We start from the raw sequence: 102097 nt of genomic DNA on the forward strand, positions 1-102097 counted from the left end.
GCCGTCTCAAAAAACCATACCATCAAAAATGGAAAACTCAGAAAATGCGAATTATATGATATTAGGAAAATATTTCATATATTCCATTATAGCCTATAAGGATTTTGAAAAAAAAACAAAAAAATATTGAAGATTTCATTATCTACATAAAAGATGAGGATAATGAAATAGAATTAACATTCCACCCAAACCTTGCAAAGGGAGAGAATCCAATGCTAGGAGGGAAAACCTCGCTGGGTCGAACGGTGGTTTATCTCATATCAAAAAAAGACAAGAAAATAATTAAAATCAATTATCAGAGATGAATTTCATTAAATCACATTAAAGCAAGATATGTTCATAGAAATTTCTTAAAAATGACAAGCAACCACATTCCACAACGGGCCATCGGCGCAAAAAATTATCCATGCGCTCAAGGAATGGCAGCAAAAGAAGCAAGAGCTATTGGAAAATACATTACAGACACAGGAGGAGGAAATCAATATTTCATTGATGATTCAGATATATCAAAACTCAAAGCTAATGAAAAAATATTTAAATTTCCTAGGCCGTAAATGAATATAAATAAGAATACTGGAGATATTGAAATAAATGAGAATTTTCACGTAAACAAAAACACATCAACAAAAGAAATAAAAAACATAAATTTTCTTGAAAGTTTTGGAGAAATAAATGAATTTGAAAAATATAGCATGCAAAATATTAAATTTCTCAATCTGGAAACAAGAGTAAATTTCAGATTTAAAAGTGAAATCCTTTACATTATTGAAATAATCTGGATAGATGGAATCACAAACAGACTTGGATATGACTCCAGTCACTCGGACATGATCAATGAAAAAAATATCTAAGTAAGTTAATTTCAAAGTCACTAGGTCAATCAGCTGAAACATCGACTAAGTATGAGGATTTTTTTTCTTTCTCGTGGGGATACATAATAGTCAAAGCAGATCAAAAATCATCACTTTGTTCGACAATGATAATATATGGTAAAAACACAAATATATAATAAATAAAATAAATATTAATTAGCAGAGTACTCCAAAAAACCTTTCTTATTCCGATATAGATATGGAAAAATACACACCCGACATAGAAAACTTGGAAGAAAAAATTTCCGGAAAAAATCTTGAGAACTTGCTCATGGTTTTGGATGAATTCAAGAAAGAGCAAAGAAATATTTCAGATTTTAAAATATACATTCAAGACAACAACGAAGATATTAAAATAACTTTCGTACCAAGTTTTGCACCCGGTGAAAAAATACTAGGTGGAAAAACATCACTGGGAAGATCCATCACTTATACCATTTCAAAAAAGACGAGAAAAATCATCAGTTCAAACTATCATAGATAAAACTAGACTATCAATGAAATAGAGTTCACTCTAATTAGTCATGAAAAAATTGCGTCTGGAAGAAAAATATCTTAAAAGTTTGCGAAGAAAAATTATCGCAAAGAAAACTGCGCCACTTACAAGCAACGAGCTTGATTTTTTTGCTCGCTTGCTCGAACACCAATTTTATAGCCCGGAACTACATCGGGTTATCTGGGATATAGCATGGCAAAGTCCGCCAAACGCGGCCATGTTAAAAATTGCACAAAACATCATCACCATCAATGTATCTGCCGACGACGGCAGTGTTTTCAATGGCCATATTGAACCTGTATTTAGTTACTATCTACACAACTCACCAAGCCATGAACAAGAGAAAATTCTTGATAGCTTCGAAAAAAGTAAATCCCTGAGATTGCGCATGATTGTGGCCGAATTCCACATGTGGAAAAATCATGTTCTGAAAGGTTTGCACATGATGACAAAAATACTTGATGAGGAAAATATAGATCATGCTATCGCTGATTCTATTTGCATGTGGATCACGCAAAAGAGAACTCCGGAACTACAGAACTCTTTTCTTCATGAAGCGGCCCAGGAACGAAAAAAAGGAAATATTTCCTATGCCAAGACTCTAGAGTGGATATGCGAAAATCTCATCCGTTAGCGGTCAAGGCATAGTGTCCGGCTGGAGATTATCGTATTACCACTCCGTACCAGGTCATCCGGCAAGGTTTCAAAAAAAATGAAAAAAATATCCTTTGATACAAAAAATGGTTACCTCCTATTGGACGGCATTATGATGGCACCACTTAACGAATCTGAGTTTATTAAAATTGCAAAAGAAAATGACATTGAAATAGAAGACAACAAAACAAATACTTATGTACACAATTTATCAACGTGCGGAAACTTGAATGAATTTGAATTTGGCATAAATTTTACTTTTGAAAATTATTGCATGAAGAGTGTTTGGCTATCGTGGAATGGAGGGAATACAAAAAAATATGGATATAACACGACAGAGTGCCAATTAATAGCCGACAAAAACAGGTTAGCCAAATTACTTGCTAAAGTCTTGGGCAAAGGTCCTGATGAGATAAAAAAAACGTTTTCCGCATTTGATTTTCCATGGGGTAATATTTCAGCTTCAGCATCTCTTCAATCAGCGATGGCATCAATTGGACTATCCTGGAACGTCTCTAAAACTACACGTTGATTTTCCCGAAATTGGCAGCATCGTAGCAAACCTTAAAGAAAAATTATGGATATCCGACCCGACATCAAATTTAAAGATGGATATTTTTCCGCAAACGAATCAATCATTCTATTTAGAGGAATGAAAAGAAAAAATCTACACTCGATGGATCAAGACTGGGAAGCATGGATAAAGCATGAAGAAGAGGTAATCGCCTACAAAACAAGTTTCAAACTAAAAAAATTGAGAATAATAGTTATTTGTTTTTTTGAGAAAGATGATGGTCCCATAAAATACTGGGATTTTGGTCCGGAAAATTGCATGGATGGTTTTCAGTCTAAACCCGAAGGAAAATATACAAGAAGATTGAGACGCTGGTTTCTGGATGAGTTTGGTATCGTTCTGCAACAAGCAGGGCCGTGGGGGGAAATAGACGCCTGTCACGATCCACATAATAAAACCACATCAGTTTTTTGTGCCTATCAACAAACCCAATATTAAATTCAGATTACCATATAGATGAATATTTCCGACATAGGTCACGAGATGGAAATTCTAAACATACCATCAAATGCGTTCTCGATTGGCGATCCGACTCAGGATGAGAGTCTGTGCATCAGAGAAAAAAATGGATGTTGGGAGGTTTTTTACTATGAACGAGGAATAAAGACAGGGCTTCGCGTTTTCAAAGAAGAACATGAAGCCTGTGAAACTTTTTTATTCATAATAAAATCCTGGTTTATGTAATTTTAAAATAATATTTTTCGTATTTATCCTCTCTTCCAAGGATAATCATGAAATCCAGAAAACATCACATGTTAAACACAATCAATATAGGAATACTTTGCCTGAATTTTGACGAAGCAAAAGAGTTTTACATAGATAATCTCGGGTTTTGTATTACGATGGATAGCATCATTCAGTGTGATTCAGGTACCAGTCACCGCCTCACGATGGCGCACGAGTCCAACAAAAAATTCTCAATAGAATTCATGAATCCTTCAAACATTGAGCAAGCACATAGCGTAGGTAGCAAAGGTGGTACGATCAATCTATTCACTTTACCAACGAAAAATATTGATACGCTCAAGGAGCGACTGGAAAAAACTGCTTTTTTCGTCAGTTACGTAGAGACTCCCTACGCAAGTTTTCTGAACGTCGAGGATCCGATGGGCAACAATATTTGCCTCTACGAACCGTGCTAAATCACTGCAATAATTCATACGAGATGCCTGATTCAAAATTCCGCATAACAGAATGAAAAATTTCAAAATCCCAGGCTATATTTTTGATTTCATTGATGGATTACTGCTCGTCAATGGAGAGATTACCTTATCGAAAAAAACTCCAGCAAACGATTCCATAAATAGCATTATCAATACATTCCATACCAAACCCACAAAAACAGGGACTGGAATGTATATTTTTGATATCAATGGATGGGTAGGCGATTACGTTGTCGAGTTGATTATTGTAAAAGAAAATTTCCCCGAAATAGATTACGCAATAATGCATTACTTTGAAAATAATTCTGTAGGCAACGGCGTGAGTAAGTCATCGCTAGTCAAACAAATTCAAAGAAAGTCTGGCATTCCCGGAAAAATGAAAGGACTATCAGAAATAGTATTTCAATTTTCGTGGGGAAGCGTTATCGTACAGCATGACATAAAAATATCCTCATCATGCATAATCTTGCAGTACAAAATAGCCAGAAAATCACCCATCCGATTGAAATGAATGATCATCGTGAATCGCATATCAATCTAGATAAATATATAGAAGTGCAGCAACGAATAATAGAATTCATAAAAAATAGTGATACTTTTTTCCCAAAAGCAAATGAGATACGATGGCTGAATTTATTGAAGAAGCTACCTCGGAAATTAAAAATCTGTCTTCTCAATGAAATTTCTTTTGAAAATGCATTGATAGCATTGCATTCTTCAGACTGGCCAGATGAGGGGAGCGTGGTGGCACTGCTGAGTAACAGGTTCAAAACGAAGGAATTCGACAAGGATTTACATTTCAGAGCGCTGAATGACGCGCATTACTGCAAAGAAGAAATTTCATATGTTGAAGATAACGTTACGCATTTGATTATTAATTAAGCAATTCCGAGAACCGCCCAGGATTTGACTTGCCCATCGCCCTGCACGATACTTGCCGCTGTTGCCAAAGCTCCCCATCCTGAGCAATAAACGCCTGTCACCACCGCCTACACTCACAGCATGCCGTCTCCGAACTCTCCCACCGCCCCCTACATCGGCCGCTTCGCCCCCTCTCCCTCCGGCCCCCTTCACATGGGCTCGCTCGTTGCCGCCATGGCGAGCTACCTCGATGCGAAGGTGCATCGCGGCACGTGGCTGCTGCGCATCGAGGATCTGGACTATGACCGCAATGTCGAGGGTGCCGATATGGCGATCCTGGCGACTCTGCAACGCTGCGGCATGACGTGGGATGGCGAGGCGACGTGGCAGAGCCGCAGGCTGCCGCTGTACGAGGCGGCGCTGAAGCAGTTGCAGGATGATGGCCTCGTGTATGCGTGCGGCTGTTCGCGCAAGGAGATCCACGATTCAGTGGTGCAGGCGGGCACGCCCAAGGGCGGGGCCGCCGTGTATCCGGGCACTTGCCGCCACGGCTTGGCGCCGGGCAAGGCGGCGCGAGCCCTGCGGCTGCGGCTGCGGCAGGGGGCTGATGCGGTGTACGCGTTTGCCGACCGCTGGGCGGGTCCGCAGCAGCAAGATCTGGCCAGCGAAGTGGGCGACTTCATCGTGCTGCGCGGCGATGGTTACTGGGCGTATCAACTGGCCGTGGTGGTCGACGATGGCGCGCAGGGCATCACGCAGGTGGTGCGCGGGGCGGATTTGCTCGATTCCACGCCGCGCCAGCTGTATCTGCAGGACGTGCTGGGCTTGCCGCATCCGGGCTTTCTGCACGTGCCCGTCGTCAACAATTCCAGCGGCGAGAAGCTGTCGAAGCAGACGGGCGCCCTCGCCTTCGACACAGGCACGCATGCCGCCGAACTGCTGGCGTCGGCCCTGCTGCCGGCCGCCCGCTTCCTCGGTCTCGACGTGCGCGCCGAGAACCTGGAAGACTTCTGGCGGCAAGCCATTCCCGCCTGGGCACAGCGGCTGGCGCAGCTTCCCGAACGCCCATAAAAAAACCCGCCGCGGCGCGAACCGGGCGGGTAGCAATGCAGGCGCCAGCCGCAAGGGCCAGCGCCTGGTATCAGGCAATTAGAAGTTGCCCTTGAACTGCACACCAAACTGACGTGGCTCATTGATGAAGCCCGTGCGGTTGTTGAAGTCGATGGCGCCCGTGATACGCTGGGTGTCGGTGATGTTGCGGCCAAAAGCGGCCACTTCATACTTGCCGGCATCCCATGTGTAGCCCACGCGCAAGCCACCTTCGACCATCGGCTTGCCGGTGAACTCGGTTGCTTCATACAGGAAGAAATTGATCTTGCTGCGGTAAGCCCAGTCCGTGAAGACGAAGAATTCGCCGTTTTCCATCGGGATCGAATAGCGGCCCGTGGCGGTGATCGTCCACTTCGGTGCTTGCGGCAATGGATTGCCGTCGATGACGGCCCGGTTTGCAGCGTTGATAGGATCGGTCACGCTGCAGCGCGCTTTGTCGCAGGTGGCGATCGACAGGCTCGGGTCCTTGATTTCCGTGAAGTTGTAGCTACCGCCCAGGGACATCTTCAGGCTAGGCGTGACAAAACCTTCCAGTTCCAGTTCGGCGCCACGGCCATTCGTCTTGGCGGCATTGATCAGGCGCGTCACGTTCGAGGTGCCGCCAACGACCGTCAACTGCTGGTTTTTCACTTGGTAGTCATACACGCTGAAGGCGACGCGGGCGCGGCGGTTGAACAGGTCGGCCTTGATGCCTGCTTCGAACGAGGTGATGGTTTCCGCATCCGCCACCGTCACGGGTACCGTGTCGCTGGCCGGAGCGATACTTGGCGCGCGGAAACCGGTGGCAATACGGCCGTAGAAGTTCACGTCCTTGTTGTACTTGTAGGTACCGCTCAGATCCCAGTTGACCTTGGCTTTGCTGACATCGGCGCTGCTCGGATTCTTTTGATCGATGTTGTAGACCGAAACCGTGTTGAAATCCTTCTTATCCTTGGTGTAGCGCAAACCGGCGCGCAGCATGAAGTCATCGTTGACGGCGTAGTTGACGGAACCAAACGTTGCCCAAGCGGAGTTCTTCTGGCGGCTGGCCAGGTGCGAGAACAGTACGTGCGTCTCGGTATTGAAGTTATCGGTAAAACCGTTGGCATCTTCATTGAAGTAATACACGCCAGCCTGCCAATTGAGCGGACCGGCATTCTTCGATTCGGCGCGGAATTCTTGCGAGTATTGTTTCACGCTGGTGATGCCGCCGGCCGTTTCAACCTGGAAAGGAATGAAGCCTGGGCGGGTCTGGTCACGGCCGCTCGGCGCGCCGCCATCGATGTCGCCATGCGACACGTAATTGCCGACCTGTTCAAAGCCGGTGATCGAGTACAGCTTGACGCCGTCCAGGTCCCAGCTCAGTCGGGCGCTGGCGCCATTGGTGCGCAGGCGCTGGAAATTCGGTGCATTCGTAAACGACTTGTTCGGGTCGAAACCGTCGACGATATCGTTCGTGCCCTGCTTGATCAGGTTGGCGTAGAAGATGCGCGCGCTGCCCGTCGTATTGCGCTGATGCACATTGAACAGGGCGTTGAACATGGTGTTCGGTGCGTACAGCAGTTGCACGCGTTCCGCGTGTTCGTTGTAGCCGTCCAGCGCATTTTGCTTGCCAGTAAAGGTGTTGTCGACGTAGTCGTCGCGGTGCTGGCGCAGGGTCGAGAAGCGCAGCGCCCATTCTTTGCTCAGCGGCACGTTGACGGCGCCATCGAAATTGCTGGTGTTGTGCGTGGCGGTGGAAACGTTGTAATAGCCTTCAACCTTGTCCAGGTTCGGCTTGACGGATTCGAACTTGACCACGCCGGCAGGCGTATTGCGGCCGAACAAGGTGCCTTGCGGGCCGCGCAGCACTTCCACGCCAGCCACGTCGAAAATCGGATAACCCTTGAGGATAGGGTTCTCTTGCACGACATCGTCGTAAATCAGGGAAACAGGTTGCGATGCGAAGATGTTGAAGTCGGTATTGCCGTAGCCGCGGATGTAGAAGCGGGGGAAAGTGCGGCCATTCGACGATTCCACGTTCAGGCTCGGCACTTTGCCGGCCAGCACGCGGATGTCTTGACCGCCGGAGACCAGCACGTCGAGCTTCTCGTCACGCAACAGCGACACGGAGACGGGCACGTCGCGGATATTTTCCTTGCGGCGCTGTGCCGTCACGGTCACGGTTTCCAGCTGGCTGGCGGCAGGCGCCGTATCAGCAGCGACTTCATCTGCATACGCCGAGCCGATAGGCAGGGCAGCGGACAGTGCCAGCATGGCGGCGCTTTTGGCGCACAAACGCTGGTGCATCTTGGACATCTTGATCATGTTGTTTCCCAGAAGTTTAAAAAAGAATTGCGAAATCTGTCTTCCAACTTGTCTCCGGCTTATGTACGGCGCTGGATGATCGTATGCACCATCACGGTGCAGCAGCGCGAGCGGATGTTTCTCCGCACCTGGCGTCACTGGCTCTGCCCTGGCTGTCGTCCAAGCTGACAGCGGTGGCGGCCGCATCTCTGGGATGTCTGATGAACACCAACTTTTGAGTAAGGCGCCAATTTAATTCAAGCGCCTTATGCGCTGCAAGAATATTGTTATGTAAAATATTCATTCATCAACATAATGGCCCGACTAGTGGTTATTCAGCCACAATAGCGCCCTTGCCTCGCTGTTTCACCCGAAGATTTTCCGCAGGACGCGATTTTTTCTCGTGGCTTGCAGAAAGCAGAACTGGCATCCTGCAAGACAGCCATGAGGGTAAAAATAGTTGTAATATCGCCAGACTTGAGCTGCCATGCCGCCCCATTCCAGTGCGGCGGTAGCACCCCGCACCATCGTCGATCGCCTCCATGTCAGAACCGAGCCAGCCCAGCAACACCGTCCCGTCCTCCATCGCCGCCGCCCAGGCCGCACATTTATTGCTGGGCGCCCATTGCGACATCGTCTGGAGCACGAAAACCTTCGGCCAGTTCGATGCCGACCAGCCATCCTGGCGCGCCTTCACGGGCCAGACCGAAGCCGAACTGCTGGGCCGCGGCTGGCTCAATGCCCTGCATCCGGACGACCGCAACTTGCCTTACGTCATGCCGTCACATCTGACGAGCGTGTTCGAAGCTGAATACCGGCTGCGCCACGTCAGCGGCACCTACCGCAATATGGTTGTGCGCATGGTGCCTGTGCTGGCAGACGACGGCAGCATCGTTGAATGGCTCGGTTCGCATTGCGACGTGACGCAGCAACGGCAGACGGAACAACGGCTGCGCCTGGCCATGCAGGGCGGCCGCATGGGCACGTGGGAGATCGACCTGGGCAGCGGCAGCATGGCCGGCTCCGACGCGTTCAAGGCCAATCTGGGACTGCCGCTTGCCAGCCACATCGATTACGCGCAGTTGACGGGCGCCATGCTTGAAGGCGACCTGCAGCACTGGCAAACGGTGGTGCATGCGGCCATCGCCAGCGCCAGCGATTTCGAGATCGATATCCGCGTGCGCTGGCCCGATGGATCGCTGCACTGGGCGCACATGCGCGGCAGCTGCACCAGCGACGGCGCCGGCAACGTGATCGCATTGTCCGGCATTTCGCTCGACTTGACGGCAAGCAAGCAGAACGAGGAAACCCTGCGCCTGACCCTGGAGGCCGGTGAAGTGGCCACCTGGAACTGGGACATCGTTGCCGACCGGGTCACGGCCGACAGCAACATGGCGCGCCTGTTCCCCGTCCATGCCGATGCGGCCACGGCGGCGCCGATGGCGTGCTACCTGGACATCATCCATCCCGATGACCGCGAGCAAGTCAGCGCGCAGATTACCCAGGCGCTGCACGCGCACGCGCCGTTCGAGGCCAGCTACCGCGTCACTGCCGGCGATGGCCATTACCGCTCGGTCATCGCGCGGGGCCGCGCGGAATACGCACCCGATGGCACGCCCTTGCAATTTCCCGGCGTCCTGCTAGACGTCACGCGCCAGAAACAGGTGGAAGATGCGCTGCGCCGCAGCGAGGAACGCTACCGCACCCTGATCGAGCTGATGGACCAGGCCTTTTGCGTGATCGAAATGCTGTACGACGAGCAAGGCCGTCCCATCGATTTTCGCTACCTGGAAGGCAACGCCGCCTTCGTCAAGCAGTCGGGTCTGGACAATGCCATCGGCAAGACTATCCGCAACTTCGTGCCCGAGCACGACCAGCACTGGTTCGACCTGTACGACCAGGTCGTCAAGACGGGCGAGCCCGTGCGCTATGAAAACGAAGCCGTGGCCATGGAGCGCTGGTTCGAAGTCTTCGCCGCGCGCCTGGGCGGCCCCGGCAGCCGTCTGCTGACGGTGCTGTTCAGCGACATCAGCGAGCGCAAGCGCTCGGAGCAGCAATTGCGCCAGTTGGCCGACAACCTGTCCGAAATGGACCGGCGCAAGACGGAATTCCTGGCCACCCTGGCGCACGAACTGCGCAACCCGCTCGCGCCCATCCGCAACGGCTTGCAGATCATGCGCCTGGCCGCCGACAAGCCCGCCACCGTGGCAAGAGTGCGCGACGTCATGGAGCGGCAAGTCAATCAGATGGTGCACCTGGTCAATGATTTGCTGGACGTGGCCCGCATCACGCGGGGCAAGATCGAACTCAAGCTGGAACGCGCGGACTTGAAAACCATCATCGCCAGCGCCGTGGAAACGAGCATGCCGCTGATCGAAGCGGGCCACCACCAGTTCCAGATGCAACTCGACGAGCAGGCGCTGCCGCTCGATGCCGATCCCACGCGGCTGGCGCAAGTGCTGGGCAATTTGCTCAACAATGCCGCCAAGTACACGCCCGCCGGCGGCCATATCAGCTTGCGCGCGCTACGCGAAGGCAACGAGGCCTTGATCGAGGTCAAGGATAGCGGCGTGGGCATCCCCGCCGAGTCGATCGCCACCGTCTTCGACATGTTCACCCAAGTGGGACAGAACATGGGCCGCGCCCAGGGCGGTCTGGGCATCGGCCTGTCGCTGGTGCGGCGCCTGGCCGAGCTGCACGGCGGCAGCGCCACGGCGGCCAGTGCCGGCGCCGGCCTGGGCAGCACTTTCAGCGTACGCCTGCCCCTGCTGGAGGAAGAAGCGACAGCGCACGCCACACCGGCCGCGCCGGTCCACAGCGCCAGCAGCCCCCATTTCCGCGTGCTGGTGGTCGACGACAATGTCGATGCGGCCGATACCCTGGCCGCCGTGCTCGACATGATGGGCCATGCCACGCAAGTGGCCCACGATGGTGCGCAGGCGCTGGCCGTGGTGCCGCAGTTCTTGCCAGACGTCATCTTCCTCGACATCGGCCTGCCCGGCATGAACGGCTACGAAGTGGCGCGCGCGCTGCGCCAGATACCGGCCGGCGCCAACGTCGTGCTCGTCGCATTGACGGGCTGGGGCGCCGAAAACGACCGCAGCCAATCGAGCGCGGCCGGCTTCGACCATCATCTGACCAAGCCGGCCAACCTGCTCGCCATCGGCGAACTGCTGGCCACCCTTTCCACACCAAAGACAGCTACAGACCATGAATGAATCCCTAAACCACGTCCGCCGTCACCTCCTGCTGGCCAGCGGCGCCGCCCTGCTGTTCCCGACACCGCTGCTGTTTGCCGCGCCCGCCACCAGCCTCGCCGCCGCCCACACGCAACTGGCCGCGCTGGAACAGGCCGCAGGCGGACGCCTCGGCGTTGCCGCCTGGCGCCAGGGCAGCGAGCTGCGCGTTGCCTACCGCGCCGACGAACGTTTTCCCCTGGCCAGCACCTTCAAGGCGATGCTGGCGGCCGCCGTGCTGGCCCGCAGCGTCAGCCAGCCGGGCTTGCTGGATCAGCACGTGCGTTACGAGAAAAAAGAACTGGTCACGTATTCGCCCATCACGGAAAAGCATCTGGCCGACGGCATGAACGTGGCGGACCTGTGCGCCGCCACCTTGCAGTACAGCGACAATAGCGCAGCCAATTTCTTGATGACATTATTAGGCGGGCCGCAAGCCGTGACGGCGTTTGCGCGCAGCATCGGCAATACGGTGTTCCAGCTGGAGCGCTGGGAAACGGAACTCAATAGCGCCATCCCCGGTGAAGTGCGCGACACGGCCAGCCCTGCGTCGATGGCGCACAGCCTGCAGCAATTGTTGTTGGGAAATAGCTTGCCAGCGCCGCAGCGCCAGCAACTGGACGCCTGGATGCGCGGCAACACGACGGGCGACAAACGCATCCGCGCCGGCGTGCCTGCCGGCTGGCAGGTGGCCGACAAGACGGGCTCGGGTGCCTACGGCAGCGTCAACGATATCGGCGTTGCCTACCCGGCCAGCGGTGCACCGCTGGTGATCGCCGTGTACTACACGCGCGAACAGAAAAACGCGGACACGAACCAGGACATCATCACGGCCGCCACGCGCATCGTGACGGCTGCGCTGGTCTGATTATTTCGGCAATGATGCCATGAAGCCCGCGTAAGTCGACCAGGCGGGATCGGCCGCGCTGCGGATTTCAATCGGGAATTTCGGACGCGACGCCAGCGCCGTGTTGAGGCGGTTGAAGAACTCTTCGCCCGACTGCGTGTAATAAATCCACTCGCGCAAGTTTTCACCGGTCGATACCAGCGCCAGCGTGGCGAAGCCATCCGCTTCCACGACCGGTTCCAGCGCCGCTTCCAGCTCTTCCATGTGCTCGCGCTCGTTCGGTGCGGGCATGCCCGTTTCATCTTCATAACGCCAGGCGATAATGATGCGGTCCGGCTGCGACGACAGGTCCCAATCGTCATGGAAGGCGTCGACATAACGGTAGATGATGGCCATCTCGTCGCTATGCGTGACGATGGTGCCCCAGCTGCGGGCGGAAGTAGAATTTTCGTTCATGGTTGCAACAGTCAAAAAGAAGAATCGAGCAAAGGGCGAGCAGTCTACAGCACTGGCGGGCAAGTTACATTCCACGCGTCATACTGGGCGCCGCTCTTGCGCAGCCAGACGCGGGCGTAGCTGTCGCGGTCGCTCTTGAACACCAGCGCATAGCGCTCTTCGGCACGCGGTGCGGCGGCGCCCACATCGACGGCTGCCAGCGTAAACTTCAGCGCCCGCAAGGGGGCGCAGGCCGTGTTACCCGCCATCAATAATCGCGCCCGCTCCAGCAGCGGCTTCTGATACAGCAACACGCCTTCCAGTTCCGCATCTGGGATGCGCTGCAGCATGCGCACGGGCTCGGCCACCGCGCGGCAAGTGCCACGGTCGAGCCAGGCGTAATACTCCATGCCCGCTTCCTGCCAGCGCGCCTGCTTGCCCTCGCCGTGCAGCACGAACTTGGTGCGCTGCGTACGGCACAGCGCGCCATGGCCGCGATACGGCGGCGTTTCCACGCTGCCCACCACTTCGCGGCCGCGGCTACCCACCACGGGCACGCTCTCGAACACGGTGCGCGCAGCAGGCTCGCCCGGATATTGCTGTGCATAAAATTCCAGCAAAGACGCGCGCTGCTGCGCATCCACCGCCACCACCTCGGCGGCGCGGGCTGAGATGCACACGGCCGATACGGTAAAGAGCGCTACAGAGCGCATGAAATATCCTGGCATGGCATTCCTTCCATCGGAGTTCAAGGGCGGGGATCGCCCAAGCGCAGATTATATAGTTACCAGGAAATACCAGGAGGAGCGGACGTCAGGACGTGCGGAAGTTGACGCCGCCAGCGAGCAACCTGGCGCCGCAAGTGGTAGTGTCGCCTTCGAAGGCGATGGCGATGCCGTTGATGGTATGCCGGGATGAGCCGCTGGCAATCTTGCAGCCCTGATGCCCCTTGATGGGGCAACTGCACAAGTCCCCGACGCGGGCGACAGCAATGCCGTTGACCGTAAAATGCGTGGCGGTACAACTGAGCACCTTGCCGCCATGCGAAGTGGGATCGCCCAAACGGATGACTTTGCGCATGCTGCCTCCCGAATTATTGTCCCGTCTGGTTTTCCAGGATGGCTTCCACCGATGGCGCCGCGTAGTTGGCCGGGTCGATGGCCGGCGTGATGCGGCTGCGGAAGATATCGCCATTGGCATCCTGCTGCTGGCGTTTGGCGTCCGATGGCGGCGTGATGAAGATGATGCTGGCCTCATTGCGGTCGCGCAAGTTAATCGCCGCACTGGCACCACCGTCGCGATAGCTGCCCATCACGCCGATGGCCATCTGCATGAACCACGTCGCCGCGCCCGTGTTGCCCAGGCGATGATCAGTGTTGATGAACTGCGCACTCTTGCTGCTGTCGATTTCCGGCCCGCCCTGCGCCGCGTAGTCGTGCAGCATGCTGTCCAACATCAGCAACTGTTCCGGCTGCTTGCCCGTGCCGGCCACGATGCGCGCTGCGCCCTTGGCGCGCTCTGCCTCGGGTAAAGTTTGTAATGCCTGCTGCCAGCCCGCATTGAACAACTTCTGCCGCGCATCGCGCCGCGTGACGGGCTTGCCCTCTTCATCGGCGAACTTGACGAACACGGGCCGGTGCACGAAACCGAACGAGGGCAGACGGTCGAAGGTTTCCATCTGTTCCCGGTTCCACGGAATGGGAAACCACGGCGTCGGTTTCCAGTCACGCGGGGGGCGATTTTCCCAAGGATTGAGCTTGTCGAAGGTATGCAAGCCCACGCCGCGAATATCGGGCCGCTGGGCGAAGGCGGCAGCAGCGACGAGCCATTCGGCGACGGTGGGTTGACGCTCGCTGAAGGCTTCGGGTCGCTGCTGTTTCGCGCGTGAAGGCAGCGACTGCATGACGTCGTAATACATAACACGCAGTTTTTCATGGACGAAATTATTCTCCGGGTCATCCCATACAAAAGGGCGCAACGGTTCTATTCGTTCACGGCGCGCGAGGACAAATACTGCCGTGGCATCAGGCATATCTGGAATGAAATATCCGTTTACCAATTTCCTTGCAGTGCCTGGCTTGCGGTTGCCATCTCGCGTGCCGACGCTATCCTCGGAGTGTAAGGCGACGTAAGGTACGTCAGGATGCTTATCGAAAAAATCAAACACATCAATCAGCAATTGGTCAGGATGCTCATCGAGCTTCCAGGAAGCCACGGAAAATAGATGCATGGGCATGCCCCCCGTAGCCGCGCCAGCCACGAGTCCCGCCATCGGCTCTATCAAGCTCGGTTGTGCAGCCGGGTCAAGAATGGGGGTACCTGCATAAAACGAGGGCAGGTTCCAATACATCGGTGTGAAATTGATGCCATTTTCCAGCGCATCGTAGGCTCTGCTACCGCCGTAGCCATTCTTGTCATCACCCGTCCACGGATACTTATTGGGATCTTGTTCGCGTATGCTGGTGTAAGGACTTCCATTTTGCAAGGCTCTCCACAATTTACCCTGCCTATATTTGTCCAGCGTCACACCCAATCCGATCACTTCCAGCACATACTCTTGCCGTGGCTCCAGCGGTTTCTTTGGTTGTTTTTCCTGAACCTGTAATGCAATTTCACGCGCCTGGCTCTTCGATAAAGCATTGAGCCACAACAAACCAAAAAATACAATTACAACAACTATCGACATTCCCAACCACCGAAGCGTCATCATGGCTCTCACCTTTTGGTTTGCAGTTCCGGAGAAACGATAATCAGTCAAAGCATCTTGCTACCGACGAGGCTTCGACAATTCATTTATTTTGCTTTTTTCGTTCAGTACTCACTACCTTCATATTTTTGGTTTGTGACACTACAATTTTCCACAACGGCCCTGATAGCAAGGGCAATCCTACAGGCAAGACGCCTGTATTGTAATAGTCAATGCTGCCATTGATCGCCGCACTTCTCCATCCGGGTTCTACGGATAAATATGGCGTAAACTCCAATATGAACTGTTCTTTTATCCGTATTCCCTGACGTCCTTTATCGCCGTTCTTTAGGTCCTTCACCCGCCAATCCGCCACCGCACATAAATACGCATAAAAGTGCGGGTCCGACGACGCCTTACCGCTGCCAATGGCCACGTCATACGCCGTCACCTGGCTGTGATTTTTGGCGCTGCCGATAATCGAACTGTGGAAGGACTTGGCACTGACTTCGCGCTGCCAACGCAAGCGTGCCTCGTTCGGACTTTCCTGAATTTTCGCCACGACATTACTGTCAGGGTAGCGTTGCGCTGAGACAATTTCACGTTGATCGAGCTTGTCTTTCACATCCAGTCCTTTTTCCTTGTTGTAGCTTGCCGTCATCAATGCGAGCTCTCGTAGGCTGAGGTTTTCTAGCCGCTCGGGAAACTTTTGATATCCGCCAGGATCTGGACGATATTCACTGCGTAGCTGCATGCCAGTGCCACTTGTCAACGCAACGGTCGCATCGCAAGGATCAACTTCCTCCGCAGGACCCTGATCTTCAGGTTTCCGGTTTCGCATCATGGACGTAGCCGGGATATTCGCCGGATCGATTTGCGACGTGCCGCGCAGGTCTGCAGGAACAGGCTTGCGCAATGCTTCACCAGTAATTGTGCGTATACTGTTTCGCTGCTCGACAGGTTTCAGCTTGGTATTGATGGGCCATGCGACTGCCTTGTGCGTACCCCGGTTGCCGCGTACAGATGCCTCCACATGTGCATGTTCGTCTTCTCTTTCCAGGCACAGTGGATAATCATGGGGCGGTGGCATGCCGACGAGAGACACTGCCTTCTTTCCAGTGCCTGGATCGAGACGTATCTTGTTACTGAACACCCGTTGATAAAACCTAGTTCCCAATTCGGAGAGTGCTTTTCGTACTTGTTCAGTACCCCGATTATGAAAGCGACCAGTGGAGTAATTTCTTCCTCCATAGGCATAAATTTCCTCTTCGGACTTCACCTCGGTTCCTGTTACAAAATCGGGTACGCCATCCCAGCCAATTCCCTGAATGTTATCGAGCGCTACAGTCATGTCTTCGGGACAAAAATACAGATATACTTTCCTGCGGTTATCTCGATCCGCTGCATTGCTCCAACTGCCGCCGACCATACCGCGATGCTGATCACCATTCAACTCAGTAAATAACGGAACGCAGGGTTGTCCATTCCCTTTCGCTACCCCAGCAACAATATTGACAAGCGTCTGCAGGCGCGCGGCCAGCGTCTGAACGCCGTCGAGTAGATGATAGTGCGCCCGCATCGCCGCATCTTCGCCGCCGTCGAACCAGGCGGCGCCTCGCATCAACAGAGGCAGGCTGTCCACCAGACTGTACGGCGGATGTGTGAGTATCAGATTATCGGCCGGCGCCAACCCCTTTTCCATCAACATGGCTTGTGCCAGCAGCGACAGCAGGCAACCCTGGCTGTGCGCAACGATGCTGACGGTATCATCCGCATCGTAGTCGCGGATCATGGAAATGAGCGCGGCCAGCCGCTGGGCCGCCAGCACCATGTACATGCGCCCAGGCGCCGTCTTCAGTGGCCGCAAGGCATCTCCCATGGGATCAGCAGGCGCATAAATACCCGGACGCCACATGTCGGGCAAGCTGCTGGTGGCATTGCCGAACGGCCCGCCTTCTTTCGACAGATCCTTGTCCAGCCGGTTGCCGTAACGGTCGACGAGCTGGCCGTTGACGGTGCGGCATTTCACGTCCACTTCACGGTAGCCCCAGTAAAACGGAATCACAGGACTGTTGGTCTCCTTGGCTATGGTGCGCTTGAAGAAGACGGCGTCGGGATCGTCTTCCAGCTTGTCCTTGTCCGCTGCCACAGGCATGCGGTAGGTGGCCGGTGTGAATGGCCGCCCCAGCCTGGCGGCCAGGCCGGTGCACAAGCCGTCTTCCACCGCCTTGTAGCTGACACCCACATCGTTGACGCCATGGATGACGATGATATTGCCCGGCAGGTTGCGGCGTATCTTGACCTTCTTGCAGACGGTGCGTTCGCAATGCAGGATCGCCACATCGTCGCCCACCACGTACGGCATTTTCGGATAGCTACCCATCGCACTCTCCTGGCCTCGTCAATCCTTGTTGTTGAACACTTCGATGGCGGCCAGGTGCATCGCGGCGCGCTCCAGCACCTCCGTCTTGCCACCCCCATCGCTGCGGCCATCGGCAGATGAACCATCGCCCAGCTTCACGGCGAAGTGCGCCTGCGGTGCCAACTGCGGTTGTTGCGGCACGCCATCGACGGCACTCTCGTCGCCCTCATATTGAAAAATGAATTGCTGATCGGCCTTGCCCTCGGCAAAGTTTGGTAATTGCACCTCCATGCTTTGCGGGTCATTGAAGACGAAATTGGGCGCATTGAAGTTCAGCGGCGACTTGCTGCCGAAGGTGATGCCGTCGGCGATGCGGATGAAAGCGCCATGCTTGGAAATCAACACGATTTCATCGGCCATGCCCGTCAGCTTGCCTTCGCTGGCGGTCAGCTTCAGGTTTTTTCCCGCATTGAGGTCCATGTCGTCATGCTGGCTTTGCAGCAAGAACTTGCCATGGTGGGCGATGGCACGGATGCCATCCGCATGGGAAAACAGCGAAATGCCCTTGCCCGCGTTGACGCTGTAGCGCTGGCCTGCCACCGCTTGCAGATGCTGCTGCGCCACCGTATCGATATTGCTGATGGCATAGCTGACGATGGCCTTCGAACTGGCAAAGCTGATGCCGGCCGGTGCCGTGACGGCAATCGCCGCTGCACCTCCCAGTTCGGCACGGGGCTGCGTATTGCTGCCGCCTTCCCAACTTTTCAAGCTGTGCTGCAGCTCCTGCTGCGCCTGGTCCTCCTGCTCCAGCGCCTGATGCGTCGCCGCATAGCTGCCAAGAGAGCGAAACAGTTCCAGGCAGTTTTCCATCAAACCCAGATATTCGCTGCGCGCCATGTGCCCACCATCGCCGTTCAGGCGCTTCCAGGCAGAAATCAGCATGCCCTTGCCCGCCCGCATGGCCAGTTGCTCATCGGTGCGCAGCTCGGCGCCCTCGCCGCGCGCGTCGCCCAGGCCATTGCGCCGGTCCTGCGTCAACCAGCCCAGGTTGAGCTGGCTGGAGCCATGATCGCTGGCGAGCTGGGCGTTGATTTGTCCGTGCACATCGTCAAAGCGCAGCTGATTGGTGCGCGTTCCCTTGATTTCGCGGCTCTTGATGCCGGACAAATAACGGTTGCCGGGCAGGTCGCCCACCTTGCTCAAGGCGATTGGTAACGCACTGTGGTTGTACAGCTGGCCGACGACAATGGGCCGGTCCGGATCACCACCGAGGAAGGCCAGCAAGACTTCGCTGCCTACACGGGGCAAGCCCAGGTAGCCGCATTGCTGCATGCTGCCAGGTCCGCTTCCCGCCCAGCTCGACGCAACGCGCACCCAGGCCGAATCGGCATCAGTGTCGGAGGCGCCCGTGCCACCCGCATGCTGGTGGTCCAGCGTGCGCGTGGCGGGAAAGCGGACCTTGACCCGGCCCATCGCATCGCAATGGACTTCTTCATTGACTGGCCCCACCACCACAGCGCTTTGCATGGTAACCGGCGGCAGGTCGATGCGCGTGTCATAGGCCGGGACGATAGCCACGCCGCGTCGCACAGCAGTCAGTTCAATATGCATGCGCAAGGGGCCATCGTCCACCGCAGCCGCCAGCTCGCGCTGCGGCAGCGATGCGTCATCGGCCAGCCAACGGTTGCGCGCAAACAGGCGTGCCACCCTGGCGGCAAGCTCCCTGGGTAAATTATTTTGCGCCGCTACCTGCAGCGACGTGACGACAAAATCTCGCTCGGTCGCCGGCAAGGCGTCCATGTCGGGGTGCTCGGCCAGGCTAAAGTATTCGCCCGGGCACAGGTCGCGTACGCTGCCTTCGGCGTGAAAGCAATGGCTCTCGTAATCGTGCTGCTGCATAGCCAGCATGCCCAGCTGGCACAAAGCTTCATGATCCGCGCCGGCGCGCGGCGGCAGCACGCGGTAATCATCAAGGGTGGCGGCAATCGCATTGCCATGCATGCCTTGTGATCCCTGCCCCAAGGCATCGGCAGTCATGAATGGCCGCGCACGCGGGTGTTCCTCATTCCAGCTATGACGCGTTACCTTGCCCGCCTGCAGCTTGCGCATTTCGCTCCACGAGGAGAGGGTATCGCGCTCTTCGGTTGCCCGGTCTGCGTGATAGCGCACGGTGTCCGCCATGTTTTTTCGCAAGCCATCGGCATGATTGAACATCACCAGGGTATGCGCCGGCTCGGCATGTGCATCCGAATTGCCCTCCGCACGAAAGAACCAGGCGACGCCGCTGCGCTTGAGCAGGCGGCGCACGAAGGCCGCATCAGATTCATTGTGCTGCATGACAAATTCGCGCTGCGGATACGTCTGCGCTTCGAAGAAATCGGCAAACGCATACTGGAAGGCATGCGCCAGCACGGTATTGCTGCGTATCCATTCGTCGAGCAGGGTCTTGACGATCTCGATATCCGTCAAGCGCCGGAAAACGCGCGTATTGCAGCGTTTTTCCATGATGGCGAAGGCGTCCGTCAACACCAGCTGGTAGCTGGCCAGCGCGCCGTCGCTGTCGCCGGCACTCGCTTGCGTGACAAGGCCGCAGATACTGCGCAGCTGCCCCTGGTCGGTGACGATGTCGATAGCGGCGGGCAAGGCAATCAAACCGCTCAAGGGTAGATCCGCATGCGTCGAGACGCACAACACGCGGTATGCGATGCCGCCACAGATGGCCTCGCTGCCGGCGATGCGCTGCGGTATCAGCACACCGGCGGGCACCTTGGGCGAGATACCCAGGCGCAGGCGCAAGGGACGCTGGGTACCCGATATCGACTCGTCACCGTCCATGGCATTCTCCTCATGCGCGCTTGCATCTAGTCAAGCTGGAGAACCGACAATGCCATGGGATGGCCGGGAAATACTTGATATTTAGTAAGAACCCGCCAAGGTTCCTAATACTTCCATCAACTTTTCCCGTTTGGCCAGCAAGGCGGGATCAAGCGCCGTCCATTGCTGCAAGCGCACAGTGTACGCCGGCGTCATCATCCAGCCGAACACTTCCGCCTTGTCTTCCTCGGGACCGTAGGCTGCGTACAGGCTGACGAGGCCCGGATGCGGGTGGCCCAGGTTTTGAAAACCCTTGCCGTAAGCCGTGGCGCCGCCCTGGCCGTAGGCCGTGCCGGGCGGGTTCAGGGCCAGCCAGGCGGGGTCGCGGTAATAGAAATCGTTGAACAGGCGGTATTCGATGAAGTGATAATACTCGTGGTGCACGCGCAACTCCATGCCGGACGGACACATCGCGGCCAGCAGGTTGTCGGCGTAGACGACGCTGTCAATTTCCGGCGCCGGCATGGCCAGGCGGCGCTGGCCGTCCACGCTCAAGTCTTTCACCAGCACGACGTGGCGCAAGCCCGTCTCCGCGAAGACGCCGGCAGGATAGCGTTCTATGGCAGGCAAGACGATGCTGAGCAACAATTGCAGCCCGGCGCGGTCTTCGTCCGAATCAGTAAAGGCACGCGCTACGCTGCCGGGCAAGGACAAGGACCAGGCGGGCGCCAGTTGCAGGGCCGCCAGGCGTGCCGTTGCGATGGCCTGCAGTTGCGCCACGCTGGCATCCTTGGTTGCGACGGGCGCATAACGTACGCTCCAGTCGCATTCGCTGCGCATGCTGTCTTGCTGGGCGGCACGCTCTAACGCTTGCGCGTAGGCCGCCGATGGTGCGGATGGGTCGACGCTGGCACAGGCGGACAGCAATGCAAGGGCAAGACAGGGCAGCAGGCGGCAAACGGGCATGGGATTTTTCACAGGCATAAAATGGGGCGCAATCGCTGCGCCCCATTGTACAAGCTGCACATTTCCTCACGCCATCAGCGCTGGAAATGCTTGAAGAAATTCCAGCTGATCGCGGTGGCGTCCGGTCCCAGCTCATCGCTGAATGGCCAGCCCGGAGGGCCGCCGCTCCACGCGTGATTCATGCCCTCGACCGTGTACTTTTGCGCGATGACGGCGCCGTTGTGCAGATACGTGTCGATGGAGTAGCTGCGACCGTATTGCATCGTCTGGCGCACGATGCTGTCGGCACGGTAGCGCACGCTGTCATTGTCGAGGCCATCGTCGCCGACATCGCTGGTCTGCAGGAATTGCTCGATGGTTTGCTCGCCGTTGACCGGGTTGACGACGATGTCGGCCGTGCCGTGGAACACCATCGTCGGCATCAGCCGACGCGGCGAACCCGAGCAGCGCCAGGCATCCTTGCCGCGTACTTTCGGATCGAAGGAACTACCGTTGAACAGTGAGTCGGCGGCCGTGAGCATACCGATGGCGCCCTTGTACATGCCGCCCGAATGCACCATCACGGCGGCGAACACATCGGAGTAGCAGGCAGCCATGATGGAGGCCATGGCACCGCCCGCCGAGATGCCCGTCACATACACGCGGCTATCCTGCACCGCATACTTGCTCTTGACCTTGTTCAAGATACCCATCAGCACGGCTGGCTCGCCCGTGCCCCGCTCCTGGTTCAGCGGCAGCATGAAATTCCAGCAGCGCATGGGGTTGGCCGTGACGTTCTGGCGCGGATAGACGACGATGAAATTTTCGCTGTCAGCCAGTTGGTTGTAGCGGCTGACGGCGGCCATGCTGTTCGGTTCGGAACCGCAGCCATGCAGCATCAGCACCACGGGCAGCGGCGTGTTCGGATGGTAATTGCTCGGTAGCCAGACCTGGTATTCGCGCGTCCCCCACAGGCTCGCGTACAGGCCGAAGTCCCACTGCCCGGCAAAGGCCGGCAGCGCGGCCAGCAAGCCGCAGGCGGCGATGAGTGCAGAAAATAGATGACGCAGTTGGTGATGCAGATGTGCCATACCAGTCTCCCATGATTGTTATTGACGAAGAGAACAGTGACAACAAACCGGCTTGACGCCCGTCAAGCCGGTACTTCTGACCGGCGAAGCCCGACCCGACGGGTCCGGCCCCGGCAGTGAAGAACTTTAAAATTTGTAACCTGCCTTGGCGATGATCTGGCGCGGCGGACCGTAGAAACCGTCGAGGATGAACACGGCGGGAATGTTGTAGCCATCCGTGCGGTAGCGTTTGTTGCCCAGGTTGCTGCCGTGCAGACTGAAGGTCCAGTTCTTCGGCGCTTCCCACACGACGCCAGCCGTCCAGATGCTGTAGCCGCCCTGCGCCAGGGTTTCGCTCAAGTCCGTGGTCGGATACACCTTGCTGCGGTAGCCATAGCCGACCATGCTGCGCAGCGCGCCGCCGAAGACATCGCGGTCCGTGCGCGTCAGGTTCAAGCCTACTTGCCGGGCTGGCGTATTGCTGAATTTTTGCGTATCCGCAATGTTCTTGCCGCCGCTCATGTACTGGTCATAGCTGGCGTTCAGCAGCGCGAGGAAGCCGTTGACTTCCCACTGGCGGTTCGGCCGCCACGAAAATTCGAACTCGGCGCCTTTCACCGTCGCCTTGCCCGCGTTCGTGAAGTCGCCATAGAAGCCCGGCACGCCTCCCGGCTGCACATAGCTGGTAAACACCGACAACTGGATATCCTTGTAGCGGTTGGTGAACAGGGCCACGTTGGCATCGAACGTATCGTCCGGCGCTGCATATTTCATGCCCACTTCCAGCGCGTCGAGTTTTTCATCCTTGTAGGGCCGCGCGGAATCGGGCACCACCAGGTTGTTGGCGCGCACGTTGTAGCCGCCAGACTTGAAGCCGCGCGACAGGTTGCTGTAGAAATTCGTCGTCTTCGACGCTTCATAGCGCACAGAGATTTTCGGCGAGGTATTGCTGACCGACAAGGACTTGTCGAAGTCGGCCGCCGTCTGGATGGGCCGCGTAAAGCCCACATCGGCAAAGGCGCGGTTGAGCACGATGGCGCGCTTTTCCTCGCGCGTGTGGCGCAAGCCCGCATTGATGCTCCACACCTTGCCCAGCGGCCAGGTCCAGTCCGTATACAGCGCCGTGCTGTCCGTCTCCACCGTGCTGACGGCGGCCGTGAACTGGCGCCCCAGGAAGTTGTTGTAGATGCCGCCGCCCGCCGTGCCCTCGAAGCGGTACAGGCCGATCACGCCGGCGCCATAGTCGCCGCTGTACGAGGCTTGCAGTTCCAGGCTCTTCTGCTCGTCGCGCGAGTCGCCGAACACGTCAGCGATGGGCTGCGGCAAGCCGTCGAAGTCGATGGTTTGCTCGGATGTGCTGCGCCGCTTGGCGCCGATCACTTTCACGGACCACTCGTTCGACAGCGTGTAGTTGGCCACCAGCGAGCCGCCCCGGTTGTGCGTGAAGTTGTGGCCCGGCATGCCGCTCTGGATGTCATACGCATCCGTGCTGGCGGGCCGCTTGAGCGGGTCGAAGGCGCTCACGCCCATGCGCTGGAAGCCGCGCACGCCCGATTTATCGTCCGTGGCGTCCAGGCTCAGCACGACTGTGAGGGGTATGTCCTGCGGAAAATAACCGACGGACAGGCGCGCTGCCGTGCTGTCCTGGTCGCTGACCTGTTCGCCATTAAAGGTGTTGCGGCCGAAACCGTCGCGGTCCAGCTTGGCAGCGGCCAGGCGCGCGCGCCAGGTGCCGTTCTCGTTGGCCAGATTGAAGGCGGCCTTGAAGTTGCGCTGATTGTAATTGCCGAGGCCTACTTCCGCCGAGGCGCCGTTTTCCTTCGCCAGCGGGCGCGAAATGTACTTGATGGCGCCACCGATGGTGTTCTTGCCGTACAGGGTGCCTTGCGGGCCGCGCAGCACTTCGATGCGCTGCACGTCGAACACGTCGAGCAGCGCGCCTTGCGGACGGGCCATGTAGACGTCGTCAAAATAAATGCCCACGCCCGGGTCCACGCCCCAGACGGGGTCGGCCTGCCCCACGCCGCGAATGAAAGCCGTCAGGGTGGTATTCGTGCCGCGCGATGCGTACACGGTCAGGTTCGGCACGCGCTCCTGCAAGTCGGCCAGGTTCTGGATATTCGCCCGTTCCAGGGCCTTGGCGGAAAACGCCGTGACAGCCAGCGGCACGTCCTGCAGCCGCTCTTCGCGGCGGCGGGCAGAAACCGTCACGGTTTCCATGCGTTCTTTCGCATCGCTGGCTTCCTGGGCCGTGCTGGCGCCAGTGGGGATGGCTTCCTGCGCCTGCGCCTGGGTAGCAAAGGCACCGGCAACGGCGAGGGCGGCGGGCATCAATTTCAAAGCAAGTTTCATAGCGTCTCCAATGTCAGGCTTGCTTGCCACCAGGGAAGATGACCGGATTCCAGAAGCGCAAGACGTAACGGTACCCGCGCGCGCAATGCGAGCACCTGCCCTGCGATGACTGTTTCCCGGCCCCTGCCCGTGCGGCGAGTGGCCTGTTTATTTTGAATGTGTGGCGAGGAAGGACTGCAACAAGGTATTCACACGCTGCGCCTGGTCCAGGGGCGTGGCGTGGCGCGAGTTCGCGATAATCTCGATCTCGCACTGCTGAAACTGTGCGGCAAAGGCCCGCTTGCTGGCGACGGGCGTGTAATCCTGGTCGGCCGCCATGATGAAGACGGGCATGGCCAGGGCCTGGAAATGAAGTTCGATATCCCAGTGGAAAATGGCGTCCAGCGCGGCCAGGTAGGCACGCTTGTCCATGCCCGCCATTTGCGTGGCGAAGCGCTCGACCAGGGCTTGCTGTGCTGGATCGGGAAACAGTTTCTTGCCGATGATCTTGCCCATGGGTTTCAAGCCCAGGGTGGCGATCACCGTGCGGCGCAGCCAGTAGGCAAACAGCAAAGACGCCGGCTTGCTGCCCTGGAACGGCTGGGAATTGATCAGGCACAAACTGGCCACCCTGTCGGGAGCGCGGTTGGCCATTTCCAGGCCCACCATGCCGCCCAGGGAAAAGCCGACGATGTGCGCGCGCGGCACGTCGAGCTGGTCCATCAGGTTGAAGAGGTCGTTGGCGAAATCGCCGATCTGCCAGTCGCCGTCTGGCGCGTGACTGGCGCCATGGCCGCGCAAGTCGGGCACGATCAGGCGATAGCTATTGCCGAGGGCGTCGATCTGCGGGCGCCAGTCTTCGGCGCAGGACCCCAGGCCGTGCAGCAAAAACACGGGCTCGCCCTGCCCTGTCTCTGTGCCGAGATCGAGGTCGAGGTAATGCAATGGAACACCGGATGTCGTGTGACGCCGCATTCTGTCTCCTTGCTGTTGAACATGCTTTGTGTTCAGGTGCAGGAATATGTTTTCCTGCTGTTGGAAAACATAATACGGAATCCGAATTCCGATTTCAAGTTAAATCGCTAAATTTCTTCGCTTATCTCAAGTCAGGTAATTTAAAGCAACGCGCACCAGTTCATCTTCGAGTGCCGCGCCCGATAAAAAGGACAGCGAGCCCGTCAAGGTGTGCTGGTTCAGGATACCCAGCAGCACGGGCGGCACCACCATCATCGCCTGCGTGGGGTTCGGGTGGCGGATGCTGGCCGACTTGCTGGCCAGTACGGCGACCGTGCGTTGCGAGATCAGATGATTGATCTGATGCACCCTGTCGCGAAATTGCGCATCCTGCGACGCGCGCGTGATCAAGGCGCGCAAGACGCCGCTGCGCCCGCCATTCACGGCAACGAACATGGCTACCATGGCGCGGATGAAGTCTTCCAGGCTGCGCGTTTCCCACTGGCGCAACTCCGTCAGGGTCTCGACCTTTTCCACCATATCGGAAAAAAAGCGCTGCAGCAGCAAGCGGCTCAGGGTGTCCTTGTCGCCCAATAAACGGTAAAAGGTGCCGACCGAGGTTTCCGCCAGCCTGGCCAGGTCGGCCACGCCAATTTCATCGAAACGGTTTTCCGCCAGCAACTGTTCGCCTACCAGCAGCAGGCGCTCGAACGCTTGCTTGCTGCGCGCCTGGGTGGGTTCAGGTGGAACGATCATCTGCGGGAAGGGCATCGGGAAGGAAGGCATGCGGCGTCGGCGTCTCGAATAGTGGAACCTGAGTTCCGTTATGGGGTGCGCGTATTGTAACGCGGGAGACAGCCGATGGGGAGCGCCGCATGACGGCATCAAGTCCGCTACCGGCCCTGCCACTCCATGTAGACGTCGGCGCGCTGGTAATGGGTATCGCCGGCCGGCCGCGCCACGTGTGTAAAACCGCTGCTTTCGTACAGGCGGATGGCCGGCGCCAGCTTGCTGTTCGACTCCAGGAACAGCAGTTGCGCGCCGCTGGCTTCGAAAGCGTCGAAGGCCCGCTCGATCAGGCGGCGCGCGATGCCCAGGCCCTGGCACTCTGGCGTGACGGCCATCTTCGACAGCTCGATGCTGGCGTCGCCGGCGCGGATCAGCGCGCAAGTGCCGACGATCTTGCCGTCCAGGCGCGCCAGGAATATCTGCCCGCCATCATCAAGAATCGAGCGTTGCGGATCGGACAGCACCTTGTCGTCGAGCGCCTCGACATAGAAATAGCGTTCCAGCCAGGCGATATTCAGGCGCTTGAAGTCGGCTGCATACGGGGCGGCATAATCGATGATTTCCACGGCGGCCCGCTCGCGCTGGCGCCGGCAGGCGGCGATCGTTTCGCCAAAGCCTTGCGCCTGCAAACGCGCTTCAGCCCGGTCCAGGCTGGCCATCAGCTGCGGCGTGCCTTGCTCGAATACCACATCGACGGCCGCGCGCACATCGTCCCACAGGGGCGCCATGTTGCGCAGCAAGGCTTGCCCGGACTCCGACAGCGCCAGCAGGCGGCGCCGCTCATCCTTGGCGTCGGGCATCTCCGTCACCACGCCGGCATCGAGCAGCTTGCGCCCCAGCTGCACCACCACCGGGTGCGTCTGGCCGATTTGCGCGGCCAGGGCCGTGATCGCCGTGGGGCCGTTGTCGCGCAACAGCAATAACAAGGCGAAACAGCGCGAGCTCAGCTCGACGCCGGCCGCCAGATAGCTGACATCGACGCCCGCATACAGTTGATCGGAAAGACGGCGCAGTCGGCTGCCCAGCATCAGGGAGCCATAGGTTTGCAGGTTAGAGGTCATGTTAGACAGGATATATGTAAGTAGTTACGTATACCCTAACGTAAACCGGCTTTCCAGGTCAAGCGCCAGCGCTTACTCCCCATCCTCTGCCAGCGCCTCCTGCAACCTGGTCTGAAATACCGTCTCGATCATCTCGCCCAAGGTCGGCCACACTTGCGTCAGCCAGCGCCTGCCCTCCTCGCTGGGCACCACATACGGCGCCTGGCGCGTGGCGCAGTCCAGGCCGATTGCGATGACTTGCCCCGCATCTTCCAGGCCCCCGGCAATCATGGCGTCGATGGGCATGGCGATCAGCTCCGCGCTCAGATGCGGACGCAGCAGACAAGCGGGAGCGATGATGGCAAACGACGCTTCCGCATAACTCCAGCAATTCGTGGGCCAGTGGGCAGCCTGGACGGCCTTGAGGAAGGCCGCGTCGCTGTAGGCATCCGGATGGGCTTGTGCCTGCGCATAGAAAGCGGCAAGGGCGACGAGTTGTGGCGGGGAAGTCCAGGTAGGCATCAAGCATGATCCAGAGGGCGCCGCTCCAGCTTGGCGGCAATCGCGGACTGTAGCATGATCAAGCGGCACGCTGAAACACGGCTGGCCCGGGCATAATGCTGGCATCGCTCCCGCCCCTTTATCTGTTATGCCGACCGTCTGGGAACTCTGGAAAGCGGAACTGTTAAATGTGGGCACCTGAGCGCAGGAAGCCGTGTCCCGGCTGACGCGGCAAGCGCTGCCCGCCATCGCCGCGCGCGATCTGCAGGGCCAGCTCGATCCCGTCATGCTGGAATCCGTGTTCGCTGTGCTGACCTTAGCCAAGGGCAACTTGCGCCTGAGCGCACTGCTGCTGCAGATGGATTCTTCCGAAGTGGATGAATGGCTGGAAGAGCGGCTGGGCTGGTCCGAGGTCTACGGCAAAGACGCGTAGAAGTCAGAAACGCTCGTCGCGCAGCGCCGGCAGCACCAGTTCACGCACGAACGAGGCATCCGATAGGCTCAGCAGCATACGCACGACGGCTACGACGTCATGCACGGGGATCAGCTCGCCCTCGCCCCGCGCGGCGGCATCCGCCAGCGGCACCGACAAGCCATCGTAGGTATTCAGATAGCCCAGCTGCAGCGCCGTCACGGCCAGTCCATGTGCGCGGAAACCTTCACGCAAGGCATCAGCGATGCCGTTCAAAGCGAATTTCGAGGCGCTGAACGTCACTTCCGGGCGGCCGCTCTGGCGCAGGCCGGAAGTGGACCCCGTGAGTATCAGCTGCGGCTTGCTGCTGCCCAGCAAGCGGGGCACCAGGCGCTTGAGCAGCAGGATGGTCGCCGTGATGTTGGTATTGACCATGTCGACGATGGCCTCGTCCCCATCGCCGAGAAAAGCGTAGTCATCGCTGAAAGCCTTTTCTTCCCACACGCCCAGGTTGTAGATCACCGCGTCCAGCACGGCCGGCGCTACCCGCGCGATGCGTTCGACAGCCTCGGCGGGTGCGGCCAGGTCCGCCGCGATCCATTGCAGCTGTGTGCCCTGGCCGGCAGGCAAGTCGGCGGGTTGCTGGCGCGATACGCCAATGACGGTATGTCCGTCAGCGAGCAAACCGTCCACCAGCGCGCGCCCCAGGCCCCGGCTGGCGCCCACGATCATGATGTGCATACTGTATCCTTTCCAATGAAGTCAACGCCGATGATAGCGACGTTGTATTAAGGACAGCTGAGGCTACTCCCCATCCTCCCCCGCGTTTACTCACGCGGCGGAAATGCGTATGCTAGGTCTGGCAATCTCCGATAACACACAAGAACGAGACACATGCCTACTTCCAACACCGCCGCAATCAACGCCGCAAGCCGTCCCCTCACCAAAAAAGACTATAAAACCCTGTCGCTGGCCGCACTCGGTGGCGCGCTGGAATTCTACGATTTCATCATTTTCGTCTTCTTTGCCAACGCCATCGGCCAGCTGTTCTTCCCGCCAGAAATGCCGGAATGGCTGCGTTCGCTGCAAACCTTCGGCCTCTTCGCCGCCGGCTACGTGGTGCGGCCCTTGGGTGGCATCGTCATGGCGCACTTCGGCGACTTGCTGGGCCGCAAGCGCATGTTCACCCTCTCCATCCTGATGATGGCCGTGCCCACCCTGCTGATCGGCCTGTTGCCGACGTATGCTACCGTCGGCCTGGCCGCCCCGCTGCTGTTGCTGCTGATGCGCATCTTCCAGGGCGCTGCCGTGGGTGGCGAAGTGCCGGGCGCCTGGGTGTTTGTGTCCGAACACGTGCCCAGCCGTTTCACGGGCTTTGCCTGCGGCGTGCTGACGGCTGGCCTGACGGTAGGTATCCTGCTCGGTTCGCTGGTGGCGACGGGCTTGAACACCGTCTACACGCCGCAAGAAATCACCGATGGCGCCTGGCGCTATCCGTTCTTGCTGGGCGGCATCTTCGGCTTCGGCGCCATGTATCTGCGCCGCTGGCTGCATGAAACGCCCGTCTTCGCGGAAATGCAGCAGCGCAAGGCACTGTCCACGGAAATGCCTTTGAAATCCGTGGTGCGCAGCCACCGCGGCGCCGTCGTCGTGTCGATGTTGCTGACCTGGATGCTGTCGGCCGGCATCGTCGTCGTCATTTTGATGACGCCTGCCCTGTTGCAAAAAATCCACCACATCGCGCCGCGCACCACCCTGGTGGCCAATACCGTGGCGACCCTGTGCCTGGCCTTCGGCTGCATCATCGCCGGCATGCTGGCCGACCGCCTGGGCGGCAAGCGCGTGATCTTCGTCGGCTCCGTGCTGCTGGCCATTTCCACGTATATCTTCTACACCACCGTCGGCAGCCGCCCCGACCTGCTGCTGCCCCTGTACGCGATGACGGGCCTGTTCGTCGGCGTCGTCGGCGCCGTGCCCTACGTGCTGGTGCAAGCGTTCCCGGCCCAGGTGCGCTTCTCGGGACTGTCGTTTTCCTACAACTTGTCGTACGCGATTTTTGGCGGCCTGACACCGGTGGTCGTGACCCTGATGCTGAAAAACAACGTGCTGGGCCCTGCTTACTACGTGATCGGCGTATGCGTGATCGGCATGCTGACGGCGCTGTTCATCAAGGACCAGCGGCAGACTGTGGGACGGTAGATTCGCGCCCCTGCGGCAATCACTCCAGCACTATTTCCCCAGGCGGGCGCCAGGTGCGCCCGCCATCCCGCCCAGGCTATCGACATGCATGCCCACCATCCCGCACTCATCATCATCGACATGCAACAAGGCATGGCCAGCCCCGCTGCCGGAAGCCGCAACAATCCCGCCGCAGAACACCAGATTGCCACCCTGCTACAAGCCTGGCGCGCGGCGGACGCCACCGTCGTGCATGTGCGCCACATTTCCAGAACACCAGGCTCGCCCTTCTGGCCTGGCCAGGCCGGCGTGGAATTTCAGGCAGCGTTGGCGCCTTTGCCAGAAGAGCATGTCGTGGAGAAAAATGTGCCAGATGCCTTCATCCACTCGGGACTGGAACGCTGGCTGCGCGTGCGCAGCATCAGCAAACTGATCATCGCGGGCGTCAGCACCAACAATTCCGTGGAGTCAAGCGCGCGCACGGCAGGCAATCTGGGCTTCGCCACACAGGTCGTCGCCGATGCGTGTTTTGCGTTTGCCCAAGTCGACTATGCGGGCACGCCGAGAACAGCGGATGAGGTGCATGCGATGGCGCTGGCCAATTTGCACGGCGAGTATGCGCAAGTGGTGGCAACGGTGGACGTGATCGACGCACTGTCCCGCCCTTGCCCTGCGCCAGCGCAGCACCTTGTCCGCTAAGCTATAACCGGCATACGACATCTGCGCTGAAAAGAGCATCCGCTCAGTATCCTCGACACATTGCCAGCAGGCGTACACAAGGGAGCGCCACCTTCGGCTGGCTTTTCTTCGCCTCGATTTATCGCGCTGCACCACATTCTGAAAAGGCGTTTCACATCAGCAGCTGCCCCGGTAAGCTATCTAGAAAATAGCAACAGGAAGTCCTCAAAGGAGTTTGCAATCTTTCGCCAGTAATCGTCGTCCCACAAGATGACAGAGGGCGCGTTTCGGGCGTCCCTGAAATCGAAACAGAATGGACTCCCGTCACCGGCCATGCCGAAACAAATGATTTCTGTAAAATCAATAATGTCCGGCATGGCTCCCGGCTCAGCACTGACACTTCCAGGCTCCCCATAGCAGCCATCGCCTACGAAACACACGCCAAGCTTCGCTGTCTGGGCACTCAATTCGACGACATCCGTATAGATGTGAGCCAATTCCGTCTGCAAGACGTTACCGAAAGAATCGAGCTCTTCCTTCAGTCTCAAATTACAGAATCCTTCCGCATCCCGATACCTTGCTGCAAAAGCAACATAATCGACGGGTAAATCCATACCGTTCATCTGCATTGCTGACGTTACCTCTCACAATCGGAACATGATATTAAAACAAAATTGCTTCTGCGCCACCTTCGGGTGGCTTTTTTACGCTCCGATTTGTCGCGCCGCACCAAATTCTGAAAAGGCGTTTCACATCGCGGAATTTCAAACAGCAAACCCAACAATAAATGCTCTCACTTTTTGAAAATTCATTCCACATCATGAAAAATTACAATTAAGCCTTTGAAAAACAAAGAATAAATTTAAGTTATATGTCTTATATAAGACTTGAAGATCGGCGCGAATCGGCCTACTATTTAGTCATGCAGTTTGCTTCGACAAGACGTTGTGGCGCACTCGGCGATTTTCTCAAACATAGCTTTTCTTTTTAGGAGATTCACATGTCCCAATATCAAGACGACATCAAAGCTGTTGCTGGTTTGAAAGAGCAACAAGGCAGCGCCTGGAACGCCATCAATCCCGAGTCCGCCGCCCGCATGCGCGCCCAGAACAAGTTCAAGACCGGTCTGGACATTGCCCGCTACACGGCCAAGATCATGCGCAACGACATGGCCGCCTACGATGCGGACCCATCCAAGTACACCCAGTCGCTCGGCTGCTGGCATGGTTTCATCGGGCAGCAGAAGATGATCTCGATCAAGAAGCACTTCAACAGCACCGACCGCCGCTACCTCTACCTGTCCGGCTGGATGGTCGCCGCCCTGCGCTCCGAGTTCGGCCCGCTGCCAGACCAGTCGATGCATGAAAAAACCGCCGTGACCAGCTTGATCCGCGAACTGTACACCTTCCTGCGCCAGGCCGATGCCCGCGAACTGGGCGGCCTGTTCCGCCAGCTGGACGCGGCCCAAGGTGCTGAGAAGCAAGCGATCCAGGCGAAGATCGACGGCCACGTGACCCACGTCGTGCCCATCATCGCCGACATCGACGCCGGTTTCGGCAATGCCGAAGCGACCTATTTGCTGGCAAAACAGTTCATCGAAGCGGGCGCCTGCTGCATCCAGATCGAAAACCAGGTGTCCGACGAAAAACAATGCGGCCACCAGGACGGTAAAGTCACGGTGCCACATGAAGACTTCCTGGCCAAGATCCGCGCCATCCGCTACGCCTTTTTGGAACTGGGCGTGGACGACGGCATCATCGTCGCCCGCACCGATTCGCTGGGCGCCGGCCTGACCAAGCAGATCGCCGTCACCAATGAACCAGGCGACCTGGGCGACCAATACAACGCCTTCCTCGACTGCGAAGAAGTGTCGGCGGATGCGCTGGGCAATGGCGACGTCATCATCAAGCGCGAAGGCAAGCTGCTGCGTCCAAAACGCCTGCCGAGCAACCTGTTCCAGTTCCGCGCCGGTTCCGGCGAAGAGCGTTGCGTGCTCGACTGCATCACCTCGCTGCAAAACGGCGCCGACCTGCTGTGGATCGAAACGGAAAAACCGCATATCGCGCAAATCGGCGGCATGGTCAGCGAAATCCGCAAGGTCATCCCGAACGCCAAGCTGGTCTACAACAACAGCCCATCGTTCAACTGGACCCTGAACTTCCGCCAGCAGGTGTATGACATCATGAAGGCCGACGGCAAGGACGTGTCCGCCTACGAACGCACCCAGCTGATGAGCGTGGAATACGACCAGACGGAATTGGCGATCACGGCCGATGAGAAGATCCGCACCTTCCAGGCCGACTCGGCCCGCGAAGCCGGCATCTTCCACCACCTGATCACCCTGCCGACCTACCACACGGCCGCCTTGTCGACCGACAACCTGGCCAAGGAATACTTCGGCGACCAGGGCATGCTGGGCTACGTGGCCGGCGTGCAGCGCAAGGAAATCCGCCAGGGCATCGCCTGCGTGAAACATCAAAACATGTCCGGCTCGGACATCGGCGACGATCACAAGGATTACTTCAGCGGCGAAGCAGCGCTGAAGGCGGCCGGTAAAGACAACACCATGAACCAGTTCTGAGATTTTGGTTTGGCTGTAGAGTGAAAAAAACCCGCTTCGGCGGGTTTTTTTGCGTCTGCACGTTGCGAGAGGGGGATTCCAATCATGCCTGAAAACGCGCATGGATAGCTAAATTTGACGGATGCTAGATTAAAGAATACCCCCAACGATGCCCTTACCGAAAAGTTGCCTACCTGCACCATGGATTAATGCAACAAAAAATATCCATTCGAGCTAAGGATTGAAAATCCTTGTGTCGGTGGTTCGATTCCGCTCCGGGCCACCAAGAATATGCCTCACGAAACGCCAACCATCACCGGTTGGCGTTTTTGTTTGTAGAGTAGAAAGTCCTTGCGTCCGGTCTATTTCCGACCAGCGTCCCACCACATTCCCCTCCGCGAAACCGCCAGAATCATCCAATCGTCCGGAGTATCCAGCGCCTCGTCATCGTGCTGCCCACAAATGACCGAGATGCCCATGCATCCATTTGTTCTGCGTTGACCAATTTGACAATCCCCTCAGGTGTAAAACCACACCATTCCCCCGCGCCGCCACGTCCCAAGTGTCCAGCTTGGCCTTTAACAGCTGTCCAGTTTCAGCGGAATACGCACACAGACGCAGGCCATCCGAACGTTTGGTGGCTGCAAAAGTTTGGTGGCTGCAAAAGTATATTCTCTGCTCCGGATGTTGATGCAATACAATTGTATTTCCAGGTAGAACGGCATCGCGGGCGGTAGCGCAAACGAAAAGCCTACGCTCAACAACACAGGTGCCGCATGCTTCACGAATCGAACGAACTCCGACTGGGTCTTCCCGCCTTCAAGGTCGTTGATGACAGCATTGAGGTCGTATTCGATTTCTGCGCGACCGCGCCGTCTTCTGGGCGATCAGCATCCGACGACATTCTCGCTGGCTTGAACCACGTTCAACGTGAGATGCAGTCCACACAAGATCGGATCGATGAGCTGGACCAGCAGATTGACCGCCTGACCAACCATGCAGACCACATTGATAACTGGGTGGCCGTTGGAAGCGGCTTGCTGGCGGGACTGATAGATGTGTTTTGGGTAGGCGAATTCAGCTTCGAGCGTGGCAAAGCCTGGAGTAATCATGCGGTTAACGACTTCGTCATGAAGAGTGCCAAGGCGCAAGGCTACAAAGGCGAACGCCTGGATGGCGCCATCGAATTCTTGGAAAAGAAGTTTCCGCTCCCAACCGACAACATCTGGAAAAACCAAAACGCAAAAATCTCGGCCAGAAGCCATCACCTTGATGACTTGGCGCACCATCCGACGCCAATCGGCCTGTTCTTTTCTATCCTGACACAGTTTACCAAGACAGGATATTTCCAAAATAGTGAGGGCACCTTCCTGCCCATCGACATTGATGAAAACGGGTTGAAACTGATCGGCTCTGACATTCCCTCGAAGATCTTTTGCGGCACAGTCAACTGGTTTTTTCACCTTGTCAGCGATATGTCTGGCAGCAACAAGACGGCCGGCGCAGGCATGGGCATCCCCGGACCTATCGTGTCTTTGCTCAAGGAGCTCTCAACCATTCCAAGCTTGGACAAGACGGGCCTGCCAAAAAAACTCAAGGAGATTTTTGTAAACGAGCGATTCGATCTGCGCGCTGAATTGGCCGTCTTGCACGAAGTAAAACGCCAGGCAGTGCCTGTGTTGATCAACGAAGTGCTGGTACGTGCCTTTTATTTCATTAGCCGCCTGGTGACGGAGGTAAAAGCCAAAAAATCGTTCCAGGACATCGAATGGAAAAAGACGCTGCCTTGGAAAAATCGCACCATCGCGCGGATGCTCACTATCGCCACCGGTACCTTTACGGCCGTGGACCTTGCTGATGCGGCCATTCGCGCCGCACTGAAATCTGGCGGCAACTGGGGACAATTTGGCGCACAGCTGCTACTGCGCGTGAACTTCGTGGGGATTGGCCGCTTTACGGTCGCGGTGTACTCCGACGTATCGATGGGCGCACAAAGGAGCCGGGCACGTGATGAGCGCATCGCGGTGCTGAGCCAGCAACTGCACTGGGCCAATGCCAAGGTCGCCTATCTGCAGGCCGACATGTGGCAAACCGCTACGCACACCGAAACCTGCCTGCGGGAGGCCGAACAAATCATGTCCCAGTCCATGGACATCTTTGCACGTGCATGGAAAGAGAATCGCTCGTCCCTGCAGCGGATCGGGACGATGCGAACCGGCATTGAAGCCAACAACCCTGGACTTATTGACGACATTCACCAGCTCCTTAAATGGGGCTAATTAATATGACTGCTTATCCGGAAATACAGCGCGACGACAACAGGCTGCCTGAACTCATTCAGGCCCAGATCGGGAAACTCAATGAACTGGATGAGGGAGTGAAAAAAGCGCTCGCCGATGCGGAACTCGCCGAGACCAGTGCGAAAAAAGCACGCGAGCAATCAGCAGACCGAGGTTTTTTTACCGACAAGAAAAAAGCCGCCATTGAGGGGCTTCAGCAGGCGGGTATTGCACTGGCTGACGCAGTCACATCGGGCACTAAGGCTCAGAAGCTGTCTTTTGAAATGCAAAAACGGCTTGCCGATGTCACCAAATATCTCTTTACCTTGGGGGTAAGCAACATCGCCGCCAACCGCACCGTGGTGCGGGAACTGGAAATGCGCCTGCGCAGCGCTTCTGAGGAGGAGTTGTCCGAGCTGGCACGCACTGAAGTCCTATCCGTCATCAAGCAATTGAAGGAGCAGGAGGATTTGCTCCGAAAGCAAGATCAGATGGGGAGAACGCTCGGCGGGCACGATACCAAAATCAGCCTCTTGCTGGATCAGACCGATGATCTAGGGCAGGCTGTCAAAGAGCAGGTAGACCTTTACCATACTCTTGCCGAAACGGTCGGCACATTACAGCAAGAATCCGAGCGGCAGCAAGCAGATCTGTCGAGCCTTCAGAAACAGTACCTTGCACAGCAGCTCGAACTCGAAGCGCTCGGCAAAGGGCTGGTTCAGGCGGACTCTCGGACTCTAGCAGAAACCCAGGAATTGAAGCTACGGCTCCAGGATCAGCATGCCCAACAAACCACCTTTGCCAACTTGCTGAAATACTTGGAACAGTCTTCGCAATCGCGGCAGCAAGAAATCAAGGCCCTTCAGCAGCACATCTCGGCACAGCAAGAGGAGCTGGAACAGCTTAGAACCGCATCTACTCAAGCTGGTTCGCAGGCTGAGCAATCAATCGCCAGCCTGCGCTCACGCCTCAATATGCGCACCGCTCTACTGGCCATATGGGTGATGGCAATTCCTGTCGCAATCTACTTTCTGCGCTAGCGGCGTCTTGGCGCAGGGGGATCAACGATTTTGGTGCAACAACAAGTCCCGGCTTGAAAATCCTTGTGTCGGTGGTTCGATTCCGCCCTAGGCCTCAGGGACAAATCGCCGAAACAGTGAGCTTTTGGCCAAAAGCCGGGGCATCTGTTCAGACACGGTCCGGAATCGAACCGTTCTCCGGCTTAACCCTGACAAGTTCGTAGTTTGGCGCGAAGAACGCGCCGTAGAGTATGCGCACTTTCTACAGACTAGCTGCAATAGGATGATGGCGGACCATGCCGTATGCAAGTGCATTTCCATCCCGCACAATTGCATACGTCTCCTCCCATTCCGGCCATATAGCACTGGCCGCTGGCATCAAGAGCCGGACACACGTTGTAGTACGTATTCTTGCAATGGATCTTTGCTAATACGGCGCAGTCCCGGCCTATAGTCGTCAAAGATCCGAAAAATTGATGAAGGTACTATCGCCTTCAAACATTTGGTAATATCGACGCCCGACAATCGGGTACCATTGCTGAATATTAACGATGGAGGACCGATGAGATTACTTTCATTCAGAGTACGGAACTATCGCTCGATCAATGATAGCGGTGAAATTTCCGCTGCTCGCATAACTGCCCTATTAGGCCGAAACGAAAGTGGAAAATCGAACCTCCTACGGGCATTGCACAGCCTTAACCCCATTGAAGGATTCCGGGCTCTGAATCCCATAAAAGACTTTCCACGGCACAGGCGCCTAGAGGAATGCATAGACAACACACCAGTGTTGTCTACCACTTGGGAACTAAACGATGACGATAAATACGCTTTACTGGAGTTGCTTCCACGTGCCACCTCAGTGGCACAGCTAACCATCGGACGAACCTACGGTGGTATAAGAACAGTAGGATTCCCAGAATTAAAGAGCATACCTTTCGATGAAGCCGACATCAAGAACAAGGTCAAGAAAGTGGCGGCAGCAGTTCGAGCTGTAGCCCAAAAACAAGAGGATCCCACCACGCTGGATACCGCAGCCGATGTCTTTGAAACTGCAACCTCTATCACAAAAACGCGCGAGACTTGGGCGACCGTAGCTGAACCTGCGTTCAAATCTCTACGAACGACCCTGGCTGGCGCTGATGCTGAATTAACCGATAAACAGGAAGAGCTGCTCTCAGAAATCGAAGAACTGGCCGAAAACATCACGGGAGACAAAGACGCTCAGCAGAAAGCTCGAAGCTGGGCGGTTACCACTATTCCAAAATTTATCTATATCGACGAGTATCCTGATCTTGCGGGCCACCAGGACATTGCGGCCTACATACAACGGAAGTCGCAGAGTCAATTAAATGACTCGGACAAAAACTTTGAGAAGCTATGTAAAGTCGCAGGACTTGATCCAGAAGGGCTTCAGACACTACTTGGGCAGAATGATCACGAGACTCGCAATCAACTCGTCAATCGTGCCAGTGCTGTAGTGACGGCTGAAATTAAACGCCTATGGAAGGATCGCGCCCTCAAGATTCGATTCAACCTCGATGCCCACCATCTGGATACAATCATCTCTGATCCAACGAGCACTTATGACGTTGAAATTAACCTCAACGAAAGAAGTCGTGGCTTCCAATGGTTTTTTGCGTTCTACATAGCATTTTCTGCAGATACTGATGGAGGCCACGCGGAGAACGCGGTGATCCTACTCGATGAACCAGGCCTATATTTACATGCAAAGTCCCAATCCGACCTGCTACGCCACTTTGATGTTGACTTCTCCAATCAGATTCTCTATTCCACGCACTCGCCATTCATGGTGCCAACACATGCGCTCGATTCGGTGCGTACCGTTAATATTGCAGAAGGCGCTGGCACCACCGTCACAAATGACCCAACGGGCGATGCCAAGACACTTTTCCCACTTCAAGCTGCGCTTGGTTACGATCTTGCTCAGAGCCTTTTTATTGGCCCCAACAATCTGATTGTAGAGGGGGTCACAGACTTCTGGATTATGAGCGCAGTCAGCGCCTACATGATTGAAACGAATAGGACATCGCTTAATCCAACACTTACAATGACGCCAGCTGGAGGAGCTCAGAAGGTCTCATACATGGTCGCGCTGCTGACATCCGAGTCACTAAATGTTTTGGTTCTACTCGACACCGAGCGAGACTCCAAAGCTACCAAGGCTGAGTTGCTGAAGTCGAGGCTCATTCGCGAGCAAAACGTCGTCTTCGTGTCAGAAGCATTTTCTCCAGCTCCAAATGAGGCCGATATTGAGGATCTTCTAGACCCAGCAATCTACGAATCCTTAGTGACAGAGAGCTACAGCGCTGAGTTGAAGGGCAGGACTTTAAGTCTCAACGCGAACATCCCACGGATTGCGAGGCGAATTGAAACAGGATTAAGCGATCTAGGCATCGCATTTCACAAAACCAGACCAACGCGCTTATTTCTTAAGAAGATGGCCTCAGAGCCGGAGAAAATATTGTCGGATCAAAGTCTAATCCAATTCGAGACGTTATTTGAATTAATAAATAGCCGATTGGACAAGCAGGTATCGCGGGGAAATAAGCCTTTCGAGGTATAAGTAGGCCACGTCGAACGATCCAGCCAGAATGCTGCCTCTTTCATGAGTGAATATTCCGTATTCCGGAGAACGTGGTCAGTCGTCATGGTCTCGTGCCCACTTACTCCGGAAGATACTCACACAGCGTGCCAGGGTCAGGTCCGCCATTCGGACACGGACTGATGCATTGGACGCCGTAGAAGCTCGCTCAGTCGAAACCTAATTAGAACCACAAACGCGCGCCTACGGCGCGCGAGGCTGCCGCGTAGCGGCAGCAGTCAGTCGATTCGGAGAGGGCCGGGCCGGTAGGCCCGACCCTTCGAATCCCCCGCGCAGGGCGCGCAGGCGCCCTGCTTCTCTCCGCGTACAGACGAAAAAAAAGCTACCCGAGGGTAGCTTTTTCTTTTTCGTCTTTGGCGGAGAGAGGGGGATTCGAACCCCCGATAGAGTATTACCCTATACACGCTTTCCAGGCGTGCGCCTTCAGCCGCTCAGCCATCTCTCCTGAAGGCAATGCGTGCGTCTTGCTTGCTCACATTGCGTACTGCATATCGCTTGTCGCGAAGCCGCAGATTATAGCAAAGATTCTACGGACTGCCAAAGTTATTTACCCTGGAGTAAAAGTAGCGCCATACAGTAACCCGGCAAGGGCCGGGGTCGGACCCTGAGGGTCCGACCCCGGATGTTGGTTTGGGTTTCGGCTACCCAAGCAACATCAGGACGTTTCTTTCAGCTGATCCAGAATCGCCGGGTTTTCCAGGGTCGACACGTCTTGCGTGATCGTCTCGCCCTTGGCTAGCACGCGCAGCAGGCGGCGCATGATTTTGCCGGAGCGGGTTTTCGGCAGGTTGTCGCCGAAACGGATTTCCTTCGGTTTCGCGATCGGGCCGATTTCCTTGCCGACCCAGTTGCGCAGCTCCAGCGCCAGTCGTTTCGCTTCCTCGCCCGTCGGACGCGCTTGCTTGAGCACCACGAAGGCGCAGATCGATTCGCCTGTCGTGTCGTCCGGACGGCCCACCACGGCCGCTTCGGCCACCAGCGGGTTGGCTACCAGGGCCGATTCGATTTCCATCGTGCCCATGCGGTGGCCCGACACGTTCAAGACGTCATCGATGCGGCCCGTGATGGTGAAGTAGCCCGTTTCCTTGTTGCGGATGGCACCGTCGCCTGCCAGGTACATCTTGCCGCCCAGTTCTTCCGGGAAGTAGCTGGACTTGAAGCGCTCTGGGTTGTTCCAGATCGTGCGGATCATCGATGGCCATGGGCGCTTTACCACCAGGATGCCGCCCTGGCCATTCGGCACATCCTGGCCCGCTTCGTCGACGATGGCGGCCATGATGCCTGGCAATGGCAGGGTGCAGGAACCGGGCACCATCGGCGTGGCGCCTGGCAGCGGGGTGATCATGTGGCCACCCGTTTCCGTTTGCCAGAAGGTATCGACAATCGGGCATTTCTCGCCGCCGATATGCTTGTAGTACCACATCCACGCTTCCGGATTGATCGGTTCGCCAACCGTACCCAGCAGGCGCAGGCTGGTCAGGTCGTAGTTGCTAGGATGGACTTTCGGGTCCACGTCGGCTGCCTTGATCAGCGAACGGATGGCCGTCGGCGCCGTGTAGAAGATGCTGACGTTGTGCTTCTTGATGGTTTCCCAGAAGCGGCCCGCGTTCGGGTAGGTCGGGATGCCTTCGAACACCACTTGCGTGGCGCCAACGGCCATCGGGCCATACGCGATGTAGCTGTGGCCCGTCACCCAGCCGATGTCGGCCGTGCACCAGAACACGTCGTTGGGCTTGATGTCGAAACTCCACTTCATCGTCAGCGCGGCCCACAGCAGGTAGCCGCCGCTCGAATGCTGCACGCCCTTCGGCGTGCCCGTCGAACCGGAGGTGTACAAGATAAACAGTGGATGCTCGGCATCGACCCATTCCGGCTCACATTGCGCGCTCTGGCCTTCGACCAGGTCGTGCAGCCACGTGTCGCGGCCGGCCACCATCGGCAAGTCGCTGCCCGTGCGCTTGTAGACGATGACGTTTTTCACGCACTCGCAGCCGCCCAGCGCCAGCGCTTCGTCGACGATGGATTTCAGTGGCAGCTTCTTGCCGCCGCGCAATTGCTCATCGCCCGTGATGACGGCGACGGCGCCCGCGTCGATGATGCGTTCCTGCAAGGATTTTGCCGAGAAGCCGCCGAAGACGACGGAGTGGGTGGCGCCGATGCGCGCACACGCTTGCATTGCGGCAACGCCTTCGACGGACATCGACATATAGATGATGACGCGGTCACCTTTGGCGATACCTTTGGATTTCAGGCCGTTGGCGAACTTGCAGACTTTTTCGTGCAGCTCTTTGTACGTTGCCTTCGTGACAGTGCCATCGTCCGCTTCGAAGATGATCGCCGTCTTGTCGCCCAGTCCATTTTCGATGTTCCGGTCCAGGCAGTTATAGGACACGTTCAGCAGGCCGTCTTCGAACCACTTGTAGAACGGGGCGTTGTCTTCGTTCAGGGTACGGGTGAACGGCTTTTTCCAGCTCAGGTTTTCGCGCGCCAGCTTGGCCCAGAAGCCTTCGTAGTCGCGTTCGGCATCGGCCACCATGGCGCGGTAAGCGTCCATGCCGGAAATCGTTGCCTGTGCGGCAAATGCTGCCGACGGTTCAAATACGCGCGACTCTTCCGGTCCCTGCTGCTCAGTGCCCTGCCCTTGGTTCTCTATAGCGGCCATGCTAGTCTCCAGTGTAGTAATTGTTTGTTAACACAATATGCCTGCTGTCTTACGGACGCCTTACATGCAGCGTTTTCCTCGATCCATTCTAACCATAATCGCCACTGGCGACGGGCGTCAAGCGTACGCCGTCCAGCCTTCAGGATGAAAAACCGACAACACCGAAACTACTTGATGCCGCTTTGTGTTTCATCAAAGCCAAGAATCCAAATCGAGGGTATGCGCAGTGATCGGCAGCAAGTGTAAAATGTCGGGCATACCAAAAATTGGTATTTACCCCCAGGAAACTCCAGATGATCGACCATTCACAAAAACCCAAACATAGCAAACTGCACCCCCTGTCCGCCTTCATCTTCATGTCGCGCTGGCTGCAGCTGCCGCTGTACCTGGGCCTGATCCTCGCCCAATGCGTGTACGTATTTCATTTCTGGGTGGAACTGTCGGACCTGATCGGCGCCGTGTTCGGCAATGACGCGGCCCTGCAGCACGTCTTGACGGCCGTGGCCGTACCGGGCGGCGCCCTGCCGACCAAGCTCAATGAAGCGACCATCATGCTGGTGGTGCTGGGCTTGATCGATGTGGTCATGATCTCGAACCTGTTGATCATGGTCATCATCGGCGGCTACGAAACGTTTGTCTCGCGCATGCACCTCGATGACCATCCGGACCAGCCGGAATGGCTGTCGCATGTGAATGCATCCGTGCTGAAAACGAAACTGGCGATGGCCATCATCGGCATTTCGTCCATCCACCTGCTGAAGACCTTCATCAACGCCAACTCGTACAAGATCGAAGTGATCATCGCGCAAACGTCCATCCACATCGTTTTCATCCTGTCGGCGATGGCGATTGCGTACACGGACCGCATCATGACGGTGACGCAGAACCAGGCGCGAGCACCCCACTAAGTTCTGGCGCTCCTATATTGATTGACAAACAGCAAACAGCAAACAGCATCAAAGTCTTACCCTTCTTATCCACCGCGAGAACACCATGACTGTCATAAAGCAAGAAGACCTGATCGAATCCGTCGCCGCAGCGTTGCAGTACATTAGCTACTACCACCCTGCTGATTACATCGAGCACCTGGCGCGCGCCTACGCGGCCGAGCAAAGCCCGGCGGCAAAAGATGCGATCGCGCAAATCCTGACCAACTCGCGCATGTGCGCGGAAGGCAAGCGTCCTATCTGCCAGGACACGGGTATCGTCAACGTCTTCCTGAAAATCGGCATGGGCGTGCGCTTCGAAGGTTTCAGCGGCACAGTCACCGACGCCGTCAACGAAGGCGTGCGCCGCGCGTACAACTTCGACGACAACAAGCTGCGCGCCTCCATCGTGGCCGACCCGCATTTCGACCGCAAGAACACCAAGGACAACACGCCAGCCGTGGTGCACATGGAACTGGTCGAAGGCAATACCGTCGACGTGAAAGTCGCTGCCAAGGGCGGCGGCTCGGAAAATAAATCCAAGATGATCATGATGAATCCATCCGATTCGCTGGTGGACTGGGTCATGAAAACCGTGCCAACGATGGGCGCCGGCTGGTGCCCGCCTGGCATGCTGGGCATCGGCATCGGCGGCACGGCCGAAAAAGCCATGCTGATGGCAAAAGAGGTGTTGATGGAAGACATCGACATGTTTGAGCTGAAACAACGCGGCCCGCAGAATAAACTGGAAGAGTTGCGTATCGAGCTTTGCGACAAGATCAACTCGCTGGGCATCGGCGCGCAAGGCCTGGGCGGCCTGACGACCGTGCTCGACGTGAAAATCATGATGCACCCGACGCACGCCGCGTCGAAGCCTGTCGCCATGATCCCGAACTGCGCCGCCACGCGCCACGGCCACTTCGTGCTCGACGGCTCCGGCCCTGCCTACATGACGCCGCCATCGCTGTCGTCGTGGCCGGAAGTGCACTGGACGCCGGACACGGAAAAATCCAAGCGCGTCGACCTGAATACCCTGACGAAAGAAGAAGTCGCTTCGTGGACGCCGGGCCAGACCTTGCTGTTGAACGGCAAGATGCTGACGGGCCGCGATGCCGCGCACAAGCGCATCCAGGACATGCTGGCCCGCGGCGAGGAATTGCCGGTCGACTTTAAAAACCGCGTGATCTACTACGTTGGTCCGGTTGACCCTGTGCGCGACGAAGCCGTCGGCCCGGCCGGTCCGACCACCGCCACGCGCATGGATAAGTTCACCGACATGATGCTGGAAAAAACGGGCTTGATCGCCATGATCGGCAAGGCCGAGCGTGGCCCGGTCGCCATCGAATCGATCCAGAAGCACCAGTCGGCCTATTTGATGGCCGTGGGCGGCGCCGCCTACCTGGTGTCGAAAGCCATCAAGCACGCCAAGGTGCTGGGCTTTGCCGACATGGGCATGGAAGCGATCTACGAATTCGACGTCGTCGACATGCCGGTGACGGTGGCCGTGGATGCGAAGGGCACTTCGGTGCACAACACGGGTCCGAAAGAGTGGCAGGCGAAGATCGAGCAACTCAGTAGCGTCAGCAAGATTCCCGTGACGGTCGCTTAAACAAGCTCTACCATAGACGCCGCGCGGCAACATCAGCGCGGCGTTTTTTTATCTCCTTCGGCTTTATATGACTTCTATTGCAAGCAGTGCCCGCCCAGACGCACCCATCGGCATTTTTGATTCCGGCGTGGGCGGCCTGTCGGTGCTGCGCCATATCCGCGCGCAACTGCCGCAGGAAGACCTGATGTACTTTGCCGACTCCGCATATGCGCCATACGGCGACAAGACGGAACAGCAAGTGGTCGACCGTTCGCTGGCGATCACCGCCTTCTTATTGCAGCAAGGCGCGAAAGCACTGGTGGTGGCGTGCAACACGGCCACCATCGCCGCCATCAAGGCGCTGCGCGCGCGCTACCCGGACCTGCCCATCGTCGGCGTCGAGCCGGGCTTGAAACCAGCGGCGGCCATCAGCCGCAATGGCAAGATCGCCGTGCTGGCCACGGAACGCGCCTTGCGCGGCGACAAGCTGCTGGCCCTGCGCGAGCAGGTAAGCGCCGCCACGGGCGCCACGTTCATCTTGCAGCCCTGCATCGGCCTGGCCGACCGCATCGAGCAGTGCGAGCTGGGCCACGACCCGGTCGATGCCACCAGCGCCATGCTGGAGCGCTACATCGCGCCCATGCTGGCGCAGGGCGTCGATACCCTGGTGCTGGGCTGCACGCACTACCCGTTCGTACAGGACGCCATCGTCCGAACGGTGCGCGCGCATACGCAGGAACCAATCACCCTGGTCGACACCGGCGACGCCGTGGCGCGCCAGCTGGCCCGCCTGCTGGACGCGGCAAGTCTGCGCCGCATCGACAACAACGCACCACGACTGCAGGGCTACACGACGGCCAAGGTCGAGTCCTTGGCGAAAGCCTTCGCCGGTTTGCTGGACTTGCAGCCGCCCGTCGAACACCTGTCCGTGTGAGCAGCGTGAGCAAAAGCGACCGTTTTCATGCAATCTTTCGATTCTTTAAAAAAGACTGCATTTAGATTTGCCACTTCGCCGAGTTCTTTGTATAATTCGGCACCTGTTCAGCAAAACAGCTAAACAGGTAAGTAAGACAGTGGTGGCTGTAGCTCAGTTGGTAGAGTCCAGGATTGTGATTCCTGTTGTCGTGGGTTCGAGCCCCATCAGCCACCCCACAGAATTAGTAGTAAATTAAAGGGTTACACGCTTCGGCTTGTAACCCTTTTTTCATTCCAGCGCACCTGCATGAGGCAACTTCAGTCCTCTGCTCCCGCAACATGTCCTCCGAAGGCAATCCGAGCTTCGACACCATTTTGAAGGTGACGCATGCACTCGGCTTGCAATTTCGCGCCGCTGCGCTGAACACCCGAGCACTCATCAGCCGGGGCAGCAGAAAACCTACCCCGCCAGCACCGACTGCACCGTCGTCGCCAGGTCTTCCAGGCGCACGGGTTTCACGAGGAAGTGGCGGAAGCCCACGGCCAGCGCGTCGTCCATATACATGGGCAGGCTGTGGCCGGTGACGGCGATCAGCACGGCGTTGGCCGTCTCGGGATGGTGGTGCAGGCGGCGGCCGATTTCGATGCCGCTGATGCCGGGCATTTCAATGTCGAGGTAGACGGCGTCGGGCACGCATAGCTTGACTTGCTCGACGGCCATCTGCCAGTTGCGCACCACCACCGCGCTATGCCCCAGCGCTTCGAGCAGCATGGCCAACGATTCGCCCACTTCCTGGTTGTCGTCGACCACCAGCAGATTAAGTTTGCGCGCAGCACTTGCCGGCTGGTCGCCCTGGCGGCGTTCCACGGGGGGATTGCCTGATGTCGTTTCAGTTGTCTGGCTCATTGTACGTTCACGTCTGACGGCTGCAAAAGCGGCAGTATACAAGAAGCACGCACAATGCCGCCGCACCCCAGCAATGGTGCCAAGCGGCAATCCTTGCGTTCCGCTGTACCGCATCAACAACACTTCCTTCCATGTCCCGGCGAAAGCCACTTCTACGCAGTATGCGCAATTGACGGATAAAATGAGAATCATTATCATTCTTATCCCCTTGCGCCGGATGTTCACGCCACGATGTTGTCGCGCCGCCTGATTACCCGCGCAAGCATTGTCACTACGGAGATCCATGCATGGCCGCCACACTTTCCCCACTGCCCTTTTCGCTGCGCCCGTGCGCGCTGGCCATTGCGCTCGCCTGCCTGGGCACTTCCCTTGCCGCGCAGGCACAAGACGCCAATACGGCTGATAACGCCGGTCCCATCCTGGAATCCATCCAGGTCAGCAGCAACCTGCTGGGCACCAGCATGGCCGCCAGTACGAAAAATTTCGCCGGCGCGCGCACGGTGGTGCAAAAGGATGACATCGAAAACTCGGGCGCGACCAGCCTCAGCGACGTGATGCGCCGCATACCCGGCGTGCAGATCAGCGACAACTCGGGCAGCGCCGGCAGTGCCATCTCCCTCAATATCGGTGTGCGCGGCCTGGCCGGGCGCTACTCGCCGCGCAGCACGGTTTTACTCGATGGCATCCCGATGTCGGTGGCGCCGTATGGCCAGCCGCAACTGTCGTTCGCGCCCGTCAGCCTGGCCAACGTCGAGACGGTCGACGTGGTGCGCGGCGGCGGCGCCGTGCGCTTCGGCCCGCAAAACGTGGGCGGCATCATCAACTTCAAGACGCGCCGCGTGCCCACCACGCCAGGCATCACGGGCGACGCCACCGTGCGCCATAACACCTACAGCGAAGTGGGCCATAACACGCAGGCCAGCGTCTTTGCCGGCACCCAGCTCGACAGCGGCCTGGGCCTGGCGGTGCTGTACTCGGGCATCCGCGGCAGCGACTGGCGGGTGGGCAGCGATGAAAAAGTCAACGATTTCGCCCTCAAATTCCGCTACGACCTGAGCCCCACGGCCGAGGTGTATGGCAAGCTGTCTTACTACGACGTGACGTCGCGCACGCCGGGCGGCCTGACCGCCGCGCAGTACAAGGCGGACCCGTTCCAGAACACGCGCCCCACCGACTACTGGAGCGGCGAGCGCAAGGCTGTCGACATCGGCTACCTGAATGCCCTGTCCGGCACGCAGGAAGTGGAAGTGCGCGCCTATTACAACAAGAGCTCGCGCGAAAGCACCCTGATCAGCAAAGAAAACCTGGGCCACCAGCCGCGCAACTATGAAACGACGGCCATCGAGCCCCGCTACACGCAGCGCTTCATCACGGGCAAGGTCTCGCAGGACGTCACCGTCGGCTACCGCTACCTGGCCGAGCGGGCCGACGAGGCCATCTACAACGTCGTCATCGCCAGCGGCGTGCAACAAAAGCCGACGCGCTTTGCCGACAACGCCACCAATGCACAGGCCGTGTATATCGACGACAAGATCGCCATCGGCGCCTGGCGCATCACGCCGGGCGTGCGCTATGAACACATCAAGACGGTGCGCTACAACCACTTGCCGGTCGACCAGAAGATCGAATTACTCAACAACAAGGCCCTGCCCTCGCTGAACGTGGCCTACCTGCTCAACAACAACGTGACCCTGTTCGGCAACTACAACAGCTCGTTTGGCGCAGTGCAAAATACGCAGCTCAATGCGCAGTCCAGCAAGAACCCGCTGCAGCCGGAACTGGCGAAAACAGCCGAACTGGGCGCGCGCTGGAAGAGCGGCCAGCTGTCGGCCGAAGCAACCTTGTTCAACATCAAGTTCGACAACCAGATCCAGTCCGTGGGCAGCGGCGAGAACGCCGTGTTCTACAACGTGGGCGCCACGCATCACCGTGGCCTGGAAACGGCCATCGACTACCACTTCGACCAGTCCGGCCCGCTAGCCGGCTTGAACGCCTACGCCACCTACGCCCACACCAAGGCCACCCTGCAAGATGGCGTGAACGCGGGCAATGACGTGCCTTTCTATTCGCGCAACACGGACACCGTCGGCGCCCACTACCAGCTGGGCGCCTGGGGCTTCGACCTGTCGAGCAGCCACCAGAGCCGCCAGTTCGCCGACGACGCCAACAGCGTGGCAGAAAACCCGGCCGGCAACCTGGGCGTGATCCCGGGCTTCCGTACCTGGAACACGCAAGTGAAATGGACAGTGCCGGGCCAGAAAGGCCTGGAACTGGTCGCCGGCGTCAACAACTTCAGCGACAAGCGCTACTTCACGCGCACGTCGGATGGCAACCTGGGCAAGCTGGTGGGCGCACCACGCATGGTCTACCTGCAGGGACGCCTGGCGTTCTGATACGCCGATCCCCGCGCGCGGCGCTGCCTATCGAATCGATACGTCGCCACCTATGCCTACGGCATGAAAAAAACCTGCTTCGTTGTTGTAACGATGCAGGTTTTTTTACGCCCCGATGTCACAAAAATACTGTGGTGCAAGCAGCGCCAAGGCACAGTTCGCTCTGGAGCGACGTTGCAATTCATTCACCATGGAAATAAATTGCCTTGTAGATATAAATGATTTCACAATTGCATTTATTTTTATCAAGCATGTGTTCTTTATGTGAGTTTTAGTGATATTCTTTAAATGTCATTTAGGAAATCAAATTGATTTTTAACCAACTAAAACGGATCGCTTATGAAAACGCCTGCCACTCTCTTCAAGATCGCCGCACTGGCCGCACTGGCCACCGCTGGCGCCGCCAATGCCGCGACCGAACTGGTGGTCAACGGCAGTTTCGAAAGCAATGTCATTGCCTCGCCCTACGCACAGTTGAGCGCTGTAACGGGCTGGACTTCGTCCGTCAGCGGCGATACGGCCTTTGAAATCCAGAAAGGCGCCACGCAAGGCGGCCAGAGCGGTTTCAACCCCGTCGCCGCCGATGGCACGCAATACCTGGAACTCAATACCGAAAGCCTGTCGTCGCTGTCGCAATCGATCGCCACCACGGCTGGCGGCACGTATGCGCTGTCGTTTGCCTATTCGGGCCGTCCCGACACGCCGGGCGGTGCGAGCAGCCTGATGAATGTGTACTGGGGCTCTACCCTGCTGACACCCACGGCCCTGGTCGGCAACACGGGCGGTGTCTGGCAAAGCTACAGCCAGAACCTGACGGCACTGGATAGCTCGACAGTGCTGCGCTTCGAATCGATCGGCCCCGTCTCCGCGCCCACGTACGGCTCCTACCTGGACAATGTCTCCGTGATGGCCGCCGTGCCAGAACCGGAAACCTACGCCATGATGCTGCTGGGCCTGGGTTTGCTGGGTTTCATGGCACGCCGCAAGAGCGCCGCCTGAATCTGAACAGTCGTCGCGCAACAGCCGCCCCGCCTAATTGGCCGGGCGGCTTTTTTCATTGGCAAACGGGTGCATAGGCATAAGAAATGTTGCCAAGAAGAATTAAATTGGCGCTACAATAGCGAGGTATCAAGCAATGCCAAGCATCGCTCCGCCAGGGCCACTACCCCGCCCTGATCATCAGCACGCATTTTTTGAACAGGATGACTGGCGCTGCCGGGCCCGTTTGCGCTCCCGGCACGGCCGCCACACACGCACCATGTCTGCAGAAAAAACCATTACCGAAACCAGCTCCTACGGCAAGGATACGCCCGTGGGACGCCCCGACATCGATGGCCGCGCCGGCATTTTCGTGCCCACGGCGGAGTTTGACATCGACAATACCACCACCATCCGCAAGGGCGCGGGCATTGTCGGCTTCGGCAACCTCGATGGAACCCTGACCGTGTACTTCGAAGCGAACCGTTTCGACGAAAGCAATCTGCACAAATGGGAGCACAAGGCGCGCAAGGCGTATGACCGCATGGTCATGGGCGCGCCCACGGTATCGAAGGCGAAGATCGATGCGCGCATGCTGGAACAGGTGGGCATCATCGATGGCATGGGCATCAGTCTCAAGCATCCGGAACGCCTGACACACTGGCTGACGATCTCGAACGTGCCGGACACGGCGCCGGAAGAGCCGGTGGTGCGCTGGAAAAATCGCTAGGCCGCTGGAGAGCGAGGCTGGGCCAAAGGTACGGGGTGTTGTCCTACAAAGCGGCGGTCATTCATCCGATGCCCGAAAGCATCCACTCAAACTATGATGAAAGCCTGACCACACCCCACACCACTCAGGAGTACGACATGTCCCGCCTCATCCCGATCAGCTTTGGCGCCTTGCAAATAGGTCTGGCAGCGGCGGCGATGTATATCCTGTGCTCGGCGGACGTACTGCACCAGAGTTCCGTGTATTTCCACTGATGTTCCGTGTATTTCCACTGATTCAGCTTCCCGGCGCCGCCCGCCAATGAGAATGCGCGCCGTGCTTCGCATAGTAGGAAGCGCGACGCGCATTCTGGCGTCCGGTGCTGCAGGGAACGTCTAGCGGCGGCCGTAATAGCGTCCGTGCCCGCCCCAACCACCACGGTGTCCGCCGTAGCGTCCAAAACCAAACATGAAGTCCAGCCCGATCGATACGGGGGGATTGTAATAATACGGTTGCGGCGCGTACACGGGTGCCGGCACATACACGGGTTGCTGCACGTATACCGGCTGCTGCTGAACATACACGGGGTCATTCGTGTATTCGACGCGCGGTGAGCTCATCACGCGGCCCGACTGCACCGGTTCGGACGAAACCGTATGCCAGTCGTATGGATTGTAGGCCCCCTGCGGCGCGCGCGAACCGTAATATGCGGGACCGGGGGGCGCCACGACGCAGCCACCCAGGGCGGCCAGCGACATTACTGCCAACAGGGTTTTCATCGCAATTCTCCTAATCTGTACTACCTTAATTAAGTACTATAAGAAATTACGCCGTGCTTTGCTGTGCTTTTACCGATTGTTACACCCCGATGCACGCCGCAACATGAAATGTGGCAAAGCTACCACAGGGGCGCAGGCGGCATGTTTCCTCAAATAAACGGAATCGCGCAGGTATCGATGGCCTTGCCGGCAGCATCATAGCGCTGCACGCACATCTGGTAACGCACGCCGTAATCGAATTCGACCTGCTCGACCTTGCCATACTTCAATTTCCAGCTGGGCTGCAACTGTTGCCGGCCGGCCAGCGCCGCCACATCCTGCGGAATCGCCATCGCCGTTTGCATCTCGCCCTGGCGCGCATCCTGGCGTCGCGCCACGTCGATGGACACATTCAAGGCCACGTCCACGCCGCCGTCCGCAAAGCTCAGCGTGGGCGCGCTGCGCTGCGCCCGCATTACGCCCCAGGCGCAAGGCTTGCCATCCGCCTCGCATCGCTTCAATTGCGCCAGCGGAAAATATTCAGGGGCAATCTTGCCATCCTTGATAGGCCAGCTGGTGCGCACGCCGTCGCGCTTGCCCGTCAGGGGATTGTCCCAGCTCAGGCTATTCACGACGGCCACGGTCTGCCCTGACTGCAAGCCAGCAGGCGTGCCCAGCGATGCGCAGGCGGAAAGCAGCAAGCCGGTGGCGGCCAGGGAGGAAAGTGTCAGAATGCGCTGCATGGTAAGCCTCTTGTGGTGAGAGAACCCGAAGGTATGTTTCGAGGGTAACAGAATCGGGAGCGGCGGCGCCGTTGACTGGCGCACATAACAGAACGGGCGGCACCCTTGCAGGCGCCGCCCGTAGCGGAGTCGGCCAGGCCGGGAGCGACGCTCCCGGCGCTACGTGGATCAGTCCAGCTTCCAGGCGTAATCGACCTTGGTCCAGGTTTGCGCGGCGGCGCCATCCTTGGTGCCCGGCTTGAACTTGCACGCCGACAAGGCTTTGATGGCGGCCTTGTCCAGGTTCTTGAAGCCGCTGCTCTTCTCGACTTTCGAGTCGGCAACGCTGCCATCGGCATTCACCAGGAAGGACATCGACACCGTGCCCTGCTCTTCGTTCATCAGCGAGGCTTTTGGATAGTCGGCCTTGCAGTTCTTGGCATCGAACGACGCCGGTACCTCGGCCGCGAAGGCGGCGGAAGAAACGGAAACCAGCAAGACTGCTGCAACACTCATCAAACGTTTATTCTCAAACATGTGCTTCCCCAAGATTATCAGATACGGTAATTACAACTTCTTGCCTGCCAAGAAGGCTGGTGTCGCCGGGATGTCTACCCCCGGTACCAGCACCATGCCTCCGTCAAACTACCTGGCGCTTAAAACTCTTCCCACTCGTCATTGCTGCCGGCACCTGCCGCCTTGCGTGGCGCCGGAGCTGCCACAGGAGCGGCCGCTTCCGTCTTGCGGGTCAGCGACTTGACCGGGCGCAATGCCGGCGCCGGCTTGCGCACGGCCACTGGTGCAGCGGCCACGGGTGCCGGCGCATACGCTGCGGGCTTCTCTTCGCCGTCGACCAGTTTGAAGATGCTGACCACGTGGGCCAGTTCGGCCGCCTGGTCTTGCAGGCTTTGCGCCGCAGCGGCCGCCTGTTCGACCAGCGCCGCATTTTGCTGCGTCATGCCATCCATCTCGATGATCGACAGGTTGACCTGTTCGATGCCCGCGCTTTGTTCCTGGCTGGCACTGGCGATCTCGCTCATGATGTCGGTAACGCGGCGCACACTGTCGACCACTTCGCCCATCGTCACGCCGGCCTGGCCGACCAGGCGCGTGCCCCGCTCGGTCTTCTCGGCCGAATCGTCGATGAGGATCTTGATTTCTTTCGCGGCGCCAGCGGAACGCTGGGCCAGGTTGCGCACTTCCGAGGCCACCACGGCAAAGCCGCGGCCTTGCTCGCCGGCACGCGCCGCTTCCACGGCCGCATTCAGCGCCAGGATGTTGGTCTGGAAGGCGATGCCATCGATGACGCCGATGATGTCGACAATCTTTTTCGCCGATTCATTGATCGAGCTCATGGTGTCAACCACTTGCGACACCACGGAGCCGCCCTTGAGGGCCACGTCCGATGCGGTGGCCGCCAGCTTGTTGGCTTCGCGCGCATTGTCCGCATTCTGTTTCACGGTCGAAGTCAGCTCTTCCATGGCCGACGCCGTTTTTTCCAGTGCGCTCGCTTGCATTTCCGTACGCGACGACAGGTCGATATTGCCGTCGGCGATTTCGCGCGACGCCGTGCCGATGGTTTCCGTGCCCACGCGTACCTGGCCGACGATGCCCACCAGACTGTTGCGCATTTCCTTCATTTCCGCCAGCAGACTGGACGTATCGGAAGGCTGGGTGTGGATGCCGATCGACAGGTCGCCATTGGCGATGCTGCCAGCGATCGATGCCGTGTAGTCAGGCTCGCCGCCCAGCTGTTTCAGCAGGCCGCGCGTAATCACCAGTGCCGCCGCCACGCCCATCGCCACAGCCAGTACGCCGAGGATGATCATGAACAGGCGCGCGCTGTCGAACGCCTTGCGGGCATCCGATTGCATCTGTTCGTTCAACTTGTCTTCCAGGGTGGCCAGTTGCTCCAGCGCATCCATCCATTTTTTCTGTACCGGGCGGATTTCCTTGATCATCACGCGCGTGGCGCCTTCGGCATCGTTGGCCATCCACAGTGCCGACGCCTTGGCGATAGCCGGCATGGCTGCTGCCTCGTATTCCTTGATCGAAGCGAGCAAGGTCTTCTCTTCGGCAGTCGACTCGACAGCAAATTTCTCTTCGAGCTTTTTCTGCGTTTCCTGATAGCTGCTGGTCTGCGTCTTGATACGCGCCATTTCCGGCTCCATATCGCTTGCGTCGGTCATCAGGGTGAGGATGCGCAGCGAGGTGACGCGGTCGCTGACGTTGCCACGCATGTCGATCACCAAACGGGTGACGACATTGTTGACATTAATCACGTGGTCGAGACGTTCCTGGATTTGCGCCATGCGCGCGATGCCGAGGACGGTCACGGCCACCAGCAGAACCAGTACCAGGGCGAAACCCAGGCCCAGGCGGGTACCAACCTTCATTTTTGCTAAATTCATTTCGGCTCTTCGTAAATGAAACTATTGATAAGGATTTTTGCCCGGCACGACAAGACGAAGGCTGCGTAACACCGGTATCCGCCCTTACCCATTGGTATGCTGGCGGTCTCCGGCCGCACGCAGCCTGGGGTACTTCCTGGTCTACAACAGCCCTGAAAACGCCAGTGACTGCGAATGCAAACTTCTTCCACACGCTGAATTTTTGACACCGTTGATGCGAGATCAACATCAAAAATTCATATGAGAAATATTTGTCTATAATCAATTATAGGTGTAAATTTTGCCTCAAAGCAAGCAATAAGTACCTGAATAAATGCCTGATTAACTTTCTTCGGGGAAATGGCAACAACGCCGTTTCTTGCCCCATAGAAATGCCCCACGACAGTGCGGGCGTGCTCCGAAACAGCGCATTTACAACACATGGCATAACCATATGGCATCGTTTTTGGAGAGGTGTTCAGAGGAAGGGGGAGTACAGGCAATACGACTGCGCCAGGACAGCGGTATAGACAAGTTGGATCAGCGATCCCAGCTGCAATGCATCACATAGGCGTGGCACTCTGTGCCAAAGACAAAGACGCTCCAGATGGCGCCCAATTGACCGGCCAGGCTGCGCTGGCCAGACGATACCAGTTGATACCAGCAGGGTTCGCCACCCAGCAGGTCGGCCAGTTCGCGCTCGAAACCGTCGAACAAACGCACGTCGAGCGGCTGCCGGTCAGCCTCGCTCACCGGGAGCAAGCGTTCGAGCAGCCACTGGCGCGGCGTGCACAAGGCGCCGCTGCACACGACCGTCTCGATCGGCTGCAGGCGCAAGCCGTCCGGCGCTATCTTGAGCGCGTGGCACAGCGCGTCAAAGGACGCCTGCGGCGGCAGCGCGCCCAGATAGGAACACATGAAGAGACTGCCGTCATCCTTGAGCGCGCTGACGGCCAGCAGGTAGCCGTCAATCTGGCGCGCAAGGCCGTGGCAGCCGCCGCTCATCACGCAGGCAGCGACAATCGTGCCGCCGCTTCCAGCAGCAGGCGCGGGTCGCCCGAGGCCAGCTTTTTTGAATCCGACAGGGTCTGGCGGAAGCCGCGCGCGCCGGGCAGGTTTTGCATCAGACCCAGCATGTGGCGCGTGACGCTGTTCAGCTTCAGCCGCCCCGCTTCCTTCTCCAGTTGCGCACTAATATAAGGGATCATCGCTTCAAGCACCTGCTCGCGCGTTTTTACAGGGGTGTCGTCGCCGTAATAGCGCTGGTCGAACTGCGCCATCACGTAGGGGTTGTGATAGGCCTCGCGACCCAGCATCACACCGTCCAGGTGCTGCAGGTGCAGGTCGATCTCGTCCAGGGTCTTGATGCCGCCATTGATAATGAACTCGAACTGGGGAAAATCACGCTTCAAGCGGTAGGCATAGTCATATTTCAGGGGCGGCACTTCGCGGTTTTCCTTCGGGCTCAAGCCTTTCAGGATGGCATTGCGCGCATGCACGATAAATGTCTTGCAGCCGGCGTCGGCCACGGTGCCAACGAAATCGCGCACGAAGTCATACGACTCGCTGTCGTCGATGCCGATGCGGTGCTTCACCGTGACGTCGATATCGACCACGTCGCGCATGGCTTTCACGCAGTCGGCCACCAGTTGCGGCTCGGCCATCAGGCAGGCGCCAAACGCGCCCTTTTGCACGCGCTCGGACGGGCAGCCGCAGTTCAGGTTAATCTCGTCATAGCCCCACTGCTGGCCCAGTTTCGCGCTGGTGGCCAGGTCCGTCGGATCGCTGCCGCCCAGCTGCAGCGCCACCGGATGCTCTTCGTCGTTGAAGCGCAAATGGCGTTCCACGTCGCCGTACACCAGCGCACCGGTCGTCACCATCTCGGTATACAGCCAGGTGTGGCGCGTGATTTCGCGGTGGAACTTGCGGCAATGGCGGTCGGTCCAGTCCATCATGGGGGCGACGGACAGGCGGCGGGAAGGCAAAGAAGAGGAAGTCATGGTGTCTACAAAAAAACAGGAGCTGCAAATGACAAACCCGCTGCGCGCCTCACCAGTGACGGTGACGCGGCGCAGCGGGCCGGGAGCGGCATGGCCCGCAGGCCATGCTCTACAACAGATTACGAATCACGCGACGCTTTTTTACGCTCGTGCTCTTTCAGGAAGCGCTTGCGCAGACGGATCGATTTAGGCGTGATTTCCACCAGTTCGTCGTCCTCGATGAATTCGACTGCGTATTCCAGCGACATCTGAATTGGCGGTACCAGGCGCACTGCTTCGTCGGTACCCGACGAACGCACGTTGGTCAGCTGCTTGCCCTTGATCGGATTGACGACCAGATCGTTGTCGCGCGAGTGGATACCGATGACCATGCCTTCGTAGACTGGGTCATTGTGCGATACGAACATGCGGCCGCGGTCTTGCAGTTTCCAGATAGCGTAGGCAACAGCAGCGCCGTCATCTTGCGAGATCAGCACACCGTTACGACGGCCAGCCATTTCGCCACGGCTGTTGTCGACAGGCGCGTATTCATGGAATACGTGGCTCATCAAGCCGGTACCGCGGGTCAGAGTCATGAATTCGCCCTGGAAGCCGATCAGGCCACGCGCCGGGATCAGGTACTCGAGACGCACGCGGCCCTTGCCATCCGATTCCATGTTTTGCAGGTCGCCACGACGACGGCCCAGTTCTTCCATGACGCCGCCCTGGTTGACTTCTTCAACGTCAACCGACAGGTTTTCAAACGGCTCGTGGCGCACGCCATCGACCATTTTGAACACCACGCGTGGACGCGATACGGCCAGCTCGAAGCCTTCGCGACGCATGTTTTCGATCAGAATCGTCAGGTGCAGCTCACCGCGGCCCGATACTTCAAAGATCGTGTCATCGTCGGTCGGCGAAACGCGCAGAGCAACGTTGGCTTTCAGTTCGCGGTCCAGACGGTCACGCAATTGGCGCGAGGTAACAAACTTGCCTTCGCGGCCAGCCAGTGGCGAGTTGTTGACCATGAAGTTCATGGTCAGGGTCGGCTCGTCGACGGTCAGCATCGGCAGCGCGTCCGGGGTATCGACTGCGCACAGGGTCGAACCGATGCCGATTTCGTCGATACCGTTGATCAGGCAGATGTCGCCGGCAACGGCTTCGTCCACCAGCACGCGCTCCAGGCCCTTGAAGTTCAGCACCTGGTTGATGCGGCCTTTGATTGGCGTAGCGCCTGGGCCATTGATGACCAGCACGTCCTGGCCGACCTTGACGGTACCACGGTTGACGCGGCCAATGCCGATCTTGCCGACGTACGACGAGTAATCGAGCGAGGTGATCTGCATCTGCAGCGGGCCTTCCGGATTGTCGTCACGCACTGGAACGTGTTCCAGGATGGCGTCAAACATCGGCTTCATGTCGCCGCTGCGCACGTCTTCGGTCAGGCCGGCATAGCCGTTCAGGCCCGAAGCGTAAATGATAGGGAAATCCAGTTGCTCGTCGGTAGCGCCCAGCTTGTCGAACAGTTCGAACGTCTGGTTGATGGCCCAGTCCGGGCGCGCGCCTGGACGGTCGACCTTGTTGACGATAACGATAGGCTTCAGACCCAGTGCCAGCGCTTTGCGCGTGACGAAACGGGTTTGCGGCATCGGGCCTTCTTGTGCATCGACCAGCAGCAATACCGAGTCAACCATCGACAGAACACGTTCCACTTCGCCGCCGAAGTCGGCGTGGCCTGGGGTGTCGACGATGTTGATGTGGGTGCCTTCGTACTCAACAGCGCAGTTCTTCGACAGAATCGTAATGCCGCGCTCCTTTTCCAGGTCGTTCGAGTCCATGACTCGGGTGTCGACCGCTTGGTTTTCACGGAAGGTGCCGGACTGGCGCAGCAGCTGATCCACCAGCGTGGTTTTGCCGTGGTCAACGTGGGCGATAATGGCGATATTACGAATTGCGCGTTTTGTATTTGACATGGTCGTAGTAGTTACTGAAAAACTGCGGAGTGCGTACAAGGTGTACGAGATACCCGAATGCTAATCTATTTCCGGAACCGCGTAGTATAGCATGTTGCGTTGCAACGCTATCTAAAAATGCTGGCGGCTCCCGCAGTCGGGGACGATTTGTTAAAAAAAGCGACACTGGGTGAAGAGTATCGCTCGGTGATGACGTTGCTATGACTTATTGATGCGCCGTGGCAATCAAGCGTTCCGGGGCCAGGATGCTGTATTCCTGCAACTGGCCCGTGCCCAGCAGCCTGCTGTCGTGATACACGCGCACCCTGCCCGGTTCGGCTGGTACGGCCACGTCTTCCTTGCCCAGTGCGATGCGCTGGCCATGCAGGAAACGCTTGGCCAATTCTTCCGTCAGCTGAACGGCGGGGAAACTCGACAATAATGCATCGACGGGCGCCAGCAAGCTCAGCGGCGCGGCATGTGCCGTCAGTTCATCGAGCGTGACGACGCCGTCGAGGGTCAGGCTGCCTACTTGCGTGCGGCGCAAGGCGTTCAAATGGCCGCCGCAACCGAGGGCATGACCGATGTCTTCGCCCAGCACGCGGATATACGTGCCTTTGCTGCACATCACGGACAATTTCAGGAACGGGGCGTCGTAGCCGAGGAACTCGAGCTTGTGGATAGTCACCGGGCGCGCTTCGCGCTCCAGGGTGATGCCTGCCCTTGCATACTCATATAAGGGCTTGCCATCCCGTTTCAAGGCCGAGTACATGGGCGGCGTCTGCAAAATCGGCCCGCGAAACTGCGCCAGCACGGCTTCGATCTGCTCCGGCGTCACATTCACGTCGCGCGTTTCCAGCACTTCGCCTTCCGTATCGCCCGTATCCGTCGTCTGCCCCAGGTGCACCAGGGTTTCGTAGGTTTTATCGGCTTCCAGCAAGTCCTGCGAGAACTTCGTGGCCTCGCCAAAGCACAGCGGCAGCAAGCCCGTGGCGAACGGGTCCAGCGTGCCCGTATGGCCCGCTTTTTTCGCATTCAGCACGCGCTTGGCCTTGATCAGGGCGTCGTTGCTGGACCAGCCCACGGGCTTATCCAGCAGCAAGACGCCGTCGACCAGGTCGCGCACCCGTTTGATGCCGGGCGGTTTCTTCGGACCCGCCACGCTTATTGCTCGTCCGCTTTGTCTGCAGGCTTCTCGTCCGGCTCGGCGTCGGCCGCGCGCGTGGCGTTGGCCTTGTCGATCAGCAAGGACATTTCCATGCCGCGCGAGGTCGAGCTATCGTGCACGAAATGCAGCATCGGCAGCGTGTGGATGTGCAGGCGCTTGCCCAGCAAGCCACGGATGAAGCCAGACGCAGCCATCAAGCCTTCGGTGGTGTTCTTGATGGCTTCCTTGCTGTCTTTCAACATCGTGAAAAACACCTTGGCATGCGCGTAATCGGGCGTGATCTGCACTTCGGTGATGGTGATCATCGTGCCCACGCGCGGGTCTTTCAATTCGTAGGCGACGATTTCAGCCAGATCGCGCTGGATCTGGTCGGCCACGCGCAAGCCGCGCGCTGGCATGGTTTTGCTATGTTTAGCCATGATTTTATGCTGTCCTAAGTGCCGCAGGGCGCATGAGTCAAACGGTTGCCCGTTGACCAATGCGCCCCACGTGTTTGCGCGGACAACCATATGTCCGCGCCATTGTTCTTGCTGAGATTACAGGGTACGAGCGATTTCCTGGACTTCGAACACTTCCAGTGTGTCGCCAACCTGAATGTCGTTGTAGTTCTTCAGCGACAGGCCGCACTCCAGACCGGCGCGAACTTCTTTCGCATCGTCCTTGAAGCGTTTCAGGGAGTCGATCTCGCCACTCCACACCACGATGTTGTTGCGCAACAGGCGGACGGAAGAAGCACGCTTGACCACGCCATCGGTGACCAGGCAACCGGCAATCGCGCCCACTTTCGAGACCAGGATAACCTGGCGGATCTCGACCTGGCCGATGACGGTTTCGCGTTTCTCTGGTGCCAACATGCCCGACAACGCCGATTTGATCTCGTCGATCGCATCGTAAATGATGTTGTAGTAGCGAATGTCCACGCCATTCGACTCGGCCAGCTTGCGTGCCTGGGCATCAGCACGGGCGTTGAAGCCGATGATGACCGCTTTCGAGGCGACTGCCAGGTTGACGTCCGATTCCGTGATGCCGCCGACTGCCGCGTGAACAACTTGTACGCGCACTTCGGAGGTCGACAGTTTCTGCAGCGAACCAACCAGCGCTTCTTGCGAACCTTGCACGTCGGTTTTGATGATCAGCGGCAAGTTTTTCACTTCGCCTTCGGCCATCTGGTCGAACATGTTTTCCAGTTTCGCAGCTTGCTGCTTGGCCAGTTTCACGTCGCGGAACTTACCCTGACGGAACAGACCGATTTCACGCGCCTTGCGCTCGTCAGCCATGACGACGACTTCTTCACCGGCAACCGGCACTTCCGTCAAGCCCTGGATTTCGACCGGAATCGAAGGACCCGCTTCAGCGATGGATTTGCCGTTCTCATCCAGCATGGCGCGAACACGGCCATACGAAGAGCCAGCCAGAATCACGTCGCCGCGCTTCAACGTACCGGACTGCACCAGGATCGTCGCGACAGGACCACGGCCCTTGTCCAGACGTGCCTCGACAACCAGGCCGCGCGCAGGCGCATCGACCGGTGCCGTCAATTCCAGCACTTCGGCTTGCAACAGCACTTGTTCCAGCAGGTCGTCGATACCTTGACCCGTTTTAGCCGAGACCGGCACGAATGGCGATTCGCCACCGTATTCTTCCGGCACGACTTGTTCGGCGACCAGTTCCTGCGTCACGCGGTCCACGTTACCACCCGGTTTGTCGACCTTGTTGATCGCCACCACCAGCGGCACGCCGGCTGCTTTCGCATGGGCAATCGCTTCTTTCGTTTGCGGCATCACGCCATCGTCGGCGGCAACCACCAGAATGACGATGTCGGTTGCCTTGGCGCCACGGGCACGCATGGCGGTAAACGCTTCGTGGCCCGGGGTGTCGAGGAAGGTGATCATGCCGCGTGGCGTATCGACGTGGTATGCGCCGATATGCTGCGTAATGCCACCCGCTTCGCCGGAGGCAACCTTGGCGCGACGGATGTAATCGAGCAACGAGGTCTTACCATGGTCGACGTGACCCATGACGGTGACCACCGGTGCGCGTGGCTTGGTTTCGAAGTGCGCGTGTTCGCCCACATCGGCCAGCAACGCTTCCGGATCGTCCAGTTCGGCGGCGAACGCCTTGTGGCCCATTTCTTCCACCAGAATCATGGCGGTTTCCTGGTCCAGCACCTGGTTGATCGTGCACATCTGGCCCAGTTTCATCAAATGCTTGATGACTTCGGATGCCTTGACGGACATTTTGTGTGCCAATTCGGCCACGGTGATCGTTTCCGGTACGTGCACGTCTTTGACGACGGCTTCCGTAGGAGCCTGGAAGTTCGATTCACGGTCGTCATGGTGCGTCGGGCGACGGCCCTTCGCGCCACCGCGCCAGCTGTCACGGCCGCCTGGGCCGCTATTGCCGCGTGGCTTGGGACCACCGGTGGTGCCGCGTTTTTTCGCGTCATCGGACCAGGTGGACGACACATTGGCCGACTTGATGGATTTCTTGTCTGCAACAGCAGGCTTCTTGTCGCCCGGCTTGTCGCCAGGTTTCTTGTCAGCAGGCTTGTGCAAGGTGCCTTCCGGCGCCTTCGGCTTCACCGGAACCGGTACGGGTTCAGGTGCCTTGATGGCGCGGCGTGGCGCGTTCATCATGGCCTTGATCTGGGCAACTTCGTCGGCAACGGCCTTGCGTGCACGCTCGGTGGCTTCCGCTTTGTCAGCGGCTTCCTTGGCGGCAACAGCAGCGGCAGCGGCTTTCTTCTTCGCTTCTTCAGCGGCAGCAGCTTTTTTCGCTTCGGCAGCGGCGTCGTCAACGACAGGCGCAGCGGCGCTGGCGGCAGGCGCAGCAGCAGCCTTGGCAGCCGCTTTTTTCGCTTCCGCTTCAGCCTCTTTCTTCGCAGCCAATTCAGCCTGTTGGGTGGCTTTCGCCTGGGCTTCTTTTTCCGCGTCGAGCTTGGCCAGACGTTCTTGCTTTTCGCGCAGATCGGCTTCCTGGCGGGCGATCAGTTCAGCCTGCTTGCGGGCGTCTTCTTCACGGCGCGCCACGTCGGCGGGATCGATCACCGGTGCGGCAGGCGCGACCGGTTCTGCTGCGACCGGCGCAGCTTCGTCACGCTGGACGAAAGTGCGTTTCTTGCGCACTTCCACCTGGATGGTGCGCGATTTGCCGGTGGCGTCAGCTTGCTTGATCTCAGTCGTTTCCTTGCGGGTCACGGTGATTTTTTTCTTTTCTGTGTCAGCCGCTGCGCCGTGTGTGCGGCGCAGATGATCCAAAAGCTTGTCCTTATCATCTTTCGACAATGGATCTGACGTCGAACTTTTCTCGACGCCGGCAGAACGCAGCTGCGTCAGCAGCAAATCTGCAGGCATCTTCAGTTCGGTGGCAAATTGGGCTACGTTGTTACTCGCCATTCAGTCCTCTTTTCTATGTGTCGCGGAGATGATAAAGATACTCAAATTAAGCCTTTGCGGATTCGGCCAGACTCCATGCCTTGGCTTGCAACGCCTTGGCACGATCGTCATATTTCGAGTCAACCAACTTCATCTCATCGTCGGTCACATCTTTAAATTCACTTGTAATCAGTTCACGCGCACGGTCCGCAGACAAGGCCAGGATTGCGCCAAATTCGTCGTATGCCAGTGCTGCAAATGCTTCAACGGTCTTGATACCAGCCAGACCCAGCTTGCCGGCGGTAATGCGGTCCATGCCTTCCAGACCCACCAACGCCTCGTCCATGCCTTCCAGACCCTCTTCCGAAGCAATCGCTTCGGTAACCAGCGCATCACGCGCACGGGTACGGAGTTCATTGACGGTATCTTCGTCAAACGATTCGATTTCCAGCATTTCGGAAATTGGCACGTAAGCGATTTCTTCCAGACTGGCGAAACCTTCTTCTACCAGAATATCGGCCACTTCCTGGTCGACATCGAGCTTTTCCATGAACAGGATGCGCACGGCAGCCGTTTCCTGGGCAGCTTTGTCAGCCGATTCTTCGGCCGTCATGATGTTGATCTTCCAGCCGGTCAGGTCCGAGGCCAGGCGCACGTTCTGGCCGGAACGGCCGATCGCGATTGCCAGGTTTTCTTCGTCCACGACGACATCCATCGCGTGTTTTTCTTCATCGACCATGATCGACGACACGTTCGCCGGCGCCAGGGCGCCGATAACGAACTGCGCCGGATCTTCCGACCACAGCACGATGTCGACACGTTCGCCACCGAGTTCGCCGGTGACAGCCTGCACGCGCGAACCGCGCATGCCGACGCAAGTACCGATCGGATCTATGCGCTTGTCGGCCGTGTAGACGGCGATCTTGGCGCGTACGCCGGCATCGCGGGCTGCGGATTTAATTTCCAGCATGCCTTGCTCGATTTCCGGCACTTCCAGTTCGAACAGCTTCATGATGAATTCCGGCGCGGTGCGCGACAGAATCACTTGCGGGCCGCGCATATTGCGGTCGATGCGCAAGATGAAAGCACGCACACGGTCGCCGATACGCAGATTCTCTTTCGGGATCATCTGGTCGCGTGGCAGACGCGCTTCGATCTTGCCCGATTCGACGATGGCGTCGCCACGTTCCATGCGCTTGATGGTACCGGTGACGAGCGAATCGCCGCGTTCCAGGAAATCGACCAGGATCTGTTCACGTTCGGCGTCACGCACGCGCTGCAGGACGACCTGTTTGGTATCCTGGGCGAAACGGCGGCCGAATTCAACGGATTCGATCGGCTCTTCGATGTGGTCATCGACTTCGATATCGGAAATCTGTTCTTTTGCCTCGAAATGCAGGATCTCCTGATCCGGCAATTGCAGGCCCGCTTCATCAGGCACCACGTGCCAGCGGCGGAACGATTCGAATTCGCCCGTTTCGCGGTCGATCGAAACGCGGATGTCTACCTCACCCTCATACCGTTTCTTCGTGGCTTGCGCCAACGCGAATTCGAGGGCGCCGAAGACGACATCTTTATCGACGTTTTTTTCGCGCGCCAGCGCGTCAACCAATAATAAAACTTCGCGGCTCATGCTTTGCGTCCCTTAAAAACCACCTGCGGCACCAAGCGTGCCTTATCCACATCGGCGAGCGTAAACTCCAACATCGCCGGACCATCCTTACCTTCAAATTCCAACGACAATTTATCGCCCACGGGTTCTTGCAAGATCCCCTGGAACGATTTCCGGTTGTTCGTACCCGGCATCGCCACAGTCAGCTTGACGATGATTTCCTGGCCTGCGAAACGGACAAAGTCTTCCAGCTTGCGCACCGGACGATCCAGACCCGGGGAAGAAATCTCGAGACGCTCGTAAGGAACGTTCTCTACCGTCAACACATGCGATAACTGGTGACTCACCGTGGCACAGTCTTCGACCGTGATCGGACCTTTTTCAGCGGCATCGGCGGCGCTGAAATCAATAAAGACGCGCAGCATTCCGCGCTCGGCACGTTCGACATCAACGAGCTCATAGCCCAGACCTGTAACTGTCTTTTCAATTAATCCCAACTGCTGCAAGAAATTCTCCAGAAATAAGGCCCGTTTTCAGCATGACAGCGCCGCATTGAGCGCCGACAACATGCAAAAACACGCATTCAAGTCATATATGGCCCCTTGCGGAGCCATGACAAACGGTTCAACAAAAAAAAAATGGGCATCTGCCCATCTTCCTGTATTTCCCCAACCAGATAAGCACTCTCCACCAAACAACCCTGCGGAGAACTTTTATTAGGCTGCAGATTATAACCTCTTATTAACTTCGCCGCAATGCCGCACACAAGGAGCGGCCCGGCTTACAACAGTTACAAGAGAGCGCGCCTGCAGCAGATCAGCGGGCGCGCAAGAAGAAATCCCCTGATTTAACCTTTGCTGCGACGGCGCGGCATGCCATCCATGCCGCCACGCGGCTGACCACCGGAACGCGCTTGCCCACCGGCCCCGCCCGCGTTGCGGCGCGGACCCGTGTTGGCGAAGCCGAAGGTCGTTTGCAGCGGATCGGGCTGGCGCGGACCGCGCTGCGGCGCGCGGCCTTCACCACCGGCCGGACGCCCTTGCCCCTGACCCTGACCTGCCGCACGCGGCGAACGACCCTGACCTTGCGGCGCACCTTCGAACGATGCCGACGAGCGCGGCTGACCGCCCTGGAACGGACCTTGCGGCTGGCCACGGCCCGGACCACGCGCTTCGCCTGGACGACCGGCGCCACCTGGGCGACCCTGGCCTTGCGGACGGGCAAACTGGCCCTGCGGCTGGCCACGGCGCGGCGCGACGGGGAACGGATCGGCGTTGCGGTTACTCACATCGATGCGGTTGCCATTCGGCTCGTCATCGCGGCTGGCCTTGCGCGCTTCGCGGCCCTTGGCGGCACCAGCGGCACGGGGGTCGCCCGATGCCGGCATTTTCTTTTCGATGCCGTAGGCGGTCAGCAGGTCGCGCACGGTGTTTTCATCCATCTCTTCCCAGCGGCCGCGTTTCAAGCCGCTCGGCAGGGTCATGGCGCCGTAACGGGTACGGATCAGACGCGAGACGGTCAGGCCGATCGCTTCGAACATGCGGCGCACTTCGCGGTTGCGGCCTTCGCCGATCACCACGCGGTACCACTTGTTGATGCCTTCGCCACCGCCATCGGCGATCTTCGAGAACTGCGCCAGGCCGTCTTCCAGCTCGACGCCAGCCAGCAGCTTCTGGCGCATACCCTCCTCCAGCTCGCCCAGGGTACGCACGGCGTACTCGCGGTCGATGCCGTAGCGTGGATGCATCAGGCGGTTGGCCAGGTCACCGGACGTGGTAAACAGCAGCAAGCCTTCCGTATTGAAGTCGAGACGGCCAACGGCCAGCCACTTGCCCGCTTTCATGGTCGGCAAGCGGTCAAACACGGATGGACGACCATCAGGGTCATTATGGCTGACGATTTCGCCGGCCGGCTTGTGATACACCAGCACGCGTGGCGGCTTCTTGCTGACGCGGCGCTGGATCAACTTGCCATTGATGCGCACGTGGTCGCTCGGCAGGATGCGCTGGCCGATGTGGGCCGGCTCGCCATTCACGGACACGCGGCCCGAAATGATCAGGTCTTCCATGTCGCGGCGCGAACCGAGACCGGCTTCGGCCAGCACCTTGTGCAGCTTCGGCGCGTCGTCGTCGGACGTCAGGTCGCGGCGCACGGCCACTTTTTGCACGCGGCCCGTGCCGCCCTCTTCGCTGTCGAACGCGTCGGAGGTGACAAACGAGAACACGGCATCGGCGTCGCTGAGCTTACCGGGCGCAGCCTGGCGGCCCTTGCCCTTTTTACGGCTCTTGCCGGCATTCTTGCCAGCACCCGGCACGTCGTTGCGCGGACCGCGCGGCAGGCGCGGGCCGGAAACGAGGTTGCCTTCGGCATCGAACACATCGGCGACAGGCGCGGCAGCTTGCTCTGCGCCAGGCGCTGCTGCAACTGCTTCGGCGGCCTGCGGCGCTTCGGCGCGCGGCGGCTGGCGCAGTGCGCGTTCCGCTTGCACGCCACGCATCTGGCGCGGACCACGGGTAGGGCGTGCTTCGGCCGGCTTGTCAGCGGCAACTTCCGGCGCGGCTTCCGCCTCGGCGGCGGCAGCCTTGGCGGCGGCGCGGGCGCGCGGCGGACGCGGCGCAGGGGCAGCCACGGCTTCGGCGGCCGCTTCGGCGGCTTCGGCGACGGCTTTCAGGGCCGGCTTGGCACGGGTTTTCTTGACGACTGGGGCAGCTTCAGTTTCAGCAGCGGCGACGACTGGCGCGTCGGCGGCCACGTCGGCTTTGGTGCGGCGCTTCGGCTTGGCAGCGACGGCGTCGCCAGCAACGGCAGCAGCGGCCGTGTCAGCTTCGATCTGGGCCTTGGTGCGGCGCTTGGGCTTGGCAACGATGGCTTCGTCGCTGGCGGTTACTGTCTCGGGTGTGTTCGGATTATTCATTCTTCGTTTCTTGGCTGTGCTGACCTGGCGCAGCGTCAACCGTTAGTTCTGGCGCAGGGTCGTGAGTGTAGGCTTCGTCCGTGGGCGAAGCATCGGGGCCGGCATCAAGGCTTGCTGTCACATCTGTCACAGCCGTATTGCTACCTGCACCAAGCTGGGGGACAAGCTCATTGCTTGCCTTGTCAAAATTTTCTTGCAGGGCCGCTTCCAGGGCTTCGAGCCCATTGCCCTGCATTTCACTGATTTGCTGCAAAGGCGGCAGCTGGGACAGCGAATGCAAACCCAGGTCATCCAAAAACTGCTTGGTGGTGGCCAGCAAGGCCGGCCGTCCCACCACGTCGCGGTAGCCGATGGCATCGACCCAGCCACGGTCTTCCAGCATCTTGATCGTCTGCGAATTGACGGCAACGCCGCGGATTTCCTCGATATCGCCGCGCGTCACCGGCTGGCGGTAGGCGATGATGGCGAGGGTTTCCAGGGTCGCCCGCGAATACTTGGGCGGCCGCTCGGGCGTCATGCGATCGAGATACATCTTCATTTCCGGGCGGCTTTGAAAGCGCCAGCCCGAGGCCAGACTGACGATCTCGATGCCGCGCCCTTCCCACTCTTGCCGTAATTCTTCCAGCAATTGCTTGATCGTGTCGGCACCGACGCCGACACCACGCACGCGACCGTTCTCGTCCGCATCAACGAACAGCTTTTTCAGGCTATGGATCGTCAGCGACTCACGAGCGCACAGCAACGCGGTTTCGAGGACTCTTTTAGCCTCAATTGTATTCATAGCAATTCTGTGCGGATGTGTGTTGCAATTCGTATGCAGAGAAAGAAATCAAAAACGTTCATTTCAACGTAACAGATGGCAGACATCAATGATGACGCCGTGCTGGGTTACTAGTTGAGGCTGTTTTTCCGACGCCTTGGCCGATGCGCGCAAAGCGGGACTGAAGCGGATGCAGTGAAAGTCCTGCCATCCATGGTGCTGGCCTTAAATAACCAGCAATGAAACGCACTCCGGAGCAGCTGCTTTTCCCGTGGCGAGCAAGCAGCCAGACAGGAGAGCGACAGTCGTCGTTTCATCCAACGATGCCAATTGTACCTGATAAAAAGCGGAAAAGCGCAAAACCGGGTAAAACACGCGTTTTACCCGGCCTTTGCGCGACACATCGCCCGCCACCGCATTACAGGGAGGCGAGTTTCTCCGAGAGAATGGCCGATGCACCCAGGAAAGCTGGGTACTGCGCCGTGATGACGAAGGTGGGCACTTGCGACACATAATTGGCGAAGCGCCCCTTGCGCTCGAAGCGGGCACGGAAACCGGAGCGGTCGAAGCGCGGCCCCAGGCGTGGCACGATGCCGCCGCCGATATAAATACCGCCCAGCGCGCCCAGGGTGACGGCGACGTTGCCCGCCACTGTGCCGAGCATGCAGCAGAACGCTTCGATGACGTCGTCGCACAGCTGGGATTCACCAGCCAGAGCGCGGCGCGTGATTTCCGCCGCCGGCAAGTCTTCGGCCGGCACGCCCGCGCGGTCGGCCAGGGCGCGGTAGATCAGTTCCAGGCCATCGCCGGAAATCAGGCGTTCGGCCGAGACGTGCTCGTATTCGCGCCAGGCGAATTGCAAAATACTCACTTCCACTTCATTGAACGGCGCAAAGCTGACATGGCCGCCTTCGCTTTGCAGGGCGATCCAGCCGCCATGCGAAGGAATCAGGCCCGATACGCCCAGGCCCGTGCCGGCGCCGATCAGGCCGATGGCCGTGTTCGGACGCGCCGTGCCCGCGCCAATCTGATGCTTCTGATCGCTGGCCAGCTGCGGCAAGGCACGCGCCAGGGCCGTGAAATCGTTGACCACGTCCAGGGTCGTGAAACCGCACTCTTCGCGCATGGCGCGGATCGAGAACGACCAGTGGTGGTTCGTCATGCTGAGGAAATCGCCGTCGACCGGGTTGGCGATGGCGATCATGGCATGGCGCACCGCTTGCCCGCCGGCGGCAGCGATGTGCGGCAGGGCCAGGTAGGCTTGCAGGGCGGCGGACAGGCTCGGGTAATCGGCACAGGGCAGCACTTCGACCAGGGTGATGTGGCCAGCGGCCACTTCCAGGGCGAAACGGGCATTGGTGCCACCCACGTCGGCCAGCAGGCGCGGTCCATCGGCAAAGGCGGAAGTCGGCAGTACGGGAGAAGACGAAGCGCTCATGATTTTAAATGATGAAGTGGGACGCATGGGACGCCAAGCTTAAAGGATGAATGCGCCCGGAGGCAAGCAAAGTTTGTAGTTTAAGTACATCAAAACCAGCCTTTATTGGTAGTTCCACTCCAAATGCAACAGGCAACGCCAAAATTGCTTAAAAACAATGATTTATAGTAAGTACTTGCTGTCATCAGGAACCCGAAAAGCATGTTGCATAGCAGCAGGAATCAGCTTGAAAACAGAGTATGCCGGAGTTTGCGCAAAGGCGCTTTGTACGGGGCGGAGCAGGTTTAGCGCTGCCATCCCGGCGGCCCGGTGATGGTGTTTTCGTATTATTACTACCGGTTTTTACTGCGGGTTTCTACGGCCAACCTGGCGTGCGGGAGGCAGCGCAAATCAGGAGGGCAAGCCTTCACCCAGCAGGCTGGCGGGCGCCGGCTGGTCCGAGCGGTAGGCGGCATTCCACGCGTCGAGACCGCCATGCAGGGGCTTAGCGCGGTGAAAGCCGTGCTGGTGCAGCAGCTTGGCCACTTGCGCGGCCGTCACGTCGTTGGGACAGCTGCAATACACGATGATGTGGCGTTCCTTGTCCATGGCGATCATGGCGGGCACGGGTTCCTTGCCATTGAAGAACAAGGCGCCCGGCACGGCCGGTTCAAGCGCCTGCGCCGTGGCGCTGCGCGCGTCGACCATCAGCGGCTCCTCGCCCTGCTCGATGAGTTCGAGTAATTCATCGATGCCGATACGCTCGATCTGCAAGGCCTGGCGGAAACGCCGGCGTTCGAGGAATTTATACAGCAGGAACAAACCCAGCAAGGTAGCCAGCATCAGCAAGGCGGTGCTGCCCATGGTGTTGAGCAAGTCGAGCACCTGTTGCACGCTGGCGTGAAAGATCACGCCGACGACGATGCCCGTGCCGCTCCACAGCAAGGCGCCCAGGCCCGCGTACAGGAAGAACTGACCCGGCGGCGTGCCCAGCGCGCCCGACATGGGCGCGGCCACAGTATTGAATCCCGGCACGAACTTGGAGACGATCAGGGCTTTCGGCCCCCAGCGCTTGAATTTGTCTTCCGTCTGGCTGACGCAGTAATCGGGCGACAGCGAGATGCGGCACAGCAGCCGCAGGATACGCTTGCCGAAATGGCGGCCCGCGCGGAACCACGTGAAGTCGCTGATCAGGCAAGCGCCCAGCGCGGCGGCCAGCACCAGCCCCCCATTCATGTCGCCATCGACCGCCAGCGCCCCCGCCACCACGAGGATGGGAAAGGCCGGAATCGGCAGGCCGAGCTGCTCCACCAGCACGATGCCAAAGACAATCAGGACACCGTAATGTTCGAGCAGGTAAATGAGGTTGGGCATGGGCGCTATCTTACCGTAAAAGCGAATTTAAGCCTGGACGCCTTTCGGTATGGCGCTGAGCAGGGTGCGCGTATATGGATGCACGGGATTGCGGTACAGCTCATCCGAATCGGCCAGTTCCACCACTTGCCCCTTGTGCATCACCATCACCTGGTCGGCGATGTATTTGACGACGGACAAATCGTGCGAGATGAAGATGTACGACAAGCCGAATTCATCCTGCAAGTCCTGCAACAAATTGAGCACCTGCGCCTGCACCGACACGTCCAGCGCCGACACGGATTCGTCGCACACGAGGATTTCCGGCTGCATGGTCAGGCAGCGGGCAATCGCAATGCGCTGACGCTGGCCGCCGGAAAACTCGTGCGGATAGCGGTGGAAAGCCTGCTCCGGCAGCCCTACCTTGTCGAGCAGCCAGTAGGCCTTGGCGATGCGTTCCTGGTCGTTCGCGCCGATCTTGTGGATGCGCATCGGTTCCAGCAAGATCTGGCCGACAGTAAACCTGGGATTGAGCGAAGCATACGGATTCTGGAAGATAATCTGGATGCGGCGTTTGTACGGCAAATACTCCTTGTTCGGCATGGCAATCAGGTCCTTGCCATGGAACATGGCCGTGCCGCCCGTGGCCTGGTGCAAGCGCAGCAGGGTCAGGCCTACCGTCGTCTTGCCGGAACCGGATTCGCCCACCACGCCCAAGGTTTTCCCGCGTGGCAAGGTAAACGACACGTCCTTGACTGCCTGGAATTCGCGCTTGCCGAACAGGCCCTCGCGCGTGTAAAAACTTTTGCTCAGATTATTCACCACCAGCACCGGCTCGTCACCGGGCGTGTAGCCGCGCGTGCGCTGTTTCACTTCCACGCCGGGGCCGGCCTTGATTGCTTCGTGCTTACCCTCCATGTAGTCGGCGATGACGGGCAGGCGCCACGGCCGCTCGTCCAGCGAAGGCCGGCAATGCAGTAATGCTTTGGTGTACGGGTCTTTGGGGGTGTCAAATACCTGGCGCACCTCGCCCGTCTCGCGCACTTCGCCGTGGCGCATGACGATGACCTGGTCGGCGATCTCTCCCACCAGGCCCAGGTCGTGGGTAATGAAGAGCACGGACATTTGATGTTTCTTTTGCAGCGCCGCGATCAAGTCCATGATCTGCTTCTGGATCGTCACGTCCAGCGCCGTCGTCGGTTCGTCGGCGATCAAGAGTTTCGGTTCGCAGGCGATCGCCATGGCGATCATCACGCGCTGCTGCTGGCCGCCCGACATCTGGCTCGGGTAGGCGTCGATCTTGGTAGCGGGATCGGGTATGCCCACTTCTTCCAGCAGCGCCAGCGTGCGGGCGCGCGCCTGCTTGCGGTTCATGCCCATGTGCTGGCGCAACACTTCGGCGATCTGGAACCCGACCGTAAACACGGGGTTCAGCGACGACATCGGCTCCTGGAAGATCATCGAAATATCCTTGCCGCACATGGTGCGGCGCTCGGCGATCGACAATTTGAGCAGGTCGCGCCCGCCAAAGTGGATGCTGGACGCCGGATCGATGATGGTGTTATCTGGCGGCAACAAGCCCATCACGGCCAGCGAGCTGACGGACTTGCCGCTGCCCGATTCACCCACCAGCGCGACGGTGCTGTTGCGCGGCACGTTGAACGAGATGCCCTTGACGGCTTCAAACGTGGTTTTCTTGTCCAGGCGGAAGGTGACGCGCAGGTCGCGCACTTCCAACAGGTTATTCTGGTCCATGAGCAACTCCTATTTCACTTTGGGGTCGAGCGCATCGCGCAAGGCATCGGTAAACAGCGAGAACGCCGTCACCAGCACGGCCATCGCCGTGGCGGCGGCAGTCAGCTGCCACCATTTGCCCAGGATCAGTTCATTTTGTGCCTCGTTGAGCATGCTGCCCCACGAGACGGTGCCCACCGGCACGCCAAAGCCGAGGAAACTCAAAATCACTTCGGCCTTGATGAAGCCCACCACGAGGATGGACATTTGCACCAGCGCCACGTGGCTCACGTTGGGGAAGATGTGCGAAAACATCTTGCGCCAGTGCGAGGCGCCGATGGCGTCGGCCGCCATCACGTATTCGCGCGCCTTGTGCTTGATGTATTCGGCGCGGATCAAACGGTACGGCCCCGTCCAGCCTGTCAACCCCAGGATCAGCACGATGGTCAGCACGCCCTTTTGCTGCAGCACGGCCGCCACGGTGAGTATCATCAGGATGGACGGAATCGAGGTGAAAATACTGTAGAACCAGTTGAAGAAATCATCGACGATGCCGCCAAAGTAACCGGACACGGCGCCAAACAGCGTGCCCAGCACCACGGCCAGCAAGGCTGCCACCAGGCCCACGACGATCGACGTTTCGCCGCCCTTGATGGTTTTCTGGAGAATATCGTGGCCCCACTTGTCGGCGCCGAACGGCAAGGTTGCCGCCTTGTGCGCGATCAACTTTTTCGTCTTGCCCATGCCGGCGCGCAAGGCCGTCAAGTCGTCGGCCAGCGGATCGGTGACGCCGTACATATCGACGCCAGCCGATGGATTGCTACCCATCTGGGCGCGCAGTTCTGCGATATCCTCGGCCAGCGGGTCGAGCACATTGACGGGCGTCGGTGCGCTGCGCTCGTCCGGCAGGGGAATGGCGCCATCACCGGACGCGGACGCGTCCTTGTCGGCACCGATGAAGGTGGGCGGCGCATAGCTGACGGCCACCTCATCTTCCCAGTTCGAGGCTACCAGGCCACTGGCGGACGCCAGCACCAGCAGGAAAAACGCGCCGACCACGGCCAGCGATACCATTGCAATTTTGTCGCCGCGCAAACGGCGCCACGCTAGGGCCCACAGGCCGGGCGATGTATGAGGTTTCGACATCGTCTCTTTCTACTTCAGTTGTACGCGAGGATCGACCGCCTGGTACAGCAGGTCGGTGAGCAGGTTGAAGAGCATGGTGGCGGCGGCAACATACACGGTGATCGCCTTGATCACCGGAAAGTCACTGCGCTCGACCGCCAGAATCACTTCACGCCCGATGCCGGGGATGCCGAAGAAGCGTTCCAGCAGGAAAGCGCCGATCAGCAGGGCCGGCAAGTTCGACATCACATAGGTAATGATGGGAATGCCGGCGTTGCGCAGCACATGCACCCACATGATGCGGCCTTCCTTCAAGCCCTTGGCACGCGCCGTGCGCACGTAATCCTGGTTGGCCTCGTCCAGCACGAAGGTGCGGAACAGGCGCAGGGTGGGCGCGATGGAGACGGCCAGACCGATCAGAATCGGCAAGGTCGAATAGCGCAGCAGGTTTTCCCAGAAGCTGTCGCCCCAGCCCTGCACGGGGAACAGGCCCAGCTTGTAGGCAAAGCCGTACTGGAAGACGATGATGTAGACGAGGATGGAAATCGACATGCCCACCGTACAGGCAATCATGACGGCGCGGTCCGTCAGCGAACCGCGCACGAAGGCGATGGCCAGCGCCAGCGCCACGCCAAAAAACGTTTCCAGCACGGTCAGCGGGATCAGCACCATCATCGACGGCCCCAGGCGCGAAGTGATGATGTGCGACACGGATTCCCCCGTGGCCCAGCTCTGGCCGAAGTCAAACGTGACGATCTGCTTGATGAAGATCCACAGCTGCACGTAGTACGGCTGGTCGACACCGAGCTGGCGGCGGATATTGGCAATGCTTTCCGCACTCGACATCTTGCCGGCCAGGATGTAGGCGGGATCGCCGCCCACCCAGTTAAACAGGATAAATACCAGCAGGACGACGCCCAGCATGGTGGGCAGCATCTGCCACAGGCGGCGCAGAATATAAGCAAACATAATGATTCCTTGTTGTTATAAGCGTCGCTTATTTACTGGCCGAGGCCGCAGGGGCTGGCGCGGCAGGCACGGGCGCGCCTGTGCTGTCGATATCCATATACGCCCATTCCTGGAACAGGATCGGGTGCTTCTTGTAGCCGAGTACCGACTTTTGCGCCAGCATGTTGCGGTAGCGCGCATAGCCGATCAGGGCGCCCGCATTGACTTCCAGGCGGCGCGCCATCTTGTGGAACAGCGCATCGCGCTCGGGGCTGGCCGGCATGGCCTGGCTGGCCGCATACCATTTATCGTATTCGGGGTCCTGGTAGCAGCCGTTGTTGTTCTGGTGCGTATTCGGGCCGTAGAACAGCTGCATGAAATTGTCGCCGTCCGGATAGTCGGCCAGCCAAGGCGCCGTGCGCGTCTGCATCTTGCACTGCTTTTCCGTTTTTAAAATGTCGGAAAAGATCATGCGGTCGTTTTCCATGCGGATGCCCAGCGAGTTGTACGTCTTGCGCCACATTTCCGCCTGCAGCACGCCATTGGCTTCGTTGCGCGAGGCGTAGCGGATCAGCAGCGGCTTGCCGTCCGGCAAGGTTCGCCAGCCATCGGCGCCCTTCTTGTAGCCGAATTTGTCGAGCAATTTGTTCGCCAGCACGGGATCGTATTGCAGCAGGCTCTTGTAGTGCGGATCGTAGCCGACGACGCCGGGCGGTATCGGATAGTCGAGGCGCTTGGCCTGGCCATTCCAGATGATGCGGATTTCCTCATCGATATTGTGCGCCATGGCAATCGCACGGCGCAGGGCGATCTTTTCCTTGCTGAAGCCACCGAGGGTGGGGTCTTCCATGTTCCAGTAGTAATAGCTGATTTCCGGATCCAGCAGGCGCGACAGCTGCACGCCCTTCTCCGCCAGCTCTGGACGCAGCTTGCCGTTCAACAAAGCCTTCGGCGCCAGCGGGCCGTCGAGCCAGAACACGTCCGTACCGCCGCTCTGGAACGACAGCCAGCGCGACTGGTCTTCGATCATCACGGAAATTTCGATGCGGTCGATGGCGGGAATGCGCTTGCCCTGCATCTGGCGCACGATGCGCTGGTCGTCCGGGTCGTCGCCGGCCATGAAATTCCACGTCTCGGGCAAATGCTGCGGGTTGCGATTCAGGACGATGCGGTTGCCGCGCGTCCATTCACCCAAGGTGTAATAGCCGGTGCCGACGGGATTCGAGCCCACTTCGCCCTTCACGTCGCCATATTTTTCCACCACTTCGCGCGCCACGGCGGCCGTCGGCACGTAGGCGAGGATCATGGGGAAATTGAAGTCGGTCTTGGTCAGCGAGATGCGCAAGGTGTACGGATCGAGGATTTCCAGGCCGGCCACCTTTTTATTGAAATCGAGTTTGTTCGACTTGGCGGCTTCCTTGGCCAGATCGTCCAGGCCCACCACCTTGCCCTCGAACAGCCAGCTGTGTGGCGAGGCCAGGCGCGGGTCGAACAGGCGCTTCCACGAATACACATAGTCGGCCATCGTCAGTTCGCGGCGCTTGCCGCCGAACGCGGCATCGGGCGTAAACAGAATGCCTTTTTTCAGGCGTATCGTGTAGGTCTTGCCATCGGCCGACACTTCCGGCATGGCGGCCGCCGCGCCGGGCACCACCTTCACGGGGCGCGCCAGGTAATCATAGGTGTACAGGGTGTCGAAAACGGCCTGCGTGATGTGGTTCGAATACAGGTCGCGCGCGGTAGCCGGATCGAAGCCCGTCTCGGCGGCCGGCAGGATATAGCGCAAGGTTTTCACCGGCGCAGCCGCGGGGGCAGCATCGGCGGCAACAGCCGCCAGCGGCAGAGTGGCCAGGCAGGCGAGCAGCGCCACGCGCCGCATCCATGGTGACTTCATGTAATACCCTTCATCTCGATTATCTGTCGCACCGTATTGGTGCGCTTGTACTGGCTTCCCCCCGGGATACAGGATTCCACCGCCAAAACCAGTCCATCCTCGCAAGATCTATGCCTTGTTAGCAGCCATCTCGACTGTCTGAAAAACGCGTAACGATAACGCAGTTTCCCCCTCGGCGACAAAGAGAAATGCAAGGGTCTCTACTCGAAGCCCACTACCCGTCCGATTTTGCTGCATCGCACCACGTGCGGTTTTCATCGTCTAGGAAAAGACCGGCGGGACATCTACGCTGCAGCACAGCATTCGGTGTTTGGGCGCGCTAGGCAGCGAAAAAAGTTTCTTCGAGAAAATACATCACAAAACGCGAACAGTTTGTTGTGAGTCAACATTACTAAAAGCAAGCCGTTGTTTAAAAACACAAAGTACAACACCCTGTTGACAAAGAGTTTTGTCGATCATTACATTCAATCAATTGAAAAGAAATAATTTATTTCACCTCTTCAATATTTTCGGACGTGCTTACCGGCGCGGCCGTTCTTGCCCTTTTAGCCAACCGCTTTATCAGGAGTCTTGAACATGATCAGAGAAATATGCCTATCCCGTTCCATCCGTTTGATCTGCGCCGGTGGCCTCGCCGCCGGCATCCTCAGCCAGCCGGCACTGGCCCAGGAAACCGGCGAAACGGCCGGCATGCAGCGCGTCGAAGTCACCGGTTCGTCCATCAAGCGACTGGTCTCGGAAACAGCCACCCCTCTCTCCATCTTCAAGGCCGAAGATTTTGCCAAGCAGGGCCTGACCACGGCCCAGGAAGTCCTCAGCAAGATACCCTCGAATGCGTCGAGCATGGGCAGCGGCAATGCCGTCGGCGGCAACACCAGCGGCCTGCCCACGGGCGGCCAGGCCAGCGCCGACTTGCGCGGCCTGGGCGGCGACAAGACCCTGGTGCTGCTCAACGGCCGGCGCATCGCCAACCATCCGTATGACGGCGCCAGCGTCGACCTGAACATCATTCCCATCGCCGCTTTGGAGCGCGTCGAAGTGCTGCGCGACGGCGCCTCGGCCATCTACGGCACGGACGCCATCGGCGGCGTCATCAACTTCATCACCAAGCGCTCGGTGAATGTCACCAACATCACCGCCGAGGTCGTCGCGCCCGAACACAAGGGTGGCGGCGAGCACCGCCTCAACCTCTCGACGGGTTTCGGCAAGCTTGACGCCGATGGCTACAATATTTTCGGCGTAGTCGATTACCACAAGCAAAATGTGCTCACGTCGCAGGACCGCGATTTTTCCGAGACCGGCATCATTCCCGAACGGGGCCTGTCTCTCACCAGCGGCACCACCTTCCCCGGCAACTACTTTGATGCGGCGGCCAACGGCGGCAAGGGCCTGGCCGGCAATCCGTATGCGGCCACGGGCTGTAATGCGCCCCTGTCGGTGGCGGCGGCCAACGGCACCTGCCGCCAGGACTACACGCGGCAGATCGATGACCTGCCGGCGCAAGAGCAGGTGGCGTTCTTCGGCAAGGGCGCCTTCAAGCTGGGCGGCGGCCACCTGGCCACCGTGGAATATCTGCATTCGGAAAACAAGGTAAAAGCACGCACGGCGCCGCCGCCGCAAACGGGCTTGATCTTGCCCAATACCAGCAAATACTATCCGGGCAATGCGGGCGGCGTGCCGGCACAGCCGGGCTTGTCGGGACAGCCGCTGAGCGTCAACTGGCGCCCCGTGGAAGCGGGACAGCGGCAGATCGATTCGGATGGCAAGGCGGACCGCCTGGTGCTGGCTCTCGAAGGCGAGCTGGCTGGCTGGGACTACAAGACGGGCCTGAGCCACGCCATCAGCAAGTCGTCCGAAAAATTTACGGGTGGCTACGTGCAGGATGCGGGTTTTGCCGCTGGCGTGCTGAACGGCATACTGAACCCGTTTGGCATGCAGGACACGGCCGGCAAGGCTTACCTGGACAGCACCGCCCTGCGCGGCGAGGTACAAAATGCCAAGGTCACCACCACTGGCTTCGACATCAAGGGCAGCCGCGAACTGATGCAACTGGCCGGCGGCCCGCTGGCCATCGCTCTCGGCGGTGAACTGCGGCGTGAAAAAGCCGACTTCAATGTCAACCGTGATATCGCCAGCCAGGCCACCAGTTCCGGCCTGTCCGGCTCGCTGTCGAAGAGCGGCTCGCGCACGATCCAGGCCGTTTTTGGCGAAGTCAACTTGCCGCTGATCAAGGACCTGGAAGTACAACTGGCGGCCCGTTTCGACCATTACAGCGACGTGGGCAGCACCACCAATCCGAAGCTGGCCCTGCGCTACCAGGCCAGCAACGCGCTGGTGCTGCGCGGCTCGGCCAGCACGGGTTTCCGCGCCCCCACCCTGTTTGAAAAGAATGCGCCACCGTCGAAGAACGATACCAACGACTCTTACGACGACCCCGTCCTGTGCCCGGGTGGCGTACCACAGCCGGGCGCCAACCCCCTGCGTGATTGCGACTTGCAACAATTCAAGCTGCAAGGCGGCAATGAAAAGCTGAAGCCGGAAAAATCCACCACGTTTGCCTTCGGCCTGGTGCTCGAACCGGTCAAGGAAGTCACCGTCGCCATCGATTACTGGAACATCCATTTGAAGGACAAGATTTCATCCTTGCCCGAACAATCGATCTACGGCAACTACGAAAAATACAAGGCCTTGTTCCTGCGCAATCCCGACGGTTCGCCTTTCGCCATCCTGGACTTGAACGACAACCTCGGCGAAGTGAAAACCGACGGCGTCGACGTCAGCCTGAATGCCCGTCTGGGGCGCGGTGCCTACGGCGATTTCAGCGTGTCGGTCGATGGCACCTGGACCCACAAGTATGACTACCAGAACGAACGCGGCGGCGAATTCATCGCCAACGTGGGCCGCTATGCGGACAACAATCCCGTGTTCCGCTGGAAACATACGGCGGCGTTGAACTGGCGCATGGGCAACTGGGGCGCCACCGTGTCGCAATCGTTCAAGTCAGGCTACACGGACCAGAACCAGGTGGATCCACAATACCGCCACGATGTGCCCTCCTACAGCCTGCTGAACGTGTCCGGCAGCTACGTGTGGAAAGGCTTGCTGCTGACGGCCGGCGTGAAAAACCTGCTCGACAAGGAGCCACCGTTCTCGAACCAGGGCACCCTGTTCCAGAAAGGCTATGACCCGCGCTACACGGATCCGATCGGGCGCGCGTATTACCTGCGCGGCAGCTATACGTTTTAAGGGGAATTTTCAGGTCGATAGATAAAACAGGCAGCGCTGGCAACAGCGTGCCAGCAACAGAAAAGCGGCGCCATCAGCGATGATGTGCGCCGTTTTATTTTACGCATCTGAGCAAGTCTGACAAGGGTTCACGATACTTTATTGCTGAAGGATTATAAAAAAAACAGGAAAATGTTGCATTTTGTCCAAAAAGTCTGCGCGAAATTGACAATCTGAATCGTGAATGTTTTGATGAGGACCCTGAAAATTTACAGAATTTTCATTGGTGGATTTTGAAATAAACAAATAAATTGCTAGCAGACAACAAGTTATTTCAAAATAAATGCCATCTTTATCACAATACCAAGGAATTTCAGATGATGATAGAAAATGTAATGTCGCGCTCCTTGCGCCTGATGTTTGCTGGCGGCATGGCCCTGAGCATGCATGCCGCGTATGCGCAAGAAACAACAGATGGCACCATGCAGCGCGTGGAAGTCACCGGTTCGAGCATCAAGCGCTTGTCGTCTGAAACGGCTTTGCCGATCACGTCGATCAAAGCCAGCGACTTTGCCAAGCAAGGCTTGACGACGGCACAGGAAGTCCTGTCCACCATTTCCATGAATCAAAGTACCCAGGGCAGCAGCCAATCGGTGGGTGCAGGCACGGGCGGCCAATCCGTCGCCGACCTGCGCGGCATCGGCGGCGACAAGACCCTGGTGCTGCTGAATGGCCGGCGCATCGCCAGCCATCCGTTCAACGGCTCGTCCGTCGACCTGAATATCATTCCCGTCTCGGCCCTGGAAAGAGTGGAAGTGCTGCGCGACGGCGCGTCCGCCATCTACGGTACCGACGCCATCGGCGGCGTGATCAACTTCATCACCAAGCGCTCGGTCAAGGGCGGCTCCGTGACCGTGGAACACTACGAGCCACAAAAATCGGGTGGCGGCGACGAGTCGCGCCTGAACCTGTCCGCCGGCTATGGCGATCTGAACAAGGATGGCTTCAACGTCTTCGGCGTCGTTGACGTGCACCGCCAGTCGGCGCTGAACGCCAGCGACCGCGCTTTCTCGGCCAACGGCTATGTGCCGAACAAGGGCGTGAATAACCTCAGCAGCACGACGCCGATCGCCAACTTCACCACGATCAATAAAGATCCGGATCAAGTATTCTCCGGCAACCCGGCTTTTGCCGGTGGCTGCGTGGGCGAAAACCTGCGTCCGAATCCGAGTGGCCGTCCGACCTGCGCGTTTGACGCCGCGCCGTACATCCAGGACATTCCGAAGACCAACCAGGAATCGTTCCTGGGCAAGGTCAGCTTCAAGATCAACCAGGATCACCTGGCCACCCTCGAATACCTGCACGCACGCAGCACCAATGAGTCGCGCATCACGCCGCCGACCTTGACGCGCATCGGTCTGATCATCGACAAGAATTCGCCGTACTATCCGGGCGGCAGCGCCGGTGTACCTGCCGTTCCTGGCTTGGCAGGTGAAAACCTCGACCTGAGCTGGCGTCCGATGGACATGGGCCAGCGCATCGGCTTCGACACCAGCACCTCGGACCGCCTGGTTGCCGCGTCCGAAGGCATCGTTGCCGGTTGGGACTACAACGTCGGTCTGAGCTACTCCGTGAGCAAAGCCACCAGCGCCTTCGTCAACGGCTACATGGGTGACCAGCGCATGATCGACGGCGTGGCCAGTGGCGTGCTCAATCCGTTCGGCCAACAAAGCGCCGCCGGCCTGGACTACCTGAAAAAGTCCTTGTTGCAAGGTGAGTACCTGAGCGCCAAGATGACCAGCACCGCAGTCGACGCCAAGATCAGCCGTGAAATCTACAACCTGCCAGCGGGCGCCGTCGGCTTTGCCGTCGGTACCGAATTCCGCAATGAGAAGGCGGAATACGACATCAACACGGCGCTCGCTTCGCAAGCGTCGAGCTCTGGCTATGCCGAAGCCAAGGACCAATCGGGTAGCCGTAATATTGCCGCCATCTTTACGGAACTGAGCATCCCTGTCGTGAAAAATCTCGAACTGTCGCTGGCAGCCCGTTATGACCATTACAACGATGTCGGTGGCAGCTTCAATCCAAAAGTCGGTGTACGATGGCAGCCGACCAACCAGATCCTGTTCCGCAGCTCGTACAACACGGGCTTCCGCGCTCCGACCCTGTATGACCTGCATGGTCCGATGAGCAAGACCTTTACGGCCGGCAAGTACAGCGATCCACGTCTGTGCCCAGGCGGCGTAGCCATCCCTGGCGCGAATGAAAATTCGGCTTGCAGTACGCAGCAATACATCCGCTCGGGCGGCAATTCGGAAATCAAGCCGGAAAAATCGAAGACCTTCAGCGCCGGTATCGTGCTCGAGCCAACGAAATCGCTGACCGTCTCGCTCGACTACTTCCAGATCAAGCTGCGCGACAAGATCGACCGGGTGGCTGAACAAACCCTGTTCGACAAATACGATAAGTACCAGAACAACTTCGTATACTCGGCCAATGGCAACTCGCTCGATTATGTGCTGTCCCCGCTGGAAAACCTGGGCGAAATGCATACCGCGGGTGTCGATCTGGGCTTGAACTGGAGACTGCCACGCAGCCAGTATGGCAATGTCACCTTTGCCTTCGACGGCACCTGGGTGCAGAAATATGAGTACCAGAATGAGCGCAACGGCGAATACGTGCAGAACGTGGGCGTGTATGGCGAAAATGGCCCGGTGTTCCGCTGGAGACATAATGCTTCGCTGAACTGGAACCTGGCTCAGTGGAACGCCACCTTGTCGAACAAGTACATGAGCGGCTACCACGACATGAACGACGTCGACGACGAATTCAAGCAAAAGGTCAAGGCATACTCGATCTGGTCGCTGTCGGGCATGTATTCGGGCTTCAAGAACACGGAACTGACCGTGGGCGTGAAAAACCTGCTGAACGAAGATCCACCGTTCACCAACCAGTACACGACGTTCCAGTCTGGCTACGATCCGCGTTACGCCGATCCGCTGGGCCGCACCTTCTACGTGCGCGCCACGTACAAGTTCTAAGCTGATTGCATCTGCTCCCGGCTAAAAACTGAAAAACCCCGGAAAGCTTAGCTTTCCGGGGTTTTTTTTCATGCTACACGCCACGTCATTTCATTCCTTGTCGCCCTGCAGGCGGCGCTGCTTGACGGCCGCCGCCAGGTTTTCCAGCACGGCCACGCTGGCGCTCCAGTCGATGCAGCCATCGGTGACGGATTGGCCATAGATCAATTCCTTGCCCGGGATCAAATCCTGGCGCCCTGCCACCAGGTGCGATTCCACCATCACGCCGACGATGCGGCTGTCGCCGCCTGCCACCTGGCTGGCGATATCGGCACACACGGGGATCTGGTTTTCCGGTTTTTTCGAGCTGTTCGCATGCGAGGCGTCGATCATCAGGCGCGCCGCCAGGCCCTGCGCGGCGATGGCCTTGCAGGCCTCGTCAACGCTGGCCGCGTCATAGTTGGGCGTCTTGCCGCCGCGCAAGATGATATGGCAATCCTCATTGCCGTTGGTCGAGACGATGGCCGAGTGGCCGCCCTTCGTGACGGAGAGGAAATGGTGCGGCTGCGAGGCGGCCTTGATGGCTTCCACGGCGATTTTCACATTGCCATCCGTGCCATTCTTGAAGCCGACGGGACACGACAGTCCCGAGGCCAGCTCGCGGTGCACCTGCGACTCCGTGGTGCGCGCGCCGATGGCGCCCCAGCTGATCAGGTCGGCGATGTATTGCGGGCTGATGACGTCGAGGAACTCGGTGCCAGCCGGCAAGCCCAGCTCATTGATATTGCGCAACAGTTCGCGCGCCATGCGCAAGCCGTCGTTGATGCGGAAGCTGTTGTCCATGTAGGGGTCGTTGATCAGGCCCTTCCAGCCCACCGTGGTGCGCGGTTTTTCGAAGTAGACGCGCATGACGATTTCCAGTTCACCGGCGAAACGCGCACGCTCCTTGACCAGCAGGCGCGCATATTCCATCGCCGCCTTGGTATCGTGGATGGAGCAAGGCCCGATCACCACCATCAGGCGGTCATCCTGGCCGTGCAGGATACGGTGCAGGGCGATACGGGCGCTGGCAGCGGTCTGTTCGGCTTGCTCCGAGCAGGCGAATTCGCGGATCAGGTGGGACGGCGGGGTCAATTCCTTCATTTCGCGAATGCGCAAATCATCGGTGCGGGGCATCATTTTCTCCAAAATTTAAGGAAGGGTAAAACATCTGGGTAAAAAAAAACCGCCATCAGTGGCGGTTTTTTAGAATTTGCTGGGATCTCGTTTTTTGCTGCTACGTGAACCGACCGCTACTCCACCGCCTTTGGGTTGGAATTGCTAAAGTAAAAATAAGCGGTAAAAAAGTGGCGAGCGAACATGCGAGTCATCCATAAGTGATGAACGACTATAAACCTAAATTGCAAGGGTTGGCAAGCATATTTATCGGCAAAGCCGCATGCCGCAGCCGTTTTAGACGGCAAAGCACGTAAAAAAGCATAAAAAGTTGCGCGCTGCGCACGCACATGCGCAGCGACTCGCTATCAGCGCTGAGGCCTGCGTAGCAGGCGCGTCAAGGCGCACCTCACCTTTTTCCGTCTGCTCCTCCCCTATACGCTGCCTGCGTTTAAGCCGTGCCACCGACGGTGATGCCATCGAGGCGCAGGGTCGGCTGCCCCACGCCCACGGGCACGCTTTGCCCCTCCTTGCCGCACACGCCCACGCCCGAGTCCAGGCGCATGTCGTTGCCGATCATGGAAACGCGGTGGAGCACGTCCGGGCCGTTGCCGATCAGGGTCGCCCCTTTGACCGGGTAGCTGAGCTTGCCGTTTTCGATCATGTACGCTTCGCTGGCCGAGAACACAAACTTGCCGTTTGTAATGTCGACCTGGCCGCCGCCGAAATTGACGGCATACAGACCGTTTTTCACGGAAGCGAGGATTTCACCGGGGTCCCGGTCGCCGCCCAGCATATACGTGTTCGTCATGCGTGGCATGGGCAGGTGGGCGAACGATTCGCGGCGCGCATTGCCCGTCACGGGCATCTTCATCAGGCGCGCATTCATGGTGTCCTGAATGTAACCCTTCAGGATGCCATCCTCGATCAGGGTCGTGCACTGCGTCGGGTTGCCCTCGTCGTCGATATTCAGGGAGCCGCGCCGGCCAGCCAGGGTGCCGTCGTCGACCACGGTGACGCCCTTGGCAGCGACGCGCTCACCGATGCGCCCGGAAAACGCGGACGAACCCTTGCGGTTGAAATCGCCTTCCAGGCCATGGCCGATGGCCTCGTGCAGCAGGATGCCGGGCCAGCCCGGACCCAGCACGATGGTCATGGGACCGGCGGGCGCAGGGCGCGCTTCCAGGTTCACCAGGGCCGAATTGACGGCGTCTGCCGCGTATTGTTCCAGCACGGCATCACTGAAATAGTCATAGCTGAAACGTCCGCCACCACCGGCCGAACCCGTTTCGCGGCGGCCATTCTGTTCCGCGATCACGGTAAGCGAGACGCGTACCAGCGGGCGGATGTCGGCCGCCAGCACGCCGTCGCTGCGCAGCACCAGCACCACGTCGTACTCGCCAGCCAGGCCCGCCATCACCTGCACGACTCGGGGGTCTTTCGCGCGCGCCATCTTTTCCACGCGCTCGAGCAGTTGCACCTTGGCCGTGGCGTCCAGCGAGGCGAGCGGGTCGTTGGGCAGGTACAGCGAGCGTCCACCTTGCGCCAGCATGTGGCCAGCGATCTTGATTTTGCCGGTCCCCGCGCGCGCGATGGTGCGCGTGGCCGCTGCCGCTTCCAGCAGCGCCCGCTCGGAGATGTCGTCGGAATACGCAAAGGCCGTCTTGTCGCCGGACACGGCGCGCACGCCCACGCCCTGGTCAATGGAAAAGCTGCCCGTCTTGACGATGCCCTCTTCCAGGCTCCAGCCTTCGCTCCTGGTCGACTGGAAATACAGGTCGGCATAGTCGACCTTGTGCGTAAACATCGTGCCCAGGGCTTTCAGCAGCTTGTCTTCGTCCAGGCCAAATGGCGTAAGCAGGAGTTCGCGCGCCACGGCCAGGCTGGACAGATTGGGTTCAAATGGGATCATGACTATCTATTCTTTACATTTACATGGTGCGGTGGGCTAAAGCGGGCAAGGACTCGCGCACGCCGGCCAAAAACAGCAGGTCGATTTCGCCGCTCACCACGCCCTCGCCTTCGGGCAACACGGCTTTCACTTCGCCCCACGGATCGATCAGCATGCTGTGGCCCCAGGTACGCCGGCCGTTCGGGTGCAAGCCGCCCTGCGCCGAGGCCAGCACATAGCACTGGTTTTCGATGGCGCGCGCGCGCAGCAGCACTTCCCAGTGGGCGCTGCCCGTCGTATGGGTAAACGCGGCCGGCACGACGATCAGCACGCAATCGCCCATGGCGCGGTACAGTTCGGGAAAACGCAGGTCGTAGCAGATGGACAGGCCAACCCGGCCAAACGGCGTCTCGATCGCGCGCACTTGCGCACCAGGCACGATGGTGCGCGATTCGTTGTAAGACTCGGCGCCGCGCGTAAAGCCGAACAGGTGGATCTTGTCGTAGCGGCCGGCCGGCTCGCCTTGCGGGTCGTATACCAGCGTGGTATTCAAGACCTTGCCCTCCTCGCCGGAAATCAGGGGCAAGGTGCCGCCGATCAGCCAGATGCCATGCTGGCGCGCCATCTGGGCCATGCCATCCTGAATCGGGCCGCTGCCGGGCTGTTCCGCATGGGCCAGCTTGTCCGTTTCCTGCTTCCCCATGATGGCCCAGTATTCGGGCAGCACCACCAGTTGCGCGCCAGCGGCGGCCGCTTGCGCCACCAGTCGCCGCGCCGTGGCCAGGTTGTCTTCCACGGACGGCGAGGAAATCATTTGTATTGCTGCGACTGTATGCATCATTGCCACCTCTTATCCATTCGAACGCCTCGACTATTTCGTCACTGCCTCCGCCGCTGCAGCGGCAGCGGCAGGCACAGCGACAGGCTCCAATTTACCACCATCGAGCTTGGTTACGACGGGCGACTTCCACGGGCCGGCGATCTGCATGTGATAGGTGAGCGCCTTCATCACGGGGGCGCGCAGGAACAACTGCGCCAGGAAACTGCCCAGGCCGATGACGGGATTGACGGCCAGCGCATACACGAGCGGCCCCGTGCCCAGGTTAAATTCCGGGATCACCACCACACGCAAATTCGTCGTCTCATTGGCGATGTCGGCCGTGCCATCCATCAGCACGGTGGCCGCCACGCCGTGCATCTTGAGGTTGTCGGTGGTCACCACGCCGCGCTTGATGCTGGCGTTGGCCGTGATGCCGTCGAACGCCAGGCCTTCGGAAAACACATCGTGGAAATCGAGTTTCAGCAAACGGGGCAAGGCTTGCAGGCTGAGCACGCCCAACAGCTTGGCCGCACCCGGATCCTGCTTGAGGAACTGGCCCGACTCCACATTCATCTCGATCTGCCCTGACAGGCTGGGAATATCGAGCGAATACGGCAAACCATTCCAGGCGATGTCGCCGCTCAGGCGACCCTTGCCACGACGCACGGTGTCGGCAAAGCCGAAGCGGTCGAGCAACTTGCCCGCATCGACGATATCGAGGCCAAAACGCAGGCTGGTCGTGCTTTGCCCATCCTTGATGACCCATTTGCCATTGCCGCTCAGCGCACCATCAGGATTCGATAGTTGCAGCTTGCCCACGCGCCACTCGCGCACGCCCGCCGCCATGGTGTTATAGGCTTGCAACTCCAGCCGGCCGATCTTCTTGTTGAACAGCTCAAAATGCTCGGCGATGATATCGAGCGAGGGAATCGACTGGGCGCCGCTCTTGCCTTCCAACAAATTCTTCACATCGTTGGCGGCCGACTCCGGAATGATCAGCGACGACAGGCGCGCCGTCATCTTGCCCAGGCCGGACGGCGTTTCCAGCCACGTCACATAGCCCGACACTTGTTTCGCATCAATATTGGCTTGCCACACATCCTTTTGATGCGTGGCGCCGACCACCACGTTTTCCAGCCTGCGCTCGCCCAGCGTCAATTCACTGGCGCGCGCCGCCATCATGTCCGGCACCACGTATTGCGCGATATCGGGTGCGTCGTCAGTGTTGCTACCCGCATCGGCTGGCGCCGTGGCGTTGCCGGCGATCTCGCTGCCAACGGCGATCCAGCTATCCACGTCCAGCGTTTTCATATTCACGTTGAGCATCATGCCGCTGTCCGGTTCCGGCGCCGGCACATTCACGCCGATGCCGCCGCGCAGCAGGCGCCAGGCGTCCTTGCCCTGCTTCTGGCGCTGGTAGCGGGCAGCGATGCCAGCACCCAGCGCGATGCGAATATCGTCCGTGCGCAGGCCGGCGCCGTTCGCGGCGTTGCCCGTCAGGGTAAATTTCACGGGCAAGCTGTCACCGGCCGGCTTTTTCAGGGGGGCGGGGAAATCCAGGCCCAGACCCGTCAGCGGCGACTCGACATTGACCACCACCTGGTGGTCGCGCGCCGTGATCAGGCCGCTGTAGCGCGCGCCGCCGCTCAAATGTTTCGCCAGGCGCTGCAGCACGGGTGCCGGATACGTCTTGCGCAATCCATCGATGGTCATGTTGCCGGCGATTTTTACCTGGATGGAATTGTCCGCCTGCGTGCCACCCGAGATGGCCAGTGGCCCGCCCAGCAGGCTGCCATTCAAGCCATTCAGATTCACGCCCTTTTCGTTGAACTCGATCTTGCCCTGCGTGCCCAGCACGGGCGGCATGTCGTGGAACAGCACCACGTCATTGCCCGCCAGCTGCAAGCTGCCCTGCACGGTCGACTCCAGCATGCGCTCGATCGGCAGGTGCAATTTGAGGGCCAGCCTGGCGTTGCCCGTCGCCGTCGTTTCATCCGTGAAATGCTCGATCCAGCCCAGCACGGGGCTGGCCGTCACGTACTTGAGGAATTCCTGCATCGGGCCGGCCGCGTTGCCCTCGATATCGAGCAAGGTGTCGAACACGGTCAGGTCGGGAATCACGGCTTTGACATTCGTCAAGGCCACACCGCCCGTGGTGGCCGTGTCGCCGCGAATTTCCATGCGCGCCCGCTCGAAAATAAAACTGCCCTTGATTTTTTCCGCCTGCGGCCACCGGGGCGCCTTGCCCGCCAGCGGTCCGTTTTCCGCCAATTCGCCGGGTGCATAATTGAGGATGCCATTCTCGAGCTTGCCGGCCACGCGGAAGTCGCCACGGTTGCGCTGCGCCGGCGTGTCGGCCTTGAAGGGGAAATGCTCGAGTTCGCCGCGCAGGCGCAGGCTGACATCGCGCGCCACGCCGCCTTCCAGCGCGCCCGTCAGCCAGTGGCGCAGATGCTCGGGCGTTTGCAGCGGCAGATAGCGGCCGATGGTGTTGATCTGGAAATTGTCGATCGTCCCCGTCAAATCCACCTGGCCCAGGTTCTTGCCGTCGAGCGGCATGCAGTGCGTGCCTTGCAGGGCGACGCGCAAGCCTTGCTGATTGAAATCGAGCTTGTCCAGCCCGACTTGCAGCATATTGTCCGCTTCAAAGGTCCAGCGCGCCTGCATGGCGAATTGTTCGAACGGCAAGGCTGGTTCGCTCAGGTACGTGGGGAACTGCAGCACCAGGTCTTGCGCATCGATGGCAATGCTGCCGCCCTTGTCGTTGGCATCGATGCTGCCGGTCAGGTGATCGAAGCCGGGAATGGCCGGTGCAGCTGCCTGTGCGGCACTGGTCGCCGTCTTCGCCACGGCCAGGCGCGCCGGCTGCGCATTCAGGCCCAGGTCGATGAGTTTGCCGCGCAGGCGGTAGCTGGCGGGCGTGGCCATGTCACCTTCCCATTGCGCTGAAAAATCCTGCAAACGTCCGCGCGGGTCCAGGGCGTCGAGGCGCTGGCGCTGCTGCTCGCCCAGCGGCAACTTGTCGGCCAGCGCGGCGAGGGTTTGCAAATCGAGGGACTTGGCCGAGATTTCCGTGCGCGCCGGCTTGCGTTTGGTGGCGGCAACAAAGCGTTCGGACAAGGTCGTGGGCGGCAGGCTGAGGCCATCGCGTGTTTCCACTGCGAAATTCGTCAACTCCACCTGGTGTCCATTCGCGCCAAAAGTTGGCTTGCCGTCCGGCACCTGCGCCGACAGCTCTTCCTTTGCCGAAATGCGCCCGCTGACCGACAGCAAGTCGAGCGGGTCGATATGCTCGCCCAGCTGCGCCTGCACCTCCGTCAGACCCACGTCAGCCGTGAAGCCGGCCAGGCGCGCATGATCCAGACTCAGCCAGGCGCGCAGGGCGCCCTTGCCCTGGCTCAATTCAAACGGGTAATCGAGATAGCTGCGCCAGGCGGCCAGGTCGGCGTTTTTCAGGTCCGCGTACAACTCGCCCTTCCACATCGACACATCCGAGATGCGCGTGCTGAAAGGGGGATGCGTGAAGTGAGCGCGCACATCGATAGGCGCGGCCAGGCTGGCAGGCGGCGTGGCCTGCAAGCCCAGCCGGTGGCTGCGCCAGCGGTTGCGCAGCAGCAAGTTGACCTGGCTTAAAGCCAGCTCCGGCGTGCCGCGCACTTCATCCGTCCAGCGCACCTTGCCATCGTGAATGATGATCTCATGCTGCGACAGCAGCCAGTCGGCGCCCTTGCCATCGCTGCCTTGCGTGCTGTCGATCAACACGCCGGCCACATACAGCTTGCCATCCTTGCTGCGCCGCACGTCCAGGTCGGGCCGTGTGATTTCCAGGGTATCGAAGCGCACGGCACCGAGCACGCTCCACCACGACACGGTGGCCGAGACGCTCGGCAGGCTCAGCGCCTGGCGGCCCGCCTGGTCGCGCAAGCTCACGTCGCCCAGGAAGAGATTCGGCCGCACGCCATGCCACGAGGCATAAATACGCGCAATACTGACTGGGTTGCCCAGCGCGCGGCTGGCCGCCCGCTCGATATCGCTTTTGTAGTAATCGATATTCGGCAAGATGGCGTAGCGCAGGAATAGAAACAGCACGGCGAAGGCGAAATACGCGAGCAGCACCAGTTTGATGGTAAAGCCCAACACATGGTGGGTGGCCAGGTTGGCCATACGATAGGCGGCACGCAGCCGCTGCCAGCGCAGGGCCAACGGCACATGCTCTGTCACGCTTGCTTCTGGCGGTTTTTGCATCAATAAGCTAATAAACTGGCCCGGCGTCAAATAATGGCAAAAATCGTCTGCATTCGTGGTGCGCACCTGCATCCTTGCGCTTGCTTCTGAGCAAAGCCTCCCTTACCATCGTCCGGAAGAGCACGCACTGCCGGCGGCACCCGCGCCAGCGGCACAATTTTACCGCATCCCCCGCCGTTCGCAGCCAAGTTAAACAAGAACCATGCACGCAGCATCCACGAGACCCTTACCGACACCATGAGCACACAGCCTTTGATCTCCGCCTCCCGTTTCTACCAGCGCTGGCTGGCTGCCGCCCCCGAGCGCGCTGCACAGGTAGCGCAACTGGTGCGCGCGCCGCTCGACGGGCTCGATTTTGCCGCCGCGCTGGCCGACCAAGCGAACGCCGCCACGCCACCGCTGCCGCCCGAGCGGGCCATGCGCCGCCTGCGCAACCTGCTGGTCTGCGGCCTGATCGAACGCGATCTGGATGGCCAGGCGGATTTGAATGAGGTGGTCACGGCCATGACGGGCTTTGCCGATTTCGCCATCCGCACGCATGTGGACGCCATCATGGCCGAGATGGTGGCCCTGCACGGCATGCCCGTCGGCGAGGAATCGGGCGAGGAACAGGCCTTGATGGTGCTGGCGATGGGCAAGCAGGGTGGCGGCGAGCTGAACGTCTCGTCGGATATCGACCTGATCTTTGTTTACCCGGAAGATGGCGACACGCAAGTCACCCTGCCGGGCCAGCGCAGCCTGTCCAATCACGAATTTTTCATTCGCATGGGCAAGAAACTGATCGCCGCCCTGGCCGAGATCACGCAGGATGGATTTACTTTCCGCGTGGACATGGCCTTGCGCCCGAACGGCAACTCGGGGCCGCTGGCCGCCAGCCTGGGCATGGTCGAGCAATACCTGATCGTGCAGGGCCGCGAATGGGAGCGCTATGCCTGGGTCAAGGCGCGTGCCGTGACGGGCAAGCCGGAAGACATCGCCTCGCTCGACGCCATCGTGCGGCCCTTCGTCTTCCGCCGCTACCTCGATTTTGGCGTCATCGATGCCATCCGCACCATGCACGGCCAGATCCGCGCCGAGGTCAACCGCCAGGAGCGGCTGCACCCGGACCGCAGCAACAACGTCAAGCTGGGCCGCGGCGGCATCCGCGAAATCGAATTCCTCGCGCAAGTGTTTCAATTGATACGTGGCGGGCGCGATGCAGAGCTGCGCGAACGCTCCACGCGCGCTACCCTGCGCACGGTGGCCGACAAGAGTTTGCTGGAGCCGGCCATCGTGGAACAATTGCTGGGTTCCTACACTTTCCTGCGCAACCTGGAACACCGCTTGCAATACCTGGACGATGCGCAAACGCATACCCTGCCGGCCAACGAGGCCGACCGCCTGGTGGTGGCGCAGATGATGGGCTTGCCCGACACGCCCACCCTGCTGGCCCGGCTGGAAGCGCACCGCGTGTTTGTCGCAGGACAATTCGACGAGATGTTCAGCGACAAGAGCAGCGGCACGCCGCCGGCCGACACGGGCATCGACCCGCAAACGTCGAACGATTGCGCCGCCTCCGACCAGCAGGAAGCCATCGAGGCGCGCTTTGCCGCCCTGGGCTTCCATGAGCCCGCCGCCTGCGCACGCCGTCTGCTGGCCACGTGGCAGGCGCCGCGCCTGCAATCGTTGCCCGAGGCAAGCCGCACGCGCCTCGTCGCCCTCGTCAATTCCGCCCTGCCCCTGATCACCGATTGCTCCGTTTCCAATGGTAACGCCAGCCAGCTGGCTACCCTGGGCCGGCTGCTCGACTTTTTGGAAGCCATCGCGCGCCGCTCTGCCTACCTGTCATTGTTAACCGAGTATCCACACACGCTGGAACGCGTGGTGCGCATGGTGTGCGCCAGCGGCTGGGCCGCCACCTTCCTCACGCAGCACCCGATCCTGCTCGACGAATTATTGGATGAACGCATCCGCAACACGGTGCCCGATCCAGACGCGCTGGCGCTCGACCTGCAGCGCCAGCTCGACGACGCGCCCGGCGACACGGAGCGGCAGATGGATATCCTGCGCGAAACACACCATGCGCAGCTGTTCCAATGCCTGGCGCAAGACCTGGCAGGCGACCTGAGCGTGGAAAAGCTGGCCGACTACCTGTCGCAGCTGGCCGACATCATCGTCGCCGCCACCGTGCAAGCCGTGTGGCACACCTTGCCGACACGCCACCGCGAAGTGCCGAAGTTCGCCGTCATCGCATATGGCAAACTGGGCGGCAAGGAACTGGGTTATGTCTCCGACCTGGACGTCATCTTCCTGTTCGACGACGACGACCAGGAAGCGCCCGGCCTGTACGCCAAGCTGGCGCAACGCTTCATTACCTGGATGACCTCGCACACGTCGGCCGGCATCCTGTTCGATATCGATATCGCCCTGCGCCCCGATGGCGCCTCGGGCATGCTGGTCTCCAGCGTGCAGGCCTTCGAGCGCTACCAGGGCAGCGCGGCCTGGGTGTGGGAACACCAGGCGCTCACGCGCGCGCGCTTTTGCGCCGGCGATGTCGCCATCGGCAAGCACTTCGAACGCATCCGCGACACGATCTTGCGCAAGGAGCGCCCGGAAAACGGCCCGCTCAAGGGCGAAGTAGTGGCCATGCGCAAGAAAATGCTGGACGCGCACCCGTCCCGCCCTGGCAGCTTTGATTTGAAACAAGATCCGGGCGGCATGATCGACATCGAATTCATGGTGCAATACCTGGTGCTGCAGCACGCGGCGCAGTATCCGCAACTGACGGCCAACTCGGGCAATATCGCCCTGCTGCGCCTGTGCGGCGAGCTGGGGCTGATCGACGCGCAACTGGCCACCCTGGTCGCCGACGCCTACCGCGCGCTGCGCAAGCTCCAGCATCAGCTGCGCCTGCAGGGGCAGGACCTGGCCCGCGTGGAACCGGAACGGGTGCGCGTGCATGCGGACAATGTGACGCGCCTGTGGCACACGATCTTTCCCGCAACGATTGCATAAGCCCGGCTGCGGCGTATGATACGTACAGGCAATTCCACTTCCCAGTAGTGCCGTATAACAGGCCGCGCCGGGGTTGCCTATCATCCAGGAGACAGCGCATGCAGACTATTGTAAAAACGGGCATCAACGCCCTCGTTGCCAGTTTCATCCTCTGCGCCATGCCGGCAGCGGCATGGGCAGCCCCCAAGGGCAGCGCGGACGAAGCCATCGCCATGACCAAGCGCGCCGTGGCCATGATCAAGGCCGATGGCAAGGAAAAGGCCTTTGCCGCTATTGCCGATCCCGCCAACACCAGCTTTCATGACCGCGACCTGTACATTTATGTGTACGACATGAATGGCGTCACCCTGGCGCACGGCAACAATCCCAAGATGGTCGGCAAGAATCTGATCGACCTGAAGGACAATGAAGGCAAGGCCATCGTCAAGTCGCTGATCACCACGGCCAGCACGCCGGCCGGACGCGGCTGGGTAGACTTCAAGTGGCCCAATCCGCTGACCAAAGTGGTCGAGCAGAAATCCGGCTACATCGAACGGGTCGACAATATGATTGTCGGTTCCGGCATCTATAAATAAGCCACGGCAAAAGGAAACCGCACCCGCATGCCGCTCCATTACCTGTCCCGCCTGAGCGGATCAGCACGCGATACGCAAGCCAATCTTCAGCTGGGATGCGTGCTGGCGCTGGTGGCCGGTGCCGTGAATGCGGGCGGCTTCCTGGCCATCGGCGGCTATACCTCGCACATGACGGGCATCGTTTCCGGCATGGCCGATGACTTGGCGCTGGGCAATATCACGCTGGCCTTGGCCGCGCTGGGCGCGTGGCTGGCCTTCGTCTCCGGCGCGGCCGTCACGGCCATCATGGTGAACTGGGGCCGGCGGCGCCGGCTGCACAGCCAGTTTGCCGCCAGCCTGCTGCTGGAAGCGGCCTTGCTGCTGCTGTTCGGCCTGGCGGGCAACTACCTGGCGGCCATGCCCGACGTGCTGGGCCCCGTCACCATTTTGCTGCTGTGTTTTGTCATGGGTTTGCAGAACGCCATCATCACGAAAATTTCGGGCGCCGTCATACGCACCACCCACGTGACGGGCCTGTCCACCGACATCGGCATCGAACTGGGCAAGATGGCGTATTACAACCGCAGGCAATTGCCAGACCGCGTGGTCAAGGTCAACCGGGGCAAGCTGAGAACGCACTGCCTGCTGATCAGCTGCTTCTTCATCGGCGGCGTCAGCGGCGCACTGGCTTTCAAGCACATCGGTTTTCCTTCCGCCACCATCATCCTGGCCGGCGTGCTGACCCTGCTGTCTGGCGTGCCCGTGCTGCGCGACTTGCGCCTGCTATGGCGCTTTTACCGGCGCCGCTTCTGAATGCAAAAATGCCGTCCAGACCAGGTCTGAACGGCATCACTTTGCTACGCTAAATTACTGCTGCGCGGTCTTGTTGCCGGCAGCCGGACCAATGTAGCGGTTAATGAAGCTGTACACGGCTTCGCCCCACTTGATGTTGTTGCTTTCCTTGGACCAGCCATGGCCCTCGCCTGTCATCACCATCCATTCGACCGTATTACCCTGCTTGAGCAACTGGTCGCGCATTTTTTCGCCGTGGATCAGCGGCACGCGGCGGTCTTCGCTACCGTAGGCCATCAGCACGGGTGCCTTGATCTTGTCCGCATGATCGATCGCCGATACCTTACGGAAATATGCGTCGTCCGTCTTCGGATCGCCGTGCATTTTCGTGCCGATGTTATCCATCACCGGTCCCGATACATCAGACCAGTTGACGGTAAACAGCATTTTCACGTCCGTCACGCCCACCCAGTTGATGCCGCATTTGTACAGGTCCGGATTTTTCACCAGGCCGTACATGGTGGCATAGCCGCCGTAGCTGGCGCCGATGATGCAGACGCGGTTGCGGTCGACCACGCCTTGCTTGACCAGTTCCTCGATACCGTCCGTGATGTCATCCTGCATGGCCAGGCCCCATTGCTTCCAGCCCGCCGTATGGTGTTTCCAGCCCAAGCCGGTCGACATGCGGAATTGCGGCTGCATCACGGCAAAGCCGCGCGAGGCCAGCATCTGCGTGATCGGATCGTAGCCAAAGCTGTCGCGCGCATGCGGGCCACCGTGGATATACGCCACCAGCGGCAGAGCCTTGGGCGTGAGGCCTTCCGGCAAGGTCAGGTAGGCCGGGATGGTCAAGCCATCGCGCGCCTTGTAGTGAATGACGGTTTGCTCGGAAAGCTTCTTGCCGTCCAGCGAGGGCTTGACGCTGTACAGCGGTTCCAGCGTCTTCTTCTGCGTGTCGAAGTAATACAGCTTACCCACGTTGTTGACGCCGGTGGTGACGACGACGGCGCGGTTGCCGCGCCACTGGAATTCCACGTGCTCGCCAGGCAGGCTGGCGTCGAGCGAAGCCTGCAGGCGCGCATAGTCTTCGTCAAAGTAATACATTTCCGGCTTCATGCCGTTGACGGCCACGCCCACCACCTTCTTGCGCGCCTCGTCAAAGACCAGGCCGCCTGCGATGTCGGCTTCCGCATGCTCGGCGATCAGCTCGCCCGCCGTATTGTTGACGCTGTTCCAGATATGCACGCCAGCCTTGTCGCGGCCATTGAAACGTCCCGCCACGAACAGGGTCTTGTTGTCGAAATCAAACCCCAGCGGGTTCATTTCCTTGCCTTCATCCAGATACGCCTTGTAAATCGCTTTCCAGGGCGCCTTCTCGTCATCGCGCAGATACACGGTTTGCACGATGCGCCTGCTGCCCTCTTCCACCGTCATGGCCGATGCCACGCGTATCACATTATTATGGTCCAGCACCCAGCCGCTGACGGCGCCCGGGTTATTAAAGGTCAACAAGGCCATGCGGCCATTTGTCGTATCGAGGCGGAACACATCACTGGCGCCCAGATCGGCATCGCGGCCCCGTTCATTGTTGACGACGATCAAGTCGTTGCTATCGCCGCCCACGCGCTGCAGGACGGATACGGGCTTGTACGGCATGCCCGTGCTCATCGATTCCTTCACGCTGATGACCAGCTTGCGGAAACCGCTGCCGTCGCTATTGACGGCAAACAAACCACCACCGGTCTGTTTTTCCAGCACTTCTTCGCTGCCCTTGCTGATGCTGAACACCAGGCGCTTGTTGTTGACCCAGATGGGGTTGGCAACGTTCCAGTCCGGATCGGAAGCCACCACGGTCGAGGCCCGCGTATCGAGATTAATGACCGCCAGCACAAAGCGGCCATTGCGCGGCGTCAACACCGCCATGCTTTGGCCGTCCGGCGACAGGATGGGGCGGCCGCTGAATTCCGCCTTCTTGAAGAATTCGGCGATGGGAATGGATGCGTCGGCGCGCACGCTGGCGCTGTACAGGCCGCTACTCAGTAACAAGGTGCTAAGCACGACAGGAATGATGCGTCGGTTCAAGACAGTCTCCTCGATAAAAACAATGACATTAATTTCCTTTAGGCAATCGTGCACCGCTTGCCCACCAGGATAAAAAAAGCGCCGTCACCTCACGGTCACGGCGCCTTTTTTCATCACGCGCGATTACTTGAAGCTGTAATCAGCCGTGATCTGGAAGTAACGGCCCATCGCGCTATGCAGCGGCGCATAGTAGTTGGCCGTGCCGTTCGGATGGAAAGGCGGTTTGCGGTCGAAGGCATTCTGGATCGCAAAGCTCAGCTTGGTATTCTTGAAGCCGCTGTAGCTGCCGCCCAGGTTAACCACGGTGAACGATGGAATCCCTTTGCACAGTTCCGGGAAGCCTTCGGTTGCCAGTACGCAATCTTGCGTACGGTCAGCAACCGATGCCATCTTGCTGATGAAGACCGTATCTGCCGACAAGGCGTAGGCCGCTTTCTTCCACGCCAGGCCCAGGGTAGCTTGCACCGACGGCGTGCCGCGGACGCCAGCGTACTCGATCAGGCCGTCGGTTGGCGACGGCGCGTTCTTGAACGACTGCATGTGGCTGACGTTCAGGGTTGGCTGCAAGCTGCCGTACTCGCCCATGTTGATACGGCCCGTCAGCTTCAAGTCCACGCCACGGATCTGGGTCACTGCCACGTTGGTCAGCAACATCTTGATGTTGGTGATTTCACCGGCGGTAGCACCGGCGAGCTTGTCGGCGGCGGTCAGCGGATCACGCGTGATGGCAACGGCCGGGTCGCCAGCGTAGCGGCCAGGATCGGACAGGACCTTGTCCAGGTCATAGGTGCTGATTTCGTTGACGCGCTTGATCTGCCACAGATCGATCGTCGCCAGGAACGACGAGCTTGGTTCCCAGGCCAGGCCCAGGGTGTAGCTCTTCGCCGTTTCCGGTTTCAGCTCCGGATTCGCGCCGCTTTGATACGGGCTGGAAGTGGAGCAGCCCAGCGTGTATTGGGCGTTGCAACGGTATGGGTCGCGAATCGACACGAAGGCATTGCGCACGTCGGTGGAGTTTTCCACCAGGGTCGGTGCGCGGAAGCCTTCCGCATAGGTGCCGCGCACCATGAACGCTGGCGTCACGCTCCACTTCAAGCCCACTTTCGGCGTGGTCGAATTGCCGTAGTCGGAGTAGTGATCGTGACGCACCGCCACCTGAGCTTCCAGCGATTTCAGCAGGGGAATCGTCGATTCCGCGTAGATTGATGAAATGTTGCGGTCATTCGAAAAGCCTGGCGGCAATTGCGCCTGGTGATAGAACTCACCTTGCACGGCGAGCGGATCGGGCGACGTGCTCAGGCTCTCGCGACGGAACTCGGTACCGACCGCCAGGCCGACGGCGCCAGCAGGCAAGTTGAACAGTTCACCGGAAATCTTGCCATCGATTTGCGTCAGGCTGGACTTGAACATGTTTTTCGAATTGGCCGTGATCGAGTCATACAGGGCCTGGTTGGCTGCGCCGCCGCCAAAAATGAAAGTACCGTTCTTGTAGGCATTGACGAAAGGCGTCAGCATGATCGCGCTGGTATTGCGCGAAGTCACTTGGCTATCCGTACGCAACAGGGCGGTTTCCCAATCCCAGTTCTTGAAGTCACCTTTGACGCCAACCAGATAGCGGCCGAAATCGGTGGTGTTGTCCTGGCCCTGGCCCGGGAAGTCGCGCAGCGAAGCGCGCACGCGCACGGTGCCGTTACCGCCTGCCAAGGTCTTGCCATCTGGACCGATCAGTTCTTTCGGGTATTGCGGATGCGTGATTGGCAAGGCAGGGGTCGGTTGACCATTCTGGCCGGCAACCCAGTGCAGCAGGCCAGTGACGGTGGCCTTGTTGCGGTTGAACATCAATTCGCTGAACACCGTGGTACTGGCGGTCGGCTGCCAGGTCAGGCGGCTGGTGATGCCGAAACGATCGGTCTTGCCGGCGGAATTGATGGAGCTATCCTGGAAGTCATCGAATACGCAAGCATTGCCGACAGCGCCAACGGCCAGCACCGGCGAGGCGGGAACCAGGCGGTCCGCCGGGCAGTTATTGTCCAGCGTGCGCGAGACCAGCTTGTTGCTAGCCTTGTCGGTCCAGTAGATATTGCCCGGGTAGGTGTACAGCGAGCGGCGGTCCTTGTAGCCATACGCGCGCAGATCCTGCGTGCTCAGATAGCCGTCGCGCTTGCGCATGTACATTGGATCGCGCTGGCGCACGTCCAGGGTGGCGTAGGCATTGAAATGGTCCTTGACCAGGCTGCCTGTACCAAAGCTGATGGTTGCACGCTTCTGTTCGCCATCGCTGCGGCTGGACTGGCCCAGCGAACCGCCCACTTCCAGCCCTTCGAAGCTGTCGCGCAGGATGATGTTGACCACGCCGGCCATGGCTTCCGAACCGTAAATGGCCGATGCGCCGTCTTTCAGAATTTCAATACGCTCCACCGCGCCGACCGGAATCGAGTTCAAGTCGACAAACGTCGTCTGAAATTCTGGTTGCGCGTAAGGCGCCAGGCGGCGGCCGTTGATCAGGGTCAGGGTTGCCTGGCTGCCGAAACCGCGCAAGTTCAGGCCGGCGGCACCAGCGCTAAAACCGTTGGTGCGGTTTTCATCGATACCACCGACGTTCGACGAGATCGTGCGCAAGACTTCGTTGAGCGACGTCGCACCACCACGCGTGAGTTCATCACGCGTGATGATCTGCACCGGCGAAGCCGATTCCAGCGCGATGCGGCGCACGTTCGAGCCGGTCACGTACACTTTTTGCACCGGGCTGCCATCGGCCTCGACTGCAGCCTTCGCCGGTGCCGCCGCCTGAGGTCCCATGCTGGTGTCCTGCGCATGAGCTACTTGAGTCAACAAACTGGTACCGGCAATTACGCCCAGCGCCAAGCGAACCAAGACCACACTAGTTTTTTCTCTGATGAACATTACTCTTCCCTTTGTGCTTTTTTATATAGTCAGTTTTGTTATTGCAACTCAGATTCATGCATCCAGCGGCGTTACATATTCTAGGCAGGCAATACGTCTCCCAAACGCGGTTATGCGTTGTCTGCATGAAACTTTATTATGCATGCAAGTTTTTTCATTTTGTTACAAATGTTATTTTGTGTTGCTATAAAACGACTTAACAGAATAATCAATATTAAATATAATATTTATCAATATTAAGTTCGGAAAATATCGACAAATTAGAATTAAATTTAACAGGATAAATAGTTTCCAGTTTGGCATTTACGTTCTTGTCAGAATCATGTAAGGCTGAGGATAACTGGTTTTTATTGAAACTGAGAATGACAATAGCCGTCTGCGAGGCTAGCGGAATGGGACACGGCAGCAGGATGCTGCGACAGAATGGAGCGAGAGGTTCTACCCGGCATACACGGCAAAAAATGTAACCAACAGTAGTCATACATAATACGTCGCATGGACTGAAAAACACCATCGATGCGCGCGCAAGATGTGCGCGATCAGGTAGGAGGCGAGGTTGCCCCCGCCGTCCTCCCAAAACACCGGACGTACGGATCACGTATCCGGCGTTTCCTGACTACTGGGTTGCCCCAGCGAGCTTGGTTTCGTGCGTCGTGTCGCCTGTCGGTCTGCAAGCACCTCGGTTACGGCAAAGACTTCCGGTCTCGCCCATTGACCAAGGCCCTCCTTTATCAGAGGCTTGCGCCCTGCCCGCTCAGAGAGCACGCTTGACTGTCCACTCATGTCAGGTTCAGCCCTTCACCACTCCGGTTCCGAGCGGCTAATATGGCCTCTGCTGACTCCCACCAATCCATCCCGGCACCTTGCAATGCCGGTAGTACGAGGCAGATTGATGGGCCTCCCAGGGTAATTCGCGTGACCTTCATGCTTATGTCTGTCGGATCTACGTCATAGCGTTCCGTGCAAGTATCGGGCTTTACAGATTTTGGACTGCTTACCCCGCTACGCCGCCTAATCCGCTTCCTGTGCGTCAGACCAGCATTTTGCCCGCGGCTTCCTTCAGATTCCGCCTTGCGACGGACACCCTTGCCGTTCAGCTAGCACTTCCCCTTGCCGGGTATGCAGAGGACTTTCACCTCCAAGTCACTCAACTAACCACCACAGTCAGTCGAGCCGCGCTCGCGCGCGTCGCGCCATGCCTGGCGCACAAAAAAAAGGCTATGTCACCGTAAGGTGTGGGAACTTTCCCATGGTTGCCTTCAACAATGTTTGTGGGGAGCGGATGCGTCCGGCGTCGAGTATCCAGCGCCACCCCAGATAATTCGGCAGGTAATGGCTGGCTACCCCGTGGAATATGCGTAGCCAGCCGCGCAAGCGGCTGTGGTAGGCATTGACGTTCTGCACGTGGGCGGCGCCCTGTACGCGGATGCCGGCGCGCACGTTGACGGCCTGGTGGCTGAGCCCTGCTTCACGTGCG

General features: G+C 58.8%; 75 protein-coding genes, 2 tRNA genes and 1 pseudogene. 32 read left to right on the forward strand and 46 right to left on the reverse strand.

The genetic code is table 11. The features are described 5' to 3' along the window. Positions 1-104 precede the first annotated feature (104 nt). The 11 genes from ACQ4WN_RS05315 to gluQRS all read left to right on the forward strand — a co-directional run bounded on the left by ACQ4WN_RS05315 (position 105) and on the right by gluQRS (position 5691). Positions 105-305: a hypothetical protein gene (locus tag ACQ4WN_RS05315; RefSeq protein ID WP_436550576.1), complete on the forward strand. Its 201-nt coding sequence runs from the start codon at positions 105-107 to the stop codon at positions 303-305. Between the two features lie 51 nt (positions 306-356). After that, positions 357-554: a hypothetical protein gene (locus ACQ4WN_RS05320; protein ID WP_436550577.1), complete on the forward strand. Its 198-nt coding sequence runs from the start codon at positions 357-359 to the stop codon at positions 552-554. Then, the gene (locus ACQ4WN_RS05325; protein ID WP_436550578.1) at positions 555-851 is read left to right on the forward strand and encodes a hypothetical protein; all 297 of its coding nucleotides are present in this window, start codon (positions 555-557) and stop codon (positions 849-851) included. Between the two features lie 220 nt (positions 852-1071). Next, a complete protein-coding gene (locus tag ACQ4WN_RS05330; protein ID WP_436550579.1) occupies positions 1072-1356 on the forward strand; it encodes a hypothetical protein in 285 nt (94 codons plus the stop codon). A 40-nt stretch (positions 1357-1396) separates the two neighbouring features. Further along, complete coding sequence (locus tag ACQ4WN_RS05335) at positions 1397-2002, forward strand: hypothetical protein (protein WP_436550580.1); 606 nt, start codon at positions 1397-1399, stop codon at positions 2000-2002. A 78-nt stretch (positions 2003-2080) separates the two neighbouring features. After that, positions 2081-2554 carry a hypothetical protein gene (locus tag ACQ4WN_RS05340; protein WP_436550581.1) on the forward strand — a complete coding sequence of 158 codons (474 nt, stop codon included), beginning with the start codon at positions 2081-2083 and terminating at the stop codon, positions 2552-2554. A 45-nt stretch (positions 2555-2599) separates the two neighbouring features. Further along, positions 2600-3034 carry a hypothetical protein gene (locus ACQ4WN_RS05345; protein ID WP_436550582.1) on the forward strand — a complete coding sequence of 145 codons (435 nt, stop codon included), beginning with the start codon at positions 2600-2602 and terminating at the stop codon, positions 3032-3034. A 293-nt stretch (positions 3035-3327) separates the two neighbouring features. Beyond that, positions 3328-3738, forward strand: a complete 411-nt coding sequence (locus tag ACQ4WN_RS05350) for a VOC family protein (RefSeq protein ID WP_436550583.1) — start codon at positions 3328-3330, stop codon at positions 3736-3738. A gap of 52 nt (positions 3739-3790) precedes the next feature. Next, entirely contained in the window at positions 3791-4270 is a 480-nt protein-coding gene (locus tag ACQ4WN_RS05355) for a hypothetical protein (RefSeq protein ID WP_436550584.1), read from the forward strand. Beyond that, positions 4216-4641, forward strand: coding sequence for a hypothetical protein (locus tag ACQ4WN_RS05360; protein ID WP_436550585.1), 426 nt, complete (start codon positions 4216-4218; stop codon positions 4639-4641). The genes ACQ4WN_RS05355 and ACQ4WN_RS05360 overlap by 55 nt, the downstream gene beginning before the upstream one ends. A gap of 120 nt (positions 4642-4761) precedes the next feature. Beyond that, complete coding sequence (gluQRS, locus tag ACQ4WN_RS05365) at positions 4762-5691, forward strand: tRNA glutamyl-Q(34) synthetase GluQRS (RefSeq protein WP_436550586.1); 930 nt, start codon at positions 4762-4764, stop codon at positions 5689-5691. A gap of 78 nt (positions 5692-5769) precedes the next feature. On the opposite strand, the gene ACQ4WN_RS05370 is transcribed toward gluQRS, so the two are convergent. Further along, positions 5770-8016, reverse strand: coding sequence for a TonB-dependent receptor (locus ACQ4WN_RS05370; protein ID WP_436550587.1), 2247 nt, complete (start codon positions 8014-8016; stop codon positions 5770-5772). Between the two features lie 521 nt (positions 8017-8537). Here ACQ4WN_RS05370 and ACQ4WN_RS05375 point away from each other — a divergent pair. Further along, the gene (locus tag ACQ4WN_RS05375) at positions 8538-11213 is read left to right on the forward strand and encodes a hybrid sensor histidine kinase/response regulator (protein WP_436550588.1); all 2676 of its coding nucleotides are present in this window, start codon (positions 8538-8540) and stop codon (positions 11211-11213) included. Further along, positions 11206-12099, forward strand: coding sequence for a class A beta-lactamase (bla, locus tag ACQ4WN_RS05380; RefSeq protein WP_436550589.1), 894 nt, complete (start codon positions 11206-11208; stop codon positions 12097-12099). Before ACQ4WN_RS05375 ends, bla begins: the two co-directional genes overlap by 8 nt. Here the strand turns inward: bla and ACQ4WN_RS05385 are convergent, their stop codons facing one another. The 13 genes from ACQ4WN_RS05385 to ACQ4WN_RS05445 all read right to left on the reverse strand — a co-directional run bounded on the left by ACQ4WN_RS05385 (position 12100) and on the right by ACQ4WN_RS05445 (position 28026). After that, positions 12100-12534 carry a DUF695 domain-containing protein gene (locus tag ACQ4WN_RS05385; protein ID WP_436550590.1) on the reverse strand — a complete coding sequence of 145 codons (435 nt, stop codon included), beginning with the start codon at positions 12532-12534 and terminating at the stop codon, positions 12100-12102. A gap of 44 nt (positions 12535-12578) precedes the next feature. After that, the gene (locus tag ACQ4WN_RS05390) at positions 12579-13226 is read right to left on the reverse strand and encodes a hypothetical protein (protein ID WP_436550591.1); all 648 of its coding nucleotides are present in this window, start codon (positions 13224-13226) and stop codon (positions 12579-12581) included. A gap of 100 nt (positions 13227-13326) precedes the next feature. Beyond that, entirely contained in the window at positions 13327-13593 is a 267-nt protein-coding gene (locus tag ACQ4WN_RS05395) for a PAAR domain-containing protein (RefSeq protein ID WP_436550592.1), read from the reverse strand. Positions 13594-13606: 13 nt separating this feature from the next. Then, on the reverse strand, positions 13607-15271 hold the full coding sequence (locus tag ACQ4WN_RS05400) for a type VI lipase adapter Tla3 domain-containing protein (RefSeq protein WP_436550593.1): 1665 nt from the start codon (positions 15269-15271) through the stop codon (positions 13607-13609). A 31-nt stretch (positions 15272-15302) separates the two neighbouring features. After that, positions 15303-17582, reverse strand: coding sequence for a T6SS effector phospholipase Tle3 domain-containing protein (locus tag ACQ4WN_RS05405; RefSeq protein WP_436550594.1), 2280 nt, complete (start codon positions 17580-17582; stop codon positions 15303-15305). A gap of 18 nt (positions 17583-17600) precedes the next feature. Then, positions 17601-20396, reverse strand: coding sequence for a type VI secretion system Vgr family protein (locus tag ACQ4WN_RS05410; protein ID WP_436550595.1), 2796 nt, complete (start codon positions 20394-20396; stop codon positions 17601-17603). Between the two features lie 81 nt (positions 20397-20477). Continuing rightward, on the reverse strand, positions 20478-21341 hold the full coding sequence (locus ACQ4WN_RS05415) for a hypothetical protein (protein WP_436550596.1): 864 nt from the start codon (positions 21339-21341) through the stop codon (positions 20478-20480). 74 nt (positions 21342-21415) lie between these two features. After that, the gene (locus ACQ4WN_RS05420) at positions 21416-22411 is read right to left on the reverse strand and encodes an extracellular catalytic domain type 1 short-chain-length polyhydroxyalkanoate depolymerase (protein ID WP_436550597.1); all 996 of its coding nucleotides are present in this window, start codon (positions 22409-22411) and stop codon (positions 21416-21418) included. A 126-nt stretch (positions 22412-22537) separates the two neighbouring features. After that, positions 22538-24742, reverse strand: a complete 2205-nt coding sequence (locus ACQ4WN_RS05425) for a TonB-dependent receptor (RefSeq protein WP_436550598.1) — start codon at positions 24740-24742, stop codon at positions 22538-22540. Between the two features lie 147 nt (positions 24743-24889). After that, the gene (locus tag ACQ4WN_RS05430) at positions 24890-25696 is read right to left on the reverse strand and encodes an alpha/beta fold hydrolase (protein WP_436550599.1); all 807 of its coding nucleotides are present in this window, start codon (positions 25694-25696) and stop codon (positions 24890-24892) included. 126 nt (positions 25697-25822) lie between these two features. After that, positions 25823-26461: a TetR/AcrR family transcriptional regulator gene (locus tag ACQ4WN_RS05435; RefSeq protein WP_426072574.1), complete on the reverse strand. Its 639-nt coding sequence runs from the start codon at positions 26459-26461 to the stop codon at positions 25823-25825. 107 nt (positions 26462-26568) lie between these two features. Further along, positions 26569-27525 (reverse strand): bifunctional helix-turn-helix transcriptional regulator/GNAT family N-acetyltransferase, encoded by a 957-nt coding sequence (locus tag ACQ4WN_RS05440; RefSeq protein ID WP_436550600.1) that lies wholly within the window; start codon positions 27523-27525, stop codon positions 26569-26571. Positions 27526-27597: 72 nt separating this feature from the next. Next, on the reverse strand, positions 27598-28026 hold the full coding sequence (locus tag ACQ4WN_RS05445; RefSeq protein ID WP_436550601.1) for a hypothetical protein: 429 nt from the start codon (positions 28024-28026) through the stop codon (positions 27598-27600). A 193-nt stretch (positions 28027-28219) separates the two neighbouring features. On the opposite strand from ACQ4WN_RS05445, the gene ACQ4WN_RS05450 reads away from it, so the two are divergent. Continuing rightward, on the forward strand, positions 28220-28438 hold the full coding sequence (locus ACQ4WN_RS05450) for a hypothetical protein (RefSeq protein WP_436550602.1): 219 nt from the start codon (positions 28220-28222) through the stop codon (positions 28436-28438). Positions 28439-28441: 3 nt separating this feature from the next. Here the strand turns inward: ACQ4WN_RS05450 and ACQ4WN_RS05455 are convergent, their stop codons facing one another. Beyond that, positions 28442-29158, reverse strand: coding sequence for an SDR family oxidoreductase (locus ACQ4WN_RS05455; protein WP_436550603.1), 717 nt, complete (start codon positions 29156-29158; stop codon positions 28442-28444). Between the two features lie 153 nt (positions 29159-29311). On the opposite strand from ACQ4WN_RS05455, the gene ACQ4WN_RS05460 reads away from it, so the two are divergent. Together ACQ4WN_RS05460 and ACQ4WN_RS05465 are read left to right on the forward strand one after the other, a co-directional pair. Continuing rightward, positions 29312-30616, forward strand: a complete 1305-nt coding sequence (locus ACQ4WN_RS05460) for an MFS transporter (protein WP_436550604.1) — start codon at positions 29312-29314, stop codon at positions 30614-30616. Between the two features lie 84 nt (positions 30617-30700). Then, positions 30701-31294: a cysteine hydrolase family protein gene (locus tag ACQ4WN_RS05465; RefSeq protein ID WP_436550605.1), complete on the forward strand. Its 594-nt coding sequence runs from the start codon at positions 30701-30703 to the stop codon at positions 31292-31294. Positions 31295-31470: 176 nt separating this feature from the next. On the opposite strand, the gene ACQ4WN_RS05470 is transcribed toward ACQ4WN_RS05465, so the two are convergent. Next, on the reverse strand, positions 31471-31896 hold the full coding sequence (locus ACQ4WN_RS05470) for an SMI1/KNR4 family protein (RefSeq protein WP_436550606.1): 426 nt from the start codon (positions 31894-31896) through the stop codon (positions 31471-31473). Between the two features lie 377 nt (positions 31897-32273). On the opposite strand from ACQ4WN_RS05470, the gene ACQ4WN_RS05475 reads away from it, so the two are divergent. From ACQ4WN_RS05475 to ACQ4WN_RS05490, 4 genes are all read left to right on the forward strand, one after another. Then, positions 32274-33854 carry an isocitrate lyase gene (locus tag ACQ4WN_RS05475; RefSeq protein ID WP_101484104.1) on the forward strand — a complete coding sequence of 527 codons (1581 nt, stop codon included), beginning with the start codon at positions 32274-32276 and terminating at the stop codon, positions 33852-33854. A 755-nt stretch (positions 33855-34609) separates the two neighbouring features. Beyond that, positions 34610-36112, forward strand: a complete 1503-nt coding sequence (locus tag ACQ4WN_RS05480; protein ID WP_338680962.1) for a hypothetical protein — start codon at positions 34610-34612, stop codon at positions 36110-36112. Between the two features lie 5 nt (positions 36113-36117). Next, positions 36118-37152 carry a coiled-coil domain-containing protein gene (locus tag ACQ4WN_RS05485; RefSeq protein ID WP_436550607.1) on the forward strand — a complete coding sequence of 345 codons (1035 nt, stop codon included), beginning with the start codon at positions 36118-36120 and terminating at the stop codon, positions 37150-37152. 766 nt (positions 37153-37918) lie between these two features. After that, a complete protein-coding gene (locus ACQ4WN_RS05490; protein WP_495542758.1) occupies positions 37919-39718 on the forward strand; it encodes an ATP-dependent nuclease in 1800 nt (599 codons plus the stop codon). 393 nt (positions 39719-40111) lie between these two features. On the opposite strand, the gene ACQ4WN_RS05495 is transcribed toward ACQ4WN_RS05490, so the two are convergent. Both ACQ4WN_RS05495 and acs read right to left on the reverse strand, forming a co-directional pair. Next, positions 40112-40202: transfer RNA gene (locus ACQ4WN_RS05495), tRNA-Ser, on the reverse strand. Positions 40203-40412: 210 nt separating this feature from the next. Further along, on the reverse strand, positions 40413-42419 hold the full coding sequence (gene acs / locus ACQ4WN_RS05500; RefSeq protein ID WP_436550609.1) for an acetate--CoA ligase: 2007 nt from the start codon (positions 42417-42419) through the stop codon (positions 40413-40415). A 293-nt stretch (positions 42420-42712) separates the two neighbouring features. On the opposite strand from acs, the gene ACQ4WN_RS05505 reads away from it, so the two are divergent. The 4 genes from ACQ4WN_RS05505 to ACQ4WN_RS05520 all read left to right on the forward strand — a co-directional run bounded on the left by ACQ4WN_RS05505 (position 42713) and on the right by ACQ4WN_RS05520 (position 46085). Beyond that, positions 42713-43327, forward strand: coding sequence for a YqhA family protein (locus tag ACQ4WN_RS05505; protein ID WP_436550610.1), 615 nt, complete (start codon positions 42713-42715; stop codon positions 43325-43327). Positions 43328-43412: 85 nt separating this feature from the next. After that, positions 43413-44954 (forward strand): fumarate hydratase, encoded by a 1542-nt coding sequence (locus ACQ4WN_RS05510; RefSeq protein WP_436550611.1) that lies wholly within the window; start codon positions 43413-43415, stop codon positions 44952-44954. Positions 44955-45021: 67 nt separating this feature from the next. Next, positions 45022-45867, forward strand: a complete 846-nt coding sequence (gene murI / locus ACQ4WN_RS05515; protein WP_436550612.1) for a glutamate racemase — start codon at positions 45022-45024, stop codon at positions 45865-45867. Positions 45868-46009: 142 nt separating this feature from the next. Further along, a tRNA-His gene (locus ACQ4WN_RS05520) sits at positions 46010-46085 on the forward strand. Positions 46086-46308: 223 nt separating this feature from the next. Here ACQ4WN_RS05520 and ACQ4WN_RS05525 read toward each other — a convergent pair. Further along, positions 46309-46755, reverse strand: a complete 447-nt coding sequence (locus tag ACQ4WN_RS05525) for a response regulator (RefSeq protein ID WP_436550613.1) — start codon at positions 46753-46755, stop codon at positions 46309-46311. A 287-nt stretch (positions 46756-47042) separates the two neighbouring features. On the opposite strand from ACQ4WN_RS05525, the gene ACQ4WN_RS05530 reads away from it, so the two are divergent. The 3 genes from ACQ4WN_RS05530 (at position 47043) to ACQ4WN_RS05540 (ending at position 50856) form a co-directional block, all read left to right on the forward strand. After that, a complete protein-coding gene (locus ACQ4WN_RS05530) occupies positions 47043-49148 on the forward strand; it encodes a TonB-dependent receptor family protein (protein WP_436550614.1) in 2106 nt (701 codons plus the stop codon). A 339-nt stretch (positions 49149-49487) separates the two neighbouring features. Beyond that, positions 49488-50147 carry an FxDxF family PEP-CTERM protein gene (locus ACQ4WN_RS05535; RefSeq protein WP_436550615.1) on the forward strand — a complete coding sequence of 220 codons (660 nt, stop codon included), beginning with the start codon at positions 49488-49490 and terminating at the stop codon, positions 50145-50147. A gap of 259 nt (positions 50148-50406) precedes the next feature. Beyond that, positions 50407-50856 carry a hypothetical protein gene (locus ACQ4WN_RS05540; protein ID WP_436550616.1) on the forward strand — a complete coding sequence of 150 codons (450 nt, stop codon included), beginning with the start codon at positions 50407-50409 and terminating at the stop codon, positions 50854-50856. A 374-nt stretch (positions 50857-51230) separates the two neighbouring features. Here ACQ4WN_RS05540 and ACQ4WN_RS05545 read toward each other — a convergent pair whose 3' ends face one another. The 20 genes from ACQ4WN_RS05545 to ACQ4WN_RS05640 all read right to left on the reverse strand — a co-directional run bounded on the left by ACQ4WN_RS05545 (position 51231) and on the right by ACQ4WN_RS05640 (position 76935). Then, positions 51231-51614, reverse strand: coding sequence for a hypothetical protein (locus ACQ4WN_RS05545; protein ID WP_436550617.1), 384 nt, complete (start codon positions 51612-51614; stop codon positions 51231-51233). Between the two features lie 149 nt (positions 51615-51763). Beyond that, the gene (locus tag ACQ4WN_RS05550) at positions 51764-52336 is read right to left on the reverse strand and encodes a hypothetical protein (RefSeq protein ID WP_436550618.1); all 573 of its coding nucleotides are present in this window, start codon (positions 52334-52336) and stop codon (positions 51764-51766) included. A 168-nt stretch (positions 52337-52504) separates the two neighbouring features. Continuing rightward, the gene (locus ACQ4WN_RS05555) at positions 52505-52852 is read right to left on the reverse strand and encodes an energy transducer TonB (protein ID WP_243858431.1); all 348 of its coding nucleotides are present in this window, start codon (positions 52850-52852) and stop codon (positions 52505-52507) included. 119 nt (positions 52853-52971) lie between these two features. Next, positions 52972-54711 (reverse strand): methyl-accepting chemotaxis protein, encoded by a 1740-nt coding sequence (locus ACQ4WN_RS05560; protein WP_436550645.1) that lies wholly within the window; start codon positions 54709-54711, stop codon positions 52972-52974. Between the two features lie 534 nt (positions 54712-55245). Then, positions 55246-55710 carry a hypothetical protein gene (locus tag ACQ4WN_RS05565; protein WP_436550619.1) on the reverse strand — a complete coding sequence of 155 codons (465 nt, stop codon included), beginning with the start codon at positions 55708-55710 and terminating at the stop codon, positions 55246-55248. Next, the gene (gene dusA / locus ACQ4WN_RS05570) at positions 55710-56705 is read right to left on the reverse strand and encodes a tRNA dihydrouridine(20/20a) synthase DusA (protein ID WP_436550620.1); all 996 of its coding nucleotides are present in this window, start codon (positions 56703-56705) and stop codon (positions 55710-55712) included. The genes ACQ4WN_RS05565 and dusA overlap by 1 nt, the downstream gene beginning before the upstream one ends. A 119-nt stretch (positions 56706-56824) precedes the next feature. After that, on the reverse strand, positions 56825-58657 hold the full coding sequence (gene typA, locus ACQ4WN_RS05575) for a translational GTPase TypA (protein WP_436550621.1): 1833 nt from the start codon (positions 58655-58657) through the stop codon (positions 56825-56827). Between the two features lie 205 nt (positions 58658-58862). After that, the gene (gene truB, locus ACQ4WN_RS05580) at positions 58863-59798 is read right to left on the reverse strand and encodes a tRNA pseudouridine(55) synthase TruB (protein ID WP_436550622.1); all 936 of its coding nucleotides are present in this window, start codon (positions 59796-59798) and stop codon (positions 58863-58865) included. Positions 59799-59800: 2 nt separating this feature from the next. Continuing rightward, the gene (gene rbfA / locus ACQ4WN_RS05585; protein WP_034782531.1) at positions 59801-60223 is read right to left on the reverse strand and encodes a 30S ribosome-binding factor RbfA; all 423 of its coding nucleotides are present in this window, start codon (positions 60221-60223) and stop codon (positions 59801-59803) included. 117 nt (positions 60224-60340) lie between these two features. Further along, a complete protein-coding gene (gene infB, locus ACQ4WN_RS05590; protein WP_133994010.1) occupies positions 60341-63199 on the reverse strand; it encodes a translation initiation factor IF-2 in 2859 nt (952 codons plus the stop codon). 46 nt (positions 63200-63245) lie between these two features. Next, positions 63246-64811, reverse strand: coding sequence for a transcription termination factor NusA (nusA, locus tag ACQ4WN_RS05595; protein WP_034782529.1), 1566 nt, complete (start codon positions 64809-64811; stop codon positions 63246-63248). Next, complete coding sequence (rimP, locus tag ACQ4WN_RS05600) at positions 64808-65296, reverse strand: ribosome maturation factor RimP (protein WP_436550623.1); 489 nt, start codon at positions 65294-65296, stop codon at positions 64808-64810. The genes nusA and rimP overlap by 4 nt, the downstream gene beginning before the upstream one ends. A 341-nt stretch (positions 65297-65637) precedes the next feature. Continuing rightward, a complete protein-coding gene (rluB, locus tag ACQ4WN_RS05605) occupies positions 65638-67704 on the reverse strand; it encodes a 23S rRNA pseudouridine(2605) synthase RluB (RefSeq protein ID WP_436550624.1) in 2067 nt (688 codons plus the stop codon). Continuing rightward, entirely contained in the window at positions 67697-68485 is a 789-nt protein-coding gene (scpB, locus tag ACQ4WN_RS05610) for an SMC-Scp complex subunit ScpB (RefSeq protein ID WP_436550625.1), read from the reverse strand. The genes rluB and scpB overlap by 8 nt, the downstream gene beginning before the upstream one ends. A 397-nt stretch (positions 68486-68882) precedes the next feature. Beyond that, the gene (locus ACQ4WN_RS05615; protein WP_436550626.1) at positions 68883-69902 is read right to left on the reverse strand and encodes a glucokinase; all 1020 of its coding nucleotides are present in this window, start codon (positions 69900-69902) and stop codon (positions 68883-68885) included. Between the two features lie 390 nt (positions 69903-70292). Beyond that, positions 70293-71255 carry a VTT domain-containing protein gene (locus ACQ4WN_RS05620; RefSeq protein WP_436550627.1) on the reverse strand — a complete coding sequence of 321 codons (963 nt, stop codon included), beginning with the start codon at positions 71253-71255 and terminating at the stop codon, positions 70293-70295. Between the two features lie 27 nt (positions 71256-71282). Beyond that, positions 71283-72989 carry an ABC transporter ATP-binding protein gene (locus tag ACQ4WN_RS05625; protein WP_436550628.1) on the reverse strand — a complete coding sequence of 569 codons (1707 nt, stop codon included), beginning with the start codon at positions 72987-72989 and terminating at the stop codon, positions 71283-71285. Between the two features lie 9 nt (positions 72990-72998). Continuing rightward, complete coding sequence (locus ACQ4WN_RS05630; RefSeq protein ID WP_436550629.1) at positions 72999-74114, reverse strand: ABC transporter permease; 1116 nt, start codon at positions 74112-74114, stop codon at positions 72999-73001. 9 nt (positions 74115-74123) lie between these two features. Further along, the gene (locus ACQ4WN_RS05635; protein ID WP_034782513.1) at positions 74124-75062 is read right to left on the reverse strand and encodes an ABC transporter permease; all 939 of its coding nucleotides are present in this window, start codon (positions 75060-75062) and stop codon (positions 74124-74126) included. A gap of 28 nt (positions 75063-75090) precedes the next feature. Beyond that, positions 75091-76935 (reverse strand): ABC transporter substrate-binding protein, encoded by a 1845-nt coding sequence (locus ACQ4WN_RS05640; RefSeq protein WP_436550630.1) that lies wholly within the window; start codon positions 76933-76935, stop codon positions 75091-75093. 576 nt (positions 76936-77511) lie between these two features. Between ACQ4WN_RS05640 and ACQ4WN_RS05645 the strand changes: the two genes are divergently transcribed. Together ACQ4WN_RS05645 and ACQ4WN_RS05650 are read left to right on the forward strand one after the other, a co-directional pair. Next, on the forward strand, positions 77512-80181 hold the full coding sequence (locus ACQ4WN_RS05645; RefSeq protein ID WP_436550631.1) for a TonB-dependent receptor: 2670 nt from the start codon (positions 77512-77514) through the stop codon (positions 80179-80181). Between the two features lie 356 nt (positions 80182-80537). Further along, the gene (locus ACQ4WN_RS05650) at positions 80538-83204 is read left to right on the forward strand and encodes a TonB-dependent receptor (RefSeq protein ID WP_436550632.1); all 2667 of its coding nucleotides are present in this window, start codon (positions 80538-80540) and stop codon (positions 83202-83204) included. Positions 83205-83294: 90 nt separating this feature from the next. Here ACQ4WN_RS05650 and aroG read toward each other — a convergent pair whose 3' ends face one another. The 4 genes from aroG to ACQ4WN_RS05670 form a co-directional block, all read right to left on the reverse strand. Beyond that, on the reverse strand, positions 83295-84359 hold the full coding sequence (gene aroG / locus ACQ4WN_RS05655) for a 3-deoxy-7-phosphoheptulonate synthase AroG (RefSeq protein WP_436550646.1): 1065 nt from the start codon (positions 84357-84359) through the stop codon (positions 83295-83297). A 430-nt stretch (positions 84360-84789) separates the two neighbouring features. After that, positions 84790-86250 carry a metalloprotease TldD gene (gene tldD / locus ACQ4WN_RS05660; RefSeq protein ID WP_436550633.1) on the reverse strand — a complete coding sequence of 487 codons (1461 nt, stop codon included), beginning with the start codon at positions 86248-86250 and terminating at the stop codon, positions 84790-84792. A 19-nt stretch (positions 86251-86269) separates the two neighbouring features. Beyond that, on the reverse strand, positions 86270-87070 hold the full coding sequence (locus ACQ4WN_RS05665; RefSeq protein ID WP_436550634.1) for a carbon-nitrogen hydrolase family protein: 801 nt from the start codon (positions 87068-87070) through the stop codon (positions 86270-86272). Positions 87071-87100: 30 nt separating this feature from the next. After that, on the reverse strand, positions 87101-91270 hold the full coding sequence (locus ACQ4WN_RS05670) for a YhdP family protein (protein ID WP_436550635.1): 4170 nt from the start codon (positions 91268-91270) through the stop codon (positions 87101-87103). Positions 91271-91531: 261 nt separating this feature from the next. On the opposite strand from ACQ4WN_RS05670, the gene glnE reads away from it, so the two are divergent. From glnE to ACQ4WN_RS05685, 3 genes are all read left to right on the forward strand, one after another. Further along, on the forward strand, positions 91532-94288 hold the full coding sequence (glnE, locus tag ACQ4WN_RS05675) for a bifunctional [glutamate--ammonia ligase]-adenylyl-L-tyrosine phosphorylase/[glutamate--ammonia-ligase] adenylyltransferase (RefSeq protein WP_436550636.1): 2757 nt from the start codon (positions 91532-91534) through the stop codon (positions 94286-94288). Positions 94289-94386: 98 nt separating this feature from the next. Beyond that, complete coding sequence (locus ACQ4WN_RS05680) at positions 94387-94863, forward strand: cache domain-containing protein (protein ID WP_436550637.1); 477 nt, start codon at positions 94387-94389, stop codon at positions 94861-94863. 27 nt (positions 94864-94890) lie between these two features. After that, positions 94891-95655, forward strand: coding sequence for a YoaK family protein (locus tag ACQ4WN_RS05685; RefSeq protein ID WP_436550638.1), 765 nt, complete (start codon positions 94891-94893; stop codon positions 95653-95655). A gap of 54 nt (positions 95656-95709) precedes the next feature. On the opposite strand, the gene ACQ4WN_RS05690 is transcribed toward ACQ4WN_RS05685, so the two are convergent. From ACQ4WN_RS05690 to ACQ4WN_RS05700, 3 genes and pseudogenes are all read right to left on the reverse strand, one after another. Next, a complete protein-coding gene (locus tag ACQ4WN_RS05690; protein WP_436550639.1) occupies positions 95710-97716 on the reverse strand; it encodes a S9 family peptidase in 2007 nt (668 codons plus the stop codon). A 123-nt stretch (positions 97717-97839) separates the two neighbouring features. Continuing rightward, on the reverse strand, positions 97840-100515 hold the full coding sequence (locus ACQ4WN_RS05695; protein WP_436550640.1) for a TonB-dependent receptor: 2676 nt from the start codon (positions 100513-100515) through the stop codon (positions 97840-97842). A gap of 1323 nt (positions 100516-101838) precedes the next feature. Further along, positions 101839-102097, reverse strand: a pseudogene (locus tag ACQ4WN_RS05700) (IS1595 family transposase); the annotation flags it as partial.

This window comes from Janthinobacterium pasteuri, assembly GCF_051380775.1.
In the GTDB taxonomy this organism is placed as follows: Bacteria; Pseudomonadota; Gammaproteobacteria; order Burkholderiales; family Burkholderiaceae_D; genus Janthinobacterium.

Excerpts from the sequence above, each read along its gene's own strand:
- ACQ4WN_RS05320 (WP_436550577.1), top strand. The coding sequence starts at position 357 with ATGACAAGCAACCACATTCCACAACGGGCCATCGGCGCAAAAAATTAT.
- ACQ4WN_RS05325 (WP_436550578.1), top strand. The coding sequence starts at position 555 with ATGAATATAAATAAGAATACTGGAGATATTGAAATAAATGAGAATTTT.
- ACQ4WN_RS05330 (WP_436550579.1), top strand. The coding sequence starts at position 1,072 with ATGGAAAAATACACACCCGACATAGAAAACTTGGAAGAAAAAATTTCC.
- ACQ4WN_RS05335 (WP_436550580.1), top strand. The coding sequence starts at position 1,397 with ATGAAAAAATTGCGTCTGGAAGAAAAATATCTTAAAAGTTTGCGAAGA.
- ACQ4WN_RS05340 (WP_436550581.1), top strand. The coding sequence starts at position 2,081 with ATGAAAAAAATATCCTTTGATACAAAAAATGGTTACCTCCTATTGGAC.
- ACQ4WN_RS05345 (WP_436550582.1), top strand. The coding sequence starts at position 2,600 with ATGGATATCCGACCCGACATCAAATTTAAAGATGGATATTTTTCCGCA.
- ACQ4WN_RS05350 (WP_436550583.1), top strand. The coding sequence starts at position 3,328 with ATGAAATCCAGAAAACATCACATGTTAAACACAATCAATATAGGAATA.
- ACQ4WN_RS05355 (WP_436550584.1), top strand. The coding sequence starts at position 3,791 with ATGAAAAATTTCAAAATCCCAGGCTATATTTTTGATTTCATTGATGGA.
- ACQ4WN_RS05360 (WP_436550585.1), top strand. The coding sequence starts at position 4,216 with ATGCATAATCTTGCAGTACAAAATAGCCAGAAAATCACCCATCCGATT.
- gluQRS (WP_436550586.1), top strand. The coding sequence starts at position 4,762 with ATGCCGTCTCCGAACTCTCCCACCGCCCCCTACATCGGCCGCTTCGCC.
- ACQ4WN_RS05370 (WP_436550587.1), bottom strand. The coding sequence starts at position 8,016 with ATGATCAAGATGTCCAAGATGCACCAGCGTTTGTGCGCCAAAAGCGCC.
- ACQ4WN_RS05375 (WP_436550588.1), top strand. The coding sequence starts at position 8,538 with ATGTCAGAACCGAGCCAGCCCAGCAACACCGTCCCGTCCTCCATCGCC.
- bla (WP_436550589.1), top strand. The coding sequence starts at position 11,206 with ATGAATGAATCCCTAAACCACGTCCGCCGTCACCTCCTGCTGGCCAGC.
- ACQ4WN_RS05385 (WP_436550590.1), bottom strand. The coding sequence starts at position 12,534 with ATGAACGAAAATTCTACTTCCGCCCGCAGCTGGGGCACCATCGTCACG.
- ACQ4WN_RS05390 (WP_436550591.1), bottom strand. The coding sequence starts at position 13,226 with ATGCGCTCTGTAGCGCTCTTTACCGTATCGGCCGTGTGCATCTCAGCC.
- ACQ4WN_RS05395 (WP_436550592.1), bottom strand. The coding sequence starts at position 13,593 with ATGCGCAAAGTCATCCGTTTGGGCGATCCCACTTCGCATGGCGGCAAG.
- ACQ4WN_RS05405 (WP_436550594.1), bottom strand. The coding sequence starts at position 17,582 with ATGGGTAGCTATCCGAAAATGCCGTACGTGGTGGGCGACGATGTGGCG.
- ACQ4WN_RS05410 (WP_436550595.1), bottom strand. The coding sequence starts at position 20,396 with ATGGACGGTGACGAGTCGATATCGGGTACCCAGCGTCCCTTGCGCCTG.
- ACQ4WN_RS05415 (WP_436550596.1), bottom strand. The coding sequence starts at position 21,341 with ATGCCCGTTTGCCGCCTGCTGCCCTGTCTTGCCCTTGCATTGCTGTCC.
- ACQ4WN_RS05420 (WP_436550597.1), bottom strand. The coding sequence starts at position 22,411 with ATGGCACATCTGCATCACCAACTGCGTCATCTATTTTCTGCACTCATC.
- ACQ4WN_RS05425 (WP_436550598.1), bottom strand. The coding sequence starts at position 24,742 with ATGAAACTTGCTTTGAAATTGATGCCCGCCGCCCTCGCCGTTGCCGGT.
- ACQ4WN_RS05430 (WP_436550599.1), bottom strand. The coding sequence starts at position 25,696 with ATGCGGCGTCACACGACATCCGGTGTTCCATTGCATTACCTCGACCTC.
- ACQ4WN_RS05435 (WP_426072574.1), bottom strand. The coding sequence starts at position 26,461 with ATGCCTTCCTTCCCGATGCCCTTCCCGCAGATGATCGTTCCACCTGAA.
- ACQ4WN_RS05440 (WP_436550600.1), bottom strand. The coding sequence starts at position 27,525 with ATGACCTCTAACCTGCAAACCTATGGCTCCCTGATGCTGGGCAGCCGA.
- ACQ4WN_RS05445 (WP_436550601.1), bottom strand. The coding sequence starts at position 28,026 with ATGCCTACCTGGACTTCCCCGCCACAACTCGTCGCCCTTGCCGCTTTC.
- ACQ4WN_RS05455 (WP_436550603.1), bottom strand. The coding sequence starts at position 29,158 with ATGCACATCATGATCGTGGGCGCCAGCCGGGGCCTGGGGCGCGCGCTG.
- ACQ4WN_RS05460 (WP_436550604.1), top strand. The coding sequence starts at position 29,312 with ATGCCTACTTCCAACACCGCCGCAATCAACGCCGCAAGCCGTCCCCTC.
- ACQ4WN_RS05465 (WP_436550605.1), top strand. The coding sequence starts at position 30,701 with ATGCATGCCCACCATCCCGCACTCATCATCATCGACATGCAACAAGGC.
- ACQ4WN_RS05470 (WP_436550606.1), bottom strand. The coding sequence starts at position 31,896 with ATGAACGGTATGGATTTACCCGTCGATTATGTTGCTTTTGCAGCAAGG.
- ACQ4WN_RS05475 (WP_101484104.1), top strand. The coding sequence starts at position 32,274 with ATGTCCCAATATCAAGACGACATCAAAGCTGTTGCTGGTTTGAAAGAG.
- ACQ4WN_RS05480 (WP_338680962.1), top strand. The coding sequence starts at position 34,610 with ATGCTTCACGAATCGAACGAACTCCGACTGGGTCTTCCCGCCTTCAAG.
- ACQ4WN_RS05485 (WP_436550607.1), top strand. The coding sequence starts at position 36,118 with ATGACTGCTTATCCGGAAATACAGCGCGACGACAACAGGCTGCCTGAA.
- acs (WP_436550609.1), bottom strand. The coding sequence starts at position 42,419 with ATGGCCGCTATAGAGAACCAAGGGCAGGGCACTGAGCAGCAGGGACCG.
- ACQ4WN_RS05505 (WP_436550610.1), top strand. The coding sequence starts at position 42,713 with ATGATCGACCATTCACAAAAACCCAAACATAGCAAACTGCACCCCCTG.
- ACQ4WN_RS05510 (WP_436550611.1), top strand. The coding sequence starts at position 43,413 with ATGACTGTCATAAAGCAAGAAGACCTGATCGAATCCGTCGCCGCAGCG.
- murI (WP_436550612.1), top strand. The coding sequence starts at position 45,022 with ATGACTTCTATTGCAAGCAGTGCCCGCCCAGACGCACCCATCGGCATT.
- ACQ4WN_RS05525 (WP_436550613.1), bottom strand. The coding sequence starts at position 46,755 with ATGAGCCAGACAACTGAAACGACATCAGGCAATCCCCCCGTGGAACGC.
- ACQ4WN_RS05530 (WP_436550614.1), top strand. The coding sequence starts at position 47,043 with ATGGCCGCCACACTTTCCCCACTGCCCTTTTCGCTGCGCCCGTGCGCG.
- ACQ4WN_RS05535 (WP_436550615.1), top strand. The coding sequence starts at position 49,488 with ATGAAAACGCCTGCCACTCTCTTCAAGATCGCCGCACTGGCCGCACTG.
- ACQ4WN_RS05540 (WP_436550616.1), top strand. The coding sequence starts at position 50,407 with ATGTCTGCAGAAAAAACCATTACCGAAACCAGCTCCTACGGCAAGGAT.
- ACQ4WN_RS05545 (WP_436550617.1), bottom strand. The coding sequence starts at position 51,614 with ATGAAAACCCTGTTGGCAGTAATGTCGCTGGCCGCCCTGGGTGGCTGC.
- ACQ4WN_RS05550 (WP_436550618.1), bottom strand. The coding sequence starts at position 52,336 with ATGCAGCGCATTCTGACACTTTCCTCCCTGGCCGCCACCGGCTTGCTG.
- ACQ4WN_RS05555 (WP_243858431.1), bottom strand. The coding sequence starts at position 52,852 with ATGTTTGAGAATAAACGTTTGATGAGTGTTGCAGCAGTCTTGCTGGTT.
- ACQ4WN_RS05560 (WP_436550645.1), bottom strand. The coding sequence starts at position 54,711 with ATGAAGGTTGGTACCCGCCTGGGCCTGGGTTTCGCCCTGGTACTGGTT.
- ACQ4WN_RS05565 (WP_436550619.1), bottom strand. The coding sequence starts at position 55,710 with ATGAGCGGCGGCTGCCACGGCCTTGCGCGCCAGATTGACGGCTACCTG.
- dusA (WP_436550620.1), bottom strand. The coding sequence starts at position 56,705 with ATGACTTCCTCTTCTTTGCCTTCCCGCCGCCTGTCCGTCGCCCCCATG.
- typA (WP_436550621.1), bottom strand. The coding sequence starts at position 58,657 with ATGTCAAATACAAAACGCGCAATTCGTAATATCGCCATTATCGCCCAC.
- rbfA (WP_034782531.1), bottom strand. The coding sequence starts at position 60,223 with ATGGCTAAACATAGCAAAACCATGCCAGCGCGCGGCTTGCGCGTGGCC.
- infB (WP_133994010.1), bottom strand. The coding sequence starts at position 63,199 with ATGGCGAGTAACAACGTAGCCCAATTTGCCACCGAACTGAAGATGCCT.
- nusA (WP_034782529.1), bottom strand. The coding sequence starts at position 64,811 with ATGAGCCGCGAAGTTTTATTATTGGTTGACGCGCTGGCGCGCGAAAAA.
- rluB (WP_436550624.1), bottom strand. The coding sequence starts at position 67,704 with ATGAATAATCCGAACACACCCGAGACAGTAACCGCCAGCGACGAAGCC.
- scpB (WP_436550625.1), bottom strand. The coding sequence starts at position 68,485 with ATGAATACAATTGAGGCTAAAAGAGTCCTCGAAACCGCGTTGCTGTGC.
- ACQ4WN_RS05615 (WP_436550626.1), bottom strand. The coding sequence starts at position 69,902 with ATGAGCGCTTCGTCTTCTCCCGTACTGCCGACTTCCGCCTTTGCCGAT.
- ACQ4WN_RS05620 (WP_436550627.1), bottom strand. The coding sequence starts at position 71,255 with ATGCCCAACCTCATTTACCTGCTCGAACATTACGGTGTCCTGATTGTC.
- ACQ4WN_RS05625 (WP_436550628.1), bottom strand. The coding sequence starts at position 72,989 with ATGGACCAGAATAACCTGTTGGAAGTGCGCGACCTGCGCGTCACCTTC.
- ACQ4WN_RS05630 (WP_436550629.1), bottom strand. The coding sequence starts at position 74,114 with ATGTCGAAACCTCATACATCGCCCGGCCTGTGGGCCCTAGCGTGGCGC.
- ACQ4WN_RS05635 (WP_034782513.1), bottom strand. The coding sequence starts at position 75,062 with ATGTTTGCTTATATTCTGCGCCGCCTGTGGCAGATGCTGCCCACCATG.
- ACQ4WN_RS05640 (WP_436550630.1), bottom strand. The coding sequence starts at position 76,935 with ATGAAGTCACCATGGATGCGGCGCGTGGCGCTGCTCGCCTGCCTGGCC.
- ACQ4WN_RS05645 (WP_436550631.1), top strand. The coding sequence starts at position 77,512 with ATGATCAGAGAAATATGCCTATCCCGTTCCATCCGTTTGATCTGCGCC.
- ACQ4WN_RS05650 (WP_436550632.1), top strand. The coding sequence starts at position 80,538 with ATGATGATAGAAAATGTAATGTCGCGCTCCTTGCGCCTGATGTTTGCT.
- aroG (WP_436550646.1), bottom strand. The coding sequence starts at position 84,359 with ATGCCCCGCACCGATGATTTGCGCATTCGCGAAATGAAGGAATTGACC.
- tldD (WP_436550633.1), bottom strand. The coding sequence starts at position 86,250 with ATGATCCCATTTGAACCCAATCTGTCCAGCCTGGCCGTGGCGCGCGAA.
- ACQ4WN_RS05665 (WP_436550634.1), bottom strand. The coding sequence starts at position 87,070 with ATGATGCATACAGTCGCAGCAATACAAATGATTTCCTCGCCGTCCGTG.
- glnE (WP_436550636.1), top strand. The coding sequence starts at position 91,532 with ATGAGCACACAGCCTTTGATCTCCGCCTCCCGTTTCTACCAGCGCTGG.
- ACQ4WN_RS05680 (WP_436550637.1), top strand. The coding sequence starts at position 94,387 with ATGCAGACTATTGTAAAAACGGGCATCAACGCCCTCGTTGCCAGTTTC.
- ACQ4WN_RS05685 (WP_436550638.1), top strand. The coding sequence starts at position 94,891 with ATGCCGCTCCATTACCTGTCCCGCCTGAGCGGATCAGCACGCGATACG.
- ACQ4WN_RS05695 (WP_436550640.1), bottom strand. The coding sequence starts at position 100,515 with ATGGGACCTCAGGCGGCGGCACCGGCGAAGGCTGCAGTCGAGGCCGAT.